Raw genomic sequence first — 115,343 nt, 5'->3', positions numbered from 1 at the left:
CAAAAGATAGTGCTTTAAATGCTTCAATTTATGCGAGAATAACAGTAAACGGTAAAAGGATAGAATTTAGTTTGTCTAAGAATATTCTTAAATCAGAGTGGGATTCAAAAAAGGGGAGAGTAAAAGGAAGCAAAGAAAATTCCAGAGTCATTAACAACTACTTAGAGCACGTAAAAGGCCAAATAAATATGGCTTATAACGAGTTGCTACAAGAAGGTAAGCTAATTACTTCAGCATCCATTAAAGCTAGGTACTTTGGCGAAGACACAAAACATTATACAATTAAAGAGCTGTTTGAATATCACAATACTGTTTCAGAGCATAAACTTAACAAGTATACAATGAAGCATTACAAAACAACTCAAAAGTATATCAAGCTTTTTCTAGCAAAAAAATATAAAAAAAATGATGACTACCTAAGAAACCTTAACTATGCTTTTATCGTAGATTTTGAACACTTTTTAAAAGCGCATACTCCAAACGATCATCAACGAAAGATAAGTAATAATACCGCTATGAAACACCTTCAAAGACTTCGTAAAATGGTGACGATGGCTTTTCATAATGAATGGATTGATAGAGATCCATTTGTAAAATTCAAATCATCGTTTGAAAAAAGAGAACGAGAGTATTTAACAGAAGAAGAATTAAAAAGATTGGTGGAATTTAATAGTTCAATTAATCGATTGAATATTGTTAAAGATTTGTTTGTTTTTAGTTGTTATACAGGAGTATCGTATATTGATATTATGCAGCTGACTAGTGATAATATAATGAAAGGTATTGATGGAGAAGATTGGATAGTTACAAAAAGACAAAAAACAAATACTTCTATCAAGGTTCCATTGTTTGATATTCCCAAATATTTAATAGAGAAATATCGTGATCATCAAAGAACAGCTTTTTCCAATACATTATTTCCGGTAGTCTCAAACCAAAAAGTAAATAGCTATTTGAAAGAGATAGCAGATATATGTTCTATAAAGAAGAACTTAACATTTCATATGGCTCGTCATACGTTTGCAACGACAATAACACTAAGTAATGGAGTGCCAATTGAAACTGTTTCAAAACTGTTAGGGCATACGAAGATTGCTACGACACAGATTTACGCTAGAATCTTAGATAAGAAGGTGAGTGAAGATATGAGAGAGTTAAAAACACGGATTTCATAAAAAAGTAAGTGTTAACTCTATGTTTTTTTAAAATAATATGTTCATTTTTAATGTGTTATGTTTGGTGTTTCGATTTTTTTTACAAAATTGAGGTGCTAAAAACTATGAAATGATGTCCCCTTCAATTGAGAACTATGAGTCTCAACAAAAGAGAACTGCCCAAGAGGTAGGTTCTAAAGTAGAAATACTTAAAAAGCACATACATAAAGCAAAGGTTTTTCTGTATGAACTTAGGCTTTTTATACGTGAAAATCATTTTGAATCTGATAAAGATGAAATTCATTTTTTCAAAAATGTAAAACCAAAGATTTGTGCAGATTTAACTTTTTATTCAGAGCAACTAGAGTATGAGGTTTTAAAACCGAATTCATCAATAAGTGTTCAAAAGCAATATGTAAAGTCTGTATTGAAAAAGCTGGAATATCATAAAAGGAAAAATATAGCCTTCTATAAATACTACAAGCAAAAAGGGACGGTGTTAGATCATATTTATTTTCTAAGAGGAAACGAGCAGCTAGAATTATTCAATGTGAGTCTAATCCCATCCTTAGATCCTGAGTTTTTTACGAGTCATTGTCTTTTAGCATCTCAGGTGTTGAGTTATGATTTATTGACAGAATTTTACAAAAAAGAGCTTTTAAACTTTAAGAAAATTGAAAGCGGTCATTTCAATACCTCAGTAGAATCATCTATAGATTGGAATATCAATTGGACAGCATCTAAAACCGATTTAATAGAATTAATTTATGCGTTAAAAGTTTCTGGAGCTATAGATGGCGGAGTAGGAAATATCAATCAAATCTCTAAAGTACTTTCAGAATTATTTAATGTAGAATTGGGTAATTTTTATAAAACCTATTCAGAAATCAAGAATCGAAGTAAAGACAGAACTAAATTTCTCAACAAATTAGTCCAGAGTTTACAAGCAAAACTCGATTATGATGATAGTTTATAACTATTCGTAATACATACGTAACTACGATAGTAGTTTTTAGATGAAATTATAGTGCTAGAGTTGGCTTTATAATACTTGTTTTATCCTAAAAACTACATTAATACTCTTGAAGTATGGAAAAAATATTTTTCGTTACTACCTAGTACATATCGAAATAGATCAAAAAAACACACTCACATTTGCAATACAAAAATCAAATCAACGATTCACGAACACTTGTTTATCAAAATAGTAAAGTTCGTGAGTTAAATCAACAAGAAGAGGCTGTATGAATTGTGGGGGCATTCTGCAGCTTCTTTAATTAAAATGAATTTTACAAATGCCAACATCAATCATTACAACAGACGATTTAAGAGAGTTTAAACTTGAGTTATTAGGAGATATCAAAGAACTATTGAATTCACGATCTACCTCAAAACCTAAAAAGTGGTTAAAATCACAAGAAGTAAGGGAGTTATTAAGCATCTCACCAGGAACATTACAAAACCTCAGGATAAATGGAATTTTACCATATTCTAAAGTAGGTGGAGTAATTTATTACGATTACGAAGAAATCCTAAAAGTAATCGAAGAAAACAAAATCCATAACAAATTTTAGAGGTGTCATTGCGTAGGGCAACAGTGACATGGTAATCTTATGAATAGAATTTGTTTGGTATTCCAAGGTACAGGCGAAAAAGCTCATTAATAAAAAACATAACCGACCTATTTTACTTTCAGTAGAATTCAAGGTTATTGAGTATAAGAGAATCCAAAGAGTTTACGGTCTGGATTCGGATACGAAATACAACGTAGAATTCAAAAAAAGGAAAATACGTCTAGATTTTTTTGGTTCGTTTTTTCATTAATGGAAAAAATGAACAACATAAATAAAACACGATGTGTAATTTGTTTATTGGATAAGTAAAAAATGAAAATGGGAAAATGGAAACATGGATACAACTCTAATACACCAAGGCAAGAAAAAGAACATATAAAAACACATATGTCAGAAGTCAATTACATAAAACACTTAAATACTGTTTTCTTTCAATTCTCAAAAGACAAGCGATTAAATCCAACTCATATCAGTTTGTATATGGCCTTGTTTCAATTATGGAATATAAACCGATTCCCAGAAGATTTTTTTATCAATAGGGAAGAAGTAATGCAACTGTCAAAAATAGGTTCAAAATCAACGTATCATAGATGTTTGAAGGAGTTGAATCATTGGGGTTACGTTGTGTATTTCCCTTCACATAATCCATATCGAGGTAGTAAAATAAAGATGCTCAAATTCAGTACAACCTCTAAACAAGTAGAAGGACACAATAGTACCAAAAATGGTATAAGTACTAAACAAGCATTGGTACCTATATATAAACATATACAAACTATAGAAAACAATATAAACGGTGAAAATGAAAAAAATCGAGAAAAAGGTTTTCAATCAGATAATGAAGCACATACAGGTTACGACAAACAAAACAGAAACGCTTGTACTGAGCGAAGTCGAAGTATCCCAAATAAGGACAACCTAAAAATAAGTAACGATAAGAATTACAATGAACCACTTTAATCTCATTACGAGAATTAAGCAATTAAAAGTAAACCGTCATTGCGAGGAACTTAGTGATGTTGCAATCTTATTAATCGGAGCGCAGGATTCATAACCCTGAGGTTAAAGTTAGAATAGCGACCTAAGATTTGCAGGCGAGTGTCAAACATTTGAAAATAGCGCAAAAAAGAAAAGCTGTTTGAGTGAAGCGAGTTCTTTTCTTTTTAGCTATTAAAAATCAGATTGACCGCTGAAAATCCAAGTCTTGATTTTTTGTTTCGTTTTGCATCAAGGCAAAATGAAAAGAATTAAAAAAGGATGATTACACCACTAGTAAAAGAAGAAAAGAGATCTAAAAATAAAATCCGTCATTACGATGAATGTCATTTACGTGTTAATCTTATGAGTAAAATCTACTAGAAATTTTAAGTATAGACGAAAACCTCTTTTAAAAAAAATGAAAACCAAAACGCCACATATCATTTACGAAAACGGAGTAGAGTACCAATTAGGAAGTTTAAGTGACAATCACATACACTACGACTTTACTAAAATACTTGTCTATCTCAATATAAAAGGAAAATTATTATTTGGCGAATCATTTAAAATCTATGAAGAAGACATGCAGATTATTTACAAGCTATGCTGTTACTTTATACAGGATGAGGAAGCGTGTAAAAAAATGAACATAGATATTCATAAAGGATTATTGTTAACGGGTCCTGTAGGATGCGGAAAAACTTCGTTGATGAAACTATTACGTTATATGGTACCGCATCAAAAGAAATACAAAATCATTCCATGTCGTAACACAGTATTTAGTTTCAACCATTTAGGATTTAAAACAATAGACGATTACGGTAATGATGGGTTTTATTGCTTTGACGATTTAGGAATAGAACCATCTGGCAGACATTACGGAAAAGATTGTAATGTAATGGGAGAAATCCTCTTATCTCGTTACGACCTCTTTTGTCACCCTGAGCTTAGTCGAAGGGTCAAAACACATTGTACCACCAACCTCAACGCACAAGAGCTAGAAGAACGATACGGAAACCGTGTTCGATCAAGAATGCGCCAACTTTTCAATTTAATAGCTTTTGATAAGGAAAGTATAGATAAGAGAATATAAAATAAGACCTATTAATTTTGGTTTTAAAAAACAACACAACACTACGTTGTTGCGTATTATCAACATAATGTGTATTTTTGTTGAAAATAAGCAACAATAATGAGTTCGAAGAGAAATATAATTTTTCCCAAGCATCAGGAAATTATGGAGCGTTTGGGTGAAAATATCAAACTGGCACGTAAAAGAAGAAAACTAACAACTGTTCAGGTTTCAGAAAGAGCAGGTATAGATAGAACGACTCTGTATAAAATCGAAAAAGGAAACTCAAGTGTAACCATAGGGGCTTATTTTAATGTACTTCGGGTACTTGGATTACAAGACGATTTCCTTAAGCTTGCAGCCGATGATGAATTTGGAAGAAAGTTGCAAGACCTTGATTTAATATAAACTAAAGACGAAGTGGTAGCGAAGAAAACCAGAGAGTAAGAGTAGCAACGCATAAAAAATAAAATTATTAAAACCGACCTATTTTTGTTTTAGTAGAATTCAAGGTTATTGAGTATAAGAGAATCCAAAGAGTTTACGGTCTGGATTCGAATACGAAATACAACGTAGAATTCAAAAAAAGGAAAAGTTTGTCTTGATTTTTTGTTTCGTTTTGTATCAAGGCAAAATGAAAAGAATTAAAAAGGATGATTACACCGTTAGAAAAAAATGAAAAGAGACCTAAAAATAAAACTCGTCATTACGAAGAACTTAGTGACGTGGCAATTTTATAAATCAGAGCTCAGGATTCATAACCCTGAGTTTTAAAGACAGTAAAATAAAATTATTAAAACCGACTTATTTTTGTTTTAGTAGAATTCAAGGTTATTGAGTATAAGAGAATCCAAAGAGTTTACGGTCTGGATTCGAATACGAAATACAACGTAGAATTCAAAAAAAGGAAAAGTTTGTCTTGATTTTTTGTTTCGTTTTGCATCAAGGCAAAATGAAAAGAATTAAAAAGGATGATTACACCGCTAGAAAAAAATGAAAAGAGATCTAAAAATAAAATCCGTCATTGCGAGGAACATAGTGATGTGGCAATTTTATGAATCAGAGCTCAGGATTCATAACCCTGAGTTTTAAAGACAGTAAAATAAAATTTTAGTAGCCGACCTATTTTTGTTTTAGTAGAATTCAAGGTTATTGAGTATAAGAGAGTCCAAAGAGTTTACGGTCTGGATTCGAATACGAAATACAACGTAGAATTCAAAAAAAGGAAAAGTTTGTCTTGATTTTTTGTTTCGTTTTGCATCAAGGCAAAATGAAAAGAATTAAAAAGGATGATTACACCGCTAGAAAAAAATGAAAAGAGATCTAAAAATAAAACTCGTCATTACGAAGAACTTAGTGACGTGGCAATTTTATAAATCAGAGCTCAGGATTCATAACCCTGAGTTTTAAAGACAGTAAAATAAAATTTTAGTAGCCGACCTATTTTCGTTTTAGTAGAATTCAAGGTTATTGAGTATAAGAGAATCCAAAGAGTTTACGGTCTGGATTCGAATACGAAATACAACGTAGAATTCAAAAAAAGGAAAAGTTTGTCTTGATTTTTTGTTTCGTTTTGCATCAAGGCAAAATGAAAAGAATTAAAAAGGATGATTACACCGCTAGAAAAAAATGAAAAGAGATCTAAAAATAAAATCCGTCATTGCGAAGAACTTAGTGACGTGGCAATTTTATAAATCAGAGCTCAGGATTCATAACCCTGAGTTTTAAAGACAGTAAAATAAAATTTTAGTAGCCGACCTATTTTCATTTTAGTAGAATTCAAGGTTATTGAGTATAAGAGAATCCAAAGAGTTTACGGTCTGGATTCGAATACGAAATACAACGTAGAATTCAAAAAAAGGAAAAGTTTGTCTTGATTTTTTGTTTCGTTTTGCATCAAGGCAAAATGAAAAGAATTAAAAAGGATGATTACACCGCTAGAAAAAAATGAAAAGAGAACTAAAAATAAAATCCGTCATTGCGAGGAACATAGTGATGTGGCAATTTTATGAATCAGAGCTCAGGATTCATAACACTGAGGTTAAAGTTAAACCAGTGACCTAAGAGTTGCAAGCGAGTGTCAAACATTTGAAAATAGCGCAAAAAAGAAAAGCTGTTTGAGTGAAGCGAGTTCTTTTCTTTTAGCTATTAAAAATCAGATTGACCGCTGAAAATCCAAGTCTAGATTTTTTTGGTTCGTTTTTTCATCAATGAAATCAACTTTGTTGATTCATGAACACCATGAACAGATAAAAGATTTGTGAACTAAAAAAATGAACAACATAAAATAAAAACAGTAGTATACTTTAAGTACAAAAAAAATGGCAAAGGGTAAACAAGACATATTCATCTACGCACATTGGAAAGGATTGGAAGAACCTCAATTAATGGGAATACTTTCTGCATTGTACGCTAAAGGAAAAAAAGCATTCAGTTTCGAGTATGATAAAGATTGGTTAAAATCTAAAGAACAGATGCTGTTAGATCCAGACATACAGTTCTATAGCGGACCACAATATCCCAATAAAAAAGAAAATTTCGGAGTGTTTTTAGACAGTATGCCAGATACTTGGGGACGAACCTTAATGAAACGAAGAGCAGCGCAGCAAGCAATTGAAAAAGGAGAGAAGGCAAAGACATTATACGAAATTGATTACTTGTTAGGGGTTTATGATGAAAGCAGAATGGGAGCTTTACGTTTTAAACTAGACCCTGAAGGACAGTTTTTAGACGACAACGAACTAAACCCAACACCGCCGTGGTCATCTATTCGAGAACTACAAGAAGCAGCAAAGAATTTTGAAAACGACGATGATAATGATGAGGTAAGAAAATGGCTAGCGGTATTAATGGCACCAGGATCTTCTTTAGGAGGTGCAAGACCAAAGGCTAACATACTAGATGAAAATAAGGAGTTATTAATTGCAAAATTTCCCTCAAAAAACGATACGATAGACAAAGCTGCTTGGGAATACTTAGCGTATCAGTTAGCGACCAAGGCAGGAATTCCTATGGCGCCATCAAAAATTGAAAAGATTAGTGGTAAGTTCAATACATTTTTTACCAAAAGATTTGATCGTGAAGATGGAGCTAGACTTCATTTCGCTTCGGCTATGACCATGACAGGTAATAACGAAGATACCATAAGAGATAACCCCGCAAGTTATTTAGATTTGGCGGAATTTATCCAAAACTACGGAGCAATGGTTAACGATAATTTAGAACAGTTATGGCGTAGAGTAGTATTTAATATTGCCATTTCAAATACCGATGACCATTTACGCAACCATGGCTTTATATTAACCAATCAAGGTTGGGTATTGTCACCAGCCTATGATTTGAATCCCTCTATAGACAAAGATGGATTGGCACTTAATATCGATATGGATAATAATGCGCTTGACTATGATTTAGTAAAAAGTGTAGGAGAGTTTTTCCGTTTAGATAACAAACAAATGGATAAAATCATTCAAGAAGTAGTAGAAGTAGTAGGAACTTGGAAAGAAGTGGCGGACAAGATTGGAATTTCAAAAAGAGAACAACAAATAATGAGCAAGGCTTTTAATGTTTAAATAAATCGCCAAGAACTAGAAGAACGATACGGAAACCGTGTCCGATCAAGAATGCGGCAACTCTTTAATTTAATTGCTTTTAACCAAAATTCATCAGATAAAAGAATATAATAAATGTGTATTATAATAAACAATTATGTTGTTTTTTGCTATATTTGTGTATTATAATAAACTATATAATGATTGATGTTGTTACAATTAAAGACGTTAAGTTACAATTAGGAGAACTTTGTAAGCAGAAGAGACAAAATTACGAGATGTCTCAACAAGACCTAGCAGAAGCATTAGGAATCTCTAGATATACCATTCAAAAATTTGAAAATGGTAAAAATGCGACATTAGATACCGTCTTAAAAATAGCAAATCATTTTGATTTATTAAATAGTCTATATCAAGCTTTAAAAGATATTGAAAAGTCTAATGATATAAATTCAATGTACTAAGATGGCTAAAAATAAGATTATAGAAGTTATGTTATTTGGTCAAGAGATAGGAAAACTAGGCTATGATGTAGATAAAAGGAATTCTTATTTTCAATACAACCCCGATTTTTTAGAATCCAACCAATACACCAATATTTTTCCCTACGTATTTAAAAGAATAAAACCAGTACAGGTATTTAATAAATTTGAAGGAGAAACATTTAGGGGACTACCGCCAATGATTGCCGATTCTTTACCAGATATGTTCGGAAATATTATTTTTAAAGAGTGGTTTGAGGCTAAAAATAAAGAGTTTAAAAAAATTACACCATTAGAACAGTTAACCTATGTTTCGAATAGAGGTATGGGAGCCTTAGAATATAAACCTACTGCTAAAATACCGAAATCATCAACAATTAATATTGACGAAATTGTTGAAGTTTTAAATAAAGTGTTAGATTTAAAAAATGAAACAACAGCAGAGACATTAAATGATGCAGCGCTGTTAAACGTTTTTAAAATAGGAACTTCAGCTGGAGGAGCTAGACCCAAAATTTTAATTTCAGAACATAAAGAAACAGGTAAAATAATTCCTGGAGATATTGAGTATGGAGATGATTATAACCACTATTTAGTAAAGTTATGTATGAATGAAGAATGGGGGTATAACAGAGAAAAAGTTGAATATGCGTATTACCTAATGGCAGAAGAAACAGGTATTCAAATGATGCCTTCAAAACTAATAGAAAATAAACATTTTGCTACGCTGCGTTACGACAGACAAAAGGGAGAAAAACAACATGTGCTTACAGCAACAGGTTTAACGGGATGGGATTTTAAAAAACCAGAGGATGGAAGTTATGAAAATGTATTCAAATTAGCGTTAGACCTTAAAGTGCCTTATAAAGACATACAAGAATTGTTCAGGCGTATGGTGTTTAATTTGGTTTTTGCTAATATCGATGACCACTTAAAGAATCACAGTTTTATATATAACAAGGAAACAAATTCATGGAGTTTAGCCCCTGCGTACGATTTAACATACCCATTGAATATCAATTTCAATTATAATAATATAGCTAGAGCATTATCGATCAATAATAAAAGAGCAGAGATCACTTTAGAAGATATCATGACGATTGCCGAAACCTATGCAATAAAAAATCCTAAAGGAATTATAAAAGAAGTTCAAAATGTAAAGAAAAGTTGGGGAAGCATTACTAAAGAATTAGAAATACCGGAAAAAGTGAGAAATAGTATTAAAAAGGAGTTTCTAACTTTTTTATAAAAAGTATTACGAAAAATACATCAAATGGGTCTATTACCAAGTAAATGAATTAGACCCCCTAAAATAATTTAACACACCTCATAACTTCTCGAATACGTCATGCTGTTCCGAAATTTCGGAAGACTTCAGTATCTCATCATGTAAAATCACAAACCTGTCATTTCGATCCCGACACTTCAGGGTGAGAAATCGCAAGGTTCAGCGAAGCTAAATCTTACCAATGTAACCAATACGTCATTTCGAATCCCGACACTTCGGGATGAGAAATCCTTTTATCTTGTTACGACCTCTTTTATCATCCTGAGTTTAGTCGAAGGGTTAAAACACATTGCACTACCAAACTCAACGTACAAAAACTAGAAGAACGATACGGAAACCGTGTCCGATCAAGAATGCGCTAACTATTTAATTTGATTGCTTTTGATATAGAAAATGTAGATAAACGAAGGTAAATTTTACCCATGTTTATTAAACGAGTGTAAAATAACCAATAATTCACTCTCATTTACCGTCTTTGCGAGAAGGTACACCGAAGCAATCTCATAAAATAAGTCAGAATCTAAACCCGTCATAGAATCTGGCAGGCGAGCGTCAATAGTTTAAAAACGCCGTTAAAAAAGAAAAGTTGTTTGAGCGAAGTGAGTTATTTTTCTTTTAGGCGTAGAAAACGTAATTGACCGCCGAAGATTTAAGACTAGCGTTTTTTGTTTCTTTTTTGGGCAATGCAAAAAAGAATGAATTATTTATAAAACCACAAGAATGAATTCATATTTTAATTATCATAAAGCAACCAAATGGCTAGAATCTAAAGGACAAGAACTATTTGGCATTCACATCAAAATTTATGATGAAGACATAACCATCATTCATAAACTCATGGCGTATTGCACAGGTGATGAAGAAATAGCACGTCAACTCAACATCAATTTAGAAAAAGGGATTCTGCTTTCTGGTCCTATTGGTTGCGGTAAAACAACCTTAGTGACTCTGATGAAATATTTGGCAACTCCTCAAAATAAATACTATGTAAAATCCGGTAGAGAAGTGAGTTTCGAATTCATTAATGAAGGTTACCAAGTAATTAACAGATATAGCAAACCAAGTTTGCATCAATCCAAAGTAGGCATCATCTGCTTTGACGATCTTGGTACTGAAAATAATTTAAAATACTTCGGCAACGAATGTAATGTGATGGGAGAAATTCTTTTAAGTCGCTACGATCTATTTATTAGTAAAAAAGTCAAGACACATCTCACCACCAACCTGTCTGCATCAGAACTAGAATATTTTTATGGCAATCGAGTAAGAACCAGATTAAGAGAATCGTTTAATCTAATCGCCTTTAGCAATAAATCAAAAGACAAACGAAGGTAATTATTTAATCTTTTCAAACATAATTGATGTCGGTGTTCATTATTCTTTGATGTTCATTGTCAATGAACACGTTAAAGCAGTGAACAAGTGATTCCTTACATAACTACACCCTTAAAGGTATAAACACAATATAATTATAAAGTTTACACCCTTTAAGGTATAATTATAAAATAATTTCCTATATTGTACCCATAAAGGTATAATAAAATGGAATGGGATAGAGAAAACACCATAGCCCAATTTGTAAGGGATAGACGTAAAAAAGCAAATCTAACACAGGTAGAGTTATCAGACTTCACTGGTGTTGGCTTGCGTTTTGTACGCGAACTCGAACAGGGAAAACCAAATGTAATGACCGATAAAGTAAATCAGGTTCTGTTATTTTTTGGACACACACTAACACCAACACCTATAAGCAATGAGACAAGGAGAAATATGGGTAAATAAAACGTTAGCTGGTATATTAACCGAGGACGATAACGGCTATCTTTTCCAATATGAAAAAGCATATCTAGAAAATGAAAACAGATTAGCAGTCAGTTTAACCTTACCATTACAAGAAGAACCGTTTAGTGCCGAATACCTATTCCCTTTCTTCGATGGTTTAATTCCGGAAGGTTGGTTATTAGACATTGCACATAAAAATTGGAAAATAAATCCAAGAGATCGCATGGGCTTATTACTAACCACCTGTAGAGATTGTATTGGTAATATTAGCATTATAGAGAAAGTATGAACTACTGTTTAGCATGTCATAAAAAACTAGAAGATGGCGAAACAAACTACCATCAAAACTGCCTAATTACATTTTGGCAAGAAGACACACCTGTGCTAAAATTAGACTATGAGCTATCTCAAATCGAAGCACTCGCAAAAGAAAACGTAGCACAACGTATTATTGTTACAGGCGTACAACCAAAATTATCATTAGGTTTCACACAAGAAAATGCTCAAAATAGGCTAACCATTGTAGGCGCATTAAATGGCAGGTATATTTTAAAACCACCATTTCAAATGTATCCACAAATGCCGGAAATTGAAGCGTTATCTATGTTATTAACACAAGCTTGTGGAATAGCAACAGTACCCTTTTTATTAATACCTCTTAAGGATGGTGCTTTAGCCTATTTAACCAAACGTATAGATCGAACTGCCAATAACGAAAAATACCCAATGGAAGATGCTTGTCAATTCACAGAGCGACTCACAGAGCATAAATACCGTGGTTCTTACGAGCAAATTGCAAAAGGCATTATAAACTATGCCCAAAACCCATTACTGGATGCCGTAAAATTTTATGAGCAAGTTATTGTTTCTTTCCTCATTGGAAATAACGATATGCATTTAAAAAACTTTTCACTCATAGCTAACGACAGTAAAAACTATAAATTGGCTCCAGCCTATGATATGGTAGCAGTTAAATTATTGATTCCAGAAGATCAAGAAGAATTAGCGCTAAACCTCAACGGAAAAAAGCGAAAAATTAAACGTTTAGATTTTAACGAAGCTATGGCAAAAGCACAAATTCCTGCAAAAGCGATTGAAAACCTATGGAATCGTATAGAAAAAGGGATGCTGCAATGGCAAGAATTAATTGCCTGTAGCTTGTTAAGTGATGAAAACAAAAGCACTTTAATAGCACTAATAGAAAACAGAGCGAAACAATTAGAATTAAACACTAAATTTTAAAGCTAATAAATTACAAACACCATGCAAGTACAAGGACTAGTTCAAAATATCGAAACTTCAGAAAAAGTCAAATCACACCTTATACAAGTGCTCGAAGCCTTTCAGAATTTGGACTACCATAAGCTAAATGAGTTGTTAGATGACGAAGCCTATTACGAAGACATGAAAAAAAACAGCGTTCATCTATAAGCAAATGCAAATCTTTAAAGAGCTTCGAAAAAATGGAGATACACATCTAAATCTTTCTACAAATATATGTGCTGGTTGTTTATGTACCGAACCCGTTTTTGTGCTCACTGGTAATAAGTCTGGTCATAAATATGCCATTTATATTCAATTCACTCAAGGTGAAATAACAGATATATTCAGATGTTCAGAACATTCAGACTGGTTAAACGGCATGTTACCTTTTTAAACTTCAAAGTACTTATTTCTTATGATTCTTAAACTCACTATATTTTAAAAATATGAGAGACAAATACTATTTTATATAAAACCAATTCCATAAATTTGAAATGAAGGCAAACTTTAATTTTTATTAAACTTAATATGCTAAAAGAACTTTTAAAATTAAAAGGGGTAAAACAAAAATGGCTCGCTAACAAAATTGGTGTTAGTGAAGTAACCGTAAGCAATTGGGTAAAAGAGAAGTCAATTCCAAGTGATAAAAATTATCAAAAAATTAGTGAAGCTTTAAATATTCCTCTAAAAGATTTAATGAATTAATGGTGGTGGAAAAAAAATATAAATTCTCTTTTACAGCAGCGTCTTTAAGAACTAAAGATTTAGTGACAGTCGTTTTATCGGAAACCTCAAATAATACTCATGATCTTGAATTAACTTTAGGCAATGGGAAATCTGCAACCGGTAAACGGTTATTATTAGAACTAAACAATTGGATAAGTACATTAACCAAACATCAAATAAATGTGCTGCAAAATGGCAGTTTTAAATCACAAAACGAAATTGCCTTTTTAGCAGTATGTAAATACTTTGACTTTATACGTGATTTCGTAATAGAAGTCATAAGAGAAAAATATATAGTTTTTGATTATGAACTTACCGATGGCGATTATCTTTCTTTCTTTAGAAGAAAAGCAGAGTTTCATCCAGAAATGGAGAATTTAACCGAGATAACACAAAAGAAAATTAAACAAGTAACCTTTAAAATGTTGGAACAAGCTGGTATTATTAATAATGTGAAGTCTAGAATCATTCAACCTCAATTGTTAGAGTCAGATACGAAAAAAGCAATAGTAAAAGATAATCCAGAATTATTAAAAGTGTTTCTGTATTCAGATATAGACATACAAAGATTACAAGAAGCCTATGAATAGCCTAAATAAAAAATTTGAACACTTATATAGTGTTATTTCATCCTCTAATTTTCTAAATAAGGAATCTTTAGGTGGCGAAATACCTTTCTTTATTGCAGCTTACGAGGCTGAACAAGAATTGGACTGCAGAGAAGAAATAAAACTACTAAAAAGAAAACTAGAAAATTCTGGTATAGAAATATTAGAATTAAACTTATATGACCTTACATGCGAAATCCTTGAAGCAAAAGGCGGTATGGAGCGCATGTTTAAAATTGAAAAAGCAAAAAGTAAAGACAAGTTTTTAAGAGCCTTACAATCGTCTTTAAACATCCATCAAGTATTAATGCCTTTAATTAAAGAGAAAATCGATGCGAGTAATGCCAAAGTATATTTCTTAACTGGTATTGGTTTGGTGTTTCCTTTTATACGGTCTCACAACGTATTAAATAATTTACAAAACATTGCAAAAGAAGCACCAACTGTCGCTTTTTTTCCAGGTGAATATAATGGGCATTCGTTAAATCTGTTTGGCAAACTAAAAGACGACAATTACTACAGAGCATTTAATATTTTTAAAATAGAAGCAAAAATATGATCAAAGATTTTTTTGAAAAAGACATAAATAGACCTATCGAAACGGTTATCAAAGCAGATGATCGAGACCATATAGCAACAGAAGTTACCGAATACGTTATTACAGACGAAATTGCTAAAAAAATAAGAGATTTTTTTCAAGCTTACAATGATTATGCTGGTGCCAATGGTGTTTGGATTTCTGGTTTCTTCGGTAGTGGTAAATCACATTTATTAAAAATGATTTCCTATGTACTAGAAAACAAACAATACGATGGATATCATTCTGGCGAATTGTTTGCTGAAAAGGTAGACGACGATGCCATGTTAAAAGCCGATATTTTAAACGCAACACGTATTCCGTCAGAGTCTGTACTATTCAACATAGATCAACAAGCACAAATTACCAGTAAAGAAGATGCCAATGCTATTCTTGCTGTATTTTATAAAGTATTCTATGACCATTTGGGCTATTACGGATTTCAACCGCATGTAGCAGAGTTTGAAATGTGGTTAGATAGCAAAGGTAAATACGAAGCATTTAAAACAGAGTATGAAAAAGTAAACGGTATTACTTGGGAAGTAGATCGATTAGAATATTTTGTTGTTGAGGTGAAAGATATTTTGGCAACAATTTTTAATGAAAGTCCTGATAAATATGAAAACATCCTTGATGAATTAGAAGACAGGAACAAACAGTCTATTGAAGATTTTTGTAATCGTGTAAAAAGCTACATTGACACGAAACCCAAAGGCTTCCGTTTAAATTTCTTTGTAGATGAAGTTGGCCAGTATATAAGTGACAACACAAAGCTCATGCTAAACTTGCAAACCATCGCAGAAACTTTAGCAACCAAAACTAAAGGAAACTCTTGGATATTAGTGACCTCGCAAGAAGATATGGAAACGGTTGTTGGTGATATGAACAAAAGCCAGCAAAACGACTTTTCGCGTATCCAAGCACGTTTTAAAATAAAAATACCATTAACCTCTGCCAATGTTGATGAGGTGATAGAAAAACGATTGCTTCACAAAAAAGATACCTATCAAAAGCAATTAGAAAACGCGCATAAAACCAATGCGGCTCATTTACAATCGCTCTTGTCTTTTTCAGAAGCTGGTGTGCAGTTTAAAGGTTTTAAAAGCGATAAGGATTTCGCAAATAAATTTCCCTTTGCACCGTATCAATTCGATTTGTTTCAACAATGTCGTATTGCTTTATCCAACCACAATGCTTTTCAAGGAAAACATGCTTCCGTAGGAGAGCGTTCTATGCTTGGTGTGTTTCAGCAAGTTATTCAAGCCATAGAAAAGAGAGATGAAAACGCTTTAGTAAGTTTCGACTTAATGTTTCAAGGGATTCGTAACGAATTACGTGGAGACATTCAACAATCGTTACAATTAGGAGAGCGACAACTAAACGATCCATTCGAAATTAAAGTTTTAAAAACACTCTTTTTAGTAAAATACTTCAATAGTTTTAAAACCACCAAACGCAATATTTCGGTGTTATTGATAGATGATATCAATGTCGATTTAAAAGCCCACGAAGAAAAAATTGAAAAAGCACTAACCGTTTTAGAAAACCAAAGTTATGTGCAACGTAATGGCGACATCTATGAGTTTCTAACCGATGATGAAAAGGATATTGAAGAAGAAATTAAAAATACAGAGATTGATGATCAGGCAGTAACCACCTTACTAAAGGAAATTCTGTTTGATGAGATTATCAAAGACAATCGTATTACATACCTAAACAACAAACAAGCTTATGATTTTACTAGTAAAATAAACGGAACCATATTAGGCCGTGAAAAAGAACTGGAAATTGAAATCATAACAGACGATTTCGAAAACAACGAAACCTATATCCAATCACAAACTATGGGTAGTACTGCTATGAAATTGTTGTTGTCACCCAGTCCAACCTTTATGCGAGATATACGCATGTACATAAAAACGGCAAAGTACGAAAGGCAAAATCGAGGTAACAGTACCAGTCCTCAAGTAGCACGTATTTTACAGGAAAAATCCATTCAGAACGTCACACGTAAAAAGAACTTAATCACATTGGCCAACAAAGCATTGGCAGAATCTAATGCTTTTGTAAATGGTAGCAAATTAGAAGCGTCTTCTACAGCCGATGGTAAAACCAAAGTCATTAACGTATTTCAAAATTTAGTGGCTGCCGTATATCCTAATTTACGCATGCTTAAAGGCGTGGCGTTTACAGAAGATACCATTAAAACAACCATACATACCAAACAAGACGATTTATTTTCTGGTGACGATGCCACCATGTCCGAAGCTGAAACAGAAATATTAAGCCTCATCAACAGGCGTAAAAAACAAAGCGACCGCACATCGTTAAACGATGTAAAAAATGAGTTTATAAAAAAACCGTATGGTTGGTACCCTAATGTGGTGTGGACTACCATTGCTAAATTGTACAAACGTGGTAAAATAGAATTAACACAAAATGCCAATTTATTAGAAAATGATGAGGTGTTAAATGCCCTATTAAACAGCTCAAACCATGGCAATACTTTATTAGAACCACAAGCAACCTTTAATGATGCGACTGTAAAAAAATTAAAAGACATCTATAAAGATGCGTTTGATGAAAGCTGCACCTTCCGCGAAGCAAAAGATGTTGCGACTGCATTCAAAGAAAAACTAAAGGACATGTCTATACAAGTCAATCAACTATTAGCTAGTAAACGAGATTATCCATTTTTAGGCAGTTTAGAAACCTTTGCAGACCAATTGACAAAGTGGTCTAAAAAGGAGTACGCCTATTTCTTAATTAATACTAACGATTTTGAAGATGTTTTACTAGATACTAAAGAAGATTTGCTAGATCCTATCAAGAGATTTATGAATGGTGAGCAACGTAATATTTACGATCAGGTTAAAAAATTGCTCGATGGTAACACGGCTAATTTCGATTACATTCAAGGCGATGAACTAGATATTTTAAAAACTCTTTTAACGAGTAACACACCTTATAAAGGCAATGGCGTACAGTTAGCTAAAGCAGCCAAAGACCAATTAGCAACTAAAGTATTAACGCTAATTGAGGAAGAAAAAGAAAAGGCTACAAAAAAGGCAGAAGACTTAATTACAGATATTACTTCACGTAAAGAATACAAGGCGTTAGAGACTACACAACAACAGCAAACCATTACAGGTTTAGAGCAACGTAAAAAAGCCTTAAAAGACGAGCGATTTATCGCTAACATCCGCCAAAGTTACAATCAGTTATCCGAGTTGCATACAGCCGCCTTAAACCTCATGGCGACTTATTTAGCGAAACCTCAAGAAGATGGTAAGGCAGCAGAACCTACTACAAAATACATTCGTAGATCTAACGTACATATCGATTTTGATAAAAAAGAACTGCATACCGAAGCCGATGTGTTAGCCTATATAGAAGCCGTAAAAGAAGCCTATTTAAAAAGAATAAAAGACAATATTAGGATAACACTATAATCAATCAACGAAACCGCTTTCAATGGAAAAAAAAACATTATCAAATATTTTAGAGGGAAAAATACTCAAAATACCAGACTATCAAAGAGGTTATGCTTGGGAAGAACAACAATGGAAAGACTTTGTTCAAGATATAGATGCTTTAATTGATGATAAAATTGTAAATCATTATACAGGCACCATTGTTATTTATCAACCTAAAGAAAAGCCTACAGAATATTATGGAATTGATAGACTGGAACTAGTTGATGTTGTAGATGGCCAACAAAGATTAACAACGTCAAGTCTTTATTTATCTATTATATTGAAAGAATTAATAAAGCAAGGAGAAAAAGATTATGACACTAAATTACCACTTTTGTTTTCAGGAACTAAAAGTCGTCTTATTTTAAATAACGATACTTCAGATTTCTTTTTTGACCTTATCTCAAAAGGTACAACAAACGTTGCTGCAATAACGGTACATCAAAAAAGACTTTTAGAGGCTCACAATTACCTTAAATCACATATTCAACAGCAATTAGATTCAAAAGGAACTGAAGGCGTTACTTATCTAAAAGATGTATTTGATGCTATTATACGCAAACTTAATTTTTCGTTTTATCCTATTGAAGTTGAGAGTGAAATTGGGATGACATTTGAACTAATGAATTCCAGAGGGAAAGGACTTTCAGCATTAGAATTATTAAAAAACTACCTGATGCATTGGGTATATAGAAATATCACTCAAGAAAACGAAAAAGAGGATGTTACCAATACGATTAATAAATCTTGGAAAGAAGTATATACCAATATTGCAAAATGTAACGGTAGCGAAAATCAATGTTTAAGAATAGCGTGGACATTATATCATTCGCACACACCAAAAAACTGGAAGGGTTATAAAGGCTTTAAGGACAATGATGTTATTCCGTTAAGAGACTTTTCAATAAAAACTAAAGAAGATACCCAACAGTTTATAAACCAGTTCACTTCTGGATTAGCAGAAATCTCAATGCATTATGCTTGTATTATTAATCCTTCAGAAACCTCTCAAATAACAGATGAGTATAAATGGTTAACTAAAATTAAAAATGCGGGTAACATAGCAAATTTTTTACCACTTATGGTAGCTACTCGTTTAGGTGTTGTTGCAGATGAAATTACTCATGACAAATATATTAACTTACTAAAAGCATTAGAACTATTTTCGTATCGCGTGTTTTTATGGCAAGGGAAACGTAGTAATGCAGGACTCTCTAAATTTTACAGATGGGCAGATGATATCTTTTCTAAAAAGCATGATATTGAAGCAGTAACTGAATGGATTCTAGGTACCATCAATTGGTATTCTAATGAAAATAGCTTTAGAAAAGAACTTAAAGAAGATTTTTACGATTGGTATCATTGGAGACGATTATTACGATATACATTGTATGAATACGAACTGGATTTACTCACAGAAGAGGGAAAAGGCGCTAAACCTAAACTAGCTTGGGATGATTTAACCGATGCTACTTTTGAGCATATTTTACCACAAACACCAAAAGAGGAATCAATATGGAAACAACAATGGACAGATGAAGATATTGAAACCTATCTACACGACATCTCAAACATTGTCTTAACCAAAGACAATTCTCATTATTTAAATTTCGAGTTTTCCAGAAAGAAGGGAGAAGCAGGAATAGGACATTGCTATGCCAATTCAGACATACGACAAGAACGTAAAATTGCAGAGTTTGCAGATTGGACACCAGAAAGCTGTAAACAAAGAAAAGATACACTTAATAAATGGATTATAGATAGATGGGGAATAGACCAACATTATAAAGTACCTAAAGAGATAGAAGATATTGAAGAGGAAGAAGAAATCTTAGAAACTGTTTAGCCATTACCATCAATTTAAAGAACGTATTAATGAATACAAACCAACTAAAACGCTTCGCACAAGCAGCACGCTTAAAACTATTGGACCAAATTGGTGCCAAATTAGAAAAGGTACTCACTACCGACTCGGCAGAGTTACGCGAAAAAGCCAACCAAATAAAGCAGTTGCAAGAAGCCATTAATAAAAGTAATAAGCAACAGGTTATAGATACGGTTGCTTACACCTGGTTTAACCGTTTGGTAGCCTTACGGTTTATGGATGTTAACGGTTACGAACCCATAGGCATAAAAGTCGTATCACCAGCCACTAATGCCACCTTGCCAGAGTTGTTGCAAGAAGCCAAAGCAGGAAACATACCGCAAGAGTTACCCGTAAACCACCAACGCATTTACCAAATTTTAGATGGCACCATACCCAGTACCAATGCCCAAAACGAAGCTTATAGAGAGTTATTGGTTGGTGCTTGTAACCATTTACACACCGTATTTCCGTTTTTGTTTGAACGTATTAACGATTACTCGGAGCTGCTCTTACCAGACGACCTCATCTCTAGTTTTTCTATTATAGAAGACATCAAACAAGGTATGCTGCCAGAAGACTGCCAAGAAGTAGAAATTTTGGGCTGGTTGTATCAGTTTTATATTTCGGCGTTAAATGAAAAATTAATTAGCTCTAAAAAGAAATATGCCAAAAATGAATTAGCACCTGCTTCACAACTATTTACACCTAAATGGATTGTGCAGTATATGGTAGATAATACCTTGGGGCAAATTTGGTCAGAAATACGACCAGATTCTAAAGTCATGGAATCGTTGGAGTTTTACATTAAACCCACCTATACCGATAAATTAAACAAGCGCGACACTAAAAGTATTGAAGACATTAAGTTCTTTGAACCTTGTGTGGGTTCTGGGCATATTTTGTCATATGCGTTTGATGTGTTTTATAAAATCTATGAAGAAGAAGGCTATAATCCTTCTGAAATCCCAACACTCATTATCACTAAAAATTTATATGGTGTAGATATAGACCAACGTGCAGCACAAATAGCATCTTTTGTGTTGTTAATGAAAGGACGCCAAAAACAACGTCGTTTTTTACGTACCGTTGCAAAAGACCATATAGAACCCAATATTTCCTACTACCAAGATTTTGAGTTCGATAACAAATTTAAAAATGCCACAGCTTTAGGCTCGTTAATACAAGTAGACCCAAAAGAAGTCACCGATTTTAAAATAGATAACAACTCACTATTTGCCGAACGCCAAAAAGAAGTATTTAAACTTTATAAATTATTAGGGCAACGTTACGATTGTGTGGTAACCAACCCACCATACATAAGTTCGTCACGTATGGAAGGTAGTTTAAAACAATTTGTTGAAGCCAATTATCCTGAAACCAAATCTGACTTGTTTGCAACCTTTATATTACGTTGTTTAGAGTTGTGCGATGGCGATGGCTTAACGGGTTATATGACCCCATTTGTTTGGATGTTTAATCCAAGTTATACGGAATTAAGAAAAGAAATAATAAATGATTATTACATAAATAATTTAATTCAATTAGAATACTCTGGTTTTGATGGTGCTACGGTACCTATTTGTACATTTACCCTAAGACGTTTAACTATAGATAATGCCAAAGGGAGTTACATACGCTTAAGTGATTTTAAAGGATCTGCAAACCAAGCACCTAAAACTTTAGAAGCTATTCGAAATACCAACTGTGGATGGTTTTACAATAAAAATCAAAATGATTTCAAGAAAATACCAGATTGTAAAATTGGTTATTGGGCAACAGATAAATTACTAGAGATTTTTGAAAAGGAAGATTTATTAAAAAACCATTGCCTTCCAAAGAAGGGAATGGATACAGGAAGAAATGATAGGTTTTTAAAATTTTGGCATGAAATAAAAAATGAAGCATTAGGTTTACAAGGGTATATAGAAAATAAAAAATGGTACCCTTATAACAAAGGCGGTTCGTTTAGAAGGTGGTATGGAAACCAAGATTATGTAATTAACTGGTCTAATCTAGGTGAGGAAGTAAAACTATTCCCAGGCTCAAATATAAGAGCTGAAAAATATTATTTTAAAGAAGGGTTAACTTGGACTAGAATCAGTTCGGCTTTTTTTGCAGTTAGATATTCACCGAGAGGATTTATTTTTGATGCAGCTGGTTCTTCTATATTTAATGACAGTGAAAAATCTTCACTTGAAATAATTCTAGGTTTTTTAAATTCAAAAGTAGCTACTTCAATACTTAAGATTTTTAATCCTACTTTGACATTTAACATTGGTGATATTTCAAATTTGCCAATAGTGCAACAACGAAATTTAATTTCCTATGTTAAAGGTTCTATTGAAGTTTCTAATAAAGAGTGGAACACTAAAGAACTTTCATGGGATTTCCAACAAAACGAACTCATCCGTATCAATGGTCAAGATATAGAAGAAGCCTATGATAGTTATTGTCACTATTGGCAAAACAAGTTTATGGAGCTACATAAAAACGAGGAAGCCCTTAACAAACAGTTTATAGACATTTACGGCTTACAAGACGAGCTTACCCCAGACGTACCGTTAGAAGACATTACCATTTTAAAAGAAGAAACCAGCATAGTCAACAACCAATTGGTGTTTAATGCCAAAGAGGTGTTGCAACAGTTTGTAAGTTATGCGGTAGGTTGTATGTTTGGGCGTTACAGCCTAGACCAACCTGGTCTCATCCTCGCCAACCAAGGCGAAACTTTAGAAGATTACCTTAAAGCTGTCACACTGAGCGCAGTCGAAGTGTCTTTTTTACCAGATGATGATAATATTATTCCCATCCTAGACAACGAGTGGTTTGAAGACGACATTGTAGGTCGTTTTTACGAGTTTTTAAAAGTCACTTTTGGTAAACCCAACTTCGAGAAAAACCTAGCGTTTGTGGAGGAATGTTTGGGTAAAGACATCCGTAAATACTTTTTAAAAGACTTTTATACAGACCATGTAAAACGCTATAAAAAACGCCCCATTTATTGGATGTTCTCATCGCCTTCTGGTGCGTTTAATGTACTCATTTACATGCACCGTTACACACCAGACACGCTCAACCAAATACTTAACGGTTACCTAAAAGACTACCGCGAAAAACTAACGGCAGAGTTAGACCGGCAAGCGCATATTAAAAATGTAGGTACCGCCAGAGAGCAAACCCTAGCCGCCAAAGAAGAAGACCGCATACACAAAGTATTGCTAGAATTACAAGAATACGAACGCGAACTTTACAAACTAGCCACAGAACGCATCAGCATCGATTTAGATGATGGCGTATTGGTTAACTACAACAAGTTTGGTAAGATTATTAAAGAAGTAAAAGGTCTTAACGACAAAAAAGCCAAAGACAAAGTGAGAAAATTTGATTGGATTGATGTAACGGAAATAAGGTAACGATTTAAAAAAGATACAATGAGTATAGCAAAAAGCGCATCAGAAACAATTGCAAAAGCAAAAGAGAAATTAAAAAAGGAGGTCTCGGATATTGAAAATCGTACCGATTTAACGGATCAGCAAAAAGTAGATCAAATTGTTAAAGTATTTAGTACATTCTGTGCAGCTATAGCAGTACAACCAATTCCATTTGCAGATATTTTTGTATTAACGCCTATACAAGGGTATATGGGCAAAAAAATTGCTGATATTAGAGGGTTTCCACTTTCTGAAGCGAAGGCTACTGAAATTTTTAAAGAATTAGCAGGTTTAGTAGGTCTTGGTTTTTTAGCGCAACAATTGGCAATTGGAGCCTATAAAACAGTATTACCTTTTTTAGGAGCTATAACAACGATTCCTTTAGTGTTTGGATTAACCTTTGGAATGGGTAGAGTAATGGATTATTATTTTGTTAAAAAATCTAAAGGTGAAAAAATAGATAAAGAAGCATTGCAAAAAATATTTAAACAAGCGAGACAAGAAGGAAAGCAAAAAGCTAAAGAAAATAAAGAGGAAATCAATAAGAAAAAAAATGAATTGTAATGAATAGTGTTCAATACATAAAAAAAAATATTGATAATACCTTAATACTTTCTGGTCTAGCCAAACTCGCTTTTGGTGATATAAATAGTTTAAATGAAAATGAACAATTAGTACTACAATCGCTTAAACGTGCAGTGCCCGATTTACAAGACAAAAACCTAGATGAAATTCAAGATTATTTGCAAGCTTTAGACGAAAATCAATTAGTAGGTTTAGCAAATAATGTTAAAGGTATATTGCACGAAATTCAGTTTGTTAAAATTGAAAATGAAGACGGAGATGATATTACAGCAGCCTTATTTACAGATACAAATCATCAAGATACTGATGTTATATTAACAAATGAAACAACAGGGGAAACAATTGAAGTACAATTAAAAGCAACAGATAGTGAATCTTACGTAAACGACTGGATATCTAATCACGATGAAGGTGAAATTTTGGTGACAGAAGAACTTGCCGAAAAAATGAATTTAGAATCTACTGAAATATCTAATGATGAAATTACAGCGGATGTTAATGAGTTTATAGACAAATTAATAAATTTAGATCATGATAATTCCCTTTGGGATTTAATGCCAGAGTTACCAGCAGTTTCAATTGCAATTGCAGGTTATGTTTTATTTTTAGAATATAAAAAGGGAGCTATTTCTTGGTCAACTTTTAAAGTAAAATTTATAAAACTAACATGAGTTAAAATAGCAAAATTTACATTAATAGCAGCACTAATGATGGTACCTGTTGTTAATGTAGTTGTAGGCTCAACGCTTTTGTTTAGTGTGTTGTACAATACAGGAAGTTATTTAAATAAAAAGATTAGTTAAACTATGGATCAGCTAGATATGTTTTCAAAAGAACCTGCTTATGGCGAACCTGTAAAAATAAATAATGGGGAATACATTTATATTCCTAATTTTTACGATAAAGCCACTGCAGATAAATATTTAAACCGTTTAATAAGCGATATTAAATGGAAACAAGAGTCTATGAAAATGTATGGAAAAGAAATTCCTTTTCCACGCTTAACAGCATGGTATGGTGATAATGATAAACCTTATAGTTTTTCGGGCATTACATTACAACCACATCCTTGGAGTCCAGGTTTAGCTAAAATAAAAGCAGATATAGAACCTAAAGCTGGTGTTGTATTTAATAGTGTGTTATTAAATCGTTATCGCGATGGCAACGATTCCATTTCATGGCATACCGATGCCGAAAAGGAACTAGGCGAAAACCCAGTAATTGCATCCGTAAATTTTGGTGCAGAACGCAAGTTTCAATTAAAACATAAAGACACCAACGAGCGTATAGATATTTTGTTAAAACACGGTAGTTTACTTATTATGCAAGGCGAATTGCAGCATTTCTGGAAACACCAGATACCAAAAAGCAAAACCATAACACAAGAGCGTGTTAATTTAACTTTTAGAGTGATAAAATAATGTGGAAAAAAGTAGACATACAAAATGATGATGGCGATTTAGTGAGTGCGCAAGCACCAGTCATTATTTCGGCAAGTCGCTCATCCGATATTCCAACCTTTTATGCCGATTGGTTTATAGAACGTTGGAAAAAAGGTTACGTAAAATGGATGAATCCGTTTAACGGTGTAACTTCGTATGTCGCTTTTAAAAACACAAGATGTGTGGTGTTTTGGACAAAGAACCCAAAACCTATGATAAAACATTTAGATTTTTTAGAGGAACACGTTAAAAATTACTATTTCCAGTTTTCGTTGAACGATTACGACAAAGAAGGTTTTGAAGGGAAAGTACCAAGATTAGAAAGTAGAATAAAAACCTTTAAAGCACTTTCAGAACATATCGGGAAAGAGCGTGTGGTTTGGCGTTTCGATCCACTAATATTAACCCAAAACATTACCGTTGATGAATTATTGAGCAGGGTAAAAAATATTGGCGATCAACTAAAAGACCATACCAAAAAATTAGTATTCAGTTTTGCAGATATTGCTATTTATAAAAAAGTAGCCCATAACCTGAATAAAGAAAATATCAATCATATAGAATTCACAGAAGCCACCATGCATCAATTTGCAAAAGGCCTTCAAGAATTAAATAAAAACTGGAATCTAGAAATAGCAACCTGTGCCGAAAAAATACCATTAGAGCAGTATGGCGTAAAACACAATAAATGTGTTGACGACGACTTAATGATTGAACTATTTAGCGACGATGAGGTATTAATGGATTTTTTAGGGGTTAAATTTGAAGAAGCGACCTTGTTTGAACCTTCAAATAAAGTGCAAAAAACAAAAGTGCTTAAAGACAAAGGGCAACGCGAAGCTTGTGGTTGTATTATGAGTAAAGATATTGGACAATACAATACCTGTCCGCATGAGTGTGTGTATTGCTATGCAAATACCTCTAAAGAGTTAGCATTAAAAAATTACAAAAAACATAAAGAAAACCAATTTGCAGATACCATAGTTGGTAATTAAAAGGATTAAATATGGCATATTATTTTAGACTTCCGGTATTAACAGACTTAACCATAGAGCAACAAGCGGTTTTAAACGAACCTAATGCTATTGCCGTTTCTGGTGGTCCTGGTACAGGAAAAAGTGTAGTCTCGTTGTGGCGTCACATTCAAAACCATGGTATGGGCAGAAGACATAGTTTGCTATTAACCTACACCGTGTCTTTAGAAAGCTATTTGGCGTCATCTGCTAGCTCTGAAAATCCTGCAGCTGGTTCCAATGTAAATAGAACGTATTGGTGGACAACCAATGAAGCTACAGACGAATACGACGAAATAATTATTGATGAAGCCCAAGATGTAAGCAGATACCGTTACGAGCAAATAGATAGTTTAACCAATATGGTCTCTTACACTGCAGATGATAACCAAATATTATATCCAAATAGAGCCACTACAGAGGCACAATTACAAGAGCTCTTTAATAACCCTAGATTCACTTTACATGCAAATTATAGAAACACTAATGAAGTGGTACGTTTTGTACGGTCATTATTCCCACAAACTATAATTTCAAACGGTCAGTCTAATGGTCCAAAACCGCAATTAATTTGTAGTGACGGCATTAATGGCAACCAAACACAAATTATTAAAGATGTTATCGATACATTTCAAAGTAACACACATAATATCGCAGTTTTAGTACCATTAGAAGGTCATGTGCGTTATTGGCATAGTGAATTACAAAACAGTGGTTATACATGCAGTATGTATGTAAATACAGAAGAAGAAATGAATACTATAGAAAATATTCACGTAACCACTTATAAGTCTTGTAAAGGACTCGAGTTTGATACCGTTATAATACCTAATTTTAATAAATACCAGGATTTTATTAATGGTTTACATGTGGTTACAGAAAATGACTACTATGTAGTATTTACAAGAACGAGAAGAAATTTAATCTTAATAGATCACAGACCAACTGTAAACGGTAATTCGAGCATTCCTTTTATTCAAAATCAAATACGTGATGGTATTGTTGAGGTAGATAAAAGTTATTTAAGAACTGCAGCACCAACCAGAAGAATAATAGAAGACGATGACGATCTTCCTTTTTAAAAAATAAAAAATGGAAAACAAGTATTATATACATATAAATACCAATACACTACCTCATTATTTAGTAGATGGTATTATGCGTCCGGCAAACTTGATAAAAAATAGAGAACATGATTTCCAGAGTAATAGTGGTAATCAAATTATTTTATCCTTAAAAAAATGGAATAAGAAGAGTGATTGTTCTATTGAAATAGTTCTAAACAATAATGAAGACAAAGCTTTAGAACAAATGTCAACAGACTTTTTTTTATGTCATACAGCGATACCAATATCTCGTATAAAAGCGATCTATTTTGAAGACAAGGAAAAAGCCGATACGGTAATCTGGAATATTAACAGTACTGTAGCATTTGTGCCTAAATGGGCAATAAACTATACAGATAAAGAAAGGTCTGATATAGCAGAAGAGTTTCCGTTTACACATAACGCTAAAAAGGATCAAACTAAAGAATTAGAAGTTATGCTAAAACGCTTTGATCGTTTATTAGGTGGTTTGGCATTTCTAAAAGTTAGTGCGGCTATTAATTCTAAAAATCAGATAAATTTTTCCGAAAGTTACCTCTCAACATTAGCATATTTTAACAAGAGAATTGCATCAGACATTCAAAAGAATAATAGTACCGTAGATGATCGGTTCCATGATATTTTTAAAGGTGATTCAAGGATTTTTAATTACCTAGCAAAGCAAATTAACATGCCTCTAATTGAGGACGTATCTAAACAGGAAGGCATTCAATTAAAGTCTAAATTTGGAGTTATAGATTTAAATAACCTACCTAAAAATTCTCTAACCTTTAAATTAGCCATTTTAGATTCTTTTGGTAAAGACAGTTCTAAAAGTGTAGAAGACTTAATTAATAGCTTGCTTTCAAATCTTGATGAAGATATAAGTGAAGAAATAGCTTTGATTTATGGGTTGTATGTTGGATATGACACATTGAGGAATTATTATAAAATTAACAATGAGAAAATACAGGTGAAATTTGATTTAAACTCAAAAATAGATTTTTACACAATTGAGTCTATATATCAATACGCATTTCATAACAAAACAATTAGTAATGATTTCGAATATTTGAGTGTTAATTTTCTCTCAAGTCAAGCTATATCTAAAAGAAACCCGAAATATAAGTATATAAAGGTTTTAAGCGATTACTATCCTTACAAAAAAGTGGATTATAAACTTCAAAAAACTAACATTATTGATGCCTTAATAAAAGAAGTTTCAAAATGGTTTCCAACTGAATTATTTACTATAGATAATAATAAGTTGTCAGATAAGTTAAACACACTTATAAATCCTAAACTAAATAGTTTAATCGAAAATGTTAGGTCAGACAGCGAAGCACTTTATCAAATAAAGGACGATGAAAAATTTAGCACCCCAACAGTCATAACTGATGAGGTAAAGGATGAAACCAAATCGAAAGAAATAGTTTTAAGTACAAATGTTGTTGAACCTGTTAAAGAAAAAAGCAGAACAAATGAAGAACACAAAGAAGAGCCTATAAATGACAAGCCTGATTTATTTAGTGGTACAAATACCAAAAATTCAGAAGTTGAAATTAACTCAAATTTAAATGAAGAATCCAAATCAAAAAATAGAGTTTATAATGCTGATGAGTTAAGTAAAAGAAGCTTTACCATAGAAAAATTGAAAAAGTTAGCAAATGAGTTAAATATAGAAATACCTAAAAATATTACTCTAAAAAAAGAAATCATTCAATACATACTTTCAAACCAAGAGTAATTACATGAGTTTTATACAATCTTATAATAATGCTTTAAGCAACCCAGATAGTTTACACGAATTCATCAATTCTAATTTTGATAAAATATATGACAATTATAGCTTGTCAAATCACGAAAATATTTCAAAAAACAGAGAAGAATTTAGCAGGCTCGCATTACGCATAAATACGATAAGAGCGTTAGATTTTAATGCTAAAAAAAATGAAGCCTATGTAAACCTCGTTTTAAATACATCGGTTAGATTGGGTGACTTATTTGTATTCCAGCAGTTTTATAGATTATTAGTTGAAAAAAACTTAAACCAATCAAATCTAATAAAAGCTAGTGCATTGTTTATGTTATCACGCTCATCGCATGATTTTATAAATGCTTACGATGCAATGCTTAATTTACTCGAAGAAACCTATAAAAATGACACAGATAGCAATAAAGAACCTATCGCGATATTAGTATATTTTTATGCCCTTTTTGTGAAATACTTTGCTGAATTTGCTCGGGAAGATGTATTAATTCTTAAAGAAAAAATAAAGACAAGCTACAACTCTATAACATATGCGTTTTTAAATGATAAGTTTATTGAGGATATTTTTGCAGTTGATTTAGATTATAAAACAGATCCCTACACCAACATTCAGAATTTACTGGATAGGTTTCTCGAAAGACACGAGATCCCTTCATCTTACGTCACGGGTTTCCTTTTAGAGCAAAACACAGATTATGCATTAAAATTAAACGGTAACAACTTAAATATTTCTGAGATACAGGAATTAAATAAAAGACTTTATATGCCAATTCAGTCTAATGAAATATTTTATTCATTAGGTCGTGGTACAGCTATTTTAGCATCTGAAAAACAATTATTAGCTTATATGTATGCGCACGGTAAAAAGCATATTGCTAAACTCAAAGATGCCTTTAAAATAATTAACACTGCTGATTTTAAAAAAGTTAAACTAATTGATTGGGGTTGTGGTCAAGGTATTGCTTCTAAAATGTTCATAGATACTTTTGGCGCAAGCGTAGTAAATTCTGTAACACTAATAGAGCCTTCAGAGTGTGCTTTAAAAAGGGCGTCACTTCATGTTAGCAACGATGTTGAAAACATTAAAACTATAAATAAAGGGTTTGATGAGTTAGAGGTATCTGATTTAAAAGAAGAATCAATACCAAATGTTGTAAACGTGCATTTATTTTCTAATGTTATTGATATGGATTTCTTTAATTTATCGTCTCTCATCAATAAGATTGAGCAAAGCTTTACAGGAATTCAATATATAATATTAAGTAGTCCATATATTGATGTTGCTAAAACGGAAAGAATAAATCTTTTTGTATCCAAATTAATACTCAATAAAGGCATGGTATTGTTAGAAGAAACAAAAACGAAGGGAGCATGGATTAATGGGTGGTCAAAAGTAATACGTGTTTTTAAAATTGAACTATAAAAAATGAGCCAAAAAATACAAGAAGCATTAGAACATAAATTTAAATCGCACGATGTCATATTTTGGTATGATGAGAACAGTGAACTCAAAGAGGATTTTGAAAATTTAGTATTTAACAATATTGAAAAAGTACATGTAAACGGCAACGAATTTGAAGTAAAACACCGCGTAACAACTAAAAAATCTGAAGAAAAATACTTACTGTACTTTAATACCAAAAAACCAAAAAACAACGAAAACTGGTTATTGGATTTAGAGTTGGCATATCACCAATTCCATACCGATCAAGAAGCCATTATATTACAAGAATTAGGGTTAGACTTCAATTTTAAAGAATTAGTGGCGAAGCATTTATTATTCTTTAAATCCAAAGAGCGTTTAGACAATTTAAAAAGCCTATTAGGTGATGGCGATAGCCATAATGATATTCGCTATAAAATGCTGGCAGTAGTGTTTAATACAGAACATGTTAACCTAAATACCTTTATTCACGCACATGGAACCGCATTTGCCAATGGCAACGAAAAACCGGATCGTGATCTGGAGCGTTACAGTTTAGTGGATTTCTATTGGAAAGAAATTAAAGATAAATTTAAGTACCAAAATAAAACACCTAAAATATACGATTTCTTAATAGAAGCCTTTAGCAATAGCGTGATTACGAGTGAAACATCTAAATTATCAAAAGAAGCCAAATTATTGTTATCGCTTTGGAAAGACACCATCACTTACAGAACTGGTTTCAATACCATTTCTGAAAAAATTGCTGCAGATTTAAACATAGAAGACCAATTAAATACCATAAACCTTGAAACAATTCTAGATGAAGATCTATTCAAATTAATAGATAAAAAAATAATTCACGAATTGGTTCATCGATTAATTGATGAAAGTATATCAAATGAGAGTATTCAAACAAGCATTAAGTCTAGAGAAAATAAATTTTGGTACACCACATTTGAATCCTATTACCAATGCATAGCGTTTGCTTCACAATTACAGGATAAAATAAAAACCACACAAAGTAATTTTAAATCCATTACTGATGGTCTGCAAAACTATACTAATACCTATTATGAAATAGACTATTTGTATCGTAAATTTATACTATGGTATAGAAAATCGAACCACGATAGTATTTTAGGAAGATTAGCAAATACTATAGAAAAACTATATACTAATACCTGGTTGTTAAAATCTAACAACCAATGGCAAGAAGTCGTTAATAATGTTAATACTTGGCCAATTAACGAAAGTTATGCCCAACGCCAATTTTATAAGCAGCACGTAAAACCATTTGTTGATAAAAACCAACGCGTTTTTGTGATTATTTCAGATGCGCTTCGTTACGAATGTGGGGCAGAATTAAATAGTCTTTTAGTAAAAGAAAATCGCTATGATGCCTCAATACAAGGTATGGTAGCTTCAATACCTTCCTATACGCAATTAGGTATGGCGTCTTTACTGCCTAATAAAGACATCAGTATTGATGAAGGTAGTGATACAGTAAGTGTGGATGGCATCTCTGCTTCTGGGGTTACTGGAAGAGCAAAAATTTTACAAAACAATTCAGAAGCAAGAGCTACGGCAATAAAAGCGGAAGATTTCATGCAATTAAATGCCAATACAGATGGAAGGGAGTTCGTAAAACAATATGATGTTATTTACATCTATCATAATCGAATTGATAAAACTGGAGATGATAAAACAACAGAAGATAAAGTGTTTGATGCGGTTGAAGATGAACTGGACTTCTTTATGGAAATGCTAAAGAAAATAGCCAACATGAATGGTAACAACATGCTTATCACTTCAGATCATGGTTTCTTATATCAGTATCAAAATATTGCTGAAAGTGATTATATAAAATTAGAAGTAAAAGGTGATGTCGTAAAATACAATAGACGCTTTGTTTTAGGCAATGATATAACCGCTAACGACACTGTAAAACAGTTTACACAAAAACAATTAGGGCTTTCAAGTACGGGTGATGTATTAATTCCAAAATCTGTAAACAGACTGCGAGTAAAAGGAGCAGGTTCTAAATTCGTTCATGGAGGCACCTCGCTACAAGAAATTGTTATTCCGGTAATAAAGGTCAACAAAAAAAGACAAGACACCACAGCATCTGTAGAAATAGATATTATTAAATCAACAGATAAAATAACAACCAATTTATTACCTGTTTCATTTATCCAAATGAATGCAGTAACTAAAAACAGTTTAGGCAGAACCATACGAGCAGCCTTATTCGCTGAAGATAATACGCTATTAAGTGACCAGTTTAAATACGTATTTAATAGCGAAGATGAAAACCAAAGGCAACGTGAAGTGAAACACAGATTTCAATTAACAGCATTGGCAAGCGGTAAATATAAAAATCAACGCGTAAAATTAGTCCTCGAAGAACCCATGGAACGCTCTAATAAATGGAAAGTATATAAAGAATATTACTATACTCTTAACATATCATTTACAACTGATTTTGACGGATTTTAACTAGTAACTAGTCGCTAGTAACTAATAGCTAATGGATATGAAAACATTAAATGAAAAAATAAACACTCACTTCGCAGGTAAAGTAGTCCGTAAAGATTTAACAAAACTAGTTAAAGGTAATGCTATTGTACCCACTTACGTTTTAGAATATCTATTAGGTCAATATTGTGCGACTGATGATGAAGAAACGATTATTCAAGGGGTTGAAACAGTCAAAACTATTATAGCTAAACACTTTGTACATCGCGAGGAATCCCAAATTATAAAATCTATTATTCGAGAAAAAGGGTCACATAGAATTATTGATAAAGTGGCTGTGCAATTAAATGATCGTCAAGACAGATACGAGGCGTCATTCGCTAATTTAGGACTGACGAGAATTCCAATTTCAGACAGCATCATAAAAGAAAATCAAAAATTGTTATCAAGCGGTGTTTGGTGCATCCTTACTTTAGGGTACTCACCTTCTGACGAAAGAGATCATATTCCTTGGTTTGTTGAAAACTTAAAACCAATTCAGGTATCCAATGTAGATATTGAGGAATATAAAAGTACACGAAAAGAGTTTTCAAAAGAAGAATGGATAGATATGCTAATGCAATCTATTGGTTTAAATCCGAGTGAATTTACGTTTAGATCAAAACTTTTGCAACTAACGCGTTTAGTACCTTTCGTAGAAAACAATTATAACCTGATTGAATTAGGGCCAAAAGGAACTGGTAAATCTCATATCTATTCAGAAATGTCACCACATGGAATTTTAATATCTGGCGGTGAAGTATCGAAAGCAAAGTTATTTGTTAACAACAGTTCTGGTGAAATTGGTTTAGTAGGGTATTGGGATGTAGTTGCTTATGATGAATTTGCAGGTAAAACAAAAAGAGTCGATCGTGGTTTAGTAGACATCATGAAAAACTATATGGCAAACAAGTCATTTTCAAGAGGAACACAAGTATATGGGGCATCTGCTTCTATGGTTTTTGTGGGCAATACAGATCATTCTGTAGCTTATATGCTAAAACATTGTGATTTATTTGATGCACTACCGAAAGATTACTACGACACCGCTTTTTTAGACCGAATGCATGGGTATTTACCGGGTTGGGAAGTGCAAAAACTACGAAATGAAATGTTTACTGCTGAATACGGTTTCATTGTAGATTATCTCGCTGAAATATTAAAAAACTTGCGTAAAGAAGATCGAACTCATGACTATACCAAGTTTTTCGAATTATCCAGTTCTATTACTACTAGAGATAAAACATCAATAGCAAAAACCTATGCAGGTTTAATTAAAGTCATTTATCCAGATGATGTATATTCAGAAATGGAAGCAAAAGAAATTTTAGATTTTGCAATTGAAAATAGGAAACGTGTTAAAGACCAATTACGTAAAATGGATGAAACTTTTGAAGAAGTTGATTTTAGTTATGTGAGCAAATCTTCAGGTGAATCATTTGACATAGAAACTTTAGAAGAAATTCAATACAAACCAAAGCCCGTTGTTTCTGAAGAAAATGAGCCTGAAATGGTTTCAAATGAAAGTAATAATAAAACACAAGAAGGTATACATTTAAATCCTGGTCAAAAAATCATTAGGGATAACCAAACAGGTATATCATATGATAATTTATTTGGTGCGTACCTGCTAAACAGCTCAAATATTACACTTGTAGATCCATACATAAGATTACCTTATCAATTGCGGAATTTAATGGAGTTTGCAAAATTAATAGCAGAAAAGAAAGAAACGGATGCAGAAGTCAAATTACATCTAGTTACAAGTAATAATGAAGACTATATAGAAAATGTTAAAGAAGCATTTAATCAAATGACATATTCTTTAGAGTCTATGGGCATTATATTTTCTTATGAATTTGATGATTTTATTCATGATAGGTCTATCATATCTGATAATGGTTGGAAAATAATTTTGGGTAGAGGTTTAGACATTTGGCAAAAAACGGGTGGTTGGTATGATATAAGCGAGTATGTTCAAGAGCAACGTATTTGTAAAGCTTGTGAGGTAACATTTCTCAAAAATTTGTGATAATTATGTTTAAAACAACTCATTGAATAAAAAAGATTAAAAAATAAGCATTATATATTATGTTGAATGATAAAATACAGTTAGAAATAGCAGATTTCAAAAATGTTAAATCCTTATCTGAATTACAAAAATTTTGGTACGCAGTATTATCATTTAGCACTTTTGAGTTTTATCTTCTTTTGAATGAAAATATAAACCTATATGGTCATACAAAACAGTCATTTACAGAAAAACTACACGGAAAAATTAGTGCACACCAGTTTTATGGTGATCATGAATATATTTTAGTTTTAGATAAGGAAGAATTGTTAAAAAGTGAATCAATAGTATGTGATTTCATGGGATGTGTAAATACTGGCTTTTCAACAAAATTAAAATTCGACTTAAATCAAAAAAGAGTAATTGGCATTTCTTTTATAGAAGACGACTATGATATTGGAAAAGTAGTTGATTTATATTCTTTAGAGAAGATACAAAATCGTGTTTTTGATCGATGGCATAAAAATTAACTACACTGCAATCGATAAAGGCTATATTTATTTAATAGGTTTATTCGGGATTTTAGTAAACCAGAATAAATAACGGTTATTAATTTCCCCACAACCCAAAACCCGGATCGAGCGTGTAGAATCTATCCAGTGTATAGATTTAGCAAAAAGGCCAGTTGGCGTAGTGGCATTTAAACTATATTCTTTTAATCCCCCACAACACAAAACCCAGTTTTTTGCAAAAAAAGCAATAACCCATAGCCTGTATTGAGCGTAGTCGAAATATCTTTTGTGTTGTTCCGCTTACCTAACAAGTTTAGCGTTTTTTTGGTCTTTAAGGTAATAGCACATTACAGCTTTGGTTTTCATAAAATCAAACCAAACTGCAACAAGCTATTCCGTTTTATTTTATCATAAAAACACTAAACTCCCCAAAGCTAAGTTACATAACGGGTAGTTATGGTACTTTTCCGTAAACTCCAGGTAGCCATAACTCCATTATGTAAAATAGCCGCTTCACCTTTGCTATAATTAGTGAATAAAATTTAGCCCAACTCATAAAATCACAATTGTTTCTTCAATAACTTTGTAAAATGCAATTGAGGAAATTACATAATACAGAAAACATAACATTTTATAAAGCTGATTTAACATCTGAGCTTGAGTTACCTTTTGTCGTAAATGGGATTAGCGCAGGTTTTCCATCACCAGCAGATGATTTTTTAGATATCAATATTGACTTAAACAAATATCTAATCAAAAATCCAAGTACTACTTTTTACGGTAGAGTAAGAGGTGATTCTATGATTAATGCTGGTATGCATGATGGTGATTTATTAATAATAGATAAAAGTTTAGAACCTAAAAATGATAAGATAGCGGTTTGCTTTGTAGATGGAGAGTTCACGGTCAAACGTATTAAAATAGAAAATAATATAGTTTGGTTGATAGCGGAAAATGAAAATTATAAACCTATCAAGGTTACACAAGAAAATGATTTTATTATTTGGGGTATTGTAACTAATGTGATAAAACAACTATAAAATGTATGATTTTATATGGTGGCATGTGCCAATTTTTATAGTGGTTTGGTTAGTAGGAATTTGGTTTAATAATTATGTGAGAAAAAATATGCATAAGTAATGTTTGCCCTTGTAGATTGTAATAACTTTTATGCTTCATGTGAGCGTGTATTCAACCCAAGATTAAATCATAAGCCTATTGTTGTTCTATCAAACAATGATGGTTGTGTCATTGCGAGATCTAATGAAGCTAAGGCATTGGGAGTTCCAATGGGTGCACCTGCATTCGAATATAAAAAACTCTTTGAAGCTAATAATGTAAATGTTTTTTCTTCAAATTACGCTTTATATGGTGATATGAGTAGTAGAGTTATGAACTTACTTTCTGAGTTCACTCCTGATGTTGAAATTTATAGTATTGATGAAGCTTTTTTGAAATTTCAAGGTTTTGAATTATTCAATTTCAATGAAATAGGTGCAGCTATGAAAGTTAGAGTAACAAAAGGTACAGGTATACCTATTAGTATTGGTTTTGCACCTACTAAAGCTTTATCAAAAGTGGCAAACAGAATAGCAAAAAAATTTCCAAATGAAACTAACGGAGTCTATGTAATAGATTCTGAAGAGAAGCGTATTAAGGCATTAAAATGGTTGTCAATTGAAGATGTTTGGGGTATTGGTCGTAAACATGCAAAAAGGTTAAATGCTATAAATGTAAATACAGCTTTTAAGTTCACTCAGTTATCCGACGAATGGGTGCGTAAAAATATGTCTGTTGTAGGTTTACGTCTAAAGCATGATCTAGAAAGTAAACCAACACTTGACCTGGAGAAAGTTGCAAACAAAAAAATGATAGCAACAACTCGTTCTTTTGAACATATGTTATCTAATTACGATGATATAAAAGAACGTGTTAGCACTTTTGCTGTTTCTTGTGCTGAAAAATTAAGAAAACAAAACTCTCATTGTAATATGCTCATGGTATTTGCGCATACAAATGGATTCCGTAAAGACTTACCTCAATATGGTAGAAATGTTGTTGTTAAGACTCAATATCCAACCAATTCAAGTATAGATTTAGTAAGGTATGCCAAAGCAGGTTTAAAAGCTATTTTCAAAGAAGGGTATCATTATAAAAAAGCCGGTGTTATGGTCATGGGGCTTACTCCAAATGACCAAAAGCAATTTACATTATTCAATGATGAAAACCCAAAGCACGAACCCTTAATGAAAATTATTGATACACTTAATAAATCATATGGTAATAACAAAATCAAATTAGGTAGTCAATCTTTAGGTCGTCAATGGAAGATGAAACAAGAACGATTGTCACCTAGGTACTCGACTAACATAAACGAAATCATAGAGATTAAGGTATAAATGATTATATTTAATCGTTGATAATTCTCGGTTATGTGTTTTCATACTTCCCAAACAAAAAAAGTTGTTGAACTTGAAAATAGGTATAATGTATCTCTAACAATTGATGATGTAAGAGATGTATACGATATACCACGGTATCATATGAATGGATTTACCCATCCAGATATGTTAATAATTCCTCAAGAAGAACCTTCAGCTTTAGTACCTTCATTATGGGGTATAGTCCCAAATAATAAAAAGCCAAAACAAATTAGAGAATATTACAAAGAAGCAGTAAGATATGGAGGTGGTTTAAATGCACAATCAGAGAAGTTATTCGAGCACTTCATTTATAAGAAATCAGCATTTACAAGACGATGTATTGTTCCTGTTACAGGTTTCTTTGAACCCCACGAATATAAAAGTAAAAAATACCCTTTTCATATAAAACATCAAGATAATAGAGTACTCTCATTAGCTGGTTTATATACAATCATTGACGATGTAGTTACTTTTACCATTTTAACTAAAAAGGCTTCAACTTTATTTACTAAAGTTCATAATAAAAAAAATAGACAACCTGTATTACTTAATGAAGATTTTGAGCAAGATTGGTTAAAAGACAATTTAACCCAAAATGAAATTATTGAATTAATCAATCTTAATTACAAAGAAGAAGGTTTAAGTGTTTATACAGTTAGTCGTGATTTATTTAGTCCTAAGGTTAATTCTGATATAATGTCCATACTTGATGAAGTAAAATATGAAGGTGTTGTAATTTAAAATTTTTAATATTTCTTATCTCATTCAAGCTGTACAAAACTTTCGTTAAGTCCAAGTATTCCTTACCTCAAGTCTTTGTTGGTTTCATTTCACTAACAAACAAGGGAGCCACAATTCCCCGCCGCCCTTTTAGCGGTGTAAGTTCCAGCAATTTTTAAAGTCCTCCATGTGTCTGCGGTATATAGAGCATCTGCTTAGAAGGCAGACGCTCTATACACCTCAACACCGCGCATAAAAAAAGAACGTTACAAACGTCCTTTATTTATTTCTCCTAGCTGAACTTTAAAAATTACGTACACTTACGTCATTCAGCCCCTGAAAATATACTCTTAATTATACTTCTTCAACGGGTGCTTTAGGAGCATTTGTTTTTACAGATTCAATTCCGTTTTTCATACCTGAAGAGCTCTCGTACATTTCACTAGTACCAATAACTTGACCATTACTAGCTTTTAAATTAAAATAATGCTTACCGTTACTAGATACTTTTTGATCAAATTTGCTATCATCTTGCGAATTGGTTTTAACGGATTCTATACCATTCATACAACTTGCTTTAGCAGTATATCCTTCACTTGCTAGAATTTTTTGACCATTGCTTGCTTTTAATCTAAAACGATATTCAGATTTTGAATCTTGATAAACTTCGAATTTTGCCATAATATTTGATAGATTTTGAATCTAAATATAACAAAAAAGTATTCCAAAAGAAAGAATCCATAATGGGGTTTTTACAAAATGTATTAATACGGTGATTATATGTATTTAGATATAATTTTATGTTTTTCGATAGAATTATATGTTTTTACATATAATAGTGAAGAACTGTTTCCAGTAATAAGGGTGTTTATTAAAGTAAAAAAGGAAAGAGGAAGCAAAAGTAAGCACTATCGTGCTTGATGTTCTTCGCTTTCTCTTTCCTTTTTCGGTTTAAATTAAAATTTGAGTTGTTTAGATAACCACCTAAGAAAAGCGGATACACTAAAACTGACAACAGCTCCAATAATGGCTAAAATTACAGTTGTAATAATATCTTCTACACCAATGTTTACAATAGAAGATAAAAGAGTGCCTCCAATAATACCCGCTTTTGTATTATGGTCCATGCTCAGCATCTTCTTTAGGGTTTTCCGCATCTTTTACAACGGCTTGACTTACTGCAGTAGCAACAGTTCCTGCAACCGTCATGTAAGTCGCAATAGTTACAATCACAGCGGGCATAGCAATTGGAGCAGCGATAATGGCACCGCCAGCTGTAGCCAAAGCAATACCTATATTACGTAAAGTCTTGAAAAACTTAGGAGTCGGTTTTTTATAACGTTCTACAATGTTCATAATTTTGAGATTTAATAGTTAATAAAACAGTTTCATTTCTTTCTTTAGCTTGATATACTAAAGACAATAATTGCTGCATAGCACCTTTTGAGTAGAGTCCTTTTCCAATACCAGTGAGATAAGTAACCGGAGCAATACAACCCTCTAAATCTTTTAAAGCATCATTAGCGGGATGAAATAGAATCAAACTTCTTCCTATAACATCCTTTAAGATTAGGTGATGTTTGAAACGTTTTGAAAAACGAGGTTCAATCTCGTACTTCCCTTCAGGAATACAAGAAATATTTCGTTTGTTATTGTTCCAGGGCAATTCAATAGTATAGCAAAGAAATCTATTTTGAGCACGTTTATTGAGCGTAGTCCAAATGAAGAGAGTACCGTTGGTACCCTCTTTATAATAGGCTCTATACAGTACTAACTCCATAATTAAGGAGTGTCAACAATCACAACAGCCAAAGCATTGTAAGCTCCGTTCTTTAAAGCATACATTTGACTGTTTACTTCCTGATAAAACTCAATACCAAGAACCTGTACAACAGGTAAGGTAGAGTTTGCAGTCAAAGAAGCTGTTAAAGCGATTGCTGCAGTATCAGCTGCTGTGTAAGGTAAAATAGTAGTTTCATCATGCTCAAAAATTGAGGTTTCATTCTCAAAATCCAATTCAGAAGCTCCCATTACTACTTTAAAATGCGTTGCTCCAGTAGGAGCTGCAATTCTAACAGTCGGAGAAAAAGCATCGATAGTTAACGTTGCTTCTCCAGATACACGGTCAAAAGCATTTGCAAAAGCAGCAAAAAGAGTAGTTCCTAACTTTCCGTTCAAGTTAAATTCAAAGCTTTCTAATAAGCTTAAATCCCCATCTTGAACTGTTCGTAAACCTCTTTCATTTGTTGAATCGGTTTTGGTAACAGCAACAAGGTTTTTAGTTAAACGAGAAACCACACGCTTGTCCTTTGCGTTTTGCAAAAGAATACGAATAGCATTTCGCAACAGCTTACCACCTTTACCAGCACGTCCAAATTCAGACCCATTTTCACGCGTTCTTTGAAACGCAGGATCATTAGCAATACGATTGGCGTCAACACCACCTTTTTCACGTGCTAGGTATCCGTCACTTGTTTTGTAAAAAGAAATACCTCCGATAGTTCCTTTTAGTTTAATAATTCCTGTTTGTCTTGCCATAATAATTCGTTTTTTGATTACTAATTCAAATCACGTAACTTTATGTTTCCCAGAAAAAAACAGGATGCCGTTTTTGGTCATCGATACCGATACAACCAAAAACGTCATTAAAATATTGATAACACGTGCGTGTTACCAACATTTTAACAACGGATTATCATCACCATCATAAATAGATGAGGTATAGTTTAAGTATGGATAAAGCATATATAAAGCAGTATGAATCTAAAAAGAGTGTGCATATACCCAAAAGATATTCAACGTATCACAGGACGTAGTGAACGCTACGGGCGTAAGCTTTTAAATGACATAAGAAATTACTTTGGAAAAAAATCTTACCAGTTTGTAACGATAAAAGAATTTGCAGAATATAGTGGGATAGAAGAGGAGTTAATAGTAGAATACATTACCGATTAAGGTAATATTATTAAGCTCTATTTAGTTGCTTTTGAATAGTATAATTCTTAAATTTACTAGGTAATTAGACAAATAAAAATCACTATTTACCACCAATGTTTAAGTGCGTAATTCGGTTACACTTAAATTTTAGTTATCAAAAATCATAGAGTTTATAAGGTATACAGCGATTAGGATATGTTCCTGTCGCGATCACAATAAGCCTTACTAGTTTTAGTAAGGCTTTTTTGTTGTCTAAAATTTCCTTGTATTATAAGTATCAAACTATTTAAAAGCCCTAATTATTTTCATGTGTAAAAGAATTGTTTTTTAGGGGGACTTTGCCTGATAATTAAGAAGAATAAAAGAGGTATTTACCAAAATCAATTTTTTTTCATTAAATTGTAAAAGGTTAGTATGTTGTAAATCAGTTTGTTTAGGTGTTTCTTCAAATCTTTCGCCTTTTAGCTATGAAGACAATGCTGATATAATGCCTTTACTTACTCGATAGAACATCAAAATTTAATTTATTAATAAAATTTAATTAAATGTAATATATGATTACTAAGAAGTCCCACCAAAACAAAAAAACTAATGAAAAAAGTAACAACCCTCGTACTCTTAATTTTAAGTGTAACTATTACTGCACAAGTAGGAATAGGAACCTTAACACCTAATGTATCTGCTCAGTTAGATATTAAGTCAGAAACCAAAGGCTTATTAATTCCCAGATTGAATATTGATAATTTAAGTACAGCTTCACCAGTAAGCAGTACGACAATTAACGAAAGCTTGTTAGTATATAATACTAATAATACTTCTGGAAAAGGATTTTATTATTGGAATGGAGTGCTTTGGGAAAAGTTAGTAGACATAACTACAGTGTCGAACCTTATTGCTACACAAGCAGATAATCAACAAATTAAAAATTTCTTCTTAAATAGTTCTAATATTCTTACTCTTGAGTTAGAAAATGCAATTTCAAAGTCTGTTGATTTATCATCTCTATTAGGAGAGAGTGAATTACTTATAGGTGGAGGGTCACCGATTAGTAACTCTATTGATCCAGCTACAGGAGTTTTATATGTAGATACCAATTCTGGAGAAATTTATAGTTCAGATGGAAATTCTTGGAGTCCAATAGTGTCAACAGGAGCTGACGGAAAATCTGCCTATCAAATATGGTTAGATGCCGGAAATACAGGAACCGAAGCAGATTTCATTACTTCTTTAAAAGGAGATACCGGAGCAACAGGAGTAAACGGTGCTGATGGAGCAGATGGAGTAGACGGAAAATCCGCCTATCAAACGTGGCTAGATGCTGGAAATACCGGAACTGAGGCTGATTTTATCACCTCTTTAAAAGGAGATACTGGAGCCACAGGAGCAAACGGAGCAGATGGAGTAGACGGAAAATCCGCCTATCAAACGTGGCTAGATGCTGGAAATACCGGAACCGAAGCAGACTTTATTACTTCTTTAAAAGGAGATACCGGAGCAACAGGAGTAAACGGTGCTGATGGAGCTGATGGAGTAGACGGAAAATCCGCCTATCAAACATGGTTAGATGCTGGAAATACCGGAACAGAAGCTGATTTTATCACTTCTTTAAAAGGCGACACCGGGGCTACAGGAGCAAACGGTACTGATGGAGTAGACGGGAAGTCTGCGTATCAAACATGGTTAGATGCCGGAAATACCGGAACCGAAGCAGACTTTATCACTTCTTTAAAAGGAGATACCGGAGCCACAGGGGCAAACGGAACAGATGGAGTAGATGGAAAATCTGCCTATCAAACATGGTTAGATGCCGGAAATACCGGAACCGAAGCAGACTTTATCACTTCTTTAAAAGGAGATACCGGAGCCACAGGGGCAAACGGAACAGATGGAGTAGATGGAAAATCTGCCTATCAAACATGGTTGGATGCCGGAAACACAGGAACTAAGGCTGATTTTATCACCTCTTTAAAAGGAGATACTGGAGCCACAGGAGCAAACGGTACTGATGGAGCTGACGGAAAATCTGCGTATCAAACATGGTTAGATGCCGGAAACACAGGAACTGAGGCTGATTTTATCACCTCTTTAAAAGGAGATACTGGAGCCACAGGAGCAAACGGTACTGATGGAGCTGACGGAAAATCTGCGTATCAAACATGGTTAGATGCCGGAAATACCGGAACCGAAGCAGACTTTATCACTTCCTTAAAAGGAGATACCGGAGCCACAGGAGCAAACGGAACAGATGGAGTAGACGGGAAGTCAGCATATCAAACATGGTTAGATGCCGGAAACACCGGAACTGAGGCTGATTTTATCACCTCTTTAAAAGGAGACACGGGAGCGACAGGAGCAAACGGAACAGATGGAGTAGATGGGAAGTCTGCCTATCAAACATGGTTAGATGCTGGAAACACCGGAACTGAGGCTGATTTTATCACTTCTTTAAAAGGAGATACTGGAGCCACAGGAGCAAACGGAACAGATGGAGTAGATGGGAAGTCTGCCTATCAAACATGGTTAGATGCAGGAAATACTGGAACCGAAGCAGATTTTATCACTTCCTTAAAAGGAGATACAGGAGCAAACGGAACAGATGGAGTAGATGGGAAGTCTGCCTATCAAACATGGTTGGATGCAGGAAACACAGGAACTGAAGCAGATTTTATCACTTCCTTAAAAGGAGATACCGGAGCCACAGGAGCTAACGGAACAGATGGAGTAGACGGGAAGTCTGCCTATCAAACATGGTTGGATGCTGGAAACACTGGAACCGAAGCTGATTTTATCACCTCTTTAAAAGGAGACACCGGAGCAACAGGGTCTAACGGGGCAGATGGAGCAGATGGAGTAGACGGAAAATCTGCGTATCAAACATGGTTGGATGCTGGAAATACCGGAACCGAAGCCGATTTTATCACTTCTTTAAAAGGAGACACCGGAGCAACAGGAGCTAACGGAGCAGATGGAGTAGACGGAAAATCAGCATATCAAACATGGTTAGATGCTGGAAATACCGGAACCGAAGCCGACTTTATCACTTCTTTAAAAGGAGACACTGGAGCAACAGGAGCTAACGGGGCAGATGGAGTAGACGGAAAATCAGCATATCAAACATGGTTAGATGCTGGAAACACCGGAACCGAAGCCGACTTTATCACTTCTTTAAAAGGAGACACCGGAGCAACAGGAGCTAACGGAGCAGATGGAGTAGACGGAAAATCAGCATATCAAACATGGTTAGATGCTGGAAATACCGGAACCGAAGCCGACTTTATCACTTCTTTAAAAGGAGACACCGGAGCAACAGGGTCTAACGGGGCAGATGGAGCAGATGGAGTAGACGGAAAATCTGCGTATCAAACATGGTTGGATGCTGGAAATACCGGAACCGAAGCAGACTTTATCACTTCTTTAAAAGGAGACACTGGAGCAACAGGAGCTAACGGGGCAGATGGAGTAGACGGAAAATCAGCATATCAAACATGGTTGGATGCAGGAAATACTGGAACCGAAGCTGATTTTATCACTTCTTTAAAAGGAGACACCGGAGCAACAGGAGCTAACGGGGCAGATGGAGTAGATGGAGTAGACGGAAAATCAGCATATCAAACATGGTTAGATGCTGGAAACACCGGAACCGAAGCCGACTTTATCACTTCTTTAAAAGGAGACACTGGAGCAACAGGAGCTAACGGGGCAGATGGAGTAGATGGAAAATCTGCGTATCAAACATGGTTGGATGCTGGAAATACCGGAACCGAAGCCGATTTTATTACTTCTTTAAAAGGAGATACCGGAGCCACAGGAGCAAACGGTACTGATGGAGTAGATGGGAAATCTGCCTATCAAGCATGGTTAGATGCAGGAAACACAGGAACCGAAGCCGATTTTATTACTTCTTTAAAAGGAGATACAGGAGCCACAGGAGCTAATGGAACAGATGGAGTAGACGGGAAATCTGCGTATCAAACATGGTTAGATGCCGGAAATACCGGAACCGAAGCCGATTTTATTACTTCTTTAAAAGGAGATACTGGAGCGACAGGAACTAACGGGGCAGATGGAGTAGACGGGAAATCTGCCTATCAAATATGGTTAGATGCAGGAAACACCGGAACCGAAGCTGATTTTATCACCTCTTTAAAAGGAGACACGGGAGCAGCGGGACAAGATGCTACTTTGTCTGGAACAGGAGATCCTAATGGAGCTGTTACAGGCGTTGCAGGTCAAGTTTATACCGATACAGCTTCAGGAATATTATATAAGACTAGCGATGGAACAATATGGAATGAAGTAGATTCAGATACAAAAGATTTAAGTTTGAGCGGTAATACAATTAGTTTAATTGATGGAGGGTCTGCTGTTGATATAGGAACTTCTACCTTAGCGGGAGATGTTGCTGGGAACACTTCTTTATCTACAACAAATGAGACAGATATAGCAACGATTAATACCTTTTTAACTAGGTTGAATAATATAAGAATTGTTAAAAATCCAACTTCAGGCACAACCATAGACAATACAGATGGTACAGTAATAATTGAACAAACTGGATTGATAAGTTTAGGCTTAGGTGCTGATATAACAATACCGACCCCTAATAGTAGTAATTTAGGAAATAAGTTAATAATTGTAAATAAAGCAGGTAACGGAACTTTACTTGGTCTTTCGGTAGCATTAAACTTAAATATTACAGGTGGAGGTACTATAAAAGGATCAGGGATAATTACAGGGCTGTCTACTTTAGGAATGAATTCTTCTATAACAATACAATGTGGTTTTGATGGAGCAGACTATTATTGGTATAAAATTGATGGTACCTCTCTATAATAAGCTGATAATTATGAAAGAAAAGATATTCTCATCAATAATAATGTGTTTGGTCATAGCTGTTAAAGCTCAAACGACAAACATTGGATCTTTTTATATTTCTGAAAACACACTAGTAAGCGTTCATGAAGATTTATTAATAAAAGAATTTGGAGCAATAACAAACGATGGTGATTTGTATGTATTTAAAAACTTCACAAATAATGGAAAATTCAAGTTTTCTAATAATAAAGTAACAGGTTACACAAGTTTTGTAGGTAATAATGAACAGACTATAACAGGTGAAGGAACATCTAGTTTCATGTTTGTTGAGTTTGATAATGAGTCAACAAGTTTAGCTTTTAGTTTAGATAAGGAAATAGAGATTGTAGGAACTACATTTTTTGAAAATGGAATTTTAAAAGCTGAAGAAAAAGGTATCGTAACTTATTTAAATGGAGCTACAAGTACTGGTATTAGTAATAAAAGTTATGTTAATAATAAAGCTCAAAAAAAAGGAAATGAAGGTTTTACTTTTCCTGTAGGAGATTATAAATCGCAAACTTTTGTTCCTAGGACTCTAACTATATCACCTCCTTCAGATCCTAACACAAATTTTTATGTCTGTTTTAATTGGGAAAAGGCAAATATTGATTTCGATAAAAAAGAAGAAGATATTGGTTTAATAAATATGAATGAGTTCTGGGAAATTCAAAATAAATCTAATGAAGAGTTGGTGGAGTTAACTTTAACATGGAGCAGTGTAACGACACCTGAAATTTTTTATTCAGACCCAAGTAAACTAATGATAGTACGATGGAGTGGTGAAGAGTGGGTTAAAGAAAGAGAAAATGTATACATAGACACTCGTAGTAAAAGTATAACAGCAAAAGCTTCAGGATATGGTATTTTTACATTAGCATGCGAAAGAAAAAGAGGAACAATTGACCCTGTTATAGACTTTTCTGCCTCAAATTCTTTTTCTCCAGATGGTGATGGTGTTAATGATGAATTTGTAATACCAGGTTTGTCAGAAGCATATCCTAAATTTAAAATAAAAATATACAATAGGTATGGTAATGTAGTTTATGACTACAGTAATAATAATGAGTTGAATCCAACCTGGTGGGATGGAAAGTCGCATGGTAGGTTAACATTAACAGGAGACCAAAAAGCAATGCCAGCGGCTACTTATTGGTATGTAGTGGATTTTAATGACGGAAAAACGAAACCATACCAAGGCTGGTTATATTTAAATAAATAGCTATATGAAAAAGAAAATATATATACTACTACTAGTAAGTATAAGTAGTAAAATATTCGCTCAACAAGACACTCAATATACTCAATATATTTATAATATGGAGGTTATTAATCCAGCTTATGCAGGTAGTAAAGAAGGTATAAGTTTAGGTTTATTAGCACGATCACAATGGGTAGGTGTTAGCGGAGCGCCAAAAACATTTAGTGGATTTATACATAGTCCAGTAAGTAGAAAAGTAGGATTAGGTTTATCTTTAATTCACGATAAAATAGGTCCAGTAAGTGAAACACATGCTTATGCCGATTTTTCTTTTACAATTAATACTTCAGAAAAAGCTAAACTAGCTTTTGGGTTAAAGGCAGGAGCAACTTTTCAACAAATAGGTTTGTTAACATTAAATCAAGTAGAATCTAATGATCCAAAATTTAATCAGAATAGTAACAAAACATACCCAAATTTTGGTGTAGGAGCATTCTATTACAAGGAAAACTTTTATGTAGGAGCTTCAGTACCAAACTTATTAGAAACATTACATTTTGAAAGATCAAACGGAAAAATAACCAAAGCATCAGAAAAAATGCATGGATTTTTGACAGCAGGGTATGTAATAGATTTAAAAAATAATTTTCAATTAAAACCTTCAACATTAGTTAAGTATGCCGATTCAGCACCTTTGTCATTAGACTTATCGTTAAATTTATTATGGAATAATAAAGTGGAATTTGGAGTATCTCATCGTCTGGATGACTCGTGGAGTGGAATAGTTAATTTTAGAATAGGAAAAGACTTGCGATTAGGTTATGCGTATGATTATACAGTATCTAATCTAGGAGAATTTAGTTCAGGGTCGCATGAATTCTTATTATTATTCGATTTTAAAACAGGAGAAAATACTTATAAACAACCAAGGTTTTTCTAAATTATAAAAACATAAAAGCTGTTTTTAAACAGCTTTTATGTTTTTTAGTTTTAATCCCATAAACCACAACATTCACCACTAATAGGCATAAGACAAGTAGCAACTTCTCTAGGGATAGGAACACATAAGTCTGTTACAGGGTCATCACCACCTCCATTAATAAGTTGTTGTTCATTTTTGTTTAAGATAGAACCTAAGTTCAAAATGTTTTTAATCATAACTTTAGTTTTTAGAGTTTAAAAATAAAAAGTTCATAATAGGGAACTGTTTAAATAACCATAAAAAAAGTAAGGTGTTCTCATACTTTTAATACAAGAGTGGGAGAGGGCAATCTGTTTCTTAATTTCTGTCATTGCGAGGAGAGTAGGACGAAGCAATCTGTTTTTCGACTATTGTCATTTCGAAGGAGTATGCGACTGAGAAACCGTAAGGTTCAGCAAAGCTAAATCTTTAAGTTGAGAGTAATTTATATTCTTGAGATTACGTGACTCCATTATATTCTATTCATAATGATATTTAGTTTATTGTAGTATTATTCTTTTTCCATTGATGAAAAAGAACCAAAAAATCTAGTCTTTCGAAATCTTCACTCGAAAATTAACATCCTCGAAACTAAATGAAAAGAACTCGCTATGGCTCAAACAGCTTTTCATTTTTGACGTTTCTTGCGGTGTAATTTTCGGCTTGCTTTCTAAGGACGTTTTATTACCGTCATTGCGAGGAGGTATGACGAAGCAATCTGTTTCTCGACTATTGTCATTTCGAAGGAGTATGCGACTGAGAAATCTTTAAGTTAAGAGTAACTTATATTCTTGAGATTACGTGACTCCATTATATTCTATTCATAATGATATTTAGTTTATTGTAGTATTATTCTTTTTCCATTGATGAAAAAGAACCAAAAAATCTAGTCTTTCGAAACCTTCACTCGAAAATTAACATCCTCGAAACTAAATGAAAAGAACTCGCTATTGTTCAAACAGCTTTTCATTTATAACGTTTCTTGTGGTGTAATTTTCGGCTTGCTTTCTGAGGACGTTTTATTACTGTCATTGCGAGGAACGAAGCAATCTTTTTCTCGATTACTGTCACTTAGAATATATGTGTGATGTCTTAAGATTATGAGTAACTCCCATTCATGAGCTTTAGCTCCGTTTAACTTAATGTTAAAACCTGTACACAAAAAAAATAACCAAACAAAAAAGTGTACAGTATCTGTACACTAAAAAGTTTTTTATTTTAAAAAGTGTACAAGTGGTGTACACCAAAAAAGTTGTAAGAAAAAAAAGTGTACAGAAATTTAGTGATTTATTGCTAACAGATTCATAATGTCTTCTCCAACAGTTTTAGATAGGTTGTTGTTACTGTCTAATACAGAGATAAAACCCATTTTACATTGATGTTTCATAGCGTTACCATTTACTAAATATTCTTCTGTATGAAAGTTAAGAAACTGATTATCCTTATTTTCTCCAGGATACAGTAACAGTGCTCTTTTAGCATTCCAAAAACGACAATAGGTATACATTTGCCTTAAATCTTCCACAGAAGCACGATCATTAGTAGGACATTTCCACTTGGTATCTATTATAAATGTTTCATTTCCTTTTCTTACTATAATATCAGGGCGTAAATTATTATTGTTCCAAAAAAGTTTTGAATCTTGCCCTATTACTTCTATATTTTTATCTCTAGTTGTTTTGTATAACTCTGTTAATATATACTCTTCCCATAATACATTCATATCAAACAAAAGAGATAACATTTTTTCTCGACCCCCAGATATATTAGGGGAATAGTTTAAAATAATCAACCTTGCAAGTTCTATAGCATACTCATAATCTCTTGATTTTCTGTTGAGTTTTATAGAGTTTAATAGTTGTTGGTTTATTTGTTTTTTACTAAAATCAGGAAAGTTAAGTGCAACACGTTTGTATGAATCATATAAGTATGTGCCTCTTGTATATTGAGATACTATGCTTAGTGCTTCGTGCAAAACTTGATGTAATACATGATCGGTGTCATATACTTGATGAGTTGTATAAAATTGTTCTTTGCGTACAATGTTTTTATGTATATGTCCAGCAAATTCAAGCTTACCTTTTAGAGCTTTCGTGTTTTGTGTTTGTTTCCTATATTGTTTTACGAGCCCCTTTCTTTGTAAATTTTGTACTTCTGATAAAAATAAATCAAAATATACCTCTAGTAAGTTCAAGTTGGTACGCTTTACATTTGCAGCTCCTGCAGTATCGGCTTTTAACCTTCCACAGGCTTGCAACATTTGTAATAATACTTTTTGCCATTTAGTATCAGAATCATACTTATCTGCTTTTGGGTGAATTTCTATAGATAAGCCATTAACCTGAATAATACCTACATATTGATTAAACTGAATACCTTTGGCAATAGGTTGAAAATATTTCCACTCATGGTATTCGTTTAGTTTTAAAAGAGCGTCTAAATGTTTTTGCTGAAAGCCTTGTTGACCAACATATAAACGTTGATGTTCGTATACTTTCATCTTATAGGGTTTCCATAGCTTCAGTTAACACTTCTTTTTGTTCGTTTTCTTTTTTCTCTTTAGGTAGCCCAAGTGTTTCTGATATGGCTTTTATGATATTCTCTGGAGTAATTTTTTTAAGCAAAAAGCTAGGTGTTTTTAAATCTTCTTGATTTTGATAAGAAAACTTAGCAAACTTTATTTTTCCATTATTTTTTTGTTCAACAAAACCATTTCCTAAAACGAGACCTATTTTACCATAATCACCATAGAAACACTCTTGCAATAACGGAATAACTTTATTGTTAAAAGTATTAGCGAGAGCTTCTGTATCTCCACTTTCAATATTGATAAAATAAGAATGCCCTATGGTATGATCTCTATCTATCAATACCTCTACACGGTTATTAATAGTTTCTAATACCTCTTTTAGATTGAAAATTAATTCGTCTTCAATAAAGATAATTTTCTCTAATAGTTCAGGTTTAGGCATCACTTCCGTAAACTCAAAACGCCTACGCAAAGCAGTGTCTAAAGCTTCTACAGAACGATCAGCAGTGTTCATAGTACCTATAATATGTAAATTATGAGGTACGCCAAATTCAGTTTTAGAATAGGGGAGTTTTACAGTAATGGCTTCAGGTTGGCCTAATCGTTTGTCTGGTTCTAAAAGCGTAATTAATTCCCCAAAAATAGCAGATACATTCCCTCTGTTAATTTCATCAATAATTAAAACATGATCTTTTTTAATTTCCTCTGTTGTTGTTTGCTTAGAAAAAGTTTGTTCCAAGTAATCAACTTTAATATCACTGTTATCAAATTGATAAATAGTTTGCTGTGATATGTTTTTATCTACAAATAAACTGGGGTCGGCATCTAAATTAGTAGCTAACCATTCTACTTTTCTAAAATGATGGTAAGGAATTCCGTCAATATTTTTGTATTCATAATCTCCTTTTACTACACCAATAGCATCTATAATATGATTTCCTAAAGAAACTAATACAATATCTTCTTTTTGCATCCAATAATTAAATGCAGCTATAGCAGTAATACTGTATGAAGAATGTTCACCTTTTACAAAATATTCTTTTTCATAAGCTTCTCTAAAACTTCTTTGGTCGGAGTTATGAATAATATCACTCAAATCATTCGTTGTTCCATATCCTAAAGCTATATAATTATTTTCAATACACCAATCGTGAATATCTTTACGTGTTTTTCCTCCAACACTCATCTTAAAGTAGTTCACTTTTTTAAAATCAATAGCAGAGGAGTTATTAGAAGTAATTTCTCCTTTAATTCCTTTGGCTTTATTAGCTATCTTCTTAAAAATTCCATCTTCTACCTCATATATAACCTGATTATCTTCAGTTTTAGGTTTTATACCTTCTACAAAATCTTCGTAGCTCATAGATTGATGAAAAGTAGTAAACGTAATTTGGTTTTTTTCATAGAGTTCATCATATCTTTGAATAATAAACTCTCTACTTTCTTCTGTATACTTTATTTTATCTATTGATTCTACTGCTAATTTTTTGGTAGCATAGGTTTTTCCTGTACCAGGAGGACCAAATAGTATTTTATTCATAGTCGTAATTTTTTTGTACTTATTTAATAAACTAGATATAAATGGATAGAATGAGGCGTATCCTGAAAATCCTTTGTCTAATAAATTTTCTACCTTTTTAATATTTTCATAGTTTAATTTAAAAGAATCAAAACTATTCGAATAGAGTTCGTTCCATCTTTTAGGAATTTGAAAAGAGGCTGTTTCAACATAACTTTCAATAGTTCTTTCTTTTAAATCTTCACTTCTATATTCTCTTAAATAGATTTCATATAAATTGAACAGGTCTTGCTCTATTTTTTCAATTTTATCTATAAAACTAATGTCTATGTTCTTTTTATCAAAAAACTTTTCATTAAGAAATTGTAGATAATTGTTTTTTCCTAATAATGCTTTGGGGATTCCGTTACTATTTTTAAGGTCATACTCAACGAAATCCGCTTTTTTTTCTCGCTCTATTTTGCTTAGTATGAGTTCTATTGCATTTATATGTTCCTCTACATTTTCAGGGTTTACCAAGAAGAAATCAATTTCATCGAAAAAAGTATCAATTTCATTTAACCTTTCTTGAATACTATTTAAAGTATACCCAAGATAATTTCTATACGAATCATGTGTTTGATTATTTAACCAACTAGCAAACTCTTTCTTCACATCTATAAGTCCCCTGTAATACTGATCCCATAAATGATGTGAAAAATCAAAAAAGTTTTCCCAACCTTTTCTTTTTAAAATTTCTCTATGATATACTGATACAGGAGTCTTCTTTTTAAAAGGAATTTGTAAATTTTTAGCCACAAAGCGTAAAGCTTCTAATTTAAAAATATTTAACACATTAAAGTCGCCATATAAAAAAGCAATCTTCCATTTATAAGCAGTACCCAAATCAATAGTATCTATGGCTTTTAAATTGTCTTCTTGGGCACTAGTTGCTATAGTAATAATGATTTGTTTGATTTTTTCAAATGCTTCTTGAGTTGTTGTTCCATATTTGGTATACCATGCATATTCTCCATCAGAATCACGATAGCTTGTTTTTTCTGTTGGTGTATCAGAGCCTTTTTTGAATATCCCAAACTTATATGAACTACCTCCAACCACACTTCCTAAATCTCGGGTAATATGCTCAACCCAATAACAAAAAGAGTTTTCTCTTTTAGTATCTGTATATTCCTCTAGAGTCATTTTTTCTAATTTTTCTAAAGGCCAATAGCTTAAAAAATCTTGTTTTAATTGATGTAATTTTTCATTCATAATTATTTTTTTTCTTTTACAAGTTCAAAAGGCCAGTCATAATGACTATAAATAAAAAAGGCTTAGCTATAAACATTCTTTTAAGCTGTCCATTCGCTAAACTGCCCTTCGGCTTGTTGCATAATTTCTTCTAAAATTTCATTAAGTTTCGATAAACTTACTTTCTTTCTCAATTCTTTCTTTACGGCTAACCGTATGGCTGCTTTTGCATTTTCTTTTTTTGTCCAATCAAACTGAAGATTATCCTTTACAGCTTTTACAACAGCATGTACGATATCTTGAATGATTCCTTCTTCTTTTATAATATCTTGTTTGGCAGCAAGTATGTCATAAAATGCTAATTCTTCTTCACTTAAACCTAATTCTTTAATTCTTTTATCGTCATTTTGTAGCTCTTTAGCACGCTCTATCATTTCTACAATTGTAGCGTAACTATCTAATGCATTGGTATGGTATTTATCTATAACTTTTTCTAATTCTTCCTTTAAAGAAGTGTATTTTTTTATGTTTTTATGAAGACGAAGTTTGATTTCATCTTTAAGAATATTTTTTATCAATTCTATTTTTAATGCATGTCCGTCTTTTTCTTGTTTAGCACCTAATAAAAAGGTTTCATCCAAGATTGAAATATCAGGTTTTTCAATTCCTGCCATGGCAAACACATCTACAATATTCTCAGAATCGATACTTTGGCTAATAAGTTCTTTTATTTTTTCTTTTTGTTCACCTCTATTACCTGGTATTGATCTTGCATTGCGAATTGCTTTAGATACGTGTTGCGCAAATAATACAGCTGCTGTATATTCTTGTATTTCGGGTTGACTTTTTACGATAGACAATAAACTAGACAACGTTTTTTCTGCTTTCATATAATTGTTAGCGTCTTCATCGTATTTAATTATATGATTTACGGCCTTCTTCACCAATAAAACTTTATCAGCATCACGTAAACGTTTCCAATCAGTATAATCAATGGTCGCAGGTATAAATGCTTTGCATATTTCAACTTGATTCATAAACAACTCTAAAGCTTGTTGTATATCTATGGTCGGTTTCCCTTTTCCTCCGTTTCCTGTGTATTTACCAGTGGCTGATTTTAAATTATCACCAATACCTATATAATCTACAATAACACCGTTTTTCTTATCTTTTAAAACCCTGTTGGTTCGGGTAATGGCCTGCATTAAATTATGACCTTTCATAATTTTATCAATATACATGGTATGAACACAAGGAGCATCAAAACCCGTTAACCACATATCTCTAACAATGACAATTTTTAAAGGATCGTCTTCCTTTTTAAATCTTGCTTTTATGCTTTCGGTAGCCTCTTTAGTTCTTATGTGTGGATTCCATGCTACGGGGTCTTTAGAAATATTCCCTGTCATAACCACGGCTACTTCTGGGCAATTCTCTAAAGCCGTTAGGGCATTGTACATTTTTACGCAGTTACGCCTGCTCATGCAAACTACCATGGCTTTTCCTGCTAAAGTGTTGGTTCTATTGGTATAATGATTTAGTATGTCTTTGGCTATTTTATCTACACGGTCTTTACTACCCGCTGCATCTTCAACAGCAGCCCATTTTAAGTTACTGTTGTCTTCAATATCTTCGGTTATCACATCAACTTCGGCATCAATATTTTCATTCCATAAATGCAGTTTAGCCAAACGGGGTTCGTAAAAAATGTTTACGGTAGCGTTGTCTGCAACGGCTTGTTTTATATCGTAGGTATGAATTACATTTCCAAAGACTTCTTGTGTATCGGCATCTTTACTATCAATAGGTGTTCCTGTAAAACCAATAAACGATGCATTTGGTAATGCTTTACGTAAGTTGGAGGCAAAACCATCTAATAACCCATATTGTGTTCTGTGGGCTTCGTCTGCCATCACTATAATGTTTTCTCGTTCCGACAAAATAGGATGTTCCAATTCACCTAAAGCATTGTCTGTGGTTTGTTTTAGCCTGAACTTTTCAATGGTAGTGAAAATAACACCTCCTGCACCTGCACTTAACAAGTTCCTTAAATCGTTGGTGGTGTCGGCATGCTGTACATCGCCCACCAAATCTTTTGCGAGTACAAAGTTTTCATACAATTGTCTGTCTAAATCACTACGATCTACTTGAACTACAATGGTTGGATTTTTCAAAGCTGGTAAACTGCGTAAAATACCTGTGTAAATGGCCATAGAAATACTTTTACCAGAACCTTGAGTATGCCAAATAACCCCAATACGACCATCACCAAGTGGGCGTACTGATTTCTTAGCTGCTGCTACCGCAAAGTTAACACCGAAAAACTGATGGTATTTAGCTCCTTTTTTTATGAGTGTACCATTATGGTCTTCATGAAAAATGAAGTTTTTAATATAGTTTAAGATTCTGTCTTTTGGAAATAGGCCAAATAGTAAAGTATGCATTTGAAAATCATCTTCTTGAACGGTATCTGTACCATTAATGCTTTTCCAAGCAGCAAACCACTCCATACCCGAACTAAACATACCATGTTGCGCCTCGTTACCATCGCTAATAATGGTTATGGCATTGTATTCAAATAACAACGGAATGTCTTTTTTATAATGTTGTATTTGGTTGTGAGCCTCTTTTATATTGGTGTTTTGGTCGTACCAATTTTTCAGTTCAAATACAATTAAGGGTAATCCGTTAATGTAAATAATAATGTCTGGGCGACGTTTGTTTTTTCCTGTAATGCTAAACTGATTCACCGCCCAAAAGTTGTTATTTTTTTGGTTAGTAAAATCTATAGGGTATATATGTACTGCTTTTTCTTTGCCAGAAGCATCTTCATAAGCAAACTCTAAGCCTTTGGTGAGTTTTAAATGAAACGTACGGTTACGATGTGCTACATCTGCACCAACATTATTCGTGAATTCCGCAACTGCAAGCTTTTGAATTTCTTTTGGAATATCTGGATATTGTTGCTGTATAAACTGAAGTAATTGATCTTTTAAAACAACTTCTTTAGTATGGTTTTGGGGTAGGGTAGTACCTAATTGGTGTGTATATCCTAAATCGGATAACCAATCGATGGTGGCTTGCTCTATGGTTGCTTCTGTTGTCATAGTATGTTATTGTGAGGAGAAACGACGTGGTAATCTTTCTCTTTCTTTATTTTATCATTACTTTTTCTATTCAATGCAAATTTTTTACTGTTCGTTATTGTTTTTAAACCGTCATTGCGAGGTACGAAGCAATCTGTTTCTTATTTGTCATTGAGAGCGGAGCGTGGCAATCTTTTTATCGTACCGTTTTTCATAAGATTATATCACTCTACCCAATAATATTTTCTACCTGCTCTCTAAACTTTTTTAAACGGACTTCTCCACTAATTAATTTTGGTAATAGGGTGTTGCGAAGTTTTGTTAGGGTTTGATTTTCATCTTCATTTGAAAAAATCAACCTGGAAATTGAATAAAACTCGTTTAAAACCTCTTGAATAATTGAATCTTCTTTTGGCATTGCAATACCAATTGAGAGTAAGTTGCTTTTATTCAACTTTGGTTGTACGGCTCCCGTTAAATAAGGGTTCATATCTATTTTGGAAATATGGCAAATAATCAATTTATTAATTCCATTTTGTTTTCCTTTTAAAATATGTGCATGATTATTAACCCAGAATTTCCCAACAGCACTAAAGCTAATTGGAGTTTTTCGTGAACGCAAATTTTCTCCATCTTCAGATATAATCACATATTCTCCATCAAAAATAAAACTATCAATGTTATCAATTATACCAGATGCTCCATAATATGGATATTCACCTTTTCTTTTATTCCTTTCTCGTGTACTTAATGGAATTCTTTTGGAATTTAATATGTGTGCTAAATCATCTAACCTTTTTTCTTCCCAACCTTTAGGAATTCGTCCCAATTCGCTTTCAACAAACTCACCATCTTGGAAAGGACCAAAATCTACAAACCAATGTTTGTATAGTGCCATTGCCATGTCTTCTAAGGTTTTGTTAATGGCTAGGTTGTTTTCTATTTTATCGTCTATGGCTGATAAAATGTTTGCTATAGCTTTTTGTTCTGGGAGCGGGGGTAATTCTAGTTTTAAATTTTGAAACGCTTCTTTAGCAATTCTTTGTCTTCCAGAAGTACCAATCATATTCGACTCCGCAAATTGTCTAACAAAAGGTTCTCTTGATAGATAGTAAACAAAATCATTATCAGAAATATTTTCTTTACCTCTAAAAACAAGAAATTCAGTTGAACCAAAGCCTTTGTTGTTTTTTAATCCTTTAACTTGGCATATTTTACCATTTTGTAAACAAGGCGTTATTCTAGCAAATAATGTATCACCATTTTGAAACTTTGCACCACCTTTTAATTTTTTAGTAGCTGAAGGTAAAACTTTTCTACTATTGGGGTTCAAGTCTTTCATCTCCACAAAAGGATATTCCTCACTAGAATTAAACTTCATTCTAGGGTTTATATCTATGAAGTCAAAAAGGTTATATGTGTTCCAGTTATTTGGCATTGATTAAAGATTGTTAAAGGTAAAACGTTTAATAAAAGAATAGTGTTTTTGAAATACATGTATCTTCTGATATATAAGAACAGTGTTATTAAGCTTTAGTATTTCCATAAGTTTATCCTTTAATTTACCATTTTTATCATTTATATTAAGAAAAGAATGCAAATTCGTATCTTCGTTACTAATTATATTTAAGCAATTTTCAAATGGTTTTACCAGTTTTTTATATTTACCCAATGGTAATGCAATTAAAAACATAACCGCTAATAATTCACCTTCTTCTGTTTCGTTAGTATACTTAAAATCTTCATGTGCTTTTATAACCCTATAAATATTTACAAACCGTTTTAAAGCTCTAGGGTTGGTACCTAAAATATCAGACATACTTTGTAAAAGTTCTATTTCTTTATCTGAAAACTTTAAAGACTCAATAGTTACTTTAGTAATTGTTTCTAGCGGTATTGGAGCTGGTTTTGTGTCGCTTTTTGAGGTCTTTTTTTCTTTTTTATCTTCTTTATTATTTGATCCAATTCCAGTTTCACCTTCTTCTCTATCTTCTTTTTTTTGCGATTCATCTTTAGCCACTACTATTTCTGGTTGCGATTCGGCTAAGGTCTTTAACATGTGTTTCACGCTTTTATCTTTTGCGGCTTTTAGTTGAAACGGTACTTGAAATATTTTTTCTAAATAGCCAGAAGGCTCAATAGTCTCTGAGTTTTCTATTTCGCTTTTATTACTGAATTGTAATTTATGTTTTTTTGTTAAGGCATTTTTTACCCAACGTGGATCTACACCAACGACTACCACAAATAATGGATATGCCATTAATAAATTAACAGCTTCAAGCACCTGTACAACACGATCATCTGAACAACGATCTAAATCATCAATATATAAAACAATACGTTCTAAAGGCTTTTCAAACTGTTTTTGAAAAGCCTCCGATTCTCCAGAATTATTTACTTCATCATGATGTCCACTAAATAACTCGCTTAATATTTCAAAATCTTTTCTAATTATAGAAACAATACCTAGGTGCTTTTTATAATCGTTGCTTATAGATCGTTTTTCTATAAAATTAAAAAGAGCTTCCGTAGTTACTGTATTTTCTAGCCTGTATTCAATTTCTAGTTTAGATTGTTCTGCTTGATTAATTTGTGTATTAATTCTTTGTATTTCGGTTTTATAATTTTCAATTTCAAACTTTAAGGCTTTTTCTTCTTGGTTCACTTTAAAAATTGCGTCCTTCTTTTGAAGTTCATAATCTTCTTTAATTTTCCAGAAAGTTGAAACTAGTGGTTGTAGCTGTTTAAAAGTTTGAATATTTCTGATAATAAAACCACCAATTATAGTAATAAAGTACCATGCTTTAGTAGGAAAAGTAAAATCTGTTTTACCTAAAAAATGGTTAGTCAAAAAGACTATCCCTTTTATTATTATTACTAATATTAGTATAAGAAAAAACCAAGCTAAATTACCTTTCCAGCCAGTTCCTTTGAAGAAAGTTTTAACAAAAGTATATTTAGATTTTACTTTTTTGTATAATTCTGTTGGGTTTTGCCAATACTCTTCAGGTACTATTTTACTAAATTGTTCGGTGGATTTATTGAAAGAATTATTTGAAGCTAAAGTATCTTTTACTTTTTCTGAAATATTAAAAGATTTATCTAATTGATTTAGTGCTTTTTTTAATGATTTATTTTTTATCTCATTAATTTTTCCCTGAAGTGTTTTTGCAGCCTCTCCTTTTTGAAGTTCTAAAGTTTTAATTTGACCATCAATACTATCTCTTTGATGTTCTAAATCAACTATTTCTTCCTGTACTAGATTTAATTTTTTTGTGATTTTTTTTACAACATCATCTTTAATGAGGCTAGCAGCGGTATCATTTTTTATATAGTCATGTAAACCTTCAAATATTTTAGTGATTATACTTGCCCATAAATTAGCATCCATGTACGACCATGCATTGAAGTGTACATGGGCAATACCATTACAATACGCATTTTTATTATCGTTTTTTGAAAGTACTTGAATACGTTCTTTTAACTTGCGCATAAAAAAACTTTTTCCAGACCCCCATTTACCTAAAAGAGCAATTGCTAGAGGTGGTTTAAAGCTTTTAGCAGCGATTACTTTGGCAAAGGCGTTTACATCTTTTGAAATATCAAGATAATCTCTTCCAGAATCTGCATCGCTTAATAAACCGGCTATGGTAGTTGTAGAAGTAATTACCTCTTGTTCTTTATCAGATTTTAAATTTTCTTTTGTTTTTTTCTTTTGCTTTAAATTATCAAATATACTTTCAACGTTTGGAACATTTTTTATAACATTCTCTAATATAACAGAAATGTCATCATTCATGACTCTAGCAAATGTTCTTCTATACTTGCTTAAACCTTCAATATCTATATAGGATTCAAATACATACCAATTAACATCTAGATTATGACCATCTTTTTTGTTGTTAATAATAATACCTATTGCCTTTAATCTGAGAATACCAATTTTCCCCTTAGCAAAGGCTGATTTCAAGAAAATAATATCACCTTTTTTAGCTTTATTTACAGTGTTAGTATCAATGGTTTCGTTCCCATTTTCCCAGTTACTACCTTTAATAAATCGAGGCATTTGATCTACATCGTCCCATAAATGACCTGCAACAAAGTAACTGATATTACCTAATTTATTTCTTAGATTTTCTTCTTTTATAACATCTTCATAAACTGAAGTTACTGGTTTTACGTTGTCTTTTAAATAACTAGTAATATCTGACCTTTCAGCTTTATCAGAATCAGGTTCTATTTTATTAAGACTATCATAAAACTCAAGCCCTTTTTTATGCTTGGGAATAGAAATGACAAATTGTATATAATTCAGATATTTACTGACAACTCTTTTTGTTATTTCATAACTTGTTTGAAAATCAAGCCCACCAGCTCCGGTACCCATTAAAGGCAGCCAGATTTTTTTACCTTCTAGAAATTTTGAATTGTTCTCTATTCCTTTTTTTAGATTGTTTTCTAAGTTAATCCTTGTGTCAACGTCCCCAACTGTAACTACAAATAGTACAGGTTTTAGAGATTCAGATTTAAAAAAATTATACCCTTTTGTAACATCAATATTGTCAACTTTTGTAAGGTCATAACCATATCTCGTTAAGACACTACTATTTAACTGACCTAATGTGCCATATTGATTGACTGAAACAATAGCTACATCAAAATCAATAGGATTATTACCAATTTCTATTTTTAAATCTGTATAACTACTATTCATATTTAGAATTTATCAAAATTATCTAAAATCTGTTGTTGCAATTCATTCCCTTTAATAAATTGGGCTTGTAATTGAGCTTTTAAAGAAGTCATTTTTTCTTCAAAAGGAATACCATCGTCTTCAACCGCTTCGGTACCTACATATATACCTGGGGTTAGTTTGTAGTCTTGTTTTTGTACCTCTTCTAGGGTTGCGCTGTAACAATAACCAGCTTCGTTTTCATATTGGGTTGATTGCTTCGCTTCGCTCGCAATAACGTTTCGCCAATTATGATAGGTTTCAGTTACCTTGTTGATGTCATCATCTGTAAATACACGTAACTTTCTGCTTTCCATAGTTCCCATTTTTGAGGTATCTATAAACAGGATTTCATTCGTACGTTCTCTATGTTTTCCGTCTTTACCATCTCTATTTTTACTCAGTATAAAAATACAAGCAGGTATTCCTGTAGTTAAAAATAATTTGTCTGGTAAACGTACAATACAATCTACCATACTATTATCAACCATATATTGGCGTACATTTTTCTCTCCTTTATTATTAGAGGTCATCGCTCCATTTGCCATCACTACACTTGCCGTACCCGTATTGCTTAAATGACTCCAGAAGGTTTGCATCCACATGTAATTGGCATTACCATCGGTAGTAAATTCATCTTTAGGACCAAACAATCGAGGGTCGTTTTCTGGTAAGTCTTCAGGGTGCCATTGGCTAACATTAAAAGGCGGGTTTACAATAATGAAATCTGCTTTTAAGTCTGGGAATTTATCTTGTAATAAAGAATCACCTAAACGGACATCAAAAGATAAATCGCGTAAAGCTAAATTCATTTTACATAAGCGTAAGGTACCATCGTAACGCTCTTGACCGTAAATAGAAATGTTTTTCTTGTCTCCATCATGGGCTTGTAAAAACTTTAAAGATTGTACAAACATACCCCCAGAACCACAAGCTGCATCAAAGATTTTACCTTCGTAAGGTTCTATCATTTCCACTAACAAACGTACAATACTACCAGGCGTAAAGAACTGTCCTGCACCAGAACCTTCTGCAATGGCAAACTTACCAATGTAATATTCATATACACGTCCCAAAATATCACTATCTGGATTTTCTTTTTCTGATAATTTAGGGTTTGCCAATAGGTTAATTAAACCTGCTACTTGTTTAGCTGTCAATTGACTTTTAACGAAAATACGTGGTAAAATACCTTTTAAATCGGGTCTATAGGTGGCTAAGGTTTGGTCTAGCAAATCAAAAGCATCATCTACCAGTACCTTAATATTGTCTTGCTCGGCATTGTCTTGTAGAAATTGCCAAGTAGCTTTTTCTGGAATGATATAGGTGTTTTTAGATAGGTATTCGTCTGGGTCTTCTAAAACGTACTTTTGTTCTTCTTCGTCTAAAGTATAATAGTCTGAAGCTTTATCTTGTAATAAGTTTTTAACGTATCTCTACGTAACTCATACCGTTCAGAGATGTGTTTTAAAAATATTAAAGGTAATACATAGTCTTTATATTGATTCTCAGCGACAGCACCTCTAAGTTCATTTGCTGCTTTCCATAACTCTTTTTCAAAGTTAATATCTGCTTTTGGTTGTTTCTTAGGCATTAATATGTATAGTAATTAGTAAGCGTATTATTTGATATAATCATAGCGTAATTATACTAGGGATTAAAAGTAATAAAATGATTTATTATATAAAGCCGTAGTTGTTCTATTATATTTCACTCTTTGTTTATTTGGAGGTTTCTTTTTAATAAGAAATCTAAAATAACAAAACCCGTACAATTACCCTACGGAAAACCATAAGAAAACATGAAAAAGCTATAAGTGTTTTAAAATAAGATGTAGTGTAATGGTAAACGGTTTAAAAGTATACAAACCGTAATAGAAAAATGTTTGTTTTTAGAATTTTGTTAGTTGTTAGTAGTGTTATTTAAAAATGAAGCAAAAGACAAGGAGAAGTTATATAAAATATAGAATTTTGGTAGATTGCGGCTTACATAAAAACATACATACTATGAAAAATAAGATAGAAGAATTGTTAGTGGTAATTTCAACAAAGTTTCCAGAAATAAGAGAAACATTACCACCAGGAGCTAGTGATACAGCAATAGCGCGTATAGAAAAAGAAACTAACTTACCAGTACCGCAATCGTTAAAAGACTTATTAAAAATAACCAATGGAGACGAGAAGTGGGGTGAAAGCCCACACGGATTTTTTAGCTATTTTTTATATAGTTGTAATCGTATTATTGATACCTATAACTTTTTTAGAGAACACGAAAACGAAGCTTATCCAGATAGTGTTTATGAAAAAGATTTGGTGAAAAACATTTTGTACAGTACCAAGAGGTTACCCTTTGCTACCGATGGCTCTGGTCAATACCTGTGTATTGATTATGATCCGGCAGAAAAAGGGACTTACGGACAAATTATTTACTTACCATGTGCAGAGCCAGAACCTGTTTCGGTTATTGCTGATAGTTTTGATGATTTTGTAGATTTCCTCATTGAAGAATACAAAAATGATCGATTTTATATTGATGATGAAAGAACCGAATGGGGTGAAGAAGAATGGACAGAATGGAGGCAAGACCAACAAAGTGATTATAGCAAAGTAGAAATTATTTTTGGACACACCCGTAGAAATGATTGGACAGATATTGCTGATAAATACAATAAAAAGAAAGGAATTATAAGTAATTAATTAGTTATTGTCATCATTACGAGGAGGTAGGACGAAGCAATCTTTTTCTCGTTTCTCGTCATTTCGACCAGCGGGAGAAATCTTAATGTTATGAGTAACTTTCATTCAAGAGATTACGTCACTTTCCACTTCGACTACGCTCAGTGTCCGTTTGTTAGGACGTTATTATTGGTTTCCGTCATTGCAGGAGGCAGAGGAGAGTATGAATAACCGACCTATTTTTATTTTGCTAGAATTCAAGGTTATGGAGTACAAGAGAATCCAAAGAGTTTACGGTCTGGATTCGAATACGGAATACAACGTAGAATTCAAAAGAAGAAAAAGAAGTTTTGATTTTTTGCTTCGTTTTGTATCAAGACAAAATGAAAGTATGCGTTTATGAATAACTCCAATTTATGAGATTACGTTACTCACTGTATTCTGATAATAAGGATGTTTTGTTTATTGTAGTATTATTCTTTTTCCATTGATGAAAAAGAATCAAAAAATCTAGTCTTTCGAAACCTTCACTCGAAAATTAACATCCTCGAAACTAAATGAAAAGAACTCGCTATCGCTCAAACAGCTTTTCATTTTTAACGTTTCTTGCGGTGTAATTTTCGGTTTGTTTTCTGAGGACGTTTTATTACCGTCATTGCGAGGAGGTAGGACGAAGCAATCTGTTTATCGGTTACTGTCACTTCGAATATATGTGTGAGATCTTAAGGTTATGAGTAGCCCACATTCATAAGATTACGTCACTTCACTACGTTTCGTTCGTAATGACGTTATAGGAGTCAGAGAAGAGTATGAATAACCGACCTATTTTTATTTTGCTAGAATTCAAGGTTATGGAGTACAAGAGAATCCAAAGAGTTTACGGTCTGGATTCGAATACGAAATACAACGTAGAATTCAAAAAAAGAAAAAGAAGTCTTGATTTTTTGTTTCGTTTTGTATCAAGACAAAATGAAAGTATGCGTTTATGAATAACTCCTATTCATGAGATTACATCATTCCACTAGGTTTCATTCATAATAACGTTTTAAATGTCAGTTCGAGTGATTTTGTGTAACGTAGTGGAACAAAATAGTATCGAAAACCTTATTAGTACCGAATACTTCTCGATACAAAACTCCTTTTATTATGTTTTATGAATTTCACTCGAAGTGATAGTTGGGGGAATTGGAAAAAAATCTCTACTGTATATTGTTTATAATGATGTTGCTATGTTAAAAAATAAAGGTTTTTGTTAAAAAGCTCATAACGAAACGTTAACGCTACAATAAGTCTAAAAAATCTACGATTTACTATTCAAAAGAAATTCTCCCCAAAAAAATTGTAACCTTTAAAATTTATATATTATGGAATTGAATTTAGGATTATTAACCACAAAAGCAGAATGTGATACCGCTATTGAAATCACTACAGCAGAGAAAACCTTATTAGAAAGAAGACTTCGAAATTTAGGGGAATCGTTAGAAGACAAGGCAGAAAGAACCACCACCGTTAAAGAGGGGATTGTGAGTGTAAAAGCTATTATTGCTGGTTTTGAATCGGCATTAAGTGTTATTACCGACGAAAAGGAAAAGCGTAGTTTGGAACTAAAAATTGAGCGTGAAGAAACGAAGTTAAAATCGTTAGAAAATCGAAATGCCAATTACAGTTCTGTAAATGTGTTAGAAGATCAAATAGATCATCAACAACTAGAGGCGCAAGTAACGGTATTAACAGATGCAATTGCACAAATTGAAACTCACAAAACAACGTTGGCTGCCTAAGCTTCTTTTAAAGTCCAATCATAGTATTGGACTTTTTTGGGTGTTTTTTGTACACCAAAAAAGTTATGATTTTGAAAAGTGTACAACTGGTGTACACTAAAATAATTGCGAACTAAAAAAGTGTACAAGAGGTGTACACCCAAAAAGATGTTACTTTAAAAAGTGTACAAGCTATGTTAGAGAAAATAAGACTCTTTTTTTATTGTTCTATTAGTGCAGTAGCTAATTATTTAGAAGTATCAACCGATACAGTAAAGTCACTATCGTTAAAACGGAGAAATTATAACTTACAACAGTTAGATAAACTGATTCCGCTATATAAAGCACTGGAATTAAAAACATCTGTTACTGAATTAACACATGCTACTGCCTTTATAGAGGAAGAACAACAAAAAGCCATACCTGAATTAGAGCGATTACAGAAAAAAGTGGCTAAAAGTTTACGAAATAGACAAGAAGCTTTAGAGGGATTACAAAAGAAAAGAGCAATAGTATTACGAGGGTTACATGCGTGTACAGCGTTATTACATCAAAATAATCTAACAGTAAAAGATACAAAATGGATTACTCAACGAAAAAGACATCTGGAGTTGGTATTACTAGAAAATGATTATGTAAAAGAGGTTAAGTTACAAAGTGAAGTGGCGGGGTTACAAACTACTTTTGATAAGGTGTTAGAGGAAATTGAAAGGTTGAAAAGTATGTAATTGTGTTTTCTAAGAAGGTCTATTCCTGTTACCTCTAACCGATGTGAGAGGTCTCAAAGTTATGAGTAACTCTTAATAATTAGATTTCTTACACTTCGCTAGCGCTCGGTTCGAAATGACATTTTATTATCGTAATTGTGAGGAGTAGAGAAGAGTATGGAAAAACACCGACCTATTTTTATTTTAGTAGAATTCAAGGTTATGGAGTACAAGAGAATCCAAAGAGTTTACGGTCTGGATTCGAATACGAAATACAACGTAGAATTCAAAAGAAGAAAAAGAAGTCTTGATTTTTTGTTTCGTTTTGTATCAAGACAAAATGAAAGTATATGTTTATAAGATTACGTCACTTTCCACTTCGACTACGCTCAGTGTCCGTTCGTAATGACGTTATTGTTGGTTTCCGTCATTGCGAGGAACGAAGCAATCTTTTTCTCTACTACTGTCATTTCGACTAGGCTCATTATTCGTTTGTATGATATTATTCTTTTTCCATTGATGAAAAAGAACCAAAAAATCTAGTCTTTTGAAACCTTCACTCGAAAATTAACATCCTTGCATTTTTAACGTTTCTTGCGGTGTGATTTTCGGCTTGCTTTCTGAGGACGTTTTATTATCGTAATAGCGAGGAGTAGAGAAGAGTATGGAAAAAATCGACCTATTTTTATTTTAGTAGAATTCAAGGTTATGGAGTATAAGAGAATCCAAAGAGTTTACGGTCTGGATTCGAATACGGAATACAACGTAGAATTCAAAAAAGGAAAAATAAGTCTTGATTTTTTGTTTCGTTTTGTATTAAGACAAAATGAAAGCATATATTTATAAGATTACGTCATTTTCCACTTCGACTACGCTCAGTGTCCGTTCGTAATGACGTTATTGTTGGTTTCCGTCTTAGAGAGGAGTCAGAGAAGAGTATGGGAAAACACCGACCTATTTTTATTTTGCTAGAATTCAAGGTTATGGAGTACAAGAGAATCCAAAGAGTTTACGGTCTGGATTCGAATACGAAATACAACGTAGAATTCAAAAAAAGAAAAAGAAGTCTTGATTTTTTGTTTCGTTTTGTATCAAGACAAATGAAAGTATGCGTTTATGAATAACTCCTTATCATAAGATTACGTCACTTCACTGCGTTTCGTTCGTAATGACGTTTTAAATGTCAGTTCGAGTGATTTTGTGCAACGTAGTGGAACAAAATAGTATCGAGAACCTTGTTACAATCCAATAATTCTCGATACAAAATTCCCTTCACTACATTTTGTAAATTTCACTCGGAGTGATAGTTTGGTATTGTCTTTATTTTAAAGAGTAAGAAATCTTATTAAGAGTATTCGTAAGTACGTCGTTTTTCTAACCAAGAGCTCACACTACCTAATTCGCGTGCTTGATAAAAATTATTTTCTCGTAGAATACAATCGTTAGAAGCATTAGTGTCTATTTTAATAAATCGATATAAAACTAATTTTATAAGAGACTCTCTTACTGACTCGTAGGTAGCTCCGTTATTTTTATTATTGTTAATTACTTCTTGAATAAAATTATCAATTCTATTAAACTTGGTGTTAGTTAACAAGGCTTTAAAAACTACTTCTTCCATAATTCATGATTTTATGTATACAAAACTATCTATTTGAATAAAGGTTTAAAAGGTGATATATGCAGAAAAAAATGCGGATTTCCGAAGTGTTTTTATCGTTGTTGTGAAGAGTGGGGAGGGAGTAACCTGTTTTTAGACTATCGTCACCTCGAATATTATCGAGTTCAAAATATATTTTGGAAGAAGATAGCCTACGAAGTAAGTTGAGAGGTCTCAAAGTTATGAGTAACTCCTATTCATGAGATTACCTCACTTCACTACGTTTCGTTCGTAATGACGTTATTGTTGGTTTCCGTCATTGCGAGGAACGAAGCAATCTTTTTCTCGATTATTGTCATTTCGAAGGAGTATGCGACTGAGAAATCTTTAAGTTGAGAGTAATTTACATTCTTGAGATTACGTCACTCCATTGTATTAATAAAGATATTTTGTTTATTGTAGTATTGTTCTTTTTCCATTGATGAAAAAGAACCAAAAAATCTAGTCTTTCGAAATCTTCACTCGAAAATTATCATCCTCAAAACTAAATGAAAAGAACTCGCTATCGCTCAAACAGCTTTTCATTTTTAACGTTTCTTACGGTGTAATTTTCGGCTTGCTTTCTAAGGACGTTTTATTATCGTAATAGCGAGGAGATAGGACGAAGCAATCTGTTTATCGGTTACTGTCACTTCGAATATATGTGTGAGGTCTTAAAGTTATGGGTAACTCCTATTCATGAGATTACGTCACTTCACTACGTTTCGTTCGTAATGACGTTATTGTTGGTTTCCGTCATTGCGAGGAACGAAGCAATCTTTTTCTCGATAACCATCACTTCGAATGGATATTTTGTTTCGTTTTGTATCAAGACAACATGAAAGTATATGTTTATGAGTAACTATTATTCATGAGGTTCAGCGGAGCTAAATCTTAAGGTTATGAGTAGTTCACATTCATAAGATTACGTCACTTAACTACATTTTATTCGTAATGACATTATGTAATGTTAGGTAGAAGAATATAGAAGTACTATTTTAAGGTTAGTTCTCTATGCTCAATTCCCCACTTAACCATAACATCTAGGGTAGTATGTAATCGCATTCCAGATTCTGTTAATTCATATTCAACAGTAACAGGATTAGTATCGTAAATAGTACGTTTAATGATTCCGTTAGCTTCCAAATCTTTTAATTCTTTAGATAGCATTCTTGGAGAAATTTTACCAATGTTTCGTTGTAGTTCTTTAAAGCGCATTTTTCCGTATAACAAGCTACCAATAATAGATAGTTTCCACTTTCCGCTTATTACATTTAAAGTATCTCTTAATGCTAATACATATTGAACAGAGCATCTTTTTAGCTCTTCTATTTGAACAATTGTTTCCATGTTTATTGGGTTGGTATACTTTTGTATACTGGTATACTAAAGTATAGTAGTTACTTTTGTATAGCAAATATACATACTTTTGTGATATAAAAAACAAGTAAAAATAAAAGAATGAAACACTTAGTAATTGTAACACACCCAAATATTGAGGAGTCAAACGTAAATAAGTCCTGGATAGATGAGTTGCAACAGCACGATGATAAAGTAAGAATTCATCAACTATATAAAGAATATCCAGATTTAAATATTGATGTAGCAAAAGAGCAAGAGTTGTTATTGAATCATGATAGTATCGTTATTCAATTTCCGTTGCATTGGTTTAACACTCCTTTTTTATTAAAAAAATGGATGGATGAGGTACTAACATATGGTTGGGCTTTTGGTCCAGGAGGAGATAAATTAAAAGGGAAAAAGTTTCGTCTATCCGTATCAACAGGGGGTACAGAGCAAACCTATAATAGTTTTGTATCTTTAGAAGACTTATTAAAATCGGTAACTGTTTCGTTTGAGTTTTGTGGAACAGAAGTTTTACCATCGCATGTGTTTTATGGAGCAAATGACAACCCAAAGCATGAAGATATTAAAGTAAACTCAAAACAATACGCAGATTTAATCTTAAATTAATTAAAACCTATATAACAATGAAAAATTTTAAAAATCCTTTAGTGTTAGTATTAATAGCATTTGCTACACTATCGTTTACCACTATTATAAAAGAAGTAAAGAAAGTAAATACCAAAGAGAGTAAAGTGGTATGGAAAGGTTATAAAGTAACTGGCTCTCATGAAGGAACAGTTAGTTTACAATCAGGAGACTTACACTTTGATGAAGACAAATTAGTAGGAGGGGAGTTTGTAATAGATATGACATCTATTGCGGTAACAGATTTATCAGGAGATTACCAAAAGAAATTAGAAGGACATTTAAAATCAGACGATTTTTTTGGTATAAATAATCATCCAACAGCAAAATTGGTTTTTACCAAGGTGAAAGCTAAAGGAAAGAACTCATACAAAGTAACAGCAGATTTGACTGTTAAGAATAAAACTAACCCTGTAGCTTTTGAAATTTCTGTGTATGGAGGAAAAGCAACAGCTTCATTAAAAATTGATAGAACAAAGTATAATGTAAAATATGGTTCTACTAGCTTTTTTGATGGTTTAAAAGATAAAGCAATTTACGACGAGTTTGATTTGGTAGTTGATTTGGTTTTTTAAAACCCAACTAAGATTGTATGCATGCCTCAAACATTGGTTTGGGGTATGTTTTTAAAATAGAGTTAAACAAGAATCCCTTATGAAACGAACAACGTTTTTACAGTTATTAGGGTTAGCATCAGTAAATTTGAGTATGGGAACATTAAGCGGTTTAAAAAGGTTATCAGATAGTTTACCAGCTTCTCAAACAATGCCAGTATTGTTCTTGGGACATGGGAGTCCTATGAATGCTATTGAGGAAAACGAGTTTACGAGAGGTTTTCAAAATATTTCAAAGACACTACCAAAACCCAAGGCTATTATTTGTGTTTCGGCACACTGGTTTACTAAAGGAACAAAAGTAACTGCGATGGAAATGCCTAAGACAATTCACGATTTTGGAGGTTTCCCACAAGAATTATTTGAACAACAATATCCTGCTAATGGAAGTCCTGAATTAGCTAAAGAAACAAAACAATTATTGCATCCTAATTTTGTAGAGCTAGATGAACATTGGGGATTAGATCATGGTGCTTGGACTGTATTAAAGCATTTATTTCCGAAGGCTGATGTGCCTGTAATTCAATTGAGTATTGATTATACAAAAGATGCCAATTATCATTTTGAATTGGCTAAACAACTAACTTCTTTAAGGCAAAAAGGCGTATTAATTATTGGAAGCGGAAATATTGTTCATAACCTAAGATTAGTTGATTGGAAGAATTTTGATAAGGATGATTATGGATATGATTGGGCTATTGAAACAAGAGAAACGGTTAATAAACATTTGCTAGAAGGGAATTTTAAACCATTGATAGACTATACAAAACAGTCAAAAGCATTTCAGTTAGCAATTCCAACACCAGACCATTATTTACCGTTAATTTACAGTTTAGGACTACAGCAAAAAAATGAAAAAATTCAGCTTTTTAATGACAAGTTATTAGCGGGCTCTTTAAGTATGACTTCCTTAAAAATAGGGTAATAAAAAAAGTCTGTATAGATGAGGCCTACACAGACTTTTAATAAAGTAAAGAGGGTTAAGATTTTTGTTTTATAGCGTTAATCGTTGTCTTAACTACAAACCAACAGAAACACACAATACCAAGAGAGAATACAATATCTCCTATCATTCGCATCCATTTTAAGGTTTGCACTGTAGGGTTGTATAATAATTCAGGGTTCCTAGCAAAAGAATATCCTTTGGTAATTGAAGTATATGCCTGAATGATACCTACTGGAAGTAAGCTTAAGACGACCATTAAAACCAATCCGCCATTTAAAAACCAAAACGCATTTTTTACGAGTTTTTCGTTCCAAGAAATATTTGAATATAAACGTAAGCAAATTAAGATGAAGCCCATACCTAACATTCCATATACTCCAAATAGTGCAGTATGTGCGTGTACAGCAGTTGTGTTTAATCCTTGGATGTAGTACAATGCAATAGGAGGGTTGATTAAGAACCCGAATACACCAGCACCTACCATGTTCCAAAAGGCAACTGCAATAAAGAAGAAAATAGGCCATTTATAACGTTGAATCCAAGCATTCTTTTTCAATAAATTCCAGTTTTCTCTAATTTCAAATCCCATTAAGGTTAATGGTACCACTTCTAAGGCACTAAATGTAGCTCCTAAAGCAATAGCTTGTACAGGTGTTCCTGAATAATACAAATGGTGTAAGGTTCCAATAATACCTCCTGCCAAGAAAATAGTTGCTGAAGCGATAGCTGTTTTTCCTGCTGTTTTGGTTGAAATAATTTTCATACGAGAGAAAATATAGGCGATAATTACCGTAGCAAATACCTCAAAGAATCCTTCTACCCATAGATGTACGAGCCACCATCTCCAATAATTAATTACAGGTAATGAACTGTTTTCTCCATACATTAATCCAGAGAAAAAGAACATACCAATAGCAACTACAGCTATTAATAGGATAGAAAGTAAATGTTTTGAGTCGTCTTTTTTGCGGATACCATAGAGCACGTGTCTACCAACCATAATTACCCATAAAATTAAACCAATACCTAAGAATATTTGCCAGAATCTACCTAAATCCATGTATTCGTATCCTTGGTGACCAAAGAAGAAGTTGGTGGTTAAGTCTAAAAATTGGTGTACACCTAACCATTCACCTAACATAGAGCCCAAAACAATAATTAATAAGGCGATAAACAAGAAATTGATACCAAAAACTTGGTACTTCATTTCTTTACCGCTAATAATTGGAGCTAAGAATAATCCTGTTGCTAACCATGTAGCGGCAATCCAAAATACAGCAAGTTGTGTATGCCAGGTTCTAGAGATTGAATACGGAAGGTATTCAGATAAGTTAAAACCAAAGAATGCTTGACCTTCTACTGTATAGTGTACAGTAACAATACCCAGAACAACTTGTAATACAATCAAGAGTGAAATGACTAAAAAGTACTTTAATACCGCTTTTTGAGATTTGAATAATTTTAAGTCTAATAAAGGATCATTGTTTGGGTTTGTTACTGCTTCTCCTTTTTCATGATTTCTGATGTAGTAATAGGTTAACACACCTATAAACAGTAGTAATAAAATTATTGAGAAGCCTGACCACAGTTGTGAATCGGGAGTAATTGTATTATTAATTAATGGTTCGTGAGGCCAGTTTGAAGTATAGGTATATTCTTGATCTGGTCTTTCTGTACTGGCAGCCCAAGAAGTCCAAAATAAAAAGGCATTAAGCTTAGCTAGTTTTTCAGTATCTGTTAATGCTCCTTCTGGAATGGCATATTTTTCATGACCTTTTGAAAAGATATTTGCATAGTACGCAGCGTTCGCTTCAATGGCTTCTTTTCGTTCTTTTGAAATTGTTATTGATTGGTCTTTTTCATTAAACGTATTGGTTCTAATATCTTTTACCAGTCGAGCTTTTAAAGCTGCTTTGTTTTCTTCATCTAAAGCATCATAATTAATATTAAAATCTTTTTTAGCCCAATAGTCTAATAAATAAACAGCTTCTTTATGAATCCAATCGGCGGTCCAGTCAGGAGCTACATAACTTCCGTGCCCCCAAATAGAACCCACTTCCATTCCTCCAATAGACTCCCAAACATTTTGTCCATCTTGTATGTCTTTTTTTGTATATATAGTTTCATTACTTCCGTTAACTTTTACTGTTTCAGGTATAGGGGGTTGGGTTTGATAAATTTCTGTACCTACCCATATTAATGCAATAAATGATAATACCACTACTGCAATAAATCCAGTCCAAATTTTTCTCATTATTAATTATTTAATTTAATTGATTTTCTAATTTGATTGCTTTTTTAAATAGAATATTGTTTTCTAAATGAATGTGTTTGTGTAAGTCTTCTTCAAACTCTTGTAGCATAGCTAAAGCAACTTTGTAAGTGTTACAGGCATCTTCTGGTGAAGTATAATTGTTAGTTAGTTTTGCAATTGTTCTAAATCTACTACCTTCATTATCATGTTCAGTATGCATCATGTTTATAGGGTTTTCTACCGTACCAAAGGGAGGAGGAGTAAGGGGAGTTTTTGAGTTACTTGCCTCAACTAACTTTTTTATAAAAGGGAATAAAATAAGTTCCTCTTTTTTCATATGTGTAGTAAGTTCTCCGGCACTTTCTTTAAAGAGTTGCAAAACCTCGTGTAGCTCAGGGTGATTGTTACCATGTACTTTAGCTATTTTAGTTAAATACTCTAAAATTTCAGGAATTTGTTTTTCTACATAGGTATGATGATTTTGATAGATGTAATCACACAAAAAATCTAACGACCAGTTTTGATAATCGTTAGTAGATTTTGAGCCTCTATCAATTCGGATGAGTTTATTGATTAATGTATCTGGAACAATATTTTTCTTTGTTGAAACTTCTTGAATAGTTCTGTTACCATTACAACAAAAATCAATTCCATATAGTTTAAAAATTGTAGCTGTTTTATAGTTGTTTGCAACTATATCTGCCACTGTTGTGTTGTTATTTATTTCCATTTTGTTTCTGTTTATTGTATATAAATTATAAAAAGACCTTTTTATCTTTTATTGTTGTAAATTTTTTTATTCCCGTTTTAACCAGAAAGTATTTCTTTTATCTTGTGTGTATAATACATCGTGGAGTGTATTTTCTTCTAACATTTTTCTCAAATTATCTCTAATTTCTACAAACTTAAAGTGGAGAGGGCAGGGAGAGCTATCATCGCATTGCTTTAAACCCAATCCGCAACCTGTATAAATACTATCGCCATCTAATACACGAACCACATCGCTTAAACGGATTTTTTTAAGGTCGGCTTTGTTAATTACAAACCCACCATAAGGTCCTTTAATAGAGTCGATAATATTATTTTTCGTTAAAATTTGTAATATTTTTCCTGTAAAAGCTTCTGGAGAATCAATAGCAGCAGCGATGGCTTTAACACCAACTTTATTATCTAAGCTAGATTGCTCTGCAACAAAAATAGTTGCTCTTAAACCGTATTCACAAGATTTTGAAAACATATAAAAATAATATGCTACAAAGATATTAGTTTTCTTTAAAAAAGACACTAGAGTCTTTTATTTTTTTATAAAAAAAGCACCATTAAAAAATGATGCTTTTGAATTTTGTTTTGTGTTTAGTTTTTTCGGTGCCAATAAGCTGTTCTACCAAAGGCAGCAAAACCTATATAACCTCTAATTTTTAACTTGTTGTTATTTTCAAGTTTAATATAACACTTGTATTCTTTTCCGTTTTTTGGATCTAAAATTTTTCCGCCACTCCATTCGTCACCATCTTTTTTTAATCCTGTTAAAATATTCATACCTAAAATAGGGTTGTTTTTACGCTTTCCGCTACATTTATCACAAACAGCTTCTTGACGGTTCTTGTCAGTAATTTCTACAATTTTGGCGTATGCCTTTCCGTCTTTTTTATATACTTCAATCACAGAATCAACCTTATTGGTTTCTTCATCTCGGTTTTCCCATTTTCCGAAAATAGTTTGTGCGCTCATAGATAAGCTAACGGTTGTGAATAATAAAGCAAAAAGTATTTTTTTCATAATTTAAAAGTTTTAATAGTATATCGTTTTCAAAAAGTATTCCAATTAATCGTATTGTGCGTCAAAGTTGCTATCCCACTTTCCTTGCACACGTAATACTTGTTCTATAATATCACGAGCACAACCGTTACCACCAGTTTTATCAGAAATGTATTTTGAAATTTGTTGTATTTCACGAGCCGCATCGTTAGGGCAAGATGGCATACCTACAAGTTTCATCACGGGGTAATCAGGAATATCATCTCCCATATACACTACATTTTCAGGATTCAGTTTGTATTTTTCAACCAATTCATTAAACTGTTGAATTTTATCGTGAGCACCTAAATAAATATCGGTAATACCTAAACCTTCTAAACGTGTTCGTACACCTTCGTTTTTTCCACCAGAGATAATACAAACCCTGTAACCAGCTTTTACAGCAGATTTTAAGGCATATCCATCTTTAATATTCATTTGACGTACCAATTGTCCGTCAGGAAAAACGGTTACAATTCCGTTAGTTAATACTCCGTCTACATCAAAAATAAAAGTGTCTATTTGAGGTAAGTATTCTTTATAACTCTTTTCCATTTTGTTGGATTGATTTTGTAATAAGTTTATAAATTTCTTGTTGTTCGGCATTTAACAATGCTAAATGATCTTGAATAGTTTTTTGATCGTTTCTTTTAGCAGGACCTGTTTGTGCTGCATCAGGACTCAACTCGGTTATTTTTTGAGCTGTTTCTTGAATTAATGGTAGTAATACTTCAAAAGGAACTTGGTGTTCGTTGCAAATATCAGCACCAATTTTATACATGTGATTGGTAAAATTGTTTACAAAAACGGCAGCCACGTGTAATCGTTTACGTTGTTCTGAGTTAATACGGTATATCTTTTTTCCAATAGTTTTAGCAAGCGTTTCCAATAATTGTAAATCTTCTTCATTTTCAGCTTCTAAACAAAATGGAATTTTATTGAAGTCAACCTTTTTGTCTTTAGAAAAGCTTTGTAATAAGTAAAAAATACCTTTACGTCCAGTGTTTTGTAACGACTGCATAGCTACACTACCAGAAGTGTGTACCACCAAGCCATTTTTTTGTTCAATTTTACGAGAAACATCACCAATAGCATCATCAGAAACAGCAATGATATATACATCAGCTTTTGTTAAAAGCTCTATGCTATTTGTAATAGAAGTAACCTCTTTTAAATGCTCAACTTGCTCTATATTTCTAGCATATACTTGAACCAACGATACTTCGTTTGTTTTACTAAAAGCATTGGCTAAATGTGTAGCTACATTACCGCCTCCTATAATGGTAACTTTAATCATAGCACGAAGATATTGAAATTAATTAAAAATATTTTCGCATATTTGCTCCATTATGATTGTATGAGTCGTCTAAAATAGAAGTGTTGCCTGAGCAACAAATAGTTATGTCTTACTCTTTTTAAGACAATTTTATGTATTTATAAAACTTTATAATGACTGATAACAATCAAACATCAAAACAAACCATATTTTCACTTTTTAAAGATGCTGTTTTAGGAAGACAGCAAGATTTTACGACAGGAAGTATTCGTAAAGCTATTTTTTTATTAGCAATTCCGATGATTTTAGAAATGCTAATGGAATCTATTTTTGCTCTGGTAGATATTATTTATGTGTCGAGAGTAAGTGTAAACGCAGTAGCTACTGTAGGATTAACTGAATCGGTACTAACCTTAGTATACGCAGTAGCGATAGGGTTAAGTATGGCGGCAACTGCTTTAGTGGCCAGAAGAACAGGAGAAAAAGATTCAGAAGGAGCAAACCAAACAGCAGTACAAGTTATTTTTTTAGGAGTATTTATTTCAATTCTTATTAGTGTTGTTGGAATTTTATATCCGAAAGAAATATTAGGATTAATGGGAGGTGAGCCAGACTTAATAGCTGAAGGCTTTGGGTATACCCAAGTATTGTTAGGAGGAAACATTACTGTAATGCTACTCTTTTTAATCAATGCAATTTTTAGAGGAGCAGGAAATGCATCTATTGCAATGTGGACGTTGATCTTGTCGAATGGATTAAATATTATTCTCGACCCTATTTTTATCTTCGGTTTAGGTCCTGTACCGGCATACGGAGTAGAAGGGGCAGCTATAGCAACGACAATTGGTAGAGGTACGGCAGTAGTAACTCAATTAGCAGTTTTATTTTTTGGAGCAGGTAAAGTTAAATTGGCTATTAAAGATTTAGTAGTGAGAGTTTCTGTAATGATAAACTTAATTAAAGTGTCATTAGGTGGAATAGGACAATTTATTATCGGAACTTCAAGCTGGGTATTTTTAATGCGAATTATGTCTGAATTTGGAAGTGAAGTACTTGCTGGATATACAATTGCTATTCGAATAATGATGTTTACCTTAATGCCTGCTTGGGGAATGAGTAATGCTGCAGCAACATTAGTAGGTCAAAACTTAGGAGCTGAACAACCAGAAAGGGCTGAGAAATCTGTTTGGATAACTAGTAAGTACTGTGCAATTTTTATGGGAGCAGTCTCATTGATTTATATAGTTTTTGCTCCAACCTTTTTAGGATGGTTTTCTGAAAATACTGAAGTTGTTGAAAATGGAGCATTGTGTTTGCAAATAATGGCAGCAGGATATATAGCTTATGCCTACGGAATGGTGGTAATTCAATCTTTTAATGGTTCAGGAGATACAAAAACACCAACCTATATCAATTTTGTATGTTTTTGGCTATTTCAATTACCATTTGCATACCTAATGGCAATTACATTAGATTTTGGCCCTATTGGAGTCTTTTTAGCAATAACATTAGCAGAAATTTTAATAGCTGTTGTAGGTATTTGGTTGTTTAAAAAAGGAAAATGGAAATCTGTTAAGGTATAAGGTAGTTTTTGTAACTTAGCTATTAAAGTTCTGTAAAGAAATCTAAAGTCTAAGATTTTAAAACCTCTTATAACTATGAATACTAAACCTAAATTAGGCATTAATACTATATGTATGCATGTTGGCGAAATAAAAGATGAACAATTTAAAGGAGCTATTTCACCAATTTATATGTCAACCTCTTATCAATTTGATAATGTTGACGTAAAAAGATACCCACGTTATTTCAATACGCCTAATCAGGAAGCTTTGTCTAAAAAGATAGCGGCTTTAGAAAAAACAGAAGCAGGTTTGCTATTTGGTTCAGGTATGGCTGCTATTAGTACTTCGTTATTAGCATTTTTACAAAAAGGAGATCATGTAGTGTTACAAGAAACCTTGTATGGAGGAACCTATAATTTTGTAGTAGAAGAGTTTGACAAATTCGGAATAGAATATTCGTTTACGGATAGTTTAGCTATTGAAGACTTTGAAAAAGAAATTCAGCATAATACGCGTGTGATTTTTATTGAAACTCCATCCAACCCTTTATTAAAAGTGGTGGATATACAGGCTGTTGCTAATTTGGCAAAGGAACATGGTATTGTAACAATGATAGATAATACATTTGCCTCTCCAATTAATCAAACACCAGTTGATTTTGGAATTGATATTATGATACATTCTGCGACTAAATATATGGGAGGTCATTCAGATATTTTGGCAGGAGCAGTAGCTGCTTCAGAAGAACATATACAACGAATATGGAATTTAGCAAAGAACCTAGGAGGGAGTTTAAGTGATTTTACAGTGTGGTTGTTAGAACGTAGTTTAAAAACGATGAATTTACGCGTAAAGCGCCAAAGTAAAAATGCTCTAAAAATGGCAAAATATTTAGAGAAGCATGAACACATAGCTAAGGTGTACTACCCAGGGTTAAAATCGCATACAGATTATGAGTTAGCTAAATCTCAAATGAAGTATTTTGGAGGCATGTTGTCTTTTGAGTTACAAGAAGAAATTAATGCGATGGATTTTCAACGTAATTTAGCATTAATAAAACCGTCTATGAGTTTAGCAGGAGTTGAAAGTACTATGCTGAGTCCCACACAAACGTCACATGCATTACTTTCGCCTGAAGAAAGAGCAAAGCAAGGAATAAAAGATGGACTTATTCGTTTTTCGATAGGAATAGAAGAAACAAAAGATTTAATTAAAGATATAGAACAAGCATTACAAAAAACAATACAATAAATGAAACTAGATATATTAGCTTTTGGAGCACATCCAGATGATGTAGAATTAGGATGTGCAGCTACCATAGCCAAAGAAATTTCACAAGGAAAAAGAGTAGGGATAGTTGATTTAACTCGTGGAGAACTAGGAACAAGAGGGTCTGCTGAATTACGTGATGAAGAAGCTGCAATTGCAGGCGAAATTTTAGGAGTTTCAATACGTGAAAACTTAGGTTTTGCAGATGGCTTTTTTAAAAATGATAAAGAACATCAACTAGAAATCATAAAAATGATACGTAAGTATCAGCCAGAAATAGTATTGTGTAATGCTATAGACGATCGCCACATTGATCACCCTAAAGGAAGTCAGTTAGTGTCAGATGCTTGCTTTTTAAGCGGTTTGCTTAAAATAGCAACAGAGTTAGAAGGAGTTCAGCAAGAAAAGTGGAGGCCAAAACAAGTATACCATTACATACAATGGAAAAACATTGAACCTGATTTTGTAGTAGATGTTACTGGATTCATGGATAAAAAGATAAGCTCAGTTATGGCGTATTCATCACAGTTTTTTGATCCGAAAAGCAATGAGCCAGAAACGCCTATAACCAGCAAAAATTTTACTGATAGTATAGAATATAGAGCAAGAGACTTAGGAAGATTAATAGGAGTTGGTTTTGCAGAGGGCTTTACATCAGAACGTTACGTGGCAGTGGAAAATTTAAGTAAATTAATTTAAAAAAAAGTTTTGCCAAAATACTAAAAGCTTGTATATTTGCACCCGCAAGTTACATGGTGATTGTAGCTCAGCTGGTTAGAGCGCCGGATTGTGGTTCCGGAGGTCGCCGGTTCGAACCCGGTCTTTCACCCAAAACCTTCTCAAAACGAGAAGGTTTTTTTGTGTTTTAAAATTAGTATTGAATAAAAAAAAAGCTTCTCAGTTATTTTTGAGAAGCTTTTCTGTTTTCTAGCCATTGTTCATATTTGTCTTTGTGCTTAAAACGTTTATGTGTCCATAAATAACACTCTGGCTGTTCTTTTATGTTTCTTTCGGTTATTTCTAGGTATTTATCGGTAATCTGATAGTTTTCAAAATCTTTTGGTGAATCTGTAATTAATTCAAATTCAGTTTCAAAATAACCTCTTTTTATTTTTTTAACAGTGTAATTAATTACAGTAAAATCATATCTTTTAGCAAGTATTTCAGCTCCAGTATGTATTGGGACTTTAATACCAAAGAACTCAGTCCAGTAGTGAGTTTTATGTACCTGAGGAGATTGATCACTCAATAGAATATAGGCGCCTTGTATTTTTTTAAGATAGTTCTTATGAATTCCTTTTATAGTTTCTGAAGTTTTGAAACCTTCAATTCCAAATTTAGTTCTTGAATTTTTCACAGCCTTTTCAAAATACTTATTTGTAAGCCTAGTGTAAGCTCCGAAAACTTGTGTATCTAAAACTAGAGGAAGACTAAAAGACCATTCCCAGTTAGCTTGATGGGCTCCTAGTAGGATAATACTTTTACCTTCTTTGGTGAGGTTGTTTACGAGTTCAGGGTTTTTATACTTGTAGCGTTTTAGTACTTCTTTTTCACTAATTGTAAAAGCTTTAATACTTTCAAAAATTAAGTCAACAAAGTGTTTATAGAATTTTCTTGCAATTTTTTTTATTTCCTTGTCGCTTTTATCAGGAAAAGCCATTTTTAGGTTTTCTACAACCACCTTTTTACGGTAGCCAACAAGACCAAAAACAATAAATCGGAAAAAATCAGAAATTATATACAATAATCTCATGGGTAAAATTGATAATATCCATATTAGCGGATAGACAATTATAAATATGAGTAGTTTCATTGAGTTTTAATTTTAGGCAAATATCGTATTAATTAATGAATGATTTACTTTATTAACTTTTGTTTATGTTTGTGGGTATATACAAAATTATGAGTCAAATTATTATTATACTAATTGTAGCTAATGTATTAGTGTCTCTTAAAGGGTTTAGTGATGCTGCTTTTTTTGATCGCTATAAATTTCAGGTTCAAAAAATATTAGGAGGAGAGAAAGTAAGAATGTTAACTTCTGGTTTTTTACATGTAGATTGGTTGCACTTAGGGTTTAATATGTATGCTTTGTATTTGTTTGGAAAAGTGGTTGATTCAAGTTTTGGGACATTAAATTTTGTTTTAATTTATTTTGTGAGTTTGATAGCTGGAAGTATGTATTCGTTGTATCAACACAAAAGAGTACCTTATTATAGTGCAGTTGGAGCATCGGGAGCAGTGTCTGGTGTAATATTTTCTTCTATAATGTTGTACCCAGGTATGGAGTTGATTATGCTGCCGATTCCAATACCAATTCCTGGTTATGTATTTGGTGTTGGGTATTTGTTGTATTCTATTTACGGAATGAAAAATCAGGTTGGAAATGTAGGTCATTCAGCACATTTAGGTGGAGCGATAGGAGGGTATTTAATAACGTTATTGTTGAGACCAAGTGTAATAACGAATCACACGATAATGATTGGTGTAATGGCATTAATTATTGCTGGGTTGTTTTTCTTTGGAGATAAACTAAAGTTTAATAAATAAAAAAACCGAAACTAATGTTTCGGTTTTTTTGAGCGAGAGACCAGGTTCGAACTGGCGACATTCAGCTTGGAAGGCTGACGCTCTACCAACTGAGCTACTCTCGCATTGGTAAAGTTTTCGCAATTACTTGCTATGTTTTAATTAGAGCGGGAGACCAGGTTCGAACTGGCGACATTCAGCTTGGAAGGCTGACGCTCTACCAACTGAGCTACTCCCGCGGTAAAGACTTTTGTAATTTCTTACAATTATGTAAAAATTAGAGCGGGAGACCAGGTTCGAACTGGCGACATTCAGCTTGGAAGGCTGACGCTCTACCAACTGAGCTACTCCCGCAGTAAAGCGGTTGCAAATATAAGACTGTTTCTAATATCTACAAATATATTTTTAAAAAAAATAACAAAAACTATTTCTTTAATAGGTAGTTTTCAGAAAGTGAATAAGATAGGTTTTTAAAAGATTTTAGAAAAGGTAAGAGTGTTTTATGACTGTAAATGTAAATTCTATTATTCTATAATAAAAAAGAACATTAAAAATAAGTTTTATTATATCTGTATAGTATACGAAATTCTAGTATTAAGGATAAAAAAGAACCCACTCAAAAATATTGAGTGGGAAAATTGCTATGAAAAAGAACTTAAGACGTCTCTTAAGTACTGCAAAGGTACTTAGAATTTAATAAATAAAAGAGTAAAAAAAACGTAAAAAAGGTAAGGTTAAACCATAAAAACTTTTGAATTGTAACTTTCATCATTCTAATAAAAAGTACAGATTTTATGGTTAAAGTATTAATGAAGATAAAAAAAGCGGGAAAACCCGCTTAGTATTTTAAAATGGTTGAGGTTGGCATTGCGGTTCAGCACAACCAAACCAAATTCGAGAACAAGTATTGTCAGGTAATAAACATTGTGCTTTACCACCATTAATCGATTGTTGTTCTTTTTTGTTTAAACTAGTTCCTAAGTTTGAAATACTCTTTATCATAATAAAAGTTTTAAGTTTCTCAAAATTAGGTTGTTTAAAATATAATATTAGAAATAAAACCGTAAAAAAAGTAAGGTTTTATATTATTTGTTTTAGACTTTCTTTGAGCCTCCTAGAAAAAAGATTTTTCATCCCTTATAATTTTAAGAAAATGAAAACCATAGATTTCAAAACCTTCATTGTAGTAAAACTTATGAGATTTTCTATTGGCAGTATAGGTGTTTAATTCAACAGCTTCACAACCTTTAGCTTTGGTATAGTTATACACCCATTTAAAAAGTTTTTTGCCTATACTGTTGCCTCTGTATGCTTCGTCAATAATGACATGATCAGGCTCCACGCTTTTTCCAATATAGTGTCTCATACTGTACCAAAGTCCACAAATACCTATAAGTTTATTATCATCAAAAACACCAATACATTCATAGTTTTGATATTGAGCCATTTCTAAAACTCTAGTTTTTAAAACATCATGAGGTGTGGTAGTATTGGCTTTACGTAAAAGAGGAAGAATTGTAAGGATATCTTCTTTATTAATTAGGTTAAAACTTATCTTCATTCTGTATTTTTGGATTAAAGAAATTTAAGATGATAAAAATAAAAAATATATCAGCTCAAGATACCTATGAAATTCGATTAGCTGTTTTACGAAAAAATATTGATTTGCCTTATAAGTTTAAGGAAGATGAACTTGAAAATACGTTTCACTTAGGAGCTTTTTACAACAATAAATTGGTAGGTATAGCATCTTTTATGCAAAATAGAATAGATGTTGTTAATGGAGAACAATATCAATTAAGAGGAATGGCAACGTTACCAGAAGTAAGAGGGATGGGAGCAGGAAGATTATTAATAGAAGAAGCAAAAAGAATTTTAAAAGTTAAGGGAATTGATGTTTTATGGTGTAATGCAAGAAAAGAGGCAGTTGGGTTTTATAAAAGTTTAAATTTCGTAACAATAGGTGAGGAGTTCGGGGTGCAAAAAGTAGGACCTCATTTTAAAATGTATTATATTGTAAACTAGAGGTTTGTTTAGCGACCATTACTCAAAAATTAAAACACTTTAGTATGAAAACATTATTACAGTTAACTTTATGTTCGTTACTATCATTTAATATTTTTTCACAACAAAAAGAAGTAAAAATTATTCCTGAAAAATTAACAGAGAATATATATGTTTTAAAAGGACAAGGAGGTAATATTGGAATTTTTGTGGGAGAAAAAGGTGTATTTATGATTGACGATCAATTTGCTCCTTTAAGTAAAAAAATATTAGCAGCTATTAAAACAATTACGGATAACCCAATAACTTATTTAATTAATACACACTGGCATGGTGATCATACAGGAGGTAATGCTAATTTTCAAAAAGAAGGAGCAGTGATTGTATCTCATGAAAATGTACGTAAACGGATGAGTATTGATCAAGTTGTTAGAGGTAAGAAAAAGGTAGCGTCGCCAAAAGAAGCGTTACCAGTGATTACTTTTTCAGAAGATATACAGTTTTATATTAATGAAGAACCAATTTTGATTACCCATGTTCATAATGCACATACTGATGGAGATGCATTAGTGTATTTTGGAAATAGTAATGTATTGCACGTAGGAGATGCTTATTTTTAAGGAAGATTTCCGTACATAGATATAGATTCAGGAGGTACAATAGATGGATATATAAAAGGTGTTGAAAATATGATAATGATAGCAGATGATGATACTAAAATAATTCCTGGACATGGAAATGTATCATCAGAAAAAGAATTGAAGGTATATTTAAGTATGTTGAAAAACTTAAAAAGTACTATATCGTCAGAAATAAAAAAAGGAAGAAGCCTAGAAGAAGTAAAAAGTAATTCTTCAATAACAGAAAAATATAAAAGTTATAATGGTTGGATTACAGAAGAAAAAATAAAAGAAGCGATTTATAAAAGTTTGAAAATGAAGTAAAAATAAAAACCCAAATCTAATGATTTGGGTTTTGTAGCGAGGAGCAGATTTGAACTGCCGACCTCAGGGTTATGAATCCTGCGCTCTAACCAACTGAGCTACCTCGCCTGATTGCGGGTGCAAATATAATTACTTTTTGGTTTTAGGCAATAAACATTTAAATTTTTTTTTAAAAAATAATTATCTATATTGGCACTTAAACAAAAAAATAAATGAGCAAAGTTAAATTTGAATTAGAGTTTCCTATTCATGCATCTCCAAGCATGTTATATCAATATTTTGCAACACCAGCAGGTTTAGAAGAGTGGTTTGCTGATAGAGTAAATTCACGAGGAAAGATTATTACTTTTATGTGGGATGACTCTGAAGAAGAGGCAAAGATTATTACAAAAAAGGCAGATGAGCGTATTAAGTTTAAATGGACTGAAAGTGAAGGTGATGATAGTTATTTTGAATTTAAAATACAGGTAGATCCGTTAACAAAAGACGTTGCTGTAATTGTTACAGATTTTGCTGATGATGAAGATGATGCTGAAGAAGCAAAAATGCTTTGGCAAAACCAAATAGAAGAATTAAAACATACAATAGGAGCTTAACAAACAAGGAGAAAAGAACTAAAAGATAAACTCGACAATTTTGTCGAGTTTTTTTGTGGCTAATACTCACCTAAATTGTAAGTTTGCAATTAAAATTTTAAGAAATGGTAAACTTTAATGGAACTTTAATTTCTGATAGCGAAGTACAAATTTCAACAAAGAATAGAGCTTTTAAGTATGGCGATGCTATTTTTGAAACAATTAAAGTATTAAATGGTAAAGTTGTTTTTGTAGAAGACCATTATTTTAGGTTAATGGCATCAATGCGAATGCTTCGTATGAAAATACCAATGAAGTTTACTCTTGAATTTTTACAAGAGGAAATTCTTAAGGTAACTAAAGAGTTACCAGAATCTTCTACTTACAGAGTGCGATTAACTGTTTTTAGAAAAGACGGAGGTTTGTATGCGCCTGTTACAAACGAGATAGATTATATTATTGAAGGAACTCCTTTAGAAAATGTAGAAAAAGAGACCTATAGAATGGATGTTTTTAAAGATTTTTATAATTATTCAGGTTTGCTTTCAACAATAAAAACAACCAACAGAATGCTGAATACTTTAGCAGCTGTTTTTGCTGAAGAAAACGATTTAGATAACTGTATTTTACTAAATGAACGCAAAGGAGTTGTTGAGGCTATTAATGGAAATATTTTTATAGTAAAAGGAAATACAATAAAAACTCCAGCTTTAACAGAAGGATGTATTAAGGGAATTATCAGAAAAAAAGTAATTGAAATTATAGAAAAACACCCAGAATATACAATAGAAGAAACAACTATCTCCCCTTTTGAAATCCAAAAAGCAGACGAAGTTTTTATAACGAATGCAATTGTAGGAATTCAACCAGTTACTAATTATCGTAAAAAAGAATTTTCAACAGATATAACTCATAAAATAAAAAGTAGCCTAAAGCTTGCAATAGTTACTAGTTAGAACTAGTTCATTTGAATATCGCTAGGAGCGTTAGCCCAAATTTTATACTTACCACCTCGTTCCAATAACTTGTCTTTCCAAAAGCTTTGGTCATTGGTAGTTAAAATATTTTCGTAGTCATTCTCTGCTATAAACCAAGAGTTCATTAACAGTTCTTCTTCTAGTTGGTTTGTCCCCCAGCCAGAATAGCCTAAAAAGAAGCGAATATCACTAGCTTTTAACTGTTTATTGTTTAATAACTCTTTTAAAAGATCAAAATTTCCACCCCAGTAAATACCGTTTGCAACTTCAATACTGTTAGGAAGTAAATGTGGAACTTTATGGATAAAATATAAATTATCCTGTTCTACGGGTCCGCCCTGATATACTGTAAAATCACAGTCTATCTCAGGAACTAAATCGCTGAGTACATGGTTTAAAGGTCTGTTTAAAATAAAACCTACCGAACTTTTTTCATTATGTTCAGTAAGTAAAACAATAGTTCGTTTAAAAGAACTATCATTTAAAATTGCTGGTTCAGCAATTAATAACCTACCTTTTTCCGGTTTAAATGCAACCATAATTTTTTTAGTTTATAAACACTAAGATAAATAAAATATTAATAAAACTTTAACAAAAGTGTTAAAAAACCAGAGGAAATAGGGAAAAAACTGTGGTTACATTTTTTCTAAAACGTTAATAACTTCATTTTTTTTACGAACTGAAACAGGAACCGTTGTTTTGTTTTTTAAAACTAAGTATCCTCCATCAGATTTTATGAATTCTTTAATAAATTGAATATTAATAAGATGGCTTTGGTGTACCCGTAAGAAATCATATTCCTTTAACATGTCAGCAAAGTGTTTTAAAGTTTTTCCAACCAATATTTTTTGACCATCATTCATAAAAAACTCCGTGTAATTATTATCGGATTGACAACGAACAATATCATCTAAATTTACCACCATTATCTTGTCAGAAGTGTTTAAAGATATCTTTTTAGGACGTTGATTTGGTTTTGTAATAGATTGTTGTAGTACTGTTAATTGCTCTTTATCGGGTTTAATTTGATCTTTAGCCTTATTAATAGCATTTGCTAAATCTTCATTAGAATATGGTTTTAGCACATAATCAATAGCAGCAAATTTAAAAGCTTTAATAGCATACTCGTCGCTTGCTGTAACAAAAATAATTTTTGAAGATAGATTTGGGTGAATTTCTAAAACATCGAAACCTGTACCATCTCCTAACATAATATCTAAAAATAAAATATCTGGTTGTTGTTTTCGTAAAGCTTTTGATGCTTCAACCACACTTTTAGCAGTGCCAATGATTTCAATTTCAGGATGAAATTGAGTAAGATCGTTTTTTAGCATTTCCAATGCTGTAGGCATATCATCTACTAAAATTGCAGAAAGTTTTTTCATGTTTTAAAAATCAGTTTTTAAAGGAATTTTAAATAGTACTTTAGTTCCTGTTACTTTGCCTTTTTCGCGTATTTCACTAATAGAAAAAGTACTTTTGTTTGATAAATTTTGAATTCGCTCTTGTGTAACTTTTAATGCTACTGATTTATGTGAGCTTGTTTTTTTGAGTTCTTTTGATTGATGAATTCCTATACCATTGTCTACTATTTCACAATGTAAAAGGTTGCTTTTTATAGAAAAATTAATCATAATTTTTCCATTTTCAACAGATGAGATTCCATGTTTTATACTGTTTTCAACAAAAGGCTGTATGAGCATTGGTGGAATTAAAATTTCTTCAGAATCTATGGTAAGATTTGTAGTTATAGAATATTCAAATGTATTAGAGTTTATCTGTTGTTCTAATTCAATATAGTTTTTAAGCGTAGTAATTTCTTCAGCTAAGCTAATTTCTTCTTGTCTAGAGTTATGTAAAACACCACGTAAAAGTGTAGCAAACTTATTAATGGTAGTATTTAATTCAGCTGACTTCCCTGAGTTTCCTAAAGCTTTAATCCCGTTTAAAACATTAAAAATAAAATGCGGATTCATTTGTAGCTGCAAGGCTTTTTGTTCTAAAGAAATCAAATGGTTCTCTAACTCTAATTTTGCAACTTTTGCTTTGTTTTTAGCCTGAATTCTTCGAATGTAAGACCAAATAATAAGTGCTAAAATTAAACAGACTAATCCAACAACAGACCAAATGAACCAATTTTTCTTATAGATAGGTGTATCGATAAAAAAATTAAACTCAATAGGAGTGCTTTCTGTTTTTCCTATTCTTGATTGAGCAGAAAAGGTATAGTTTCCTGGCGATAAATAAGCCAAATCAATAGCACTTTTAGTACTCCAAGGGCTTTTTTTGCCATTAAGAGTGTAGCGATATTCTAAATTATTTGAGTTATTAATGTCAATTGTTTTATAATAAAAAGAAATATGGTTTTTATCAGCAGGTAACTGTAAAGTTTTGTTGTAGTTATTTATGTTGATACTATCTAATGGAGTAAAAACAACTTCAATACTTTCAAAAGAAATGGTTGGCTTTTTTTGTATGATTTTATCACTCTTAATAAAGTAAACCCCTTTATCTTTTGTAGAAATCCATGTGTTATTTTTATCGTCTTGAAAAACACTGGTGATTTTATTAGTTGTTAAGGTATTGTATTTATTAATGCTTTTAACAAAATTAAAATTAGCATCGAGTACTTCAATACCTTCACTTTCTGAAACAATCCAAAATTGATTATTAATTTTTTTTATCTCGGTTACATTTTGTGCTGAGATGGTTTGTGTTTCTATTTCATTATCCTTAATAAATTTAATGCCATTATTATAGGTGGTTGCAATGATTGTTTTTCCATTAATTAAAATGGAAGTGTAATTGTTTACATCAATTCTTTTTAAAATTTCAGGATTGATAAGCTTGTCTAGTTTCCATAAAGATTTATTTGTGGCTATCCAGTAAAACTTTCCATCAAATAACATATCATTTATCTGATTTAGGTCAATTTGAAAGTTGGTACGAAGAGGAGAGAGGTAATCTTCACGAACTCTAAAAATTCCTTTGTCAGTGCCTAAAAAAGTATGGTTTTTAGCGGTTAGAATACAGTTAACATTGTTACGTTCTAAATTAGTGAATCCGCGATGGCTTTTTATACTTAAACCTTTATCAGTACCAATAAAAACAGTATTTCCTTTTGTAGCAATGGTATTAATGTTGTTTGATAGAAGCCCGTTTTTAGTAGTAAAAGTCGTAAACTTATTTCCGTTGAACCGAATTAATCCGTTATTAGAAGCAAGCCATATATAGCCAGTTTCGTCTTGAGAACCATTATTTATATGTAAACTAGGTAATCCGTTATTTTTAGTATAAGTTTTTAAAGGTTGATTTTGAGCAGAAACATTTATGAATCCATAAAAAAAACAGCAGAGTAATAAAAAAACAAAGTTTTGTATTGAGTATTTTTTAATACTCAATACAAAACTGTTTCTCATAGCTGTTTTTGTAGTATAGTGTTGCATTTTCATCATAACAAAAATACTTAAATAAAACGTCATTACGAAAGGGGAATGGTTGAAGCAATTACTTTTATTATGAGGTTCTCCTAAGTTTGTAATGACGTTTGTTCAACAATTATTAGTTATTTCATAGCGTATAAACGTTTATTATTGGTATCTGGTTTAACATGTTCTAATTCTCCGTATGGTTTAGTTAAAGGTTTTAAAACACATAGAGCAGAAGCTTTACCTTTTATAATTAACTGACTGTTTTTTACAGTGTAGGTCCATCTAAATTTTTCTACAGGAATATTTGTTTTTTCTACCTCTTTCATTAATGCTTCCTCACTGGCAATAAAATCCATAATTTCTTCTTGCATTACAAATTGAGGAATTTCATTATCAGAGTTATGGTAATCCAATTCCAGATTTACAGGAATAGTATACTGAATTGTATACGGTTCTCCCACATAACGTTCTTTTTCATTATTTAAAGCATCGTACCAAGAAATTTCTTTTTCTTCTGGATATTTTTTAGCAATTTCTTTTGATAAATCTACTTTACCAGGTGAATTTGCTGTTGGGTAAAACACATAGTATGGTTGTGCTAAATAATGATTAGAAAACTCACCTCCAAAAACATTGTAGTAAGGTGAAGCAACTACTTGTGGAATTTTTTCTTCAGTTATAAAAGCACTTTTTAATGTGTTTACTAAATCAGTGTTTTCAGCCAATTGATTGCTATGAAAAATAATTCTAGTATCATCTGTAATTGCTTCACTTTTTACTGAAGGTAATGAGCCTCTATTTATTGTTTTTTGCAAAGTTTCAGCAGTTACTTTATCTCCTTTAATTACTGTTTCTAAATTCATTGCTTTGAACGGATTGTTGTTGTTTACAATATGAACTTCTCCGTAAGGGTTTTCAGTAGCATTGTTGTTCATCCAAGAAATAATTTCTTCTACTGAATATTTACCGTTTATTATTTCATAGTTTTTTTCTTTGAAATATACTCTGGCACTATCGTAAAAATGACTGTTTCTTTTGTCGTTTCCTGTAATAAACACCACAGGTTTTCTGTATTTCACAGCTGGTTTTTCAATAGTTTCCTCAATGGTAGCAATGTTTCCCTGTTCTTGGTTTTTGTTGTCACTCTTTGTGTTATCACAATTTGAAAATACTCCGATTAGTAGTAGTAATCCCATTACTGTACCTACTTTTAAAATGTTTTGTTTCATAGTTTTTTGTTTTAAGGTTATTATAGTTACTGTTATTGTTGTAAAATGATGGTTACATCCTTCCCTAAATTCATACTAGATGATAGTTTATTTAAAATGTTAGGAAGGTTTCGGTCGTTAATCCACTGACCGTTTTCTTGTTTTTCAACAGAAGCGATTAATCCGCTTGTGTTTATTTGTAATTTTAAGCTAGTGTATTTTTCCAAATACATTTTTAATACTGATGAATAATTGTTGTTTGACCACATAATTGTTGTTTTTATATGATCAAAATTACCACAGATGTACAGGCAAATTTGGAGTAAATTAGAATTCGTAGTGGATAAATTAGAATTCGTTGTTTTGTCTTCGGATTTTAATATTTAGCCGTCAGAGAAAAGTATATAGGGTAAAAGAGAAAGGTGGTTTGAGTGAAACAGATCTATCTAACAATTTATTAATCAAAGAACATTTATATCTTAATTCCTTTGTAATAATAAGGTGGTTCTTTTATCTTATTAATAACAATCTGTTTTAATTTGATTATTCTTTTTGAAGTGATTTAAAGAAGTATTTAGTCTTTTTGAAGTGATTTGTTCTAATGCATTCTCAACACCTTTTAGCATTTTAATAGAGCCACAAATCATTATAGTTCCACCATTTTGCAGAACAGAAGAAACAGTAGTTTCTTTCTTTAATAACAAGTCCTGAACATATTCTTTATGTTGCTCTTGAGAGTATGCAATATGAATATCGTTTTGTTCTATGTTTTTTAACAAAGGAGTATATATTTTTAATGATTCTTTAGTTCTTCCTCCCCAGAATAAATGCGCTTTTGTGCCATTTTTATGTTGTAACATTCCTAAAAATGGAGCGATACCTGTTCCATTAGCAATTAAGATTACTTCTTTGTTCTTTTTTGGAAAATAGAAATCTTTATTTTGTTTGATATTTGCTTGAAGCGGTTCGTTTTCTTCTAATTGATAAAGTAGATTAGAGCACACACCGAGTTCATGTTTTTTTATGCTTAGTATAATGTCGTTATCTATTTTTCCGACAGAATATAAACGTTCAATATTATCTTTTTTGGGAGTAATAGCGAGTAAATCACCTGAGTTAAAGCGTAGCTTTTTGGTTGGTTGTAAACGAACTAAAAAAGAATCGTCGTTGTTTAATTCAGTTTTAGAAACAGTTGTAAAAGCTTGTTGTTTTTTAGGCTTTTTAATCTCTTGTATCAATTCAAAATTAATTTCAGTTTTTTTACTCCATGAATGTCCCCAAGTTTTAAAATCTTGAAAAGACTGGTTGTTAATTTTATAAACAGGTAAAAGAGGTGTAAACGCTGGAAGTTGTTGTAGTTTGTTGTTTATATCAATAGCAAATTGACAAAAATGAGGATATGCTCTAGAGCCAAAACCAACTATTGAATAGCTTATTGGATTTGTAGTAGTTGTTTGCTGAACAAGTTGTATAAATTTAGTAGCATTAGAAGGGGCTTCACCTTCTCCGTAAGTTGAGGTTAATATGATTAGATGTTTTGCACTTTTATAAGAAGTGTAATTGTTTAAGATGTCAATGAAAACAGTTTTCCCGTTTTTAATTAAAGCATTTAGTAAAGAAGAAGCAAAAGGGTAGGTGTTGTTTGTTTCTGAACCTATTAAAATGATAATTTCAGCCTTGTCTTTACTAGTTTTATTTTTAGGCAGTGAACTTTTCTGTGTTCTTTTTAAGGTCATTGCAAACCCTGAATAGATAAAAAACAGGATAGATATTGAAGAAAGTAACAATACTATTGACCAAATGATTGTTCCATTTCCTGTGTGTAATAACAAGCTCCAGTTTAAAAGCATACTTGTTAACGAAAGATTCTCTTTACTGATTATGTTCCCTGTATATTGGTGAATTAGTACTTCACTATCATTAAGTTTCATAAAAAAGTAATCTTCTTCATCTTCAGAAAAAGGGAATTCTACACTTTTTACTTCGTTTAGAGAGGTGTTTTTAAATGTAGGGAAATCAGCAACTGCTATTTTTTTGTTAGAAGAAGCTGAAGAAAAATTATAAGAGTGATTAATTTTTTCTTTAGGTAAAACTGAAAATCTATCTAGCGATAAATACACCCCCGTTAGCGTGATGATGATGATAGGAATAAGTGTATACCTACCAATTATAATATGATAATACTGTTCAAAATTTTCTTTTACAATTTTAGAAAAAAGTTGTTTGAATCCACCTTGTCGTTTAGCAATTAGTACGAGTCCAGTTACCGCAATTAAACAAAGTAAAAATGAAATAAAGCCAACGATAAATCTTCCTGTAGATTTTAAAAATAAAGATCTGTGTAAGCTAGTAGCAAACTGAAAAATAGGTTTCTTTTTTTCAATACTACCTAATTTTTCTCCTGTAGTTGGATTTACATAAAATGTGTCACTTTTTCCTTCTTTGGTAACTACCGAAGCTGTTACAAAATCATTCTCATCAATAGTGATAGAAATTATTTCGTCGTATTGTTTTTGTAGTTCAGAAATTGTTTGAGCAAGTGTAATTTCTTCAGTATTAGAAATACTGTAGTCTGAAAGCTGTTTTGAAATAGGTTCAAAAGATAAAACAATACCTGTAACGGCAGCAACGAGTACGAAAAGGAAAGAAGATATAGCCAAAGTTAAGTGGCTATATCTCCATATAGAAGTGGTCATTTTTGTTAGCTATTTCTATTTAGTAAAATTATTGAGGCATTAAGCGGATGTAACGAATAAACCCATTTCCTTCAAATTTACCTTTAAGGTTTTCGGTAGTGAGTTCAAATTCTACGTCATTTTTGTAGTATTCTTGATCTTCTACAGCTGATTCAAATCTAATTTTATACCCATTGTCAATTTTATCATCGTCAATTTTTAATACGGTAATAGCTCGATTACCTCCGCTAATGGTCGCTCCTGTGATAGCGTCAATATCTGTGCGAACTTTTCCTTGGAACTTCCACCATTCGGTTATGTCAGAATACCATTCATCATCATCACCTTGAACGTACAATGTTTTTTCGTATTCTCCAGTTGGGTTTAATAAAGAAATAGCGATGTAAGCACCTTCACCAGTATAATTTTTCATTTGAATCATACATTTGTACGTGGCACTATCATTTGTGTTAAAAGCCATTATTGTGAAGACAGTAATAAAAAGAGCTATGATTTTTTTCATTTTTTATTGGTTTATTTAATACCAAATTGTGTGTAATTGTATTTACACACGACTTGGTACATAAGTTTATTTTAAAAAGTTAATATCTATATTTTTCTTATTTAAGATTTCATTTTCCTTAGCTAAATCGTGTACAGTTTCATCAAAATCAGTAGTAATTGATTTTTTAGCTCCAATACTTAATAAATATTTGATTACATCAGTGTTGTTAGCCTGCATAACTGCTAAGTGTAATGGAGTTAAACCTTCGCTATTTTTAGCGTTTACATCAATTTTTAAAGTGTTGATTTTTTTAAGTAAATCGATGTTGTTTTTTTCTATTGCTATATGGAATAACGTATTTTTATTAGCTTGGAGTTTTGTTAAGTTTAATCCGTTATTGACTAAAAGACTCATTTTTTCAGTAAAATCGTTCACCTTTTTAGGATGATAGCTTTTGATTAAATAATAAGCTAAAGAATTTCCCTTGTTGTCTTTTACTTCAATATTAGACTCGTTTTTTACCAAATAATCTACAACAGCTTCTGAGTTGTATTCAACTGCATACGTAAGTGCTGAATGTCCTTTTTTATTAGTGTGATTAATATTCTTTGTTTTTTCTGATAAAAGCTGAACAATTTCTATAGAGTTTCTACTAGCTGCGATAATTAAAGGAGTGTTACCATTGTCATCAGATTGATTAGGATTTACACCTTTATTAAGAAAATAGTTAAATGTATTTACATCTTTGTTTCCACGTGCTAAATTATGAAGCGGTGTTTTTCCTTCTTTGTTAGTAATGTTAGGCTTGATACCTAAACTCTCTAAATATTTAAAAAACTTTAAAGAGTTGTAGCCACTTCGAGAACCTTGCGTAGCTAATAGCATTGTATTTCCTCCTTTTTTATTTAGGTTTTTATAAGGCAATCCTTTTTTTATAAGAAGCTCTAACATTTTTTTATTTCCTTTTTTAGCAACATAGTTAAAAGTACCATTACCATCACTATCAACACTATGTAAACTCAAACCTTTAGAAGAAAGATATTCAACAAAAGATAGGTCTTTTAAACTAGGTAAAACTAATAGCAAAGCATTAGCCCCGTGTTCGTCAACATCTGTTTTGATGTCAATTCCGTTTTGAATACACAATTCATAAATTTCTTTATTAGTTTGTCCTGCATTTGCTGCAAAAGTTAATGGAGATAACTGATGAGAATCTTTTAGATCCATACGAGCATTATTAGCTATTAAATGCTTCATTATTTCAACATTGTTCTTATAAGCAGCCCAAAAAACATAGGTTCTTTTATCGTGTGTAATTTTGTTAACACCATTTCCTTTTTTAGTAAGTAAATGTTTGATTGTTTTATTAGGTGCACTTGCAAGAATAGCATAAGTAACAGCATCAAATCCATTCGGATTTAAGGCAGTAGCGTCATTCCCTTCTTTTATTTTTTGTTCAACAGTTTTTATTGTAGGGTTAGTTTGCCAAAAAGACCTTTCAAAAAAGATGTTTTTTGTTTGTGCTTGAATTGTACTAATAAAGAGTACAAGAGCAAATGTTATATGTTGTTTTTTCATGTTTATGTTTTTTAAAATTTATAGCGTAATGTAGAACCAAAATTAGCAGGTTCAATTCTATTAATATAGCTTGTGCGGTAAGCGTTGTAGCCAACTTCGCCAAAGATATTATTTCCAAATACATCAATACTTAATTTTTCATTGAATTTATAAGATGCTTGTGCATTAACAGTAGTGTAAGCCTTTAAATCGAAAGGTTTAACACCAGGAACCACACCTGTATGTGTATAGTTTCTAGACCATACATTATGAGGTCGCTCTCCTAAATAATAAGCTCCTGCACCAATTGATAAACCATCTAAAGATTTTCTAAATGCATAACGAGCCCAGAAGTTTGCTGTATGTTTTGGTGTATTCATTGGACGAGAGTTGTAATAATAAGAAACATGGTCTTTATATTTAGCATCTAAATATGAATACCCACCAATAACTTCTAAATTAGGAAGGATACGACCAACTAATTCAATTTCTACACCATTTCTAACATCATCACCTCCCTGTGTATAATAACCTAAATCATTACCAGCATTGTCGTAAACTGGTAGGTTTAAGTTTTTACTTGACGTGTAGAACGTAGTAATATTAAAACGTAAAGCATTGTTTAACCAAGTAGACTTAATACCGGTTTCAATTTGATCCCAACGCTCTGTACCTAATTCGTTACCGTCAACATCCATATAAAAAGAAGTCCTAGGGTCTGAGCTACTGGCATACGAACCAAAAACAATAATATTTTCATTTGGTTTTAGATTAAAACCTACTAATGGGTTAAAAGCGTCATCGCTTTTAGATTCGTCTAAAGGTCTCCCAATAAAGTTACCTTTGGTTCTCTTCATAGAGGTATAGCGTAACCCCAAGAAAACATCTGCCCAATTGGTTAGGCTAATTTTATCTTGTATCGTAATTCCGTAAGACTCTGTTTTAGACCCTGTATCTCCACTAGAATTTCTTGTAACGCTAATATCATTAGTTAGGGTGTTATTTACAGGCTGTAGTACATCTATAATATCTACATAATCGTTACCTGTATTATAGTTTGTTGTATATCTTATATTATCAAACTCTGAAGTTCTAAAATCAGCCCCAATTTGGAAAGTATGTTTTAAAAATCCTGTTTTAACATCTTTACCTACTAAGTCTAGTTGTAATACACTGTTATTGTCTTTTCTACCAGATGCAGTATATTCTCTATAACGTTGAGAGTCTGACAAAACAGGTAAACCATTTCTAGAACCTCCTTGAAAAGCGTATGAGGACTTAGTATCAATATCTAAATCAGAAACAAAATATCCTGCTTTTAAACTTAATTTATCATTTAACTTTCTGTCTGCTCTAATAGCATAAGTTAGGTTTTTAGTAGCAACATTATCTGAATCAAAGCCTATAAAGTTATTGCTAGGCAACTTATATATGTTATTTACATCATAAGCCCCTAAATTAATGGTTCCTTGATCTGGAGTTCTAATGTCATGCATATAATCCATTTCTAAGGTAATGGTCGTTTTATCATTTGGTCTCCAGGCATAAGATGGATTTACATAAAAACGTTCAGAACTAACGTGGTCTCTAAAACTATCAGCCTTGTCGTAAGAACCAGCAATTCTAAAAGCATGTTTTTTGTTAGTATCTATTGGTCCGTAGACATCAAAAGTAGGACGTAGTTTACCAAAACTACCTGCCCTAAATGTAATTTCACCACCTGTGTAAAATTTTGGTGTTTTAGTAACAACGTTGATGACTCCACCAGCAGAACCTAAGTCACCACCTAATCCTTGACTAATGGCTGAAACTCCCTTTAGTACTTGAATGTTATCGACACCTGCCATATCAGTGATAATCCCAGTACCTCTGAAGTCAGAGTTAATACGAACGCCATTTTTTAATAAAGGAATACCTCTAAAACCTCTTAGTGACATACTTTCTTTAGTATTACCATAAGTAGCAAACGTATAAACACCTGCTACATTTTTGGTAACATCACTAAGACTTAAAGCATTTTGTTGGTCGATTAGTTTATGAGATAATACTGAGATACTTTGTAATTGCTCATTAGGAGCTAAAGGTAACCTAGTAAGTGTTTCTAGTTTTTCAGCTCTTTTATCTCTTGCTCCAAAAAGTTCAACTTCATCTAATTGAGTATCTGATTTTAAAATGATTACTAAGTTATTTATATCCTCTTTAACCGTTGTTTTTCGTGATACTTGAATAAAACCTACAGCGCTTACAACAAGCTTGTAGTTTGAGTATGGTACATTTTTGATAGTGAAATTACCATTTTCATTAGTTTCAGTACCTATTTTACTTCCTTTGATAAAAACATTAGCATACGGAATAGATTCATTATTTTCTGATTTTACAATACCTTTTATGGTTGCTTGACTGTATATTGTTTGGATACAACTACATATTAGTAGTAGAGACACTATAATTCTCATTTCTTTTTATTTGAGAGGTTTTTATTTTTTTGGATTACTTTTTTATAAAAGACTCTATTGCTTTGTTAATTTGTTCTTCTTCAGAAGTGTTTTCAGAAAACAAGTGTTTGTATAAAGGCTTGTTATCTACTTTTTGTTCTAATGATAGGTTGGTATTTCTACCATAAACCTCAGACCACTTATTTCTAACCAGTTGCCATTTATTAGTGTTCTTTTTCCACCAATCTTGTGCAGCTTTACATTTGCTATCAGCTACTTTTACGTAAGTGTTGTAACCCTTTTCGTGTGCAATTACAACATCTTCTTTACCTGCTTCTCGTACAATTTTCTTATTGTCTTGATCGTGTAGCCAACCGTAGCTTGTAATTTCATGACGATTTCCTCTTTCGGTTACATTGTAATCACTTCTTTTTGTGTATTCTCTCCTCGGTAATGGGGCATCAGTAGTGTTTTCCCAATAGCTTTTTCCGTCTACATGAATCCAAGTTCCTGAACCTTCATACCTCGGACTATCATCTACTTGATATACTTTTTGTGTCCATTGTTTTTTAACTTCTGATTTTGGTTTGGTTTGAAATAACCAATTGTTATCACCATTATACATGTAAAAATCAGTGTTTTCATATAACCAGTCTTGCCTCCAGTGTTTAACTATATGTGGATTTGAAGGATTACCCACTTGTAATAAATGTTGAATTGAAATTTTGTTGCTTTCGTCAACAACTAATCCTGCCCATTCTAAAGCTTTATCTTTTTTTGTTTTTGAAGGTTTGTAAAGTGAGTCTTTACTGTTGTTAAAAGTTTCCGCGAAATTAAAAGTTACTTCATAGCAACCACACATTTTTTTAATAGCTTCTCTATCTTTTTTCTTCTTGTTTTGGGCGTTAATTGTAAGTGCAGATAGTATTAAGATACTACCAAATAGTATTTTTTTCATCGTAAGATTTGTTTGAATTTATTTTTCGACAAAAATATAACTTTTATTTAGACTGATTAAAAATAAAGAATATATTTGCAAGAAAATTATTAAGAATGTTTCTAAATAAAGAAATGCTACTAAGTTTTATGCTGATTAGTTTTATGGCTTTTTCTCAAGAATACACTAGTGTTGAGAAGAATGTAACTTCTAGCTATGATTTAGATGAAGTGATTGTAACTGCCACAAGAACATCGCGTCAATTGTCTTCAGTTCCAATGCCAGTTACTTTAATAACAAAAGAGCAATTACAAAAATCTGGGTCAGTTAGGTTGAAAGATATTTTATTAGAGCAAACTGGAATTACGATAGTTTCTGATTTTGGAAATTCAGAAGGAGTACAGTTACAGGGAGTTGCTGCTGATTACACATTAATTTTAATTGATGGTGTACCAATTGTTGGAAGAACTTCAGGAAATATTGACCTAAATAGATTAACGGTAAATAATATCAAACAAATTGAAATAGTAAAAGGGCCTTCATCTTCTTTATATGGCTCTGAAGCTATTGGTGGGGTTATTAATATAATTACTGAAAAACCAAAGTATGAACAGTTTAAAGGTTCATTAAGTTATTTTGCAAGAGGCGGATCAAAAAACGAGTTGGATATAAATACCAATGTTGTTTGGAAAAAGAAAAGACTAGGGATTGTGGCTGGAGTTAACTTAAATTCTAGCGAAGGATTTGATTTATCGCCGGAAACAGCTTCAAGAACAACAGCACCACATCAAAATTTTACAGGAAACCTAAAGGTAATGTATGATTTTTCTGATAAGTTAAAAGGAATAGTTTCTCAACGTTACTTCTTCCAAAACCAAGGTGATAACTCTGAAGAGAATAGTCAAGAAGATTGGAATGTTACTACAAAACTATCACATGAAATAACAAATAAATGGGATGTAGATTATACTTTTTATGCAACTAAGTATAATGCTGAGAGTATTTTCAATAATGAAAAAACAAATTATAACCAAACGCTGTTAAGGCCAGAAGTAAAATCCAAAAACGCCTTCAGTACGGGTACCTTAATTTTAGGAGTTGGAGCTAATTTAGAAAGCTTAGAAAGAACGGAGTTTGAAGGAGTGAAAGAGTTTAATACTCCTTATGTTTTTGGTCAGTTTGATTTTAATCCAGTTAGCAATTTAAATATAGTTGTAGGAGCTAGGTTTGAAGATAGTAATCAGTATAAATCAGCATTTACACCTAAAATATCTTCTAGCTATAAAATAAATGATTGGTTAATGGTTAAAGGTTCCGTAGGTTATGGATTTAAAGCTCCAGATTTCCGTCAATTATACTTCAATTTTAAAAATACATCAAGTGGCTATATTGTGTTGGGTACACAAACTTTGCACGACTTGTATGGAAATTTGCCAGCAGTACAAACAATAGAAAATGAGTTAAAACCAGAAAGTTCTATTGGTTATAACTTCGGATTTCAAGTACAACCAATATCAAACTTAAAATTAAATATCAACTTGTTTAGAAATGATATTAAAGATTTGATAGACACTTTTGATACACAATTAGAAGCCTCTGAATTAAACTTGCCAGTTGGAACAAGAACGTTTTCATATCGAAATGTTGATGAGGTATATACTCAAGGAGTAGAGATAGATGCTAATTATAAGATTAATGACAACTTTAGAATTTTAGGAGGATATCAGTTTTTGGATACTGGAGACAAAAATCAGGAAGAGAAGATTAAATCTGGAACTGTTTTTTTTAGAAAAACTCCTGCTTCACCTGCTCAAAGAATGATGTTATCTAATTACTACGGATTACCAAATAGATCAAAACATATGGGAAATCTAAAGTTATTCTATGAGAATTTTCAATATGATTTTTCGGCAAATATTAGAGCGGTATACCGAAGTAAATATGCTTTGTTTGATACGAACGATAGTCAAGGTATCGTAGACGAGTTTGATGATTTTGTTTCTGATAACACACAGGTAAACATGGCAGTAGATAAAACTCTTTTCAAGTTAATGAATGTTCAGATAGGTGTTGATAACCTTTTTAATGAAAGAGGGTTAGAAAATAAAGACAGTTTTACAAATAACGATAGTGTATTGCGTTTAGGTAGAACTTATTACGGAAGAATTCAATTTAATTTTTAATATAAATATAAATCAATAAAAATGAGAATTTTAAAATCAATTTTAGCAATGACTATGTTAGCTTTTGTAGCTGTTTCGTGTAGTGACAATGATGATGTTGTTTTAGATGATGTAGTAGCAAAAAAGATAGAGAACTTATATGCACCAGGAGAGGGTAGAGGTAACTACACAGGTGAGTTTACAAAGTTTAGTTTTAAAGAAGGGAAACAGGTAACTGGTGATAATTGGGATATTGCGTTTAGAGCTACAGAAATTATTGTTAACGGAGGTAAAAAAGGTGCTCTTTTAGAAGATATAGATAGAACAGGTAATGCAAGCATGATGTTACTTTCAAGTACAAGTTTACAAGGAGTTGCCACTGCACCAGCTGAAACAGAGTTAAAACAGGATTCAGAGGAAGAATTAGTTATAAAAACAGGAAGCAACCAAGGTTGGTATACTTATAATCAAGAAAATCATACAATAGCACCTATTGCAGGAAAAGTTATTGTAGTAAAAACAATTGATGGAAATTACGCTAAAATGGAGATTTTAAGTTATTACAAGGATAGCACACCATCGCTAGAAGGTTCAAAATATTACACCTTTAATTACGTATACAATCCAAATATTGGAGACACGAAGTTTTAGTAATCTTTAGTTATTAAATTTTGTTAATTTTTGTTGTGAAAGGCTGTCCGACTGAGAGGTTGGGTGGCTTTTCTCTTTAAAAATGTAACTTCTCTTTTAAATACTTAGAGGTATATGATTTTTTGTTTTTAGCTAACTCTTCAGGTGTACCAGCAAAGATTAAATTTCCACCTTTTTTTCCACCTTCTAAACCAAGGTCAATAATATAATCAGCACACTTAATCAATTCAATATTGTGTTCAATAACAATAATAGAATGCCCTCTTTCAATTAAAGCATTAAAAGAAGCTAATAACTTTTTAATATCGTGAAAGTGTAATCCAGTAGTAGGCTCATCAAAAATAAACAAAGCTTTGTCTTTAGTGTTTCCTTTTACTAAAAATGAAGCTAGTTTTATACGTTGTGCCTCACCACCAGATAGGGTAGAAGACGATTGTCCTAACTGTACATAACCTAATCCAACATCTTGTAAAGGCTTTAATTTACGAGCTATTTTGGTTTGCTGATGTTCTGTAAAAAAAGCAACAGCATCATCAATGGTCATATTCAAAATATCATCGATTGATTTTCCTTCAAAAGTTACTTCTAGTACTTCTTTTTTAAAGCGTTTACCACCGCAGGTTTCACATTCTAAATGCACATCTGCCATAAACTGCATTTCAATAGTAACTTCTCCTTCACCTTTACAAACCTCACAACGACCACCATCTACATTAAAAGAAAAATGTTTTGGTTGGTAGTTTCTAATTTTAGATAGTTTTTGAGTTGAAAGTAATTTACGAATATCATCATATGCTTTTATGTACGTTACAGGGTTAGAACGTGAAGAACGACCAATAGGATTTTGATCGATAAACTCTACATGTTTTAATAAGTCAAAGCTTCCCGTAACATCTGTATGTTGTCCTAGTTTTTCACCATATCCAACTAGCTTTTTTTGCATCGCAGGATACAAGATTTTTTTAACCAAGGTACTTTTACCACTACCTGAAACTCCAGTAATTACGGTTAAATTATTAAGAGGGAAAGAAACATCAATGTTCTTCAAGTTATTTTCACGAGCACCAATAATATCAATAGAATTTTTTGATGCTCTTCTACTTGTAGGGATTTCAATTTTTAATTCTTCTGATAGATATTTAGCTGTTAGCGATTCAGATTGTAGGATATCTTCAAAAGCTCCTTCTGCAACCACATTTCCGCCATAGGTTCCTGCTTCAGGACCAATATCAATAATGTAATCTGCCTCTTTCATGATATCTTCATCATGTTCAACTACAATTACGGTATTACCTAAATCACGTAGATTTTTTAAGACTCCAATTAATCTTTCTGTATCTTTTGGGTGTAAACCAATACTAGGCTCATCTAAAATATACATAGAACCTACTAACGAACTACCTAATGAAGTGGCTAAATTAATTCGTTGACTTTCACCACCAGATAGCGTGTTAGACGTTCTATTTAAAGTTAGATAGCTTAAACCAACATCTGTTAAAAACTGTAAACGGTTATTAATTTCGGTAAGTAAACGTTTACCAATTTTTTCTTCGTATTTGTTTAATTGAATATTATTGAAAAATACTGCCAACTCATCTAAAGGCAAGGTTACTAATTCATCAATAGTTTTACCGTAAACTTGAACGTAGTTGGCTTCTTTACGCAAACGTTTCCCGTTACATTCAGTACATTTTGTTTTTCCGCGGTAACGAGAAAGCATTACACGGTTTTGAATTTTGTAACTTTTCTCTTCAAGTTTTTTGAATAGATGATTAATTCCTTTAAATTTTTTAGTTCCATTCCAAACCAAATCTTTTTGTTCATCTGTAAGTTCAAACCATGGCTTGTGAATAGAAATTCCGAATTCTTCTGCGTTTAGAATTAAATCATTTTTATATTTTTTGTAGCTATCTGTTTTAAAAGGGAAAATAGCATTTTCGTAAATAGAAAGTCCAGTGTTTGGAATTACTAAATCTTCATCAATACCAATCACGTTTCCATAACCTTCACAAGTAGGGCAAGCTCCGTAAGGATTGTTAAAGCTGAATAAATGAGTGTTAGGTTCTAAGAAAGAAATTCCATCTAACTCAAATTTATTACTGAATTCAACAGTATTATTATCTGATAGGTTTTCGATATAACAAATACCTTTTCCTTCAAAAAAAGCTGTTTGTATTGCATCTCCCAAACGGTTGTAAAAATCTTCTTCGTCTTTTACAACAATTCTATCTACGACTAGCTGTAATTCATTTCCTTTAAAATCTTTTATAGGAAATTCATCAATTCTGTATACGGTATCTTGATATTTTAAACGAGCATATCCTTGCTGTGTTAGTACTTGTAAAACAGTTTTTATATCTCTGTCTTTATTAATATGTATAGGAGCAAGTAATAACAATTTTGTGCGTTCCTCAAAAGTTTTTACATGATTGATAACATCAGAAACAGTATGTTTTTTCACTTCATTCCCAGAGATAGGAGAGAAGGTCTTACCAATACGAGCAAAGAGTAACTTGATATAATCGTAAATTTCAGTAGAAGTACCAACTGTTGAACGTGGGTTAGTAGAGTTTACTTTTTGTTCAATAGCAATGGCAGGCGCAATTCCTTTGATATAATCTACTTTAGGTTTATGTAGTTTTCCTAAAAACTGACGTGCGTACGAACTTAAACTTTCTACATAACGACGTTGTCCTTCCGCATATAAAGTATCAAAAGCCAAAGAAGACTTACCTGAACCAGAAAGTCCAGTAATTACTACTAATTTATTACGAGGAATTACTACATCAATGTTTTTTAAATTGTGCAGTTTAGCCCCTTTAATTATAATATTTTCCTTTGGATTAACAGTTGAAATATCAGTCTTCATATACTCAAAAAAATAAGCGATAAAAATACCAATTTCAAGTGGTTTTAATGAATAAACTATAGTGTTTTTCTCTTTTTTTTTAGTTTTTTTTGTATTTATTAATAAAAAATTTAATATTTGTAACTCGTTATTAATCAATAAATAATAGCCTATAGCAAGATAATTACTTTTATAACTTAATATCCCCTAACCAAAAGAGAACTAGCTAGTTGCTCTTTTAAAAAAGTAATTATTATGCAAAACATAGTAGATGACAGTGTTTTAGTAAAAAACTACATTAATGGTAATGAATACGCCATAGAATTATTGATTAAGCGCCACCAACAACGTCTTTATAGCTTTATTTACAGTAAAGTACAGAATAGAGATACTACAGAAGACATTTTTCAAGACACCTTTATAAAGGTAATAAGAACGCTAAAAAAAGGAAATTATAACGAAGAAGGTAAGTTTTTGCCTTGGGTTATGCGTATTGCTCATAATTTAATTATTGACTTCTTTAGAAAGAATAATCGCATGCCTACATTTAATAATACAGAAGAGTTTGATATTTTTTCAGTATTAAGTGATGGAACTTTAAATGCAGAAAGTAAAATAATAAAAGAACAAATTTTAAATGATGTTAAAGAGTTAGTTGAAGAGCTACCAGAAGAACAAAAAGAAGTTTTAAAAATGCGTATTTATAACGATATGAGCTTTAATGAAATATCAGAAAATACAGGTGTTAGTATCAACACAGCATTGGGTAGAATGCGCTACGCTTTAATTAATTTGAGAAAAATAATTGAAAAAAATAAAATTATTTTGGTCAGTTAAACAATATTTGAAAAAATGCATCGTTAAATCATTGATTATAAGTAATAATAAGGGAATTATATATGATGCAAATTTACTCAAAGAAGTCTCCTGACTTTAAAATGAAACCTAAACAAGAAACAATTCAATATTTGATTAATTTTTCTAAATCGCTAACAGTAGTTAAAACGAAATCAAACTATCTCATTGAATTGAATTTGAATTAAGAGTGGAAAAAGCTTCAACAAAGGTTGGGGCTTTTTTTATGCTTTCTTTTTATTATAATCGTCTATTACCGATTTTCTTCCAACCGTTTTTGTAATAATATCATTTTCTAACTTCCAACCACGAGCAGGAGAGTATTCTCGTCCGTAATAAATAATTTGTAAATGCAGTTTATTCCATAATTCTTTTGGAAATAGGCGTTTTGCATCTTTTTCTGTTTGAGCAACACTTTTGCCGTTAGATAAATTCCATCGAAACATCAATCTATGAATATGTGTGTCTACAGGAAAAGCAGGAATGTTAAAGGCTTGAGACATCACCACACTAGCAGTTTTATGCCCCACCGCAGGTAATTCCTCCAAGGCTTCCATATCAACAGGAACTTCACCATTATGCTTTTCAATTAAGATTTTAGATAAACCGTGAATTCCTTTTGATTTCATTGGTGATAAACCAACAGGTTTGATAATCTCTCTAATTTCATCAACAGTAAGCTTTACCATATCATACGGATTATCAGCTTTTTCAAATAATAATGGTGTAATGGTATTTACACGAGCATCAGTACTTTGAGCAGACATTAATACAGCAATTAATAATGTGTAAGGATCTTTATGGTCTAAAGGAATTGGAGTTTCAGGATATAACTCTTCTAAAGTATCTATAACAAATTGAACTTTTTCTGCTTTCGTCATTGCTTTATAAAATTTGAAAAAATCAAAGGTACAAAGAAGCTTCGTATGTTTTATGGATAATCAAAATCAACTTTGTAACTTTGACTTTATAACTTTGAAGCAAAATAATATGACAACACTAAAAATAGGAGATAAGGCACCAAATTTTGAATCGGTAGACGAAAAAGGAAATGCAGTAAAGCTTTCTGATTATGCAGGGAAAAAACTAGTATTATTCTTTTATCCAAAAGCAAGTACGCCTGGTTGTACAGCAGAAGCTTGTGACTTACGAGATAATTACAAAACTTTTTTAGCAAAAGGGTATGATGTTTTGGGGGTGAGTGCAGATTCAGCAAGACGTCAACAAAACTTTATTAATAAAAATGAATTACCTTTTCCTTTGTTAGCAGATGAAAGTAAAGATGTAATCAATGCTTTTGGTGTTTGGGGACCTAAAAAGTTTATGGGAAGAGAATATGATGGAATTCATCGTACTACTTTTGTAATTGATGAGAATGGAGTAATTGAAGATGTTATTACGAAAGTAAAAACAAAAGAACACGCAAATCAGATATTAAAGTAATAGTATATCTAATAAAAGAAAAAAGTCGAGTATTTACTCGACTTTTATTTTTTGTGGACTTACTCTTAATTCTTTAGGAGTTGTTATTACTTCTGTAGTGGTAGCAAGTTCTTTTTGTAATTCTCTACTTGTTTTAGTACTACCATCATGACTCCACCCAGGAGGCATAAACACATATTTTAAACGTGTTGTTAATGGTAAATCCTTTTTTCGGTTAAAAAAGTCTTTGAAAATTTCTTTCCACTCGTGAAAAATAATATTAATCGGTCCTTTATCTTCTAAAGGTTTAGTTAAACCATAACGTAATTTTTCGTATTCAGTCTCATCTTCTTCAGCCTGAAAAGTTCCAAAAATACGATCCCAAATAATCAACACCATTCCCATATTTTTATCTAAATACTTAGTGTTAGAAGCATGGTGAACTCTATGGTGAGATGGAGTAACAAAAATATATCCCCACCAACCTAATTTACTTTTAATAAAGTTAGTATGGCATAAAGTTCCGTAGTTTTGATTCATGGCGTATGCAAACATAATGTGCAAAGGCATAACACCTAGAAAAGCTAAGGGTAAAAAGAACATATACCTAAATAAAGGCTGTAAAACTGGAGATCTAAAACCAGTCGAAATATTGTAAAATTCAGAGTTGTGATGTGTTACGTGTACAGCCCAGAAAAATCTTGAATGATGATCTACATAATGGTGAATGTAGTACAAAAAGTCTTGACCTATAAAAGCCAATAACCAATATGCCCACGACATATTACCTTCCCAATCAATAATTCTGTATTGATAACAAAAGCCCATAATAGCAAATGAAGTAACCTTCATTAACAAGTCTAGGCTAAAATTTACTAGGGCAAAGTAAACATTAGTAGCTGTATCTTTAAATTCGTAGTTTTTGGCTTTAGCTCTATAGCTAAAGAACATTTCGAGTAAGATTACAGAAATGAAAAACGGAGCACTCCAGTAGTATAATATATCTTGATTAAATATGTTGCTCATGCTATTTTTTTAGTTGCAAAAATATTTAATTTTACTCAATTTAACTGTTAAAGTTTATAGTCTTTCCTCAATCCAGCTTTTAAAACTATAAAAGTTTTGAGGAGCTACACCATGTCCAACAGGGTATTCTGAATATTCGTTATTCAACTTAAAGTCTTTCAGTATAATAGGAGCTTTACGTGCCCAATCTATAGGAAGAACTTGATCTACAGTTCCGTGAGAGATATAATAATCTGTAGCAATTGAGTTGTCTATTTCGGCTGGTAACAATTCTTCATTAATATAACCGCTTAAAGCTACTACGTGTTTTACCTTGTTAGGGTATTTAAAACTTAACGCATAACTTAAAATAGCTCCTTGGCTAAATCCTAATAAAAATGTTTTATCAGGGTTTGTATCGTATTTCTCTTTGATTTCATCTATAAAAGACGCAATCTTATCAACCGATTCAGCTGCTTGTTTTAAATCAGAAAACTTACCGTTAACTGAATCAAAATTTATAGCATACCAAGCATAACCACCATACCCCATATCATGAGGAGCTCTGGCACTTACAATTAATAAATCGTCTGGTAATTCTTCAGCAAATGAAAATAAATCTTGTTCGTTGCTACCATATCCGTGTAATAAAATTAATAAAGGAGGGTTAGCATTTGAGGTTTTAGGTTCTCTTACAATATATTGTAAACTCATGTATTAAATTCCTTTAAATAGGTTTTGAAATTGCTCACCAACAACCGGTACAAGCTTTTTTTCTCCTTTTAAAACAGCTAAAAGGCTAATTAGCCAAAGTACAAATAGTAGTACCCCAACAATCCATCCAGCATTACTACCTAAATACTTATAAACTACCCATCCGTTTAAAAGCTGAAGAACATTTAAACCAAGCATTTGCCTAATATAAAAGCTAGCAAAAGCGTTTTTTTTGTTCATGTTTAAAACAAAAGCTATAATAAGTCCTATAACTGTAAAATGACTAATGATTGCTTCGGTTTTTCCTTCGTTTACTGTTAAATTTTCCATGATTTTATGAGTTTAAAATTAGTTGACTATTATTGTAAATACCGTATACTTTTCCTTCTAGATTTTTCCCTAGAAAGATACTGTTTTTCGAGGTAGAAACAATATTTTCCTTAGAGAAAGTATACGCTTCATCAGGATTAAAAATAGACAAACTAGCTTTTTCATCTTCTTTTATGGAAGCCAATTCAACATTAAAACGCTTTCTCGGGTTGCTTGTTAAGCAGTTAATAATAGTTTCTAAATCTAATACAGTATTTAAAGCACCAAAAGCACTTTCTAAACCAATAGTTCCGTCTTTTGCGGTAGAAAACTCTACTTTTTTATGTTCAATGTCAATAGGATTATGGTCTGAAGTAATTATATCAATAACACCCTCTTTTAATCCTTGTACTAAAGCTTTTCTATCTTCTTCTGTACGTAGAGGAGGATTTACCTTTTTATTAGCTTCAAAGCCATGTAGTTCATCATCTGTTAATATTAAATTGTGTACAGCGACACTACACGTTACATCTAAGCCTTTTTCTTTCGCTTCTTTAATAAGTTGAACAGATTTAGCTGTTGAGATAGTAGGAATGTGTAATTTTCCTCTTGTATATTCTAATAAAAATAAATCGCGAGAAATTTGAATTTCTTCTGCAAGAGCAGGAATTCCTTTCAACCCTAAAAGAGTACTATTTTTACCTTCATTAGCAACACCTTCACCTGCTATTAAGTTGTTTTTAGGGAAGCTTAGTACCAATCCGTCAAAGTTTTGAGCATACAACAAAGCTATCTTTAACAAATTATCATTGCTAACAGGTTTGTTATAATCACCAAAAGCAATAGCACCCGATTGTTGCATGTCAAACATTTCAGACATTTCCACTCCTTTACTTTGCTGTGTTAAAGCTCCAATAGGATGAATACTAGTTGCAGCTCCGTTTACTTTATTAATTAAAAACTCAATAGCCGATTTATTATCAACTATAGGGTGTGTGTTTGGATTAATAGCTACATGTGTAAAACCACTTTTAGCAGCTACCTGTACACCATGTTGCAAGGTTTCTCGCTCTTCATAACCAGGTTCACCAAAAGAAACACTAGTATCAAACCAACCCGGAGATACGTGAAGGTTATCAAGCGCTACAACAGTATAGTTTTCTTCACTAGTAATGTTGTTGTCTATTTTGGTAATAATACCGTCAGTAATTAAAATATCTTTAGTTTGTTGGTGGTAAGGACTAGAAGCATCTATTATTGTTGCCGATTTAAGCAGCGTTGTCATGGTTTAAAGAATTTTAAAATCAAAATTTCTAAAAGCAAAGATACAATAGCTAAGCCCAAAAACCATTTCCAAAGCCATTGAATTTTGTTTTCATTATTAATATTTTCTAAGGTGTTTTTAACTGAAGTAGATATGGTCATGTCATTAGCTTCAGAAAATATTAAAAAGTCTAAGACACTTTCATCTTTATTGTAATTAAAAGCAATATTTCTAAGTACATTATTTTGTTGTTGTACTTGATAAAACCCAGCAGTTAAAGGCTGGTCTTTGGTTGTGATACGTGTTTTGTTTTGAAAAGTTTGCTGTAAAGGAATAAAAGAACCTTTACTATTAACAATACTTAAAACTTCATCTTTACCTAGTTGCTTATCAATATCAATAGTATTTTGTTTGTTTATTGTATAATACAATTCAGAAAGTTGTAAACTCTGTTTTCCTATGTTATAAAAAACAGGAACAATTAAAGGAGAGTTTGTAAAATTACTATTGTCTTTATTTAGAGGAGCAGCTACCCAATACATAGAAGCATTTGGTAAACTAATCTGTTTAATAAAACCTTGTTTGTTCTCAAAAGAAACAATATTGCTAGCATTTTTAAACTCAGTATTAAATGAGGTTTTTACAAATGGATATTGAAAGTTGGCTACCTTCTTTTCAAAAACATTTTTTAAAAGAGGATGATTATAATTAATCGAAGTAACCTTTAAGCTATCACTTTTTAGTGAAAATAACTTTCCTGTATTTAGTTTATTAAAAAAGTTGTTATAAGAAGAAAGAGTTACTTTATTACTTGGAATTACAACTATATTTCCACCCTTTGTTGTATAGCTTGCTAAGCTATTTATAAGTGTTTCAGGAATATTTTCTAACTCATTTAAGACAATAAGATGTTGCTTATCTATTAAGTTATAATTTACATTTTGTAGCGAAGAAGAAGTAAAGTTAAACTCCTCTTTAGTATAAATTCGTTGTAAGAAGTTGTTTGATTCTCCAATAGCTAGTACATTAATTTTTTCGTTAGCATTAATGGTGAAATAAAATGAATTATCAAACCCGTAGGTATCGTTAAAATTAATAGCTACTTTACCTAAAAACACAGGTGCTTTTACAACAGAAAAAGTAACCTCTGTAGTCTTGTTTTCCTCAATACTAAAGGTTTGTTTATTCAACAATTTGTCATTATTGTATATAGCAATAGGAATATCATTTTTGGCATTTCCTTGATTTTTAACAACAATATGGACGTTAAAATTAGACCCACCATTATCGTCAACAAAAATACTATCAATAGAAATGTTATTTTTTTGTTCAGGTACTAACTTTACAAAAGAAGTATTTTTAGGAGCATTGTCAATTTCCTCTTTTTTAATGTTTTGAAAATCAGAAACTACAATGTTTTTGGTAGGAGAAGTTATAGACTTATGTTCGCTAGTCATTTTTAGAAAAATATCATCAAGGTCTCTACTTTTTGCGGTATTTGTTGTTTTTAACAATTCTTCTTTTAGTTCAGAAGCTGTTTTATTTGCATAAAAATGATTGTTTGTAAGTAAAGAATAACTTGTTTTCTCAGTAGAGTTTTCAATAATTTCTTGTGTAGCAATTTGTAGTAAATTACCCTTTTCTCCAACAGCATTAGTACTTAAAGAATTATCTAGATATATAAAGAAATGCTGCTCTTCATCTAATTTATGATTACTAAAGTAAGGTTGGGAAAAGGCAAAAATTAGGGCAGTAAGTAACAGTAAGCGAGTGGCTAAAATTAGCCATTTTTTTATACGAGAACTTTTACGTGTTTGCAACACTAACTTTTGTAAAAAAGCTACATTGGTAAACGGAACTTTTACAAATCGCTGTAGTTGGAACAGGTGTACCAAAATAGGAATGAGTAAAAAAGCTAAGAAATATAAAATCTCAGGATGTTTAAACTGCATAATTGTAATTTACTAACTGTAAAAATACCTAAATAGATGGTTAAAAAAAGAATGTAGTTAAAAATCTGTTAGAAGTCTGGTAAGTTTTCGACAAAGGATTAAATTTTCCTATTTTTGGACTATGACTACAAAAGAGAGTGAGTGTAACATTCCGGAAGAAATTAATTATAAAAAACACTGGAATGCTGCCTATGTAAAAAATCCAACAGAAAAACTAGGCTGGTTCGAAGAAAGTTCGAAAGAAACTATTCAATTACTAAAAGAATCCAAAGTATCTAAAGACGCTAAAATCTTAAATGTAGGCGTTGGTTCATCCATGTTAATTGACGAGCTAGTAGCTGATGGATATTCAGGTTTAATAGCAAATGATTTATCTGAAAAAGCTTTAACCGATATACAAAATCGATTAGGAAAAGATGCATCAAAAGTTAATTTTATAGCTGATGATTTAGTGACTCCAACCAAGTTATATGAGTTTGATGAAGTTGATGTATGGAATGATAGAGCGGTACTACACTTCTTTTTAAAAACCGAAGAACAGAACGCCTATTTTAATTTATTAAAGAAGCTTGTAAAAGTTGATGGATTTGTAATTATTGCTGTTTTTGCTTTAGACGGAGCAGAAAAATGTTGTGGACTGCAATTACAACGTTACAATACGGAAATGCTACAAGAAAAATTAGGAAACGATTTTGTTTTAGTTAATAGTTTTAATCACACATTTGTAAATCCGTACGGAGGAGAACGTCCGTATGTTTACACCTTATTTCAAAGAACGCACAAGTAATGAACGTAACCAATATACCTTATAAAAACACAGGATTCTTTTCTAAAACAATGGAGGATTATTTAAAGGCTGATGAAAATATTCAACCTTTTTATAACCGTTATCCGAGTTTACGAAACTTTGAAAAGCAACTAGAAGAAAAGAAAGCAAATCCTATTTCAAGTACTCAAAGAAAAAGATTGGTTGAAGTATTGAGAAAACAATACAAAGACATTGATTTGTCGTTCGACACGCAAAAAAATATAGAAAGCTTACTAGAAGAGAATACATTTACTGTTACAACAGGACATCAGCTGAACTTATTTACAGGGCCGTTATACTTTTTATATAAGATTATATCAACTATAAATATGTGTGAGCATTTGTCAATGCAATTTCCGAATGAGAATTTTGTGCCCGTATATTGGATGGCAACTGAAGATCACGATTTTGAAGAAATTAACTTCTTTAATTTTAAAGGGATAAAAGTACAGTGGAACTCTGACCAAACAGGACCAGTAGGGCGTTTTACAACCGAAGGGTTACAAGATGTTTTTGAAGTGTTTGCAGAACATTTAGGAAGTTCAAAAAATGCTGTTCAAATAAAAGAGATATTTGAAAAAGGATACTTGCAACACAAAACATTAGCAGATGCAATTAGATATATAGCCGATAAACTTTTTGGAAAGTATGGTTTGGTAATTTTAGATGCTGATGAAAGAGAATTAAAAAGAGCACTA

General features: G+C 32.2%; 98 protein-coding genes, 5 tRNA genes and 2 pseudogenes (2 of these 105 cut by a window edge). 60 read left to right on the top strand and 45 right to left on the bottom strand.

All coding sequences use genetic code 11. The features are described 5' to 3' along the window. The 34 genes and pseudogenes from VCM48_RS05730 to VCM48_RS05565 all read left to right on the top strand — a co-directional run. On the top strand, nucleotides 1-1,175 hold the 3' portion of the coding sequence (locus VCM48_RS05730) for a site-specific integrase (protein ID WP_435255271.1). 46 nt of this gene lie to the left of the window's left edge; only the last 1,175 of its 1,221 coding nucleotides appear in the window; its start codon lies beyond the left edge, outside the window; it ends in the stop codon at nucleotides 1,173-1,175. A 109-nt stretch (nucleotides 1,176-1,284) separates the two neighbouring features. Beyond that, nucleotides 1,285-2,130, top strand: a complete 846-nt coding sequence (locus VCM48_RS05725) for an RteC domain-containing protein (protein WP_482271951.1) — start codon at nucleotides 1,285-1,287, stop codon at nucleotides 2,128-2,130. A gap of 319 nt (nucleotides 2,131-2,449) precedes the next feature. Next, nucleotides 2,450-2,728, top strand: coding sequence for a helix-turn-helix domain-containing protein (locus tag VCM48_RS05720; RefSeq protein ID WP_482271950.1), 279 nt, complete (start codon nucleotides 2,450-2,452; stop codon nucleotides 2,726-2,728). 318 nt (nucleotides 2,729-3,046) lie between these two features. Then, nucleotides 3,047-3,688 carry a hypothetical protein gene (locus VCM48_RS05715; RefSeq protein ID WP_482271949.1) on the top strand — a complete coding sequence of 214 codons (642 nt, stop codon included), beginning with the start codon at nucleotides 3,047-3,049 and terminating at the stop codon, nucleotides 3,686-3,688. A gap of 436 nt (nucleotides 3,689-4,124) precedes the next feature. Further along, entirely contained in the window at nucleotides 4,125-4,799 is a 675-nt protein-coding gene (locus VCM48_RS05710) for a P-loop NTPase family protein (RefSeq protein ID WP_482271948.1), read from the top strand. A 99-nt stretch (nucleotides 4,800-4,898) separates the two neighbouring features. Further along, nucleotides 4,899-5,186 (top strand): helix-turn-helix domain-containing protein, encoded by a 288-nt coding sequence (locus VCM48_RS05705; protein WP_482271947.1) that lies wholly within the window; start codon nucleotides 4,899-4,901, stop codon nucleotides 5,184-5,186. Nucleotides 5,187-7,099: 1,913 nt separating this feature from the next. Then, nucleotides 7,100-8,350 (top strand): type II toxin-antitoxin system HipA family toxin, encoded by a 1,251-nt coding sequence (locus VCM48_RS05700; protein WP_482271946.1) that lies wholly within the window; start codon nucleotides 7,100-7,102, stop codon nucleotides 8,348-8,350. Further along, nucleotides 8,351-8,461 (top strand): annotated as a pseudogene (locus tag VCM48_RS05695) (ATPase); the annotation flags it as partial. A gap of 68 nt (nucleotides 8,462-8,529) precedes the next feature. Next, the gene (locus VCM48_RS05690) at nucleotides 8,530-8,793 is read left to right on the top strand and encodes a helix-turn-helix domain-containing protein (protein ID WP_482272212.1); all 264 of its coding nucleotides are present in this window, start codon (nucleotides 8,530-8,532) and stop codon (nucleotides 8,791-8,793) included. Between the two features lies 1 nt (nucleotide 8,794). Beyond that, a complete protein-coding gene (locus tag VCM48_RS05685; RefSeq protein WP_435255263.1) occupies nucleotides 8,795-10,060 on the top strand; it encodes a type II toxin-antitoxin system HipA family toxin in 1,266 nt (421 codons plus the stop codon). A gap of 263 nt (nucleotides 10,061-10,323) precedes the next feature. Beyond that, nucleotides 10,324-10,461, top strand: a pseudogene (locus VCM48_RS05680) (ATPase); the annotation flags it as partial. Between the two features lie 358 nt (nucleotides 10,462-10,819). Then, a complete protein-coding gene (locus VCM48_RS05675) occupies nucleotides 10,820-11,434 on the top strand; it encodes a P-loop NTPase family protein (RefSeq protein ID WP_435255262.1) in 615 nt (204 codons plus the stop codon). 207 nt (nucleotides 11,435-11,641) lie between these two features. Next, nucleotides 11,642-11,881, top strand: coding sequence for a helix-turn-helix transcriptional regulator (locus VCM48_RS05670; RefSeq protein WP_482271945.1), 240 nt, complete (start codon nucleotides 11,642-11,644; stop codon nucleotides 11,879-11,881). Continuing rightward, nucleotides 11,853-12,170: a HipA N-terminal domain-containing protein gene (locus tag VCM48_RS05665; RefSeq protein ID WP_435255260.1), complete on the top strand. Its 318-nt coding sequence runs from the start codon at nucleotides 11,853-11,855 to the stop codon at nucleotides 12,168-12,170. Before VCM48_RS05670 ends, VCM48_RS05665 begins: the two co-directional genes overlap by 29 nt. Next, on the top strand, nucleotides 12,167-13,123 hold the full coding sequence (locus VCM48_RS05660) for a HipA domain-containing protein (RefSeq protein ID WP_482271944.1): 957 nt from the start codon (nucleotides 12,167-12,169) through the stop codon (nucleotides 13,121-13,123). Before VCM48_RS05665 ends, VCM48_RS05660 begins: the two co-directional genes overlap by 4 nt. A gap of 549 nt (nucleotides 13,124-13,672) precedes the next feature. Further along, on the top strand, nucleotides 13,673-13,849 hold the full coding sequence (locus VCM48_RS05655; protein ID WP_476236966.1) for a helix-turn-helix domain-containing protein: 177 nt from the start codon (nucleotides 13,673-13,675) through the stop codon (nucleotides 13,847-13,849). Then, nucleotides 13,849-14,460, top strand: coding sequence for a BrxA family protein (locus VCM48_RS05650; RefSeq protein ID WP_482271943.1), 612 nt, complete (start codon nucleotides 13,849-13,851; stop codon nucleotides 14,458-14,460). The genes VCM48_RS05655 and VCM48_RS05650 overlap by 1 nt, the downstream gene beginning before the upstream one ends. Next, a complete protein-coding gene (locus VCM48_RS05645) occupies nucleotides 14,453-15,037 on the top strand; it encodes a DUF1788 domain-containing protein (RefSeq protein ID WP_286853575.1) in 585 nt (194 codons plus the stop codon). The genes VCM48_RS05650 and VCM48_RS05645 overlap by 8 nt, the downstream gene beginning before the upstream one ends. Continuing rightward, nucleotides 15,034-18,507, top strand: a complete 3,474-nt coding sequence (gene brxC, locus VCM48_RS05640) for a BREX system P-loop protein BrxC (RefSeq protein WP_482271942.1) — start codon at nucleotides 15,034-15,036, stop codon at nucleotides 18,505-18,507. The genes VCM48_RS05645 and brxC overlap by 4 nt, the downstream gene beginning before the upstream one ends. A 22-nt stretch (nucleotides 18,508-18,529) precedes the next feature. Continuing rightward, nucleotides 18,530-20,377 (top strand): DUF262 domain-containing protein, encoded by a 1,848-nt coding sequence (locus VCM48_RS05635; protein ID WP_482271941.1) that lies wholly within the window; start codon nucleotides 18,530-18,532, stop codon nucleotides 20,375-20,377. Nucleotides 20,378-20,406: 29 nt separating this feature from the next. Continuing rightward, the gene (pglX, locus tag VCM48_RS05630) at nucleotides 20,407-23,811 is read left to right on the top strand and encodes a BREX-1 system adenine-specific DNA-methyltransferase PglX (protein ID WP_482271940.1); all 3,405 of its coding nucleotides are present in this window, start codon (nucleotides 20,407-20,409) and stop codon (nucleotides 23,809-23,811) included. Between the two features lie 18 nt (nucleotides 23,812-23,829). Beyond that, entirely contained in the window at nucleotides 23,830-24,393 is a 564-nt protein-coding gene (locus VCM48_RS05625; protein WP_482271939.1) for a YcjF family protein, read from the top strand. Continuing rightward, nucleotides 24,393-25,085: a hypothetical protein gene (locus VCM48_RS05620; protein ID WP_482271938.1), complete on the top strand. Its 693-nt coding sequence runs from the start codon at nucleotides 24,393-24,395 to the stop codon at nucleotides 25,083-25,085. The genes VCM48_RS05625 and VCM48_RS05620 overlap by 1 nt, the downstream gene beginning before the upstream one ends. A 135-nt stretch (nucleotides 25,086-25,220) precedes the next feature. After that, entirely contained in the window at nucleotides 25,221-25,835 is a 615-nt protein-coding gene (locus tag VCM48_RS05615) for an alpha-ketoglutarate-dependent dioxygenase AlkB family protein (RefSeq protein ID WP_482271937.1), read from the top strand. Beyond that, entirely contained in the window at nucleotides 25,835-26,851 is a 1,017-nt protein-coding gene (locus VCM48_RS05610) for a DUF1848 domain-containing protein (RefSeq protein ID WP_482271936.1), read from the top strand. Before VCM48_RS05615 ends, VCM48_RS05610 begins: the two co-directional genes overlap by 1 nt. Before the next feature lie 11 nt (nucleotides 26,852-26,862). After that, a complete protein-coding gene (locus VCM48_RS05605) occupies nucleotides 26,863-27,951 on the top strand; it encodes a DNA/RNA helicase domain-containing protein (protein ID WP_482271935.1) in 1,089 nt (362 codons plus the stop codon). A gap of 10 nt (nucleotides 27,952-27,961) precedes the next feature. After that, entirely contained in the window at nucleotides 27,962-29,701 is a 1,740-nt protein-coding gene (locus tag VCM48_RS05600) for a hypothetical protein (protein ID WP_482271934.1), read from the top strand. Nucleotides 29,702-29,705: 4 nt separating this feature from the next. Beyond that, the gene (locus tag VCM48_RS05595; RefSeq protein WP_482271933.1) at nucleotides 29,706-31,148 is read left to right on the top strand and encodes a hypothetical protein; all 1,443 of its coding nucleotides are present in this window, start codon (nucleotides 29,706-29,708) and stop codon (nucleotides 31,146-31,148) included. A 3-nt stretch (nucleotides 31,149-31,151) separates the two neighbouring features. Then, nucleotides 31,152-33,647, top strand: coding sequence for a BREX-1 system phosphatase PglZ type A (gene pglZ, locus VCM48_RS05590; protein ID WP_482271932.1), 2,496 nt, complete (start codon nucleotides 31,152-31,154; stop codon nucleotides 33,645-33,647). Nucleotides 33,648-33,684: 37 nt separating this feature from the next. Beyond that, nucleotides 33,685-35,697, top strand: coding sequence for a BREX system Lon protease-like protein BrxL (gene brxL, locus VCM48_RS05585; protein ID WP_482271931.1), 2,013 nt, complete (start codon nucleotides 33,685-33,687; stop codon nucleotides 35,695-35,697). 59 nt (nucleotides 35,698-35,756) lie between these two features. Then, a complete protein-coding gene (locus VCM48_RS05580) occupies nucleotides 35,757-36,206 on the top strand; it encodes a hypothetical protein (protein ID WP_482271930.1) in 450 nt (149 codons plus the stop codon). Between the two features lie 572 nt (nucleotides 36,207-36,778). Next, nucleotides 36,779-37,228 (top strand): LexA family protein, encoded by a 450-nt coding sequence (locus VCM48_RS05575; RefSeq protein WP_298997483.1) that lies wholly within the window; start codon nucleotides 36,779-36,781, stop codon nucleotides 37,226-37,228. A gap of 99 nt (nucleotides 37,229-37,327) precedes the next feature. Then, on the top strand, nucleotides 37,328-38,587 hold the full coding sequence (locus VCM48_RS05570) for a Y-family DNA polymerase (RefSeq protein WP_298997480.1): 1,260 nt from the start codon (nucleotides 37,328-37,330) through the stop codon (nucleotides 38,585-38,587). Nucleotides 38,588-38,620: 33 nt separating this feature from the next. Next, on the top strand, nucleotides 38,621-39,352 hold the full coding sequence (locus VCM48_RS05565; RefSeq protein ID WP_482271929.1) for an SOS response-associated peptidase: 732 nt from the start codon (nucleotides 38,621-38,623) through the stop codon (nucleotides 39,350-39,352). A gap of 333 nt (nucleotides 39,353-39,685) precedes the next feature. Here the strand turns inward: VCM48_RS05565 and VCM48_RS05560 are convergent, their stop codons facing one another. From VCM48_RS05560 to VCM48_RS05540, 5 genes are all read right to left on the bottom strand, one after another. Further along, complete coding sequence (locus VCM48_RS05560) at nucleotides 39,686-40,012, bottom strand: YegP family protein (protein WP_298997474.1); 327 nt, start codon at nucleotides 40,010-40,012, stop codon at nucleotides 39,686-39,688. Between the two features lie 275 nt (nucleotides 40,013-40,287). Then, nucleotides 40,288-40,458, bottom strand: coding sequence for a hypothetical protein (locus VCM48_RS05555; RefSeq protein WP_298997471.1), 171 nt, complete (start codon nucleotides 40,456-40,458; stop codon nucleotides 40,288-40,290). After that, nucleotides 40,448-40,687 carry a hypothetical protein gene (locus VCM48_RS05550; protein ID WP_298997468.1) on the bottom strand — a complete coding sequence of 80 codons (240 nt, stop codon included), beginning with the start codon at nucleotides 40,685-40,687 and terminating at the stop codon, nucleotides 40,448-40,450. Before VCM48_RS05550 ends, VCM48_RS05555 begins: the two co-directional genes overlap by 11 nt. Further along, on the bottom strand, nucleotides 40,665-41,111 hold the full coding sequence (locus tag VCM48_RS05545; protein WP_482271928.1) for a DUF5675 family protein: 447 nt from the start codon (nucleotides 41,109-41,111) through the stop codon (nucleotides 40,665-40,667). The genes VCM48_RS05550 and VCM48_RS05545 overlap by 23 nt, the downstream gene beginning before the upstream one ends. Before the next feature lie 2 nt (nucleotides 41,112-41,113). Continuing rightward, nucleotides 41,114-41,869: a hypothetical protein gene (locus VCM48_RS05540; RefSeq protein WP_482271927.1), complete on the bottom strand. Its 756-nt coding sequence runs from the start codon at nucleotides 41,867-41,869 to the stop codon at nucleotides 41,114-41,116. Between the two features lie 219 nt (nucleotides 41,870-42,088). On the opposite strand from VCM48_RS05540, the gene VCM48_RS05535 reads away from it, so the two are divergent. The 4 genes from VCM48_RS05535 to VCM48_RS05520 all read left to right on the top strand — a co-directional run bounded on the left by VCM48_RS05535 (nucleotide 42,089) and on the right by VCM48_RS05520 (nucleotide 49,263). Next, on the top strand, nucleotides 42,089-42,286 hold the full coding sequence (locus tag VCM48_RS05535) for a hypothetical protein (protein ID WP_482271926.1): 198 nt from the start codon (nucleotides 42,089-42,091) through the stop codon (nucleotides 42,284-42,286). Between the two features lie 573 nt (nucleotides 42,287-42,859). Further along, on the top strand, nucleotides 42,860-47,101 hold the full coding sequence (locus VCM48_RS05530; RefSeq protein WP_482271925.1) for a beta strand repeat-containing protein: 4,242 nt from the start codon (nucleotides 42,860-42,862) through the stop codon (nucleotides 47,099-47,101). 13 nt (nucleotides 47,102-47,114) lie between these two features. Beyond that, complete coding sequence (locus tag VCM48_RS05525) at nucleotides 47,115-48,344, top strand: T9SS type B sorting domain-containing protein (RefSeq protein WP_482271924.1); 1,230 nt, start codon at nucleotides 47,115-47,117, stop codon at nucleotides 48,342-48,344. 4 nt (nucleotides 48,345-48,348) lie between these two features. Then, entirely contained in the window at nucleotides 48,349-49,263 is a 915-nt protein-coding gene (locus VCM48_RS05520; protein ID WP_482271923.1) for a PorP/SprF family type IX secretion system membrane protein, read from the top strand. A gap of 50 nt (nucleotides 49,264-49,313) precedes the next feature. On the opposite strand, the gene VCM48_RS05515 is transcribed toward VCM48_RS05520, so the two are convergent. From VCM48_RS05515 to VCM48_RS05480, 8 genes are all read right to left on the bottom strand, one after another. Then, complete coding sequence (locus VCM48_RS05515) at nucleotides 49,314-49,481, bottom strand: hypothetical protein (protein WP_274640235.1); 168 nt, start codon at nucleotides 49,479-49,481, stop codon at nucleotides 49,314-49,316. A 1,082-nt stretch (nucleotides 49,482-50,563) separates the two neighbouring features. After that, nucleotides 50,564-51,784 (bottom strand): McrC family protein, encoded by a 1,221-nt coding sequence (locus VCM48_RS05510; RefSeq protein ID WP_482271922.1) that lies wholly within the window; start codon nucleotides 51,782-51,784, stop codon nucleotides 50,564-50,566. Between the two features lies 1 nt (nucleotide 51,785). After that, the gene (locus VCM48_RS05505; protein WP_482271921.1) at nucleotides 51,786-54,587 is read right to left on the bottom strand and encodes an AAA family ATPase; all 2,802 of its coding nucleotides are present in this window, start codon (nucleotides 54,585-54,587) and stop codon (nucleotides 51,786-51,788) included. Nucleotides 54,588-54,667: 80 nt separating this feature from the next. Then, a complete protein-coding gene (locus VCM48_RS05500) occupies nucleotides 54,668-57,673 on the bottom strand; it encodes a type I restriction endonuclease subunit R (protein ID WP_482271920.1) in 3,006 nt (1,001 codons plus the stop codon). Between the two features lie 208 nt (nucleotides 57,674-57,881). Then, complete coding sequence (locus VCM48_RS05495; protein WP_482271919.1) at nucleotides 57,882-59,090, bottom strand: restriction endonuclease subunit S; 1,209 nt, start codon at nucleotides 59,088-59,090, stop codon at nucleotides 57,882-57,884. A 3-nt stretch (nucleotides 59,091-59,093) separates the two neighbouring features. Then, nucleotides 59,094-62,366, bottom strand: a complete 3,273-nt coding sequence (locus VCM48_RS05490; RefSeq protein WP_482271918.1) for a P-loop NTPase fold protein — start codon at nucleotides 62,364-62,366, stop codon at nucleotides 59,094-59,096. 2 nt (nucleotides 62,367-62,368) lie between these two features. After that, nucleotides 62,369-63,619: an N-6 DNA methylase gene (locus VCM48_RS05485; protein WP_482271917.1), complete on the bottom strand. Its 1,251-nt coding sequence runs from the start codon at nucleotides 63,617-63,619 to the stop codon at nucleotides 62,369-62,371. A gap of 149 nt (nucleotides 63,620-63,768) precedes the next feature. Then, entirely contained in the window at nucleotides 63,769-63,978 is a 210-nt protein-coding gene (locus tag VCM48_RS05480) for a type I restriction-modification system subunit M N-terminal domain-containing protein (RefSeq protein ID WP_482271916.1), read from the bottom strand. 412 nt (nucleotides 63,979-64,390) lie between these two features. Between VCM48_RS05480 and VCM48_RS05475 the strand changes: the two genes are divergently transcribed. From VCM48_RS05475 to VCM48_RS05465, 3 genes are all read left to right on the top strand, one after another. After that, nucleotides 64,391-65,080, top strand: a complete 690-nt coding sequence (locus VCM48_RS05475; RefSeq protein ID WP_482271915.1) for an SMI1/KNR4 family protein — start codon at nucleotides 64,391-64,393, stop codon at nucleotides 65,078-65,080. A gap of 1,343 nt (nucleotides 65,081-66,423) precedes the next feature. Beyond that, entirely contained in the window at nucleotides 66,424-66,840 is a 417-nt protein-coding gene (locus VCM48_RS05470; RefSeq protein WP_099213877.1) for a hypothetical protein, read from the top strand. A gap of 173 nt (nucleotides 66,841-67,013) precedes the next feature. Beyond that, the gene (locus tag VCM48_RS05465) at nucleotides 67,014-67,547 is read left to right on the top strand and encodes a hypothetical protein (RefSeq protein ID WP_482271914.1); all 534 of its coding nucleotides are present in this window, start codon (nucleotides 67,014-67,016) and stop codon (nucleotides 67,545-67,547) included. Between the two features lie 1,324 nt (nucleotides 67,548-68,871). Here VCM48_RS05465 and VCM48_RS05460 read toward each other — a convergent pair. After that, a complete protein-coding gene (locus VCM48_RS05460) occupies nucleotides 68,872-69,147 on the bottom strand; it encodes a hypothetical protein (protein ID WP_482271913.1) in 276 nt (91 codons plus the stop codon). A gap of 1,011 nt (nucleotides 69,148-70,158) precedes the next feature. Next, a complete protein-coding gene (locus VCM48_RS05455; protein ID WP_482271912.1) occupies nucleotides 70,159-70,515 on the bottom strand; it encodes a winged helix-turn-helix transcriptional regulator in 357 nt (118 codons plus the stop codon). 111 nt (nucleotides 70,516-70,626) lie between these two features. Between VCM48_RS05455 and VCM48_RS05450 the strand changes: the two genes are divergently transcribed. The 3 genes from VCM48_RS05450 to ygiD all read left to right on the top strand — a co-directional run bounded on the left by VCM48_RS05450 (nucleotide 70,627) and on the right by ygiD (nucleotide 72,696). Further along, nucleotides 70,627-71,139: an NAD(P)H-dependent oxidoreductase gene (locus VCM48_RS05450; RefSeq protein ID WP_274640223.1), complete on the top strand. Its 513-nt coding sequence runs from the start codon at nucleotides 70,627-70,629 to the stop codon at nucleotides 71,137-71,139. Nucleotides 71,140-71,156: 17 nt separating this feature from the next. Further along, entirely contained in the window at nucleotides 71,157-71,732 is a 576-nt protein-coding gene (locus tag VCM48_RS05445) for a YceI family protein (RefSeq protein WP_482271911.1), read from the top strand. 133 nt (nucleotides 71,733-71,865) lie between these two features. Next, nucleotides 71,866-72,696 carry a 4,5-DOPA-extradiol-dioxygenase gene (gene ygiD, locus VCM48_RS05440; protein WP_482272211.1) on the top strand — a complete coding sequence of 277 codons (831 nt, stop codon included), beginning with the start codon at nucleotides 71,866-71,868 and terminating at the stop codon, nucleotides 72,694-72,696. 55 nt (nucleotides 72,697-72,751) lie between these two features. On the opposite strand, the gene VCM48_RS05435 is transcribed toward ygiD, so the two are convergent. From VCM48_RS05435 to VCM48_RS05410, 6 genes are all read right to left on the bottom strand, one after another. Next, nucleotides 72,752-74,971, bottom strand: coding sequence for a nitric-oxide reductase large subunit (locus VCM48_RS05435; protein ID WP_482271910.1), 2,220 nt, complete (start codon nucleotides 74,969-74,971; stop codon nucleotides 72,752-72,754). A 10-nt stretch (nucleotides 74,972-74,981) separates the two neighbouring features. Beyond that, a complete protein-coding gene (ric, locus tag VCM48_RS05430) occupies nucleotides 74,982-75,701 on the bottom strand; it encodes an iron-sulfur cluster repair di-iron protein (RefSeq protein ID WP_482271909.1) in 720 nt (239 codons plus the stop codon). 66 nt (nucleotides 75,702-75,767) lie between these two features. Then, nucleotides 75,768-76,208, bottom strand: coding sequence for an RrF2 family transcriptional regulator (locus VCM48_RS05425; RefSeq protein ID WP_482271908.1), 441 nt, complete (start codon nucleotides 76,206-76,208; stop codon nucleotides 75,768-75,770). Nucleotides 76,209-76,324: 116 nt separating this feature from the next. Then, nucleotides 76,325-76,750, bottom strand: coding sequence for a DUF2147 domain-containing protein (locus tag VCM48_RS05420; protein ID WP_273694813.1), 426 nt, complete (start codon nucleotides 76,748-76,750; stop codon nucleotides 76,325-76,327). A 45-nt stretch (nucleotides 76,751-76,795) separates the two neighbouring features. Continuing rightward, nucleotides 76,796-77,323, bottom strand: coding sequence for a KdsC family phosphatase (locus tag VCM48_RS05415; protein WP_099213868.1), 528 nt, complete (start codon nucleotides 77,321-77,323; stop codon nucleotides 76,796-76,798). Continuing rightward, nucleotides 77,307-78,065, bottom strand: a complete 759-nt coding sequence (locus tag VCM48_RS05410; RefSeq protein WP_482271907.1) for a Rossmann-like and DUF2520 domain-containing protein — start codon at nucleotides 78,063-78,065, stop codon at nucleotides 77,307-77,309. The genes VCM48_RS05415 and VCM48_RS05410 overlap by 17 nt, the downstream gene beginning before the upstream one ends. Nucleotides 78,066-78,217: 152 nt before the next feature. Between VCM48_RS05410 and VCM48_RS05405 the strand changes: the two genes are divergently transcribed. The 4 genes from VCM48_RS05405 to VCM48_RS05390 all read left to right on the top strand — a co-directional run bounded on the left by VCM48_RS05405 (nucleotide 78,218) and on the right by VCM48_RS05390 (nucleotide 81,708). Then, nucleotides 78,218-79,627, top strand: coding sequence for an MATE family efflux transporter (locus VCM48_RS05405; RefSeq protein WP_482271906.1), 1,410 nt, complete (start codon nucleotides 78,218-78,220; stop codon nucleotides 79,625-79,627). Nucleotides 79,628-79,702: 75 nt separating this feature from the next. Then, a complete protein-coding gene (locus VCM48_RS05400; RefSeq protein ID WP_482271905.1) occupies nucleotides 79,703-80,860 on the top strand; it encodes a trans-sulfuration enzyme family protein in 1,158 nt (385 codons plus the stop codon). Continuing rightward, a complete protein-coding gene (gene bshB1 / locus VCM48_RS05395) occupies nucleotides 80,861-81,577 on the top strand; it encodes a bacillithiol biosynthesis deacetylase BshB1 (RefSeq protein WP_482271904.1) in 717 nt (238 codons plus the stop codon). It begins immediately after the preceding gene. 55 nt (nucleotides 81,578-81,632) lie between these two features. Further along, nucleotides 81,633-81,708: transfer RNA gene (locus VCM48_RS05390), tRNA-His, on the top strand. Between the two features lie 71 nt (nucleotides 81,709-81,779). Here VCM48_RS05390 and VCM48_RS05385 read toward each other — a convergent pair. Next, entirely contained in the window at nucleotides 81,780-82,691 is a 912-nt protein-coding gene (locus VCM48_RS05385; RefSeq protein WP_482271903.1) for a lysophospholipid acyltransferase family protein, read from the bottom strand. A gap of 89 nt (nucleotides 82,692-82,780) precedes the next feature. Between VCM48_RS05385 and VCM48_RS05380 the strand changes: the two genes are divergently transcribed. Then, nucleotides 82,781-83,428: a rhomboid family intramembrane serine protease gene (locus VCM48_RS05380; RefSeq protein WP_099213862.1), complete on the top strand. Its 648-nt coding sequence runs from the start codon at nucleotides 82,781-82,783 to the stop codon at nucleotides 83,426-83,428. A gap of 31 nt (nucleotides 83,429-83,459) precedes the next feature. On the opposite strand, the gene VCM48_RS05375 is transcribed toward VCM48_RS05380, so the two are convergent. From VCM48_RS05375 to VCM48_RS05355, 5 genes are all read right to left on the bottom strand, one after another. Then, nucleotides 83,460-83,532 (bottom strand) — tRNA-Gly (locus VCM48_RS05375). A gap of 41 nt (nucleotides 83,533-83,573) precedes the next feature. Beyond that, nucleotides 83,574-83,646, bottom strand: a tRNA-Gly gene (locus tag VCM48_RS05370). Nucleotides 83,647-83,688: 42 nt separating this feature from the next. After that, a tRNA-Gly gene (locus tag VCM48_RS05365) sits at nucleotides 83,689-83,761 on the bottom strand. A gap of 492 nt (nucleotides 83,762-84,253) precedes the next feature. Beyond that, nucleotides 84,254-84,409: a hypothetical protein gene (locus VCM48_RS05360; protein WP_274640212.1), complete on the bottom strand. Its 156-nt coding sequence runs from the start codon at nucleotides 84,407-84,409 to the stop codon at nucleotides 84,254-84,256. Nucleotides 84,410-84,521: 112 nt separating this feature from the next. Then, the gene (locus VCM48_RS05355; protein ID WP_482271902.1) at nucleotides 84,522-84,968 is read right to left on the bottom strand and encodes a GNAT family N-acetyltransferase; all 447 of its coding nucleotides are present in this window, start codon (nucleotides 84,966-84,968) and stop codon (nucleotides 84,522-84,524) included. A 29-nt stretch (nucleotides 84,969-84,997) separates the two neighbouring features. Here VCM48_RS05355 and VCM48_RS05350 point away from each other — a divergent pair, with 29 nt between their 5' ends. The 3 genes from VCM48_RS05350 to VCM48_RS05340 all read left to right on the top strand — a co-directional run bounded on the left by VCM48_RS05350 (nucleotide 84,998) and on the right by VCM48_RS05340 (nucleotide 86,355). Then, the gene (locus VCM48_RS05350; protein WP_482271901.1) at nucleotides 84,998-85,432 is read left to right on the top strand and encodes a GNAT family N-acetyltransferase; all 435 of its coding nucleotides are present in this window, start codon (nucleotides 84,998-85,000) and stop codon (nucleotides 85,430-85,432) included. 44 nt (nucleotides 85,433-85,476) lie between these two features. Beyond that, the gene (locus VCM48_RS05345) at nucleotides 85,477-86,031 is read left to right on the top strand and encodes an MBL fold metallo-hydrolase (RefSeq protein ID WP_482271900.1); all 555 of its coding nucleotides are present in this window, start codon (nucleotides 85,477-85,479) and stop codon (nucleotides 86,029-86,031) included. Between the two features lie 69 nt (nucleotides 86,032-86,100). Next, nucleotides 86,101-86,355 carry a hypothetical protein gene (locus VCM48_RS05340; protein WP_482271899.1) on the top strand — a complete coding sequence of 85 codons (255 nt, stop codon included), beginning with the start codon at nucleotides 86,101-86,103 and terminating at the stop codon, nucleotides 86,353-86,355. Between the two features lie 34 nt (nucleotides 86,356-86,389). Here the strand turns inward: VCM48_RS05340 and VCM48_RS05335 are convergent. Continuing rightward, nucleotides 86,390-86,463 (bottom strand) — tRNA-Met (locus VCM48_RS05335). Between the two features lie 104 nt (nucleotides 86,464-86,567). Here VCM48_RS05335 and VCM48_RS05330 point away from each other — a divergent pair. Together VCM48_RS05330 and VCM48_RS05325 are read left to right on the top strand one after the other, a co-directional pair. Continuing rightward, entirely contained in the window at nucleotides 86,568-86,951 is a 384-nt protein-coding gene (locus VCM48_RS05330; RefSeq protein WP_274640208.1) for an START-like domain-containing protein, read from the top strand. Between the two features lie 104 nt (nucleotides 86,952-87,055). Then, nucleotides 87,056-87,886 (top strand): aminotransferase class IV, encoded by an 831-nt coding sequence (locus VCM48_RS05325; RefSeq protein ID WP_482271898.1) that lies wholly within the window; start codon nucleotides 87,056-87,058, stop codon nucleotides 87,884-87,886. 2 nt (nucleotides 87,887-87,888) lie between these two features. Here VCM48_RS05325 and VCM48_RS05320 read toward each other — a convergent pair whose 3' ends face one another. The 10 genes from VCM48_RS05320 to VCM48_RS05275 form a co-directional block, all read right to left on the bottom strand. After that, complete coding sequence (locus VCM48_RS05320) at nucleotides 87,889-88,446, bottom strand: YqgE/AlgH family protein (RefSeq protein ID WP_274640206.1); 558 nt, start codon at nucleotides 88,444-88,446, stop codon at nucleotides 87,889-87,891. Nucleotides 88,447-88,542: 96 nt separating this feature from the next. After that, a complete protein-coding gene (locus VCM48_RS05315) occupies nucleotides 88,543-89,292 on the bottom strand; it encodes a LytR/AlgR family response regulator transcription factor (RefSeq protein WP_482271897.1) in 750 nt (249 codons plus the stop codon). 3 nt (nucleotides 89,293-89,295) lie between these two features. After that, nucleotides 89,296-91,362, bottom strand: a complete 2,067-nt coding sequence (locus VCM48_RS05310) for a sensor histidine kinase (RefSeq protein ID WP_482271896.1) — start codon at nucleotides 91,360-91,362, stop codon at nucleotides 89,296-89,298. Nucleotides 91,363-91,472: 110 nt separating this feature from the next. Then, complete coding sequence (locus VCM48_RS05305; RefSeq protein ID WP_482271895.1) at nucleotides 91,473-92,567, bottom strand: hypothetical protein; 1,095 nt, start codon at nucleotides 92,565-92,567, stop codon at nucleotides 91,473-91,475. Nucleotides 92,568-92,599: 32 nt separating this feature from the next. Continuing rightward, nucleotides 92,600-92,815 (bottom strand): hypothetical protein, encoded by a 216-nt coding sequence (locus VCM48_RS05300; protein WP_099213850.1) that lies wholly within the window; start codon nucleotides 92,813-92,815, stop codon nucleotides 92,600-92,602. A 249-nt stretch (nucleotides 92,816-93,064) separates the two neighbouring features. After that, the gene (locus VCM48_RS05295; protein ID WP_482271894.1) at nucleotides 93,065-95,242 is read right to left on the bottom strand and encodes a PepSY domain-containing protein; all 2,178 of its coding nucleotides are present in this window, start codon (nucleotides 95,240-95,242) and stop codon (nucleotides 93,065-93,067) included. Nucleotides 95,243-95,270: 28 nt separating this feature from the next. Then, a complete protein-coding gene (locus VCM48_RS05290; protein WP_482272210.1) occupies nucleotides 95,271-95,702 on the bottom strand; it encodes a DUF2271 domain-containing protein in 432 nt (143 codons plus the stop codon). 108 nt (nucleotides 95,703-95,810) lie between these two features. Beyond that, nucleotides 95,811-97,304: an ankyrin repeat domain-containing protein gene (locus VCM48_RS05285; protein WP_482271893.1), complete on the bottom strand. Its 1,494-nt coding sequence runs from the start codon at nucleotides 97,302-97,304 to the stop codon at nucleotides 95,811-95,813. Nucleotides 97,305-97,315: 11 nt separating this feature from the next. Further along, on the bottom strand, nucleotides 97,316-99,739 hold the full coding sequence (locus VCM48_RS05280) for a TonB-dependent siderophore receptor (RefSeq protein ID WP_482271892.1): 2,424 nt from the start codon (nucleotides 99,737-99,739) through the stop codon (nucleotides 97,316-97,318). Nucleotides 99,740-99,773: 34 nt separating this feature from the next. Further along, nucleotides 99,774-100,676, bottom strand: a complete 903-nt coding sequence (locus VCM48_RS05275) for a DUF6607 family protein (RefSeq protein WP_482271891.1) — start codon at nucleotides 100,674-100,676, stop codon at nucleotides 99,774-99,776. Nucleotides 100,677-100,771: 95 nt separating this feature from the next. On the opposite strand from VCM48_RS05275, the gene VCM48_RS05270 reads away from it, so the two are divergent. Both VCM48_RS05270 and VCM48_RS05265 read left to right on the top strand, forming a co-directional pair. Continuing rightward, the gene (locus VCM48_RS05270; protein WP_482271890.1) at nucleotides 100,772-102,838 is read left to right on the top strand and encodes a TonB-dependent receptor plug domain-containing protein; all 2,067 of its coding nucleotides are present in this window, start codon (nucleotides 100,772-100,774) and stop codon (nucleotides 102,836-102,838) included. A gap of 21 nt (nucleotides 102,839-102,859) precedes the next feature. Further along, nucleotides 102,860-103,468 (top strand): HmuY family protein, encoded by a 609-nt coding sequence (locus VCM48_RS05265; protein ID WP_482271889.1) that lies wholly within the window; start codon nucleotides 102,860-102,862, stop codon nucleotides 103,466-103,468. Between the two features lie 76 nt (nucleotides 103,469-103,544). Here the strand turns inward: VCM48_RS05265 and uvrA are convergent, their stop codons facing one another. Beyond that, nucleotides 103,545-106,337 (bottom strand): excinuclease ABC subunit UvrA, encoded by a 2,793-nt coding sequence (uvrA, locus tag VCM48_RS05260; protein ID WP_482271888.1) that lies wholly within the window; start codon nucleotides 106,335-106,337, stop codon nucleotides 103,545-103,547. A gap of 234 nt (nucleotides 106,338-106,571) precedes the next feature. Here uvrA and VCM48_RS05255 point away from each other — a divergent pair, with 234 nt between their 5' ends. Next, nucleotides 106,572-107,153 (top strand): RNA polymerase sigma factor, encoded by a 582-nt coding sequence (locus tag VCM48_RS05255; protein ID WP_274640193.1) that lies wholly within the window; start codon nucleotides 106,572-106,574, stop codon nucleotides 107,151-107,153. 242 nt (nucleotides 107,154-107,395) lie between these two features. On the opposite strand, the gene VCM48_RS05250 is transcribed toward VCM48_RS05255, so the two are convergent. Beyond that, nucleotides 107,396-108,052 (bottom strand): endonuclease III domain-containing protein, encoded by a 657-nt coding sequence (locus VCM48_RS05250; protein WP_274640192.1) that lies wholly within the window; start codon nucleotides 108,050-108,052, stop codon nucleotides 107,396-107,398. Between the two features lie 109 nt (nucleotides 108,053-108,161). On the opposite strand from VCM48_RS05250, the gene bcp reads away from it, so the two are divergent. After that, on the top strand, nucleotides 108,162-108,614 hold the full coding sequence (bcp, locus tag VCM48_RS05245; protein WP_274640191.1) for a thioredoxin-dependent thiol peroxidase: 453 nt from the start codon (nucleotides 108,162-108,164) through the stop codon (nucleotides 108,612-108,614). A 33-nt stretch (nucleotides 108,615-108,647) separates the two neighbouring features. On the opposite strand, the gene VCM48_RS05240 is transcribed toward bcp, so the two are convergent. From VCM48_RS05240 to VCM48_RS05220, 5 genes are read right to left on the bottom strand one after another with little or no spacing between them, the layout of a single operon-like run. After that, a complete protein-coding gene (locus tag VCM48_RS05240; RefSeq protein ID WP_274640190.1) occupies nucleotides 108,648-109,619 on the bottom strand; it encodes a sterol desaturase family protein in 972 nt (323 codons plus the stop codon). Nucleotides 109,620-109,673: 54 nt separating this feature from the next. Then, nucleotides 109,674-110,312: an alpha/beta hydrolase gene (locus tag VCM48_RS05235; protein ID WP_482271887.1), complete on the bottom strand. Its 639-nt coding sequence runs from the start codon at nucleotides 110,310-110,312 to the stop codon at nucleotides 109,674-109,676. Between the two features lie 3 nt (nucleotides 110,313-110,315). After that, nucleotides 110,316-110,642, bottom strand: coding sequence for a hypothetical protein (locus VCM48_RS05230; protein WP_099213844.1), 327 nt, complete (start codon nucleotides 110,640-110,642; stop codon nucleotides 110,316-110,318). A 4-nt stretch (nucleotides 110,643-110,646) separates the two neighbouring features. Further along, a complete protein-coding gene (locus VCM48_RS05225) occupies nucleotides 110,647-111,906 on the bottom strand; it encodes a dihydroorotase (RefSeq protein WP_482271886.1) in 1,260 nt (419 codons plus the stop codon). Further along, nucleotides 111,903-113,837: a BatA domain-containing protein gene (locus VCM48_RS05220; RefSeq protein ID WP_482271885.1), complete on the bottom strand. Its 1,935-nt coding sequence runs from the start codon at nucleotides 113,835-113,837 to the stop codon at nucleotides 111,903-111,905. The genes VCM48_RS05225 and VCM48_RS05220 overlap by 4 nt, the downstream gene beginning before the upstream one ends. A gap of 121 nt (nucleotides 113,838-113,958) precedes the next feature. On the opposite strand from VCM48_RS05220, the gene VCM48_RS05215 reads away from it, so the two are divergent. Continuing rightward, complete coding sequence (locus VCM48_RS05215) at nucleotides 113,959-114,624, top strand: class I SAM-dependent methyltransferase (protein ID WP_482271884.1); 666 nt, start codon at nucleotides 113,959-113,961, stop codon at nucleotides 114,622-114,624. Continuing rightward, nucleotides 114,624-115,343: the 5' end (the start) of a bacillithiol biosynthesis cysteine-adding enzyme BshC gene (gene bshC / locus VCM48_RS05210; RefSeq protein ID WP_482271883.1), read on the top strand. It continues 876 nt past the right edge of the window; 720 of the gene's 1,596 nt are visible here — the first part of the coding sequence; it begins with the start codon at nucleotides 114,624-114,626; the stop codon falls past the right edge of the window. Before VCM48_RS05215 ends, bshC begins: the two co-directional genes overlap by 1 nt.

This window comes from Tenacibaculum sp. DPLXC6, from assembly GCF_056815515.1.
The sequence above is the reverse complement of the archived record's forward strand: the minus strand, read 5'-3'. Positions and strand labels throughout refer to the sequence as shown.

What these genes read in the sequence shown, in the direction of transcription:
- VCM48_RS05620 (WP_482271938.1), top strand. Translation starts at nt 24,393, where the DNA reads ATGAATAGTGTTCAATACATAAAAAAAAATATTGATAATACCTTAATA.
- bcp (WP_274640191.1), top strand. Translation starts at nt 108,162, where the DNA reads ATGACAACACTAAAAATAGGAGATAAGGCACCAAATTTTGAATCGGTA.
- VCM48_RS05475 (WP_482271915.1), top strand. Translation starts at nt 64,391, where the DNA reads ATGAAAAATAAGATAGAAGAATTGTTAGTGGTAATTTCAACAAAGTTT.
- VCM48_RS05320 (WP_274640206.1), bottom strand. Translation starts at nt 88,446, where the DNA reads ATGGTTGCATTTAAACCGGAAAAAGGTAGGTTATTAATTGCTGAACCA.
- VCM48_RS05275 (WP_482271891.1), bottom strand. Translation starts at nt 100,676, where the DNA reads ATGAAAAAAATACTATTTGGTAGTATCTTAATACTATCTGCACTTACA.
- VCM48_RS05700 (WP_482271946.1), top strand. Translation starts at nt 7,100, where the DNA reads ATGGCAAAGGGTAAACAAGACATATTCATCTACGCACATTGGAAAGGA.
- VCM48_RS05460 (WP_482271913.1), bottom strand. Translation starts at nt 69,147, where the DNA reads ATGGAAGAAGTAGTTTTTAAAGCCTTGTTAACTAACACCAAGTTTAAT.
- VCM48_RS05415 (WP_099213868.1), bottom strand. Translation starts at nt 77,323, where the DNA reads ATGGAAAAGAGTTATAAAGAATACTTACCTCAAATAGACACTTTTATT.
- VCM48_RS05530 (WP_482271925.1), top strand. Translation starts at nt 42,860, where the DNA reads ATGAAAAAAGTAACAACCCTCGTACTCTTAATTTTAAGTGTAACTATT.
- VCM48_RS05420 (WP_273694813.1), bottom strand. Translation starts at nt 76,750, where the DNA reads ATGAAAAAAATACTTTTTGCTTTATTATTCACAACCGTTAGCTTATCT.
- VCM48_RS05625 (WP_482271939.1), top strand. Translation starts at nt 23,830, where the DNA reads ATGAGTATAGCAAAAAGCGCATCAGAAACAATTGCAAAAGCAAAAGAG.
- VCM48_RS05410 (WP_482271907.1), bottom strand. Translation starts at nt 78,065, where the DNA reads ATGATTAAAGTTACCATTATAGGAGGCGGTAATGTAGCTACACATTTA.
- VCM48_RS05445 (WP_482271911.1), top strand. Translation starts at nt 71,157, where the DNA reads ATGAAAAATTTTAAAAATCCTTTAGTGTTAGTATTAATAGCATTTGCT.
- VCM48_RS05455 (WP_482271912.1), bottom strand. Translation starts at nt 70,515, where the DNA reads ATGGAAACAATTGTTCAAATAGAAGAGCTAAAAAGATGCTCTGTTCAA.
- VCM48_RS05425 (WP_482271908.1), bottom strand. Translation starts at nt 76,208, where the DNA reads ATGTTTTCAAAATCTTGTGAATACGGTTTAAGAGCAACTATTTTTGTT.
- VCM48_RS05330 (WP_274640208.1), top strand. Translation starts at nt 86,568, where the DNA reads ATGAGCAAAGTTAAATTTGAATTAGAGTTTCCTATTCATGCATCTCCA.
- VCM48_RS05500 (WP_482271920.1), bottom strand. Translation starts at nt 57,673, where the DNA reads ATGACAACAGAAGCAACCATAGAGCAAGCCACCATCGATTGGTTATCC.
- VCM48_RS05665 (WP_435255260.1), top strand. Translation starts at nt 11,853, where the DNA reads ATGAGACAAGGAGAAATATGGGTAAATAAAACGTTAGCTGGTATATTA.
- VCM48_RS05560 (WP_298997474.1), bottom strand. Translation starts at nt 40,012, where the DNA reads ATGGCAAAATTCGAAGTTTATCAAGATTCAAAATCTGAATATCGTTTT.
- ric (WP_482271909.1), bottom strand. Translation starts at nt 75,701, where the DNA reads ATGGAAATAAATAACAACACAACAGTGGCAGATATAGTTGCAAACAAC.
- VCM48_RS05340 (WP_482271899.1), top strand. Translation starts at nt 86,101, where the DNA reads ATGATAATGATAGCAGATGATGATACTAAAATAATTCCTGGACATGGA.
- VCM48_RS05650 (WP_482271943.1), top strand. Translation starts at nt 13,849, where the DNA reads ATGGTGGTGGAAAAAAAATATAAATTCTCTTTTACAGCAGCGTCTTTA.
- VCM48_RS05225 (WP_482271886.1), bottom strand. Translation starts at nt 111,906, where the DNA reads ATGACAACGCTGCTTAAATCGGCAACAATAATAGATGCTTCTAGTCCT.
- VCM48_RS05295 (WP_482271894.1), bottom strand. Translation starts at nt 95,242, where the DNA reads ATGACCACTTCTATATGGAGATATAGCCACTTAACTTTGGCTATATCT.
- VCM48_RS05470 (WP_099213877.1), top strand. Translation starts at nt 66,424, where the DNA reads ATGGAATTGAATTTAGGATTATTAACCACAAAAGCAGAATGTGATACC.
- VCM48_RS05580 (WP_482271930.1), top strand. Translation starts at nt 35,757, where the DNA reads ATGTTGAATGATAAAATACAGTTAGAAATAGCAGATTTCAAAAATGTT.
- VCM48_RS05685 (WP_435255263.1), top strand. Translation starts at nt 8,795, where the DNA reads ATGGCTAAAAATAAGATTATAGAAGTTATGTTATTTGGTCAAGAGATA.
- ygiD (WP_482272211.1), top strand. Translation starts at nt 71,866, where the DNA reads ATGGGAACATTAAGCGGTTTAAAAAGGTTATCAGATAGTTTACCAGCT.
- VCM48_RS05360 (WP_274640212.1), bottom strand. Translation starts at nt 84,409, where the DNA reads ATGATAAAGAGTATTTCAAACTTAGGAACTAGTTTAAACAAAAAAGAA.
- VCM48_RS05670 (WP_482271945.1), top strand. Translation starts at nt 11,642, where the DNA reads ATGGAATGGGATAGAGAAAACACCATAGCCCAATTTGTAAGGGATAGA.
- VCM48_RS05285 (WP_482271893.1), bottom strand. Translation starts at nt 97,304, where the DNA reads ATGAAAAAACAACATATAACATTTGCTCTTGTACTCTTTATTAGTACA.
- VCM48_RS05450 (WP_274640223.1), top strand. Translation starts at nt 70,627, where the DNA reads ATGAAACACTTAGTAATTGTAACACACCCAAATATTGAGGAGTCAAAC.
- VCM48_RS05525 (WP_482271924.1), top strand. Translation starts at nt 47,115, where the DNA reads ATGAAAGAAAAGATATTCTCATCAATAATAATGTGTTTGGTCATAGCT.
- VCM48_RS05705 (WP_482271947.1), top strand. Translation starts at nt 4,899, where the DNA reads ATGAGTTCGAAGAGAAATATAATTTTTCCCAAGCATCAGGAAATTATG.
- VCM48_RS05270 (WP_482271890.1), top strand. Translation starts at nt 100,772, where the DNA reads ATGTTTCTAAATAAAGAAATGCTACTAAGTTTTATGCTGATTAGTTTT.
- brxC (WP_482271942.1), top strand. Translation starts at nt 15,034, where the DNA reads ATGATCAAAGATTTTTTTGAAAAAGACATAAATAGACCTATCGAAACG.
- VCM48_RS05515 (WP_274640235.1), bottom strand. Translation starts at nt 49,481, where the DNA reads ATGATTAAAAACATTTTGAACTTAGGTTCTATCTTAAACAAAAATGAA.
- VCM48_RS05510 (WP_482271922.1), bottom strand. Translation starts at nt 51,784, where the DNA reads ATGAAAGTATACGAACATCAACGTTTATATGTTGGTCAACAAGGCTTT.
- VCM48_RS05305 (WP_482271895.1), bottom strand. Translation starts at nt 92,567, where the DNA reads ATGAAACAAAACATTTTAAAAGTAGGTACAGTAATGGGATTACTACTA.
- VCM48_RS05565 (WP_482271929.1), top strand. Translation starts at nt 38,621, where the DNA reads ATGTGTTTTCATACTTCCCAAACAAAAAAAGTTGTTGAACTTGAAAAT.
- VCM48_RS05315 (WP_482271897.1), bottom strand. Translation starts at nt 89,292, where the DNA reads ATGAAAAAACTTTCTGCAATTTTAGTAGATGATATGCCTACAGCATTG.
- VCM48_RS05570 (WP_298997480.1), top strand. Translation starts at nt 37,328, where the DNA reads ATGTTTGCCCTTGTAGATTGTAATAACTTTTATGCTTCATGTGAGCGT.
- VCM48_RS05240 (WP_274640190.1), bottom strand. Translation starts at nt 109,619, where the DNA reads ATGAGCAACATATTTAATCAAGATATATTATACTACTGGAGTGCTCCG.
- VCM48_RS05380 (WP_099213862.1), top strand. Translation starts at nt 82,781, where the DNA reads ATGAGTCAAATTATTATTATACTAATTGTAGCTAATGTATTAGTGTCT.
- VCM48_RS05310 (WP_482271896.1), bottom strand. Translation starts at nt 91,362, where the DNA reads ATGATGAAAATGCAACACTATACTACAAAAACAGCTATGAGAAACAGT.
- bshB1 (WP_482271904.1), top strand. Translation starts at nt 80,861, where the DNA reads ATGAAACTAGATATATTAGCTTTTGGAGCACATCCAGATGATGTAGAA.
- VCM48_RS05520 (WP_482271923.1), top strand. Translation starts at nt 48,349, where the DNA reads ATGAAAAAGAAAATATATATACTACTACTAGTAAGTATAAGTAGTAAA.
- VCM48_RS05400 (WP_482271905.1), top strand. Translation starts at nt 79,703, where the DNA reads ATGAATACTAAACCTAAATTAGGCATTAATACTATATGTATGCATGTT.
- VCM48_RS05255 (WP_274640193.1), top strand. Translation starts at nt 106,572, where the DNA reads ATGCAAAACATAGTAGATGACAGTGTTTTAGTAAAAAACTACATTAAT.
- VCM48_RS05300 (WP_099213850.1), bottom strand. Translation starts at nt 92,815, where the DNA reads ATGTGGTCAAACAACAATTATTCATCAGTATTAAAAATGTATTTGGAA.
- VCM48_RS05325 (WP_482271898.1), top strand. Translation starts at nt 87,056, where the DNA reads ATGGTAAACTTTAATGGAACTTTAATTTCTGATAGCGAAGTACAAATT.
- VCM48_RS05545 (WP_482271928.1), bottom strand. Translation starts at nt 41,111, where the DNA reads ATGGAGTTAGTACTGTATAGAGCCTATTATAAAGAGGGTACCAACGGT.
- VCM48_RS05645 (WP_286853575.1), top strand. Translation starts at nt 14,453, where the DNA reads ATGAATAGCCTAAATAAAAAATTTGAACACTTATATAGTGTTATTTCA.
- VCM48_RS05230 (WP_099213844.1), bottom strand. Translation starts at nt 110,642, where the DNA reads ATGGAAAATTTAACAGTAAACGAAGGAAAAACCGAAGCAATCATTAGT.
- VCM48_RS05355 (WP_482271902.1), bottom strand. Translation starts at nt 84,968, where the DNA reads ATGAAGATAAGTTTTAACCTAATTAATAAAGAAGATATCCTTACAATT.
- VCM48_RS05595 (WP_482271933.1), top strand. Translation starts at nt 29,706, where the DNA reads ATGAGTTTTATACAATCTTATAATAATGCTTTAAGCAACCCAGATAGT.
- VCM48_RS05690 (WP_482272212.1), top strand. Translation starts at nt 8,530, where the DNA reads ATGATTGATGTTGTTACAATTAAAGACGTTAAGTTACAATTAGGAGAA.
- uvrA (WP_482271888.1), bottom strand. Translation starts at nt 106,337, where the DNA reads ATGAAGACTGATATTTCAACTGTTAATCCAAAGGAAAATATTATAATT.
- VCM48_RS05215 (WP_482271884.1), top strand. Translation starts at nt 113,959, where the DNA reads ATGACTACAAAAGAGAGTGAGTGTAACATTCCGGAAGAAATTAATTAT.
- VCM48_RS05495 (WP_482271919.1), bottom strand. Translation starts at nt 59,090, where the DNA reads ATGCCAAATAACTGGAACACATATAACCTTTTTGACTTCATAGATATA.
- VCM48_RS05350 (WP_482271901.1), top strand. Translation starts at nt 84,998, where the DNA reads ATGATAAAAATAAAAAATATATCAGCTCAAGATACCTATGAAATTCGA.
- VCM48_RS05605 (WP_482271935.1), top strand. Translation starts at nt 26,863, where the DNA reads ATGGCATATTATTTTAGACTTCCGGTATTAACAGACTTAACCATAGAG.
- VCM48_RS05235 (WP_482271887.1), bottom strand. Translation starts at nt 110,312, where the DNA reads ATGAGTTTACAATATATTGTAAGAGAACCTAAAACCTCAAATGCTAAC.
- VCM48_RS05610 (WP_482271936.1), top strand. Translation starts at nt 25,835, where the DNA reads ATGTGGAAAAAAGTAGACATACAAAATGATGATGGCGATTTAGTGAGT.
- VCM48_RS05715 (WP_482271949.1), top strand. Translation starts at nt 3,047, where the DNA reads ATGGGAAAATGGAAACATGGATACAACTCTAATACACCAAGGCAAGAA.
- VCM48_RS05250 (WP_274640192.1), bottom strand. Translation starts at nt 108,052, where the DNA reads ATGACGAAAGCAGAAAAAGTTCAATTTGTTATAGATACTTTAGAAGAG.
- VCM48_RS05600 (WP_482271934.1), top strand. Translation starts at nt 27,962, where the DNA reads ATGGAAAACAAGTATTATATACATATAAATACCAATACACTACCTCAT.
- VCM48_RS05280 (WP_482271892.1), bottom strand. Translation starts at nt 99,739, where the DNA reads ATGAGAATTATAGTGTCTCTACTACTAATATGTAGTTGTATCCAAACA.
- VCM48_RS05535 (WP_482271926.1), top strand. Translation starts at nt 42,089, where the DNA reads ATGAATCTAAAAAGAGTGTGCATATACCCAAAAGATATTCAACGTATC.
- VCM48_RS05465 (WP_482271914.1), top strand. Translation starts at nt 67,014, where the DNA reads ATGTTAGAGAAAATAAGACTCTTTTTTTATTGTTCTATTAGTGCAGTA.
- VCM48_RS05480 (WP_482271916.1), bottom strand. Translation starts at nt 63,978, where the DNA reads ATGCCTAAGAAACAACCAAAAGCAGATATTAACTTTGAAAAAGAGTTA.
- VCM48_RS05575 (WP_298997483.1), top strand. Translation starts at nt 36,779, where the DNA reads ATGCAATTGAGGAAATTACATAATACAGAAAACATAACATTTTATAAA.
- VCM48_RS05435 (WP_482271910.1), bottom strand. Translation starts at nt 74,971, where the DNA reads ATGAGAAAAATTTGGACTGGATTTATTGCAGTAGTGGTATTATCATTT.
- VCM48_RS05615 (WP_482271937.1), top strand. Translation starts at nt 25,221, where the DNA reads ATGGATCAGCTAGATATGTTTTCAAAAGAACCTGCTTATGGCGAACCT.
- brxL (WP_482271931.1), top strand. Translation starts at nt 33,685, where the DNA reads ATGAAAACATTAAATGAAAAAATAAACACTCACTTCGCAGGTAAAGTA.
- pglX (WP_482271940.1), top strand. Translation starts at nt 20,407, where the DNA reads ATGAATACAAACCAACTAAAACGCTTCGCACAAGCAGCACGCTTAAAA.
- VCM48_RS05720 (WP_482271950.1), top strand. Translation starts at nt 2,450, where the DNA reads ATGCCAACATCAATCATTACAACAGACGATTTAAGAGAGTTTAAACTT.
- VCM48_RS05655 (WP_476236966.1), top strand. Translation starts at nt 13,673, where the DNA reads ATGCTAAAAGAACTTTTAAAATTAAAAGGGGTAAAACAAAAATGGCTC.
- VCM48_RS05490 (WP_482271918.1), bottom strand. Translation starts at nt 62,366, where the DNA reads ATGAATAGTAGTTATACAGATTTAAAAATAGAAATTGGTAATAATCCT.
- VCM48_RS05265 (WP_482271889.1), top strand. Translation starts at nt 102,860, where the DNA reads ATGAGAATTTTAAAATCAATTTTAGCAATGACTATGTTAGCTTTTGTA.
- VCM48_RS05345 (WP_482271900.1), top strand. Translation starts at nt 85,477, where the DNA reads ATGAAAACATTATTACAGTTAACTTTATGTTCGTTACTATCATTTAAT.
- VCM48_RS05540 (WP_482271927.1), bottom strand. Translation starts at nt 41,869, where the DNA reads ATGGCAAGACAAACAGGAATTATTAAACTAAAAGGAACTATCGGAGGT.
- VCM48_RS05505 (WP_482271921.1), bottom strand. Translation starts at nt 54,587, where the DNA reads ATGAATGAAAAATTACATCAATTAAAACAAGATTTTTTAAGCTATTGG.
- VCM48_RS05405 (WP_482271906.1), top strand. Translation starts at nt 78,218, where the DNA reads ATGACTGATAACAATCAAACATCAAAACAAACCATATTTTCACTTTTT.
- VCM48_RS05660 (WP_482271944.1), top strand. Translation starts at nt 12,167, where the DNA reads ATGAACTACTGTTTAGCATGTCATAAAAAACTAGAAGATGGCGAAACA.
- VCM48_RS05725 (WP_482271951.1), top strand. Translation starts at nt 1,285, where the DNA reads ATGATGTCCCCTTCAATTGAGAACTATGAGTCTCAACAAAAGAGAACT.
- VCM48_RS05710 (WP_482271948.1), top strand. Translation starts at nt 4,125, where the DNA reads ATGAAAACCAAAACGCCACATATCATTTACGAAAACGGAGTAGAGTAC.
- VCM48_RS05635 (WP_482271941.1), top strand. Translation starts at nt 18,530, where the DNA reads ATGGAAAAAAAAACATTATCAAATATTTTAGAGGGAAAAATACTCAAA.
- VCM48_RS05555 (WP_298997471.1), bottom strand. Translation starts at nt 40,458, where the DNA reads ATGGACCATAATACAAAAGCGGGTATTATTGGAGGCACTCTTTTATCT.
- VCM48_RS05385 (WP_482271903.1), bottom strand. Translation starts at nt 82,691, where the DNA reads ATGAAACTACTCATATTTATAATTGTCTATCCGCTAATATGGATATTA.
- VCM48_RS05220 (WP_482271885.1), bottom strand. Translation starts at nt 113,837, where the DNA reads ATGCAGTTTAAACATCCTGAGATTTTATATTTCTTAGCTTTTTTACTC.
- pglZ (WP_482271932.1), top strand. Translation starts at nt 31,152, where the DNA reads ATGAGCCAAAAAATACAAGAAGCATTAGAACATAAATTTAAATCGCAC.
- VCM48_RS05550 (WP_298997468.1), bottom strand. Translation starts at nt 40,687, where the DNA reads ATGAACATTGTAGAACGTTATAAAAAACCGACTCCTAAGTTTTTCAAG.
- VCM48_RS05675 (WP_435255262.1), top strand. Translation starts at nt 10,820, where the DNA reads ATGAATTCATATTTTAATTATCATAAAGCAACCAAATGGCTAGAATCT.
- VCM48_RS05290 (WP_482272210.1), bottom strand. Translation starts at nt 95,702, where the DNA reads ATGGCTTTTAACACAAATGATAGTGCCACGTACAAATGTATGATTCAA.